98 protein-coding genes and 1 pseudogene (1 of these 99 running past the window's edge) are annotated in these 115343 nt (G+C 73.0%); 62 read left to right on the top strand and 37 right to left on the bottom strand.

Annotated features, from left to right (window positions below):
* The 6 genes from HDG69_RS15615 to HDG69_RS15590 all read left to right on the top strand — a co-directional run.
* Positions 1-925 carry the 3' portion of an FAD-binding protein gene (locus HDG69_RS15615; RefSeq protein ID WP_171784761.1) on the top strand. It extends 326 nt beyond the left edge of the window, so only the last 925 of its 1251 coding nucleotides appear in the window; its start codon lies off the left edge, out of view; the stop codon is at positions 923-925.
* Between the two features lie 99 nt (positions 926-1024).
* The gene (locus HDG69_RS15610) at positions 1025-2602 is read left to right on the top strand and encodes a sodium-dependent transporter (protein ID WP_171784760.1); all 1578 of its coding nucleotides are present in this window, start codon (positions 1025-1027) and stop codon (positions 2600-2602) included.
* Positions 2599-2766 (top strand): methionine/alanine import family NSS transporter small subunit, encoded by a 168-nt coding sequence (locus HDG69_RS15605; RefSeq protein ID WP_171784759.1) that lies wholly within the window; start codon positions 2599-2601, stop codon positions 2764-2766. The genes HDG69_RS15610 and HDG69_RS15605 overlap by 4 nt, the downstream gene beginning before the upstream one ends.
* 152 nt (positions 2767-2918) lie before the next feature.
* Entirely contained in the window at positions 2919-3863 is a 945-nt protein-coding gene (locus HDG69_RS15600) for an ABC transporter substrate-binding protein (RefSeq protein ID WP_171784758.1), read from the top strand.
* Position 3864: 1 nt separating this feature from the next.
* Positions 3865-4866 (top strand): amino acid ABC transporter permease, encoded by a 1002-nt coding sequence (locus HDG69_RS15595; protein WP_343036472.1) that lies wholly within the window; start codon positions 3865-3867, stop codon positions 4864-4866.
* Positions 4863-5690: an amino acid ABC transporter ATP-binding protein gene (locus tag HDG69_RS15590; protein ID WP_281360220.1), complete on the top strand. Its 828-nt coding sequence runs from the start codon at positions 4863-4865 to the stop codon at positions 5688-5690. Before HDG69_RS15595 ends, HDG69_RS15590 begins: the two co-directional genes overlap by 4 nt.
* Here the strand turns inward: HDG69_RS15590 and HDG69_RS15585 are convergent, their stop codons facing one another.
* Positions 5691-6425 carry a hypothetical protein gene (locus HDG69_RS15585; RefSeq protein ID WP_171784757.1) on the bottom strand — a complete coding sequence of 245 codons (735 nt, stop codon included), beginning with the start codon at positions 6423-6425 and terminating at the stop codon, positions 5691-5693.
* A 181-nt stretch (positions 6426-6606) separates the two neighbouring features.
* On the opposite strand from HDG69_RS15585, the gene HDG69_RS15580 reads away from it, so the two are divergent.
* Both HDG69_RS15580 and HDG69_RS15575 read left to right on the top strand, forming a co-directional pair.
* Positions 6607-7149, top strand: a complete 543-nt coding sequence (locus HDG69_RS15580; RefSeq protein ID WP_171784756.1) for a sigma-70 family RNA polymerase sigma factor — start codon at positions 6607-6609, stop codon at positions 7147-7149.
* Positions 7146-7928 (top strand): hypothetical protein, encoded by a 783-nt coding sequence (locus tag HDG69_RS15575; RefSeq protein ID WP_171784755.1) that lies wholly within the window; start codon positions 7146-7148, stop codon positions 7926-7928. Before HDG69_RS15580 ends, HDG69_RS15575 begins: the two co-directional genes overlap by 4 nt.
* 32 nt (positions 7929-7960) lie before the next feature.
* Here HDG69_RS15575 and HDG69_RS15570 read toward each other — a convergent pair whose 3' ends face one another.
* The gene (locus HDG69_RS15570; RefSeq protein WP_171784754.1) at positions 7961-8992 is read right to left on the bottom strand and encodes an ATP-binding protein; all 1032 of its coding nucleotides are present in this window, start codon (positions 8990-8992) and stop codon (positions 7961-7963) included.
* Entirely contained in the window at positions 8989-9759 is a 771-nt protein-coding gene (locus HDG69_RS15565; protein ID WP_171784753.1) for a response regulator transcription factor, read from the bottom strand. The genes HDG69_RS15570 and HDG69_RS15565 overlap by 4 nt, the downstream gene beginning before the upstream one ends.
* A 223-nt stretch (positions 9760-9982) precedes the next feature.
* On the opposite strand from HDG69_RS15565, the gene HDG69_RS15560 reads away from it, so the two are divergent.
* Positions 9983-10459: a hypothetical protein gene (locus HDG69_RS15560; protein WP_171784752.1), complete on the top strand. Its 477-nt coding sequence runs from the start codon at positions 9983-9985 to the stop codon at positions 10457-10459.
* Between the two features lie 3 nt (positions 10460-10462).
* Here HDG69_RS15560 and HDG69_RS15555 read toward each other — a convergent pair whose 3' ends face one another.
* Together HDG69_RS15555 and HDG69_RS19170 are read right to left on the bottom strand one after the other, a co-directional pair.
* Entirely contained in the window at positions 10463-12460 is a 1998-nt protein-coding gene (locus tag HDG69_RS15555) for an AarF/UbiB family protein (protein WP_171784751.1), read from the bottom strand.
* Between the two features lie 112 nt (positions 12461-12572).
* A complete protein-coding gene (locus HDG69_RS19170) occupies positions 12573-13547 on the bottom strand; it encodes an excalibur calcium-binding domain-containing protein (RefSeq protein ID WP_171784750.1) in 975 nt (324 codons plus the stop codon).
* Positions 13548-13632: 85 nt separating this feature from the next.
* Between HDG69_RS19170 and HDG69_RS15545 the strand changes: the two genes are divergently transcribed.
* Complete coding sequence (locus HDG69_RS15545) at positions 13633-17298, top strand: TM0106 family RecB-like putative nuclease (RefSeq protein ID WP_246256699.1); 3666 nt, start codon at positions 13633-13635, stop codon at positions 17296-17298.
* 127 nt (positions 17299-17425) lie between these two features.
* On the opposite strand, the gene HDG69_RS15540 is transcribed toward HDG69_RS15545, so the two are convergent.
* Both HDG69_RS15540 and cspE read right to left on the bottom strand, forming a co-directional pair.
* Entirely contained in the window at positions 17426-18232 is an 807-nt protein-coding gene (locus HDG69_RS15540) for a hypothetical protein (RefSeq protein ID WP_171784749.1), read from the bottom strand.
* A gap of 176 nt (positions 18233-18408) precedes the next feature.
* Positions 18409-18612, bottom strand: coding sequence for a transcription antiterminator/RNA stability regulator CspE (gene cspE, locus HDG69_RS15535; protein ID WP_106265512.1), 204 nt, complete (start codon positions 18610-18612; stop codon positions 18409-18411).
* Between the two features lie 232 nt (positions 18613-18844).
* On the opposite strand from cspE, the gene HDG69_RS15530 reads away from it, so the two are divergent.
* The 4 genes from HDG69_RS15530 (at position 18845) to HDG69_RS15515 (ending at position 22187) form a co-directional block, all read left to right on the top strand.
* The gene (locus HDG69_RS15530; RefSeq protein WP_171784748.1) at positions 18845-19060 is read left to right on the top strand and encodes an aldo-keto reductase family protein; all 216 of its coding nucleotides are present in this window, start codon (positions 18845-18847) and stop codon (positions 19058-19060) included.
* A 473-nt stretch (positions 19061-19533) separates the two neighbouring features.
* Positions 19534-19686, top strand: coding sequence for a hypothetical protein (locus tag HDG69_RS15525; RefSeq protein ID WP_171784747.1), 153 nt, complete (start codon positions 19534-19536; stop codon positions 19684-19686).
* A 174-nt stretch (positions 19687-19860) separates the two neighbouring features.
* Positions 19861-21159, top strand: coding sequence for an ABC transporter substrate-binding protein (locus HDG69_RS15520; protein ID WP_171784746.1), 1299 nt, complete (start codon positions 19861-19863; stop codon positions 21157-21159).
* A gap of 104 nt (positions 21160-21263) precedes the next feature.
* Complete coding sequence (locus HDG69_RS15515; protein WP_171784745.1) at positions 21264-22187, top strand: hypothetical protein; 924 nt, start codon at positions 21264-21266, stop codon at positions 22185-22187.
* 93 nt (positions 22188-22280) lie between these two features.
* On the opposite strand, the gene HDG69_RS15510 is transcribed toward HDG69_RS15515, so the two are convergent.
* The 4 genes from HDG69_RS15510 to HDG69_RS15495 are packed head-to-tail and all read right to left on the bottom strand — an operon-like array spanning position 22281 to position 26532.
* Positions 22281-23150: an ABC transporter ATP-binding protein gene (locus HDG69_RS15510; RefSeq protein ID WP_246256722.1), complete on the bottom strand. Its 870-nt coding sequence runs from the start codon at positions 23148-23150 to the stop codon at positions 22281-22283.
* A gap of 29 nt (positions 23151-23179) precedes the next feature.
* Positions 23180-24094 (bottom strand): ABC transporter ATP-binding protein, encoded by a 915-nt coding sequence (locus HDG69_RS15505; RefSeq protein WP_171784744.1) that lies wholly within the window; start codon positions 24092-24094, stop codon positions 23180-23182.
* On the bottom strand, positions 24084-25085 hold the full coding sequence (locus HDG69_RS15500) for a branched-chain amino acid ABC transporter permease (protein WP_171784743.1): 1002 nt from the start codon (positions 25083-25085) through the stop codon (positions 24084-24086). Before HDG69_RS15500 ends, HDG69_RS15505 begins: the two co-directional genes overlap by 11 nt.
* A gap of 13 nt (positions 25086-25098) precedes the next feature.
* Complete coding sequence (locus tag HDG69_RS15495) at positions 25099-26532, bottom strand: branched-chain amino acid ABC transporter permease (protein WP_171784742.1); 1434 nt, start codon at positions 26530-26532, stop codon at positions 25099-25101.
* 320 nt (positions 26533-26852) lie between these two features.
* Here HDG69_RS15495 and HDG69_RS15490 point away from each other — a divergent pair, with 320 nt between their 5' ends.
* The 4 genes from HDG69_RS15490 (at position 26853) to HDG69_RS15475 (ending at position 31709) form a co-directional block, all read left to right on the top strand.
* Complete coding sequence (locus HDG69_RS15490) at positions 26853-29132, top strand: S9 family peptidase (RefSeq protein ID WP_425484046.1); 2280 nt, start codon at positions 26853-26855, stop codon at positions 29130-29132.
* A gap of 130 nt (positions 29133-29262) precedes the next feature.
* A complete protein-coding gene (locus HDG69_RS15485; RefSeq protein ID WP_425484045.1) occupies positions 29263-30534 on the top strand; it encodes an inorganic phosphate transporter in 1272 nt (423 codons plus the stop codon).
* Entirely contained in the window at positions 30531-30827 is a 297-nt protein-coding gene (locus HDG69_RS15480) for a hypothetical protein (protein ID WP_171784740.1), read from the top strand. The genes HDG69_RS15485 and HDG69_RS15480 overlap by 4 nt, the downstream gene beginning before the upstream one ends.
* A gap of 141 nt (positions 30828-30968) precedes the next feature.
* Positions 30969-31709 (top strand): hypothetical protein, encoded by a 741-nt coding sequence (locus tag HDG69_RS15475; RefSeq protein ID WP_171784739.1) that lies wholly within the window; start codon positions 30969-30971, stop codon positions 31707-31709.
* 84 nt (positions 31710-31793) lie between these two features.
* On the opposite strand, the gene HDG69_RS15470 is transcribed toward HDG69_RS15475, so the two are convergent.
* Positions 31794-33026, bottom strand: a complete 1233-nt coding sequence (locus HDG69_RS15470) for a glycoside hydrolase family 3 protein (RefSeq protein WP_171784738.1) — start codon at positions 33024-33026, stop codon at positions 31794-31796.
* Positions 33023-33469 (bottom strand): SRPBCC family protein, encoded by a 447-nt coding sequence (locus tag HDG69_RS15465; RefSeq protein WP_171784737.1) that lies wholly within the window; start codon positions 33467-33469, stop codon positions 33023-33025. Before HDG69_RS15465 ends, HDG69_RS15470 begins: the two co-directional genes overlap by 4 nt.
* Before the next feature lie 230 nt (positions 33470-33699).
* On the opposite strand from HDG69_RS15465, the gene HDG69_RS15460 reads away from it, so the two are divergent.
* The gene (locus HDG69_RS15460) at positions 33700-34650 is read left to right on the top strand and encodes a hypothetical protein (RefSeq protein ID WP_171784736.1); all 951 of its coding nucleotides are present in this window, start codon (positions 33700-33702) and stop codon (positions 34648-34650) included.
* 62 nt (positions 34651-34712) lie between these two features.
* Here HDG69_RS15460 and HDG69_RS15455 read toward each other — a convergent pair whose 3' ends face one another.
* The gene (locus HDG69_RS15455) at positions 34713-35951 is read right to left on the bottom strand and encodes a threonine aldolase family protein (protein ID WP_343036470.1); all 1239 of its coding nucleotides are present in this window, start codon (positions 35949-35951) and stop codon (positions 34713-34715) included.
* A gap of 212 nt (positions 35952-36163) precedes the next feature.
* Between HDG69_RS15455 and HDG69_RS15450 the strand changes: the two genes are divergently transcribed.
* Genes HDG69_RS15450 through HDG69_RS15440 form a run of 3 tightly spaced genes read left to right on the top strand, consistent with a single transcriptional unit; the run spans position 36164 to position 41018 of the window.
* Positions 36164-37186 (top strand): 3-oxoacyl-ACP synthase III, encoded by a 1023-nt coding sequence (locus HDG69_RS15450; RefSeq protein ID WP_343036469.1) that lies wholly within the window; start codon positions 36164-36166, stop codon positions 37184-37186.
* Entirely contained in the window at positions 37180-39942 is a 2763-nt protein-coding gene (locus HDG69_RS15445) for an alpha/beta fold hydrolase (RefSeq protein WP_343036468.1), read from the top strand. Before HDG69_RS15450 ends, HDG69_RS15445 begins: the two co-directional genes overlap by 7 nt.
* Complete coding sequence (locus HDG69_RS15440) at positions 39939-41018, top strand: NAD-dependent epimerase/dehydratase family protein (protein WP_171784733.1); 1080 nt, start codon at positions 39939-39941, stop codon at positions 41016-41018. Before HDG69_RS15445 ends, HDG69_RS15440 begins: the two co-directional genes overlap by 4 nt.
* A 182-nt stretch (positions 41019-41200) precedes the next feature.
* Here the strand turns inward: HDG69_RS15440 and HDG69_RS15435 are convergent, their stop codons facing one another.
* Positions 41201-41611, bottom strand: coding sequence for a RidA family protein (locus HDG69_RS15435; RefSeq protein ID WP_171784732.1), 411 nt, complete (start codon positions 41609-41611; stop codon positions 41201-41203).
* Positions 41612-41691: 80 nt separating this feature from the next.
* On the opposite strand from HDG69_RS15435, the gene HDG69_RS15430 reads away from it, so the two are divergent.
* Positions 41692-42081: a winged helix-turn-helix transcriptional regulator gene (locus HDG69_RS15430; RefSeq protein WP_171784731.1), complete on the top strand. Its 390-nt coding sequence runs from the start codon at positions 41692-41694 to the stop codon at positions 42079-42081.
* Between the two features lie 61 nt (positions 42082-42142).
* On the top strand, positions 42143-42649 hold the full coding sequence (locus HDG69_RS15425) for a GNAT family N-acetyltransferase (RefSeq protein ID WP_171784730.1): 507 nt from the start codon (positions 42143-42145) through the stop codon (positions 42647-42649).
* Positions 42650-42657: 8 nt separating this feature from the next.
* Here the strand turns inward: HDG69_RS15425 and HDG69_RS15420 are convergent, their stop codons facing one another.
* The 5 genes from HDG69_RS15420 to HDG69_RS15400 all read right to left on the bottom strand — a co-directional run bounded on the left by HDG69_RS15420 (position 42658) and on the right by HDG69_RS15400 (position 47805).
* Positions 42658-43902: an endonuclease/exonuclease/phosphatase family protein gene (locus HDG69_RS15420; RefSeq protein WP_425484048.1), complete on the bottom strand. Its 1245-nt coding sequence runs from the start codon at positions 43900-43902 to the stop codon at positions 42658-42660.
* Between the two features lie 108 nt (positions 43903-44010).
* Positions 44011-45111 (bottom strand): ScyD/ScyE family protein, encoded by a 1101-nt coding sequence (locus HDG69_RS15415; protein WP_171784728.1) that lies wholly within the window; start codon positions 45109-45111, stop codon positions 44011-44013.
* 211 nt (positions 45112-45322) lie between these two features.
* Positions 45323-45625: a putative quinol monooxygenase gene (locus HDG69_RS15410; protein WP_171784727.1), complete on the bottom strand. Its 303-nt coding sequence runs from the start codon at positions 45623-45625 to the stop codon at positions 45323-45325.
* Between the two features lie 58 nt (positions 45626-45683).
* Complete coding sequence (locus HDG69_RS15405) at positions 45684-45941, bottom strand: response regulator transcription factor (RefSeq protein WP_343036467.1); 258 nt, start codon at positions 45939-45941, stop codon at positions 45684-45686.
* Positions 45919-47805 (bottom strand): DUF262 domain-containing protein, encoded by a 1887-nt coding sequence (locus HDG69_RS15400; RefSeq protein ID WP_171784726.1) that lies wholly within the window; start codon positions 47803-47805, stop codon positions 45919-45921. Before HDG69_RS15400 ends, HDG69_RS15405 begins: the two co-directional genes overlap by 23 nt.
* A 94-nt stretch (positions 47806-47899) precedes the next feature.
* Here HDG69_RS15400 and HDG69_RS15395 point away from each other — a divergent pair, with 94 nt between their 5' ends.
* The 3 genes from HDG69_RS15395 (at position 47900) to HDG69_RS15385 (ending at position 51437) form a co-directional block, all read left to right on the top strand.
* The gene (locus tag HDG69_RS15395) at positions 47900-49111 is read left to right on the top strand and encodes a hypothetical protein (protein ID WP_171784725.1); all 1212 of its coding nucleotides are present in this window, start codon (positions 47900-47902) and stop codon (positions 49109-49111) included.
* A gap of 174 nt (positions 49112-49285) precedes the next feature.
* Positions 49286-50953: a DNA cytosine methyltransferase gene (locus HDG69_RS15390; RefSeq protein ID WP_246256720.1), complete on the top strand. Its 1668-nt coding sequence runs from the start codon at positions 49286-49288 to the stop codon at positions 50951-50953.
* Positions 50954-50966: 13 nt separating this feature from the next.
* Positions 50967-51437, top strand: coding sequence for a very short patch repair endonuclease (locus HDG69_RS15385; protein ID WP_281360219.1), 471 nt, complete (start codon positions 50967-50969; stop codon positions 51435-51437).
* 329 nt (positions 51438-51766) lie between these two features.
* Here the strand turns inward: HDG69_RS15385 and HDG69_RS15380 are convergent, their stop codons facing one another.
* Both HDG69_RS15380 and HDG69_RS15375 read right to left on the bottom strand, forming a co-directional pair.
* Positions 51767-53146, bottom strand: coding sequence for an NAD(P)-binding protein (locus HDG69_RS15380; protein ID WP_171784723.1), 1380 nt, complete (start codon positions 53144-53146; stop codon positions 51767-51769).
* 80 nt (positions 53147-53226) lie between these two features.
* Positions 53227-55182 (bottom strand): hypothetical protein, encoded by a 1956-nt coding sequence (locus HDG69_RS15375; RefSeq protein ID WP_171784722.1) that lies wholly within the window; start codon positions 55180-55182, stop codon positions 53227-53229.
* Positions 55183-55355: 173 nt separating this feature from the next.
* On the opposite strand from HDG69_RS15375, the gene HDG69_RS15370 reads away from it, so the two are divergent.
* The gene (locus HDG69_RS15370) at positions 55356-56360 is read left to right on the top strand and encodes an ABC transporter permease (RefSeq protein ID WP_171784721.1); all 1005 of its coding nucleotides are present in this window, start codon (positions 55356-55358) and stop codon (positions 56358-56360) included.
* 24 nt (positions 56361-56384) lie between these two features.
* On the opposite strand, the gene HDG69_RS15365 is transcribed toward HDG69_RS15370, so the two are convergent.
* Complete coding sequence (locus tag HDG69_RS15365; protein ID WP_171784720.1) at positions 56385-56807, bottom strand: YchJ family protein; 423 nt, start codon at positions 56805-56807, stop codon at positions 56385-56387.
* Positions 56808-56915: 108 nt separating this feature from the next.
* Here HDG69_RS15365 and HDG69_RS15360 point away from each other — a divergent pair, with 108 nt between their 5' ends.
* Positions 56916-58505, top strand: coding sequence for an alpha/beta hydrolase family protein (locus tag HDG69_RS15360; protein ID WP_171784719.1), 1590 nt, complete (start codon positions 56916-56918; stop codon positions 58503-58505).
* A 16-nt stretch (positions 58506-58521) separates the two neighbouring features.
* Here the strand turns inward: HDG69_RS15360 and HDG69_RS15355 are convergent, their stop codons facing one another.
* Positions 58522-59748, bottom strand: coding sequence for an MFS transporter (locus HDG69_RS15355; protein ID WP_171784718.1), 1227 nt, complete (start codon positions 59746-59748; stop codon positions 58522-58524).
* Between the two features lie 78 nt (positions 59749-59826).
* Between HDG69_RS15355 and HDG69_RS15350 the strand changes: the two genes are divergently transcribed.
* Positions 59827-60237, top strand: a complete 411-nt coding sequence (locus HDG69_RS15350; protein ID WP_171784717.1) for a nitroreductase/quinone reductase family protein — start codon at positions 59827-59829, stop codon at positions 60235-60237.
* 64 nt (positions 60238-60301) lie between these two features.
* Entirely contained in the window at positions 60302-61342 is a 1041-nt protein-coding gene (locus HDG69_RS15345) for a LacI family DNA-binding transcriptional regulator (protein WP_171784716.1), read from the top strand.
* 40 nt (positions 61343-61382) lie between these two features.
* Here HDG69_RS15345 and HDG69_RS15340 read toward each other — a convergent pair whose 3' ends face one another.
* Positions 61383-61952 carry a GNAT family N-acetyltransferase gene (locus tag HDG69_RS15340; protein ID WP_343036466.1) on the bottom strand — a complete coding sequence of 190 codons (570 nt, stop codon included), beginning with the start codon at positions 61950-61952 and terminating at the stop codon, positions 61383-61385.
* Positions 61953-62060: 108 nt separating this feature from the next.
* On the opposite strand from HDG69_RS15340, the gene HDG69_RS15335 reads away from it, so the two are divergent.
* Genes HDG69_RS15335 through HDG69_RS15325 form a run of 3 tightly spaced genes read left to right on the top strand, consistent with a single transcriptional unit; the run spans position 62061 to position 65296 of the window.
* Entirely contained in the window at positions 62061-62507 is a 447-nt protein-coding gene (locus HDG69_RS15335) for a methylglyoxal synthase (protein WP_171784714.1), read from the top strand.
* A gap of 23 nt (positions 62508-62530) precedes the next feature.
* Positions 62531-63238, top strand: coding sequence for a polyamine aminopropyltransferase (locus HDG69_RS15330; RefSeq protein ID WP_171784713.1), 708 nt, complete (start codon positions 62531-62533; stop codon positions 63236-63238).
* 12 nt (positions 63239-63250) lie between these two features.
* Positions 63251-65296: a thioredoxin domain-containing protein gene (locus HDG69_RS15325; protein ID WP_216645770.1), complete on the top strand. Its 2046-nt coding sequence runs from the start codon at positions 63251-63253 to the stop codon at positions 65294-65296.
* A gap of 17 nt (positions 65297-65313) precedes the next feature.
* On the opposite strand, the pseudogene HDG69_RS15320 reads toward HDG69_RS15325, so the two are convergent.
* Positions 65314-66045, bottom strand: a pseudogene (locus tag HDG69_RS15320) (helix-turn-helix domain-containing protein); the annotation flags it as partial.
* Positions 66046-66147: 102 nt separating this feature from the next.
* On the opposite strand from HDG69_RS15320, the gene HDG69_RS15315 reads away from it, so the two are divergent.
* From HDG69_RS15315 to HDG69_RS15305, 3 genes are all read left to right on the top strand, one after another.
* Positions 66148-66885, top strand: coding sequence for an SDR family oxidoreductase (locus HDG69_RS15315; protein ID WP_171784711.1), 738 nt, complete (start codon positions 66148-66150; stop codon positions 66883-66885).
* A 68-nt stretch (positions 66886-66953) separates the two neighbouring features.
* Positions 66954-67340 (top strand): DUF3817 domain-containing protein, encoded by a 387-nt coding sequence (locus HDG69_RS15310; RefSeq protein ID WP_171784710.1) that lies wholly within the window; start codon positions 66954-66956, stop codon positions 67338-67340.
* 96 nt (positions 67341-67436) lie between these two features.
* On the top strand, positions 67437-69734 hold the full coding sequence (locus tag HDG69_RS15305; protein WP_171784709.1) for a 5'-nucleotidase C-terminal domain-containing protein: 2298 nt from the start codon (positions 67437-67439) through the stop codon (positions 69732-69734).
* Between the two features lie 111 nt (positions 69735-69845).
* On the opposite strand, the gene HDG69_RS15300 is transcribed toward HDG69_RS15305, so the two are convergent.
* Positions 69846-70328, bottom strand: a complete 483-nt coding sequence (locus HDG69_RS15300; protein WP_246256698.1) for an Lrp/AsnC family transcriptional regulator — start codon at positions 70326-70328, stop codon at positions 69846-69848.
* A gap of 83 nt (positions 70329-70411) precedes the next feature.
* On the opposite strand from HDG69_RS15300, the gene ddaH reads away from it, so the two are divergent.
* The 3 genes from ddaH to HDG69_RS15285 all read left to right on the top strand — a co-directional run bounded on the left by ddaH (position 70412) and on the right by HDG69_RS15285 (position 74007).
* Positions 70412-71359 carry a dimethylargininase gene (gene ddaH / locus HDG69_RS15295; protein WP_171784708.1) on the top strand — a complete coding sequence of 316 codons (948 nt, stop codon included), beginning with the start codon at positions 70412-70414 and terminating at the stop codon, positions 71357-71359.
* Positions 71356-72423, top strand: coding sequence for an ornithine cyclodeaminase (locus tag HDG69_RS15290; protein WP_171784707.1), 1068 nt, complete (start codon positions 71356-71358; stop codon positions 72421-72423). Before ddaH ends, HDG69_RS15290 begins: the two co-directional genes overlap by 4 nt.
* Before the next feature lie 132 nt (positions 72424-72555).
* A complete protein-coding gene (locus HDG69_RS15285) occupies positions 72556-74007 on the top strand; it encodes a zf-HC2 domain-containing protein (protein ID WP_171784706.1) in 1452 nt (483 codons plus the stop codon).
* Positions 74008-74035: 28 nt separating this feature from the next.
* Here HDG69_RS15285 and rlmC read toward each other — a convergent pair whose 3' ends face one another.
* The 5 genes from rlmC to HDG69_RS15260 form a co-directional block, all read right to left on the bottom strand.
* Complete coding sequence (rlmC, locus tag HDG69_RS15280) at positions 74036-75304, bottom strand: 23S rRNA (uracil(747)-C(5))-methyltransferase RlmC (protein WP_171784705.1); 1269 nt, start codon at positions 75302-75304, stop codon at positions 74036-74038.
* Positions 75305-75308: 4 nt separating this feature from the next.
* A complete protein-coding gene (locus HDG69_RS15275) occupies positions 75309-75920 on the bottom strand; it encodes a mycothiol transferase (protein WP_171784704.1) in 612 nt (203 codons plus the stop codon).
* A gap of 33 nt (positions 75921-75953) precedes the next feature.
* Positions 75954-78899: a helix-turn-helix transcriptional regulator gene (locus HDG69_RS19435; protein WP_343036465.1), complete on the bottom strand. Its 2946-nt coding sequence runs from the start codon at positions 78897-78899 to the stop codon at positions 75954-75956.
* Between the two features lie 86 nt (positions 78900-78985).
* On the bottom strand, positions 78986-79297 hold the full coding sequence (locus HDG69_RS15265; RefSeq protein ID WP_171784702.1) for a hypothetical protein: 312 nt from the start codon (positions 79295-79297) through the stop codon (positions 78986-78988).
* A 327-nt stretch (positions 79298-79624) separates the two neighbouring features.
* On the bottom strand, positions 79625-82918 hold the full coding sequence (locus HDG69_RS15260) for a S8 family serine peptidase (protein WP_171784701.1): 3294 nt from the start codon (positions 82916-82918) through the stop codon (positions 79625-79627).
* A gap of 215 nt (positions 82919-83133) precedes the next feature.
* Between HDG69_RS15260 and HDG69_RS15255 the strand changes: the two genes are divergently transcribed.
* The 10 genes from HDG69_RS15255 (at position 83134) to HDG69_RS15215 (ending at position 93508) form a co-directional block, all read left to right on the top strand.
* A complete protein-coding gene (locus HDG69_RS15255; protein WP_171784700.1) occupies positions 83134-83307 on the top strand; it encodes a hypothetical protein in 174 nt (57 codons plus the stop codon).
* 106 nt (positions 83308-83413) lie between these two features.
* Positions 83414-84073, top strand: coding sequence for a biliverdin-producing heme oxygenase (locus tag HDG69_RS15250; RefSeq protein ID WP_171784699.1), 660 nt, complete (start codon positions 83414-83416; stop codon positions 84071-84073).
* 123 nt (positions 84074-84196) lie between these two features.
* Positions 84197-85321 (top strand): heme/hemin ABC transporter substrate-binding protein, encoded by a 1125-nt coding sequence (locus tag HDG69_RS18705; RefSeq protein ID WP_216645768.1) that lies wholly within the window; start codon positions 84197-84199, stop codon positions 85319-85321.
* The gene (locus tag HDG69_RS15245; protein WP_343036464.1) at positions 85318-86430 is read left to right on the top strand and encodes a FecCD family ABC transporter permease; all 1113 of its coding nucleotides are present in this window, start codon (positions 85318-85320) and stop codon (positions 86428-86430) included. The genes HDG69_RS18705 and HDG69_RS15245 overlap by 4 nt, the downstream gene beginning before the upstream one ends.
* Positions 86427-87227 carry a heme ABC transporter ATP-binding protein gene (locus HDG69_RS15240; protein WP_425484044.1) on the top strand — a complete coding sequence of 267 codons (801 nt, stop codon included), beginning with the start codon at positions 86427-86429 and terminating at the stop codon, positions 87225-87227. Before HDG69_RS15245 ends, HDG69_RS15240 begins: the two co-directional genes overlap by 4 nt.
* Positions 87224-88564, top strand: a complete 1341-nt coding sequence (locus HDG69_RS15235) for a hypothetical protein (RefSeq protein ID WP_171784697.1) — start codon at positions 87224-87226, stop codon at positions 88562-88564. The genes HDG69_RS15240 and HDG69_RS15235 overlap by 4 nt, the downstream gene beginning before the upstream one ends.
* Positions 88561-89970 carry a hypothetical protein gene (locus HDG69_RS15230; protein ID WP_171784696.1) on the top strand — a complete coding sequence of 470 codons (1410 nt, stop codon included), beginning with the start codon at positions 88561-88563 and terminating at the stop codon, positions 89968-89970. The genes HDG69_RS15235 and HDG69_RS15230 overlap by 4 nt, the downstream gene beginning before the upstream one ends.
* A gap of 52 nt (positions 89971-90022) precedes the next feature.
* Positions 90023-91696, top strand: a complete 1674-nt coding sequence (locus HDG69_RS15225) for an HtaA domain-containing protein (RefSeq protein WP_171784695.1) — start codon at positions 90023-90025, stop codon at positions 91694-91696.
* A 6-nt stretch (positions 91697-91702) separates the two neighbouring features.
* Positions 91703-92701, top strand: a complete 999-nt coding sequence (locus HDG69_RS15220) for a WxL protein peptidoglycan domain-containing protein (protein WP_343036463.1) — start codon at positions 91703-91705, stop codon at positions 92699-92701.
* A gap of 6 nt (positions 92702-92707) precedes the next feature.
* Positions 92708-93508, top strand: a complete 801-nt coding sequence (locus HDG69_RS15215; protein ID WP_171784694.1) for a CPBP family intramembrane metalloprotease — start codon at positions 92708-92710, stop codon at positions 93506-93508.
* A gap of 21 nt (positions 93509-93529) precedes the next feature.
* On the opposite strand, the gene HDG69_RS15210 is transcribed toward HDG69_RS15215, so the two are convergent.
* The 3 genes from HDG69_RS15210 to HDG69_RS15200 form a co-directional block, all read right to left on the bottom strand.
* The gene (locus HDG69_RS15210) at positions 93530-95254 is read right to left on the bottom strand and encodes a GAF domain-containing SpoIIE family protein phosphatase (protein WP_171784693.1); all 1725 of its coding nucleotides are present in this window, start codon (positions 95252-95254) and stop codon (positions 93530-93532) included.
* Between the two features lie 214 nt (positions 95255-95468).
* Entirely contained in the window at positions 95469-95918 is a 450-nt protein-coding gene (locus HDG69_RS15205; RefSeq protein ID WP_171784692.1) for an SRPBCC family protein, read from the bottom strand.
* Between the two features lie 77 nt (positions 95919-95995).
* A complete protein-coding gene (locus HDG69_RS15200) occupies positions 95996-97006 on the bottom strand; it encodes a DMT family transporter (protein WP_343036462.1) in 1011 nt (336 codons plus the stop codon).
* A gap of 132 nt (positions 97007-97138) precedes the next feature.
* Between HDG69_RS15200 and HDG69_RS15195 the strand changes: the two genes are divergently transcribed.
* From HDG69_RS15195 to aztD, 3 genes are all read left to right on the top strand, one after another.
* A complete protein-coding gene (locus tag HDG69_RS15195) occupies positions 97139-98461 on the top strand; it encodes a YibE/F family protein (RefSeq protein ID WP_343036461.1) in 1323 nt (440 codons plus the stop codon).
* Complete coding sequence (locus HDG69_RS19645; protein ID WP_171784690.1) at positions 98458-99228, top strand: ion channel; 771 nt, start codon at positions 98458-98460, stop codon at positions 99226-99228. Before HDG69_RS15195 ends, HDG69_RS19645 begins: the two co-directional genes overlap by 4 nt.
* 152 nt (positions 99229-99380) lie before the next feature.
* Positions 99381-100769: a zinc metallochaperone AztD gene (gene aztD / locus HDG69_RS15185; protein ID WP_171784689.1), complete on the top strand. Its 1389-nt coding sequence runs from the start codon at positions 99381-99383 to the stop codon at positions 100767-100769.
* A gap of 21 nt (positions 100770-100790) precedes the next feature.
* Here aztD and HDG69_RS15180 read toward each other — a convergent pair whose 3' ends face one another.
* Positions 100791-101630: an MBL fold metallo-hydrolase gene (locus tag HDG69_RS15180; RefSeq protein ID WP_171784688.1), complete on the bottom strand. Its 840-nt coding sequence runs from the start codon at positions 101628-101630 to the stop codon at positions 100791-100793.
* Positions 101631-101747: 117 nt separating this feature from the next.
* Here HDG69_RS15180 and HDG69_RS15175 point away from each other — a divergent pair, with 117 nt between their 5' ends.
* Both HDG69_RS15175 and HDG69_RS15170 read left to right on the top strand, forming a co-directional pair.
* Positions 101748-103133, top strand: coding sequence for a sensor histidine kinase (locus HDG69_RS15175; protein WP_171784687.1), 1386 nt, complete (start codon positions 101748-101750; stop codon positions 103131-103133).
* Positions 103130-103825, top strand: coding sequence for a response regulator (locus HDG69_RS15170; protein WP_171784686.1), 696 nt, complete (start codon positions 103130-103132; stop codon positions 103823-103825). The genes HDG69_RS15175 and HDG69_RS15170 overlap by 4 nt, the downstream gene beginning before the upstream one ends.
* A gap of 73 nt (positions 103826-103898) precedes the next feature.
* On the opposite strand, the gene HDG69_RS15165 is transcribed toward HDG69_RS15170, so the two are convergent.
* Positions 103899-104888 (bottom strand): type IV toxin-antitoxin system AbiEi family antitoxin domain-containing protein, encoded by a 990-nt coding sequence (locus HDG69_RS15165; protein WP_171784685.1) that lies wholly within the window; start codon positions 104886-104888, stop codon positions 103899-103901.
* Between the two features lie 278 nt (positions 104889-105166).
* Between HDG69_RS15165 and HDG69_RS15160 the strand changes: the two genes are divergently transcribed.
* From HDG69_RS15160 to HDG69_RS15130, 7 genes are read left to right on the top strand one after another with little or no spacing between them, the layout of a single operon-like run.
* Complete coding sequence (locus HDG69_RS15160) at positions 105167-106054, top strand: ABC transporter ATP-binding protein (protein ID WP_171784684.1); 888 nt, start codon at positions 105167-105169, stop codon at positions 106052-106054.
* Complete coding sequence (locus HDG69_RS15155; RefSeq protein WP_171784683.1) at positions 106051-107289, top strand: ABC transporter permease; 1239 nt, start codon at positions 106051-106053, stop codon at positions 107287-107289. The genes HDG69_RS15160 and HDG69_RS15155 overlap by 4 nt, the downstream gene beginning before the upstream one ends.
* Before the next feature lie 38 nt (positions 107290-107327).
* Positions 107328-108941: an outer membrane protein assembly factor BamB family protein gene (locus HDG69_RS15150; protein WP_171784682.1), complete on the top strand. Its 1614-nt coding sequence runs from the start codon at positions 107328-107330 to the stop codon at positions 108939-108941.
* Complete coding sequence (locus tag HDG69_RS19640; protein ID WP_171784681.1) at positions 108938-110614, top strand: PQQ-binding-like beta-propeller repeat protein; 1677 nt, start codon at positions 108938-108940, stop codon at positions 110612-110614. The genes HDG69_RS15150 and HDG69_RS19640 overlap by 4 nt, the downstream gene beginning before the upstream one ends.
* Positions 110615-110623: 9 nt before the next feature.
* Positions 110624-112291 carry a PQQ-binding-like beta-propeller repeat protein gene (locus tag HDG69_RS15140; RefSeq protein ID WP_171784680.1) on the top strand — a complete coding sequence of 556 codons (1668 nt, stop codon included), beginning with the start codon at positions 110624-110626 and terminating at the stop codon, positions 112289-112291.
* Positions 112292-112340: 49 nt separating this feature from the next.
* Positions 112341-113243 (top strand): DNA/RNA non-specific endonuclease, encoded by a 903-nt coding sequence (locus tag HDG69_RS15135; protein WP_171784679.1) that lies wholly within the window; start codon positions 112341-112343, stop codon positions 113241-113243.
* A 44-nt stretch (positions 113244-113287) separates the two neighbouring features.
* Positions 113288-115153 (top strand): cation:proton antiporter, encoded by a 1866-nt coding sequence (locus HDG69_RS15130; protein WP_171784678.1) that lies wholly within the window; start codon positions 113288-113290, stop codon positions 115151-115153.
* The last annotated feature ends 190 nt before the right edge of the window (positions 115154-115343 follow it).

Raw genomic sequence — 115343 nt, 5'->3', positions numbered from 1 at the left:
GGGGGCCGTCGCCACCGCCACCCACGGGTCCGGCGACACCAACCCCTCGCTCGCCGCCGCGGTCGTCGGCCTCGAGATCATGACCACCCGGGGCGAGCTGCGCCGGATCACCCGTGCCGACGACCCAGAGGTCTTTCCCGGTGCCGTCGTCTCCCTGGGCGCCCTCGGGATCGTCACCCGCGTCGAGCTCGAGACCATGCCGACCTTCGACGTCCGCCAGGACATCGCCGTCGACGTGCCGTGGGACACCGTGCTCGACTCCTTCGACGCCCTGACCGGCGCCGCGTACTCCGTCAGCATGTTCACGAGCTGGGACGAGCCGGCCGTGCGACAGGTCCTGTTCAAGTCGCTCGCGCCCGCCGGCGCTCAGCGCCCGCAGCCCGTCGAGGGTCTGCGATGGTCCACCGTGCCGATGCACCCGCTGCCCGACGTCGACCCCGTCGCCTGCACCGATCAGCTCGGGGTGGCCGGGCCCTGGCACGAACGGCTCAGCCACTTCCGGCTCGAGTTCACGCCGTCGTCGGGTGCCGAGCTGCAGACCGAGTACCTGCTGCCGCGCCGCCACGCCGTCGCGGCGATCGAGGAGATGCGTCGCCTCGCACCCCAGGTCGCGCCGCTGCTGCAGACCTGCGAGATCCGGACCGTCGCGGCGGACGACCTCTGGCTCAGCCCGTTCCCCGAGGACTCGGTGGCGCTGCACTTCACGTGGCACCAGCGGGACACCGAGGTCGCCGCGGTGCTGCCCGTCATCGAGGACGCGCTGCTGCCGCTCGGCGCCCGCCCGCACTGGGGCAAGCTCTTCGCGCTCGACCCCGCCGACGTCGGCGCGCTCTACCCGCGGTTCGGGGAGTTCCGGGCGCTCGCGGACCGGTTCGACCCGGACGGCCGGCTGCGGGGCGGCTATCTCGCCCGGCTGCTCGGCTGAACCACCGTGCCGAGCCGTTGCCTGTGCGTGCCGCATCGCGCATGATCGCAGGTGACGCGGTTTGACTCGACGGCGATCAACGCGGAGGGTGTGGGACTCGTGAGCACAACGAACAGCACGGCGGCGCCACGCGAGGCGTTCACCGGACAGGTCGGCTTCATCCTGTCCGCGATCGGCTCGGCCGTGGGCCTGGGCAACATCTGGCGGTTCCCCGGTGTGGCGTACGAGAACGGCGGGGGCGCCTTCATGGTCCCCTATCTCGTCGCGCTGCTGACGGCGGGCATCCCGATCCTCTACCTGGACTACGCGCTGGGTCACCGGTTCCGTGGCGGCGCCCCGCAGGCGTTCCGCCGGGTGAAGCGGTGGCTGGAGAGCGTCGGCTGGTTCCAGGTGATGATCTGCGTGCTCATCGCCGTCTACTACGCCGCCGTGGTCGCCTGGGCCGCGAGCTTCTTCGTGTACTCGTTCGGGCTGGACTGGGGCGACGACGCCGCGGCGTTCTTCGTCGGTGAGCACCTGCAGCTCGCCGACGTCGGCGGCGCTGACCCGTGGCTGACGTTCGACTTCGTGGCCGCCGTCCTCATCCCGCTCGTGCTGGTGTGGGTCGCCGTGATCGCCGTCCTGGCGGCCGGCGTGGTCAAGGGCGTGCAGCGCGCCAACGTCATCTTCATCCCGCTGCTCATCGTCGCCTTCGGTGTCCTGGTGGTGCGCTCGCTGTTCCTCGAGGGGGCGGTCGACGGGCTGAACGTGCTGTTCACTCCCGACTGGGGCGCGCTGGGCGACCCGTCGGTGTGGATCGCGGCCTACGGGCAGATCTTCTTCTCGCTCTCCGTGGCGTTCGGCATCATGATCACGTACGCCTCGTACCGCCGTCGGCGCTCGAACATGACGGGCCCGGGCCTGGTCGTGGCGTTCTCCAACTCCGGGTTCGAGCTGCTCGCCGGCATCGGTGTGTTCTCCGCCCTGGGATTCCTCGCCTCGCAGCAGGGTGTGACGGTCGCCGACCTCAACTTCCAGGGGGTGCTCCTCGCCTTCGTCACGTTCCCGACGATCGTCACCGAGATGCCGGGCGGCGCGTTCTTCGGGGCGCTGTTCTTCGGGTCGCTGGTGATGGCGGGCTTCACGTCGCTGGTCTCGATCCTGCAGGTGGTCTCCGCCGCCCTGCAGGAGAAGTTCGCGCTGTCCCGCCGGGCGGCCACGATCGGGCTGGGTCTCGTGCTCGGCACGATCTCCGTGCTCGGGTTCAGCACCACGACGGGCCTGATCCTGCTCGACACGGTGGACGCGTTCGTCAACAACATCGGCATCGTCGCCTCGGCGATCTTCATGTGCGTGTTCGTCATCTGGGTCTACCGCCGTGGACCCGAGTTGCGGTACCACCTCAACGCCGTCTCGACGGTCCAGGTGGGCCGGTGGTGGTACGCCTGCGTCGGCGCGATCGTCCCGGTGATGCTCATCGTGATGCTCGTGCAGTACATCATCACGAGGATCGGCGAGCCGTACGAGGGCTACGACACCACGTACCTGCTGTTCGCCGGGTGGGGCTCGGTGGCCCTGCTGGTGCTCGGCGCCGTCCTGTTCACCCTGCCGCGGTGGCGGGGTCGCGAGGACTTCGCGCCCTGGCCGTCGTACCCGCCGGTCGATGCCGGCACCGAGCAGAAGGGGTCCGTCCGATGAGCACCGAAGCGATCCTGATGATGATCGTCGCCATGCTGATCATCTGGGGAGGCCTGATCGTCAGCATCGTCGTGCTGCGGGCACGCCCCGAACGCACCGACCTGCCGTCCGGAGGCCAGGACGACCACCGCCAGGACGCCGGGATCATCGAGCACGACACGTAGGCGCGGACCGTCGGGGGCCGGTGCGGCGTGACCGACGTCATGCCGCACTGGTTTGGTCCTGCGAGGAATAGGTATGCATACTCCTGCATAGACGTCGATCGCCCGGACCGGGCACCGGCGTCGTCCCCCTCCCGCGACCCCCGGAGACCGTCATGCGTGCTCGCCTCGCCCTGCCCCTGTCCGCGCTCGCCGCCGTCACGCTGCTCGCCGGCTGCACCACCGCCTCGCAGGACCTCGGGTCCACCTCCGGCAGCACCGCGGGCGGCACCGCCGACGCGTCGAGCAGCCCTGAGGCCCAGGGCTTCGACGTCTCCGGGATCGAGGCGGACCCCGAGCTCGCCGCGCTCGTGCCCGACGACGTCGCCGCGGACGGCGTGCTCACCGTCGGCGCCGAGCTCTCCTACGCCCCGGCCGAGTTCGTCGCCGCCGACGGCGTGACCCCGGTCGGGTTCGACGTCGACATCGCCGCCGCGATCGCCGCCACCCTGGGCCTCGAGTCGCAGGTGGAGCCCTCCACGTTCGACGCGATCATCCCGGCCGTGGGCACCAAGTACGAGGTGGGCATCTCCGGCTTCACCATCGACGCGGAGCGCCTGCAGGTGGTCCACATGGTCAGCTACTTCGACGCCGGGTCGCTGTTCGCCGTGGCCTCCGGCAACCCGGACGGGATCGACACGGACGACCTGTGCGGCGTCGTCGTCGGCGTGCAGACCGGCACCGTGCAGCAGGCCGCGCTGGAGACCGCCTCCGCCGACTGCGAGGCCGCCGGTGGCGAGCCTGTCGAGGTCCTCCCGTACGACTCGCAGGCCGACGTCACCACCAACCTCGCCGGCGGCAAGGTGCAGGCGATGTACGCCGACTCGCCCGTCACCGCGTACGCCGTGACGCAGGCCGACGGAGCCATCGAGACGCTCGGTGACATCACCGACTCCGCGCCCTACGGCGTCGTCGTCGCGCAGGACGACACCGAGCTCGCCGAGGCCGTCCAGGGCGCGCTGCAGCAGCTCATGGACGACGGCACGCTGACCGAGATCCTCGACGCGTGGGGCAACGCCGACGGCGCGCTGGCCACCGCCGAGCTCGACCCCGGCGTCTGACGTGCCCGCCGAGACCGCGCGGCCCGGCACCGCCCTGCCCGAGCCGCTGCGTGCCCGGCCGGTCCCGCGGCCCGGCCGCTGGATCTCCGGGGCCGTGGTCCTCGTGCTGGCGGCCATGGTCGTCAACGCCCTGGTGACCAACCCGAACTTCCGGTGGGACACCGTCTGGCTGTACCTGCGCGACGTCAACGTGGTGCGCGGCGTCGGCTGGACGCTCGTGCTGACCTTCGGGTCCATGGCGATCGCCGTGGTGCTGGCCGTCCTGCTCGCGGTGATGCGGCGCAGCGACAACCCGGTGATGCGCTGGGTGTCCTGGGTGTACATCTGGTTCTTCCGCGGCACCCCGATCTACACCCAGCTCGTGTTCTGGGGGCTGATCTCCGTGCTGTACCCGCGGCTCAGCCTCGGCGTGCCGTTCGGCCCGGAGCTGCTCGTCGTCGACACCCGCACCGTGATCACGGCGTTCTGGGCGGCCCTGATCGGGCTGGCGCTCAACGAGGCGGCCTACCTCGCGGAGATCGTGCGCGCGGGCCTGGGCTCGGTCGACGCCGGGCAGGCCGAGGCCGCGCGGGCCCTGGGGATGAAGGAGGGCAAGATCCTGCGCCGCATCGTGCTGCCGCAGGCCATGCGCGTCATCGTGCCGCCCACCGGCAACGAGACGATCTCCATGCTCAAGACCACCTCGCTGGTGGTCGCGGTGCCCTTCACGCTGGAGATCACCTACGCCACGAGCGCCATCGGCTCCCGCACGTTCCAGCCCATCCCGCTGCTCATCGTGGCGGCGCTGTGGTACCTGCTCATCACGTCCGTCCTCATGGTCGGCCAGCACCACCTCGAGCGCCACTACGGGCGCGGGGTGGCCGGGGGTTCGGGGGGCGGCCGGCGCCGCCGGGCGCGCCCGAGCGGGACCGGCGGCCCGGGCGGCGGGCGGCTCGGTCGTCAGGCGGCGATCCAGCGGGCGGGCACGACCCGCGAGGACCCCTTCGTGGAGGTGACCCCATGAGCGCGACGACCGTCCCGCCGTCGGACGGGATGCCCGACGGGCTGCCGGACGCCCCGATGGTGGAGGCGCGCGGCCTCCACAAGGTGTTCGGCCACGGTGCCGACGCCCTGCACGTGCTGCGCGGTGTCGACCTCGAGGTGCCGCGCGGCGCGGTCTGCGTGGTGCTCGGGCCGTCCGGCTCGGGCAAGTCCACCCTGCTGCGGTGCTTCAACGAGCTCGAGGAGATCACCGCGGGCTCGGTGCACGTCGACGGCGAGCGGCTCGGCTACCGCGAGGACGCCAAGGGTGTGCTGCACCGGTTGCACCCCACCAGGATCGCCGCGCAGCGTTCGCGCATCGGCATGGTCTTCCAGCGGTTCCACCTGTTCGGTCACCAGACCGCGCTGGAGAACGTCATGGAGGCGCCGGTCCAGGTCCGCGGCCTGTCGAGACGGGCGGCGCGCGAGCGGGCGCTCGAGCTGCTCGACCGGGTCGGGCTCGCCGACCGGGTGGACCACTACCCGGTGCAGCTCTCCGGGGGTCAGCAGCAGCGGGTCGCGATCGCGCGGGCCCTGGCGATGGACCCCGACCTCATGCTGTTCGACGAGCCGACCTCCGCGCTCGACCCCGAGCTGGTGGGCGAGGTGCTCGCGGTGATGAAGGACCTCGCGGCGTCCGGCATGACGATGGTGGTGGTCACGCACGAGATCGGGTTCGCCCGCGAGGTCGCCGACCACGTCGTGTTCATGGACGACGGCGCGATCGTCGAGCAGGGACCGCCCGCCCAGGTGCTGGACTCACCGAGCGAGCCCCGGCTGCAGGAGTTCCTCGCCCACGTCCTGTGATCACAGACGCGCGCAGACCGAGCCCCAGTCGGTGTGCCCGATCGCGACCTTCTTCCAGATGTGCGCCGAGTAGCCGGTGGTCGTCGTCTTCGACTTGGAGATGCTGCGGGTCGTCCCGCTGCTCCACGTCGCCGAGGGCCCCGTCAGCCAGGTGGTGCCGCGGTAGCAGCTCGAGGAGGACGCCGGGATCTGGTAGACGCGCAGGAACCCGCTGACGCTGCCCGACCCGCTGTACTTCCACGAGGCGTACACCCGCCCGCTGCTCAGGTACACGCAGGCCGTGCCCGGGCCGCTGGTCGAGCGGCAGGTCGTGCCGCTCGACAGGGCCAGCGTGGAGACGTCGGTCGACGCCTTCTGCTGGGGGGCCATGAGGCGCTCGGCCTCGGCCGAGGAGCAGTCCTCCACGAGGTCCACCCGGTAGGTGGCCAGGTCGTCGGGAGCGCCCATGGCCCGGTTGTAGTCGACGTCGACCTCGTCGGAGATCTGCACGTCCTCCAGGGTGCATCCCCGGGTGGCGGCGTCGGCCTCCCAGTCGGTGGCCTCCGCCTCGGCCCGTTCGTCGGCCGCCCAGGACTCCCAGACGGAGGAGGGGCTGCCCGGCGCCGGGACACCCGGCAGGTTCTCGGGTTCGGCGACCGCCACGGCGCTGGAGGTCGGTGCGACCGCGAGGCCGAGCACCAGGGCGGCGGCACCGAGGCTCACGGCGGCACGGTGGCGGTTGGTGCGTCGGCTCATGTCGTTCTCCTCGCCCTGTCGAGCGTCGTCGTCTCGAGGTCGATGTCGGGTGCTGGTGGCGTGCACGAGTTGGGTGCGAGCGTACCGGCCCGCCTGCCCGGTGCAACTGATCTTCCCCTACCGTGTAGCAAACGGGTCCCTGCCGGCAATGAACAGGGTGATGGGTGGAAGGCTGTGGAGCGTGGACGACGCCGAGGCGCACGAGCGACTGACCGGGCTGTGGGTGGAGCACCACGAGCAGGTCACGCGGTTCGTCGCGCGCCGGGTGGCGCCGGAGCTCGTCGACGACGTCGTCTCCGAGGCGTTCCTGACGGCATGGCGTCGGCTCGACGGCGTGCCGGGTGGTGACGGCGAGGCTCGCCCGTGGCTGTTCGGCGTGGCGCGCAACGTGCTCGCCACGCACCTGCGGACGCAGGGCCGCTGGCGGGCGCTCAACGTCCGCCTGGAGCAGCAGCCCGAACCTGCCCGCGAGGGCGCCGACGAGGTCGCGGCGGACCGCGCCGACCTGCGCCAGGCGTGGGAGCTGCTCTCCGACGGCGACCGGGAGGTCATCGCGCTGGTCGCGTGGGACGGGCTGACGGCCGTCGAGGCCGCCCGGGTGCTCGGCTGCCGACCGACCACGTTCTCCGTCCGGCTCACCCGCGCCCGCAAGCGTCTGCTCGCCTTCTCCGAGGTGCCGAGCGAGACCGCCGAGGTCCTGCAGAAGCTCCAGGAGGCGAGATGAAGTCCCCGATGCTGGCCGAGCTCTCCGAGCTCGACCCTGCCCGCGACCTCCGTGCGCCCGGCCGCGCCGACGACGACGCCCTGGCCGAGATCCTGGCGCAGCCCCGGGTCGCACCGGCCGGTGAGCGGCGTCCGGCCCGCCGCCCGGGGCGGGTCGCCGCCGTCGCGAGCGCGGCGGCCGCCGTCACCGTGGCCGTGGTGGTCGTCTCGGTCACGCTGGACTCGCCGACGGCGTACGCCTCGTGGACCCCGGTGCCTGCCGCCGTCGGCGACGCGGAGGCGGCGCAGCGCAGCGAGCCGTGCGGTGGCACGGTCACGGAGATCGTCGAGGGACCCGACGGCCCCGACGTCCAGGAGGTCGCGGTCGCACCGGTCCTGACGGACGTGCGCGGCGACTACACCTACGTGGTCGTGGCGGGCGAGGACGCCTACGGCGAGTGCTTCGTCACCGACGCCGACGGCGGGGAGCCGGAGGTGGTGACCTCGAGCGCCGTGGTGCCCGAGCTGCGCGCACCCGGGGCGCGCGAGCTCACCACCGAGCAGAGCGGCACGGCCACCTGGTCGCAGGGCGACCAGGTCGAGGGCGCGCTGACGTCCGCGCTCGGCCAGGCCGGGGACGACGTGGCGGCCGTGGAGCTGACCCTCACCTCCGGCGAGCGGGTCGAGGCCTCGGTGGCCGGCGGCTGGTGGGCCGTGTGGGCCCCGGGCGGTTCGGCGCTCGCGGCGAGCGCCGAGGTCACGTTCACCGACGGCACGACCGAGCAGGTCCCCGTCGGGTAGCGCCCGCCGGGCACGGTCGGCGGCGTCGGACGCTACCTCGGCAGGGTGAGCGTGAAGCGGCAGCCGGGACCGCCGTCGGCCGGCGTCACGTTGCGTGCCTCGACCCGGCCGCCGTGCGCCTCGGCGACGGACCGCACGATGGACAGGCCGAGCCCCGCACCGCCCGAGCGGGGCGTCCTCGCGGCGGTGCCCCGCCACCCCGCCTCGAACAGCCGGGGCAGGTCTGCCTCCGGGATACCGCCGCAGCCGTCGGTCACGTGCACGACGACGGCACTCGCCCCGGGTGCGTCGCCGACCGGCCGGTCCTCCACCTGCACCGAGACGGTGCCGCCCGCGGGGGTGTGCTGTACGGCGTTGCCCACGAGGTTCGCCAACGCCCGGGCCACCTCGCGGGCGTCCACGACGGCGACGGTCTGGGGGTCGACCTCCCCGGTGAGCCGGACACCGGTGGCATCGGCGAGGGGGCCCGCCGCAGCCAGCGTGTCGGAGACGAGGTCGCCGACGTCCGTCGGCTCGGGCCGCAGCGGGGACGCCCCCGACTGCAGGCGGGACAGGGCGAGGAGGTCGTCCACCATGTCGCTCATGCGGCCGTTCTCCGCGAGGATCCCTGTGGCGGCGTCGGCGGGCGGGGTCACCCCGTCCTCCATCGCCTCGGTCAGGGCGCGCACCGCGGCGAGCGGCGTGCGCAGGTCGTGGGACACCCAGGCGACGAGCTCGCGACGTCGTTCCTCGACCTCCCGGTCGCGCTCGCGGGCGGCCAGGGCTGCGGTCCGTTCGGCGGCGAGGCGGTGCGTGCGCACCCCGAGGGCCGCCCCGACCCCGAGCGCCACCGGCACGGTGGCGAGCAGCAGCCACAGGACGGTCGCGGAGTCGGTCTCCGAGAGGAACATGGCCCGCGCGCTGGCGTAGACGCCCGCCGCGACCGAGGCGACCACGACCAGGGGAGCGAGGACGGCCGCGACCGCCGGGCGCCGTCGACCCGTCGCGACCACCCCGGCGGCACCGAGGGCACCCACGGCCGCCGCCACCCCGGCCGCCAGGCCGACGCCCGCGAGCGGCGTCACGTCGGGCCCCCGGGGGCCCCGGAGTACCCTGTCCCGGTGCGGGCGTCCCAGCGGTACCCGACACCGAACACCGTCACGAGCCGGGCCGGGCGGGAGGGGTCCTCCTCCACCTTCTCGCGCAGCCGGCGCACGTGGACGGTGACGGTGGAGCGGTCGCCGTACTCCCAGCCCCACACCTCGCGCAGCAGCGTCTCGCGGTCGTGCACCTGGCCCGGTCGGGCGAGGAACCAGGTCAGGAGGTCGAACTCCCGGGCGGTGAGGTCGACCTCCCGGCCGCCGCGCAGCAGCCGGTGGGCCGCGACGTCGAGCGTGAGGTCACCGTCGCGCAGGGTGCCCGACGGCGGTACGGGCGGTGGGTCGCCGGGGCCGGCCGGGTGCGGGACGGGCTCGGGGGCCGGCACGGCACCGGAGCGCCGCAGCACCGACTGCACCCGCAACGTCAGCTCGCGCGGGCTGAACGGCTTGGTGACGTAGTCGTCCGCGCCGATCTCGAGCCCGGCGACCCGGTCGTCCTCCTCCCCGCGGGCGGTGAGCATGAGCACGGGCAGGCCCGGCCGGTCGGTGCGCAACCGGCGGCAGACCTCGAGGCCGTCCAGGCCGGGCAGCATGAGGTCGAGGACGACGGCGTCGGGCGGCCGGGCGGCGGCGACGGCGAGCGCCTGTGCGCCGTCGGCGACGTGCTCGGCGGTCATGCCGGCGCGCTCCAGGTACGCCACCACCACGTCGGCGACGGTGGTGTCGTCGTCGACCACGAGGACCCGGACCATCTGCCCAGCCTAGGGCGGCGGACGGGTCGCGGGGTCGGTCCCGGGCGTCGGGGCGCGCACCGTCACCACCTCGTCAGAAGTCCGGGCAGCTCCGTCGTGACAGATGTCATCACCGGGCCGTGACGGGGCCACGTGAACCAGTGCACCGGGGCACTGCCGCCGGCGCCCTGGCGGCCAGAGGATGGAGTCACATCCACGAACCACTACCCGGGAGCGCCGAGAGTTGATCGAGAACCTGCAGTCCTTCACCGAGTCCCTGCCGCCGCTGCTGCAGTGGGTGGGAGTGATGCTCGCCGGGGCGATCCCCTTCGTCGAGTCGTACGCGGGATCCGCGATCGGCATCCTCGCCGGGCTCAACCCGGTGGTCGCGGTGGCGGCCGCCGTGGTCGGGAACGTGATCTCCATGATGATCTTCGTGCTGACGACCTCCCGCGTCCGGACCGCTGCCGTCGCCGGGCGGGGCAAGCCGGAATCGCCGAAGCGGGCGAAGCTCCGTCAGCGGTTCGACCGGTTCGGGGTCCCCGGCGTGAGCCTGCTCGGCCAGACGCTGCTGCCCAGCCAGATCACCGCCGCCGCGATGGTGTCGTTCGGCGCCTCGCGCAACGCCGTCATCGGCTGGCAGATCGTCTCGATCATCCTGTGGGGCGTGCTGTTCGGCGTGCTGGCGACCGTCGGGGTGGACGCGCTCTCCGGAGTCTGACGGTCAGGGCGGCCCGTCGTCGGCCCCGCGGAAGATCACCACGAGCAGCCGCATCACGAGGATGACGGATCCGGCGAGCAGGGCGGTCGCCAGCACGTGGAAGATGCCGACGACGTCGGTCACCATCGGTCCGGGGGCCGCGAGGAAGAGCGCGACGGCCATCAGGCCGGCCGTGCACGCGAGGACCACGAGCAGGGCCTGGTGCCACAGGCGGGTGACGAACCGCCGGTCGGCGGGGTCGGCGAGGAGCCGCACGTTCACCTGGAGCCTGCCGTGCTCGACGGCGTCGGTGATGCGGTCGATCCGGCGCGGCAGCCGGCGCAGCACCGGCACCAGGCCCAGCAGCTCCGCCTCGAGGGTGGAGCGCAGCTCGCGAGGTGACGTCGCGTGGGCGGCGGACCGCCCGGCGTACCGCCGCGCGCCGTCGATGAGGTCGTAGCCGCCGCAGACGACCTGCAACGTCCCCTCCAGGGTGGCGAGCGTGCGGAACGCCGCCGCCACCTGGGGCGGGATGCCGAGGCGGTACCGTGCCACGAGCTGGAACAGCGCGGCCATCGCGGGTGCGGCCTGGGCGGCCTGCGCCGCCTGTACCGTCGATGGTCCGGTGAACCGCGCGAGGACCTCCCCGACCTCCTGCTCGAGGCGGTGCTCGTCCAGGACGTCCGGGCGGTCCACCACCTCGAGCAGCGCGTCGGTCACGGCCACGGAGTCGGCGGTGGACAGCGCCGCGAGCAGGAGCGCGAGCTGCGTGCGCGCACGGGAGCCGAGCCGTCCCACCGAGCCCAGGTCCAGCATCGCCAGGGTGCCGTCGTCCGCGACGAGCAGGTTGCCGGGGTGCAGGTCCACGTGGAACACGCCCCGCACCACCACCTGGTCCACCACCACGTGCAGCAGGTTCTCCGCGATCGCCCGACGGCGGTCCTCACCCAGGCGGGCGAGCACGGGTTCCGCAGCACCCAGCGGTATGCCCGGCATCCGTTCCATGACCAGCACGCGGGCCGTCGAGAGGTCCGGCTCGGCCGCGGGCACCACGATCCCTGCCGACGCCTCGAGCCCTGCCGCGACCGTCGCGAGGTTGTCCCGCTCGACGCGGAAGTCCAGCTCCTCGTGCAGCGCGGCCGCGAACCCGGCCACCAGGTCCGTCAGCCCGAGGTGCCGGGCCCAGGCGGTCCGCGCCGTCAGGGTCCGCGCCAGCCGGTCCAGGATGTCGAGGTCGCCGGCGACCTGGGACGCGATGCCCGGGCGCTGGACCTTGACGACGACGTCGCGTCCCGCCGTCGTGCGCGCCACGTGCACCTGGGCGACCGACGCCGACGCGAGCGGCTCGGGATCGATCGAGGCGAACACCTGCGACGGCGGTGCGCCGAGCTCGGCGGCGAGCACGGCCTCGACCGCGGGCCACGGCAGCGGGTGTGCCTCGTCCTGGAGCCGGGACAGCTCCGCCACGAACTCCGGCGGGATGTCGCGCCGGGTGCCGAGCTGCTGGCCCAGCTTGACGAACGTGACCCCGGCGTCCTCCATCGCGCGCCGCACCGAGCGAGCCAGGGCGCGGCGGTCCTCCGGCGTGGCGACACCACGGTGGCGACCGCCGCGCAGGAACCGGGCCAGCCCGTGCTGGGCCAGGACCCGCAGGATCCTCAGGTAGCGGCGCGAGCGGCGCAGGCGTCCCCGCAGCCCGCGCGCCGTGCTCACCGGACCGGGCAGGGAGCCGTTCGGGACGAGCATCTCGATCGTCGCCAGGGCGAACATCGCCACGACCAGGGCCACCACGGACAGCAGCGCCGTGTAGAGCAGGAGGTCCAGGGTGTCGGCGGACCCCGGCGGGACCGGCAGCATGCTGGTGACGAGGGCCGGTCCGAGGGTCGTGCCGACGGCTGCGGCCAGCAGCGTGCGCGGCAGGCCCAGGCGGACACCGATCACCCGGCGGACGAAAAGGGCGAAGAGCAGCAGCGCGATGAGTGCGGACCAGGCGTAGAGCTGGGCTCCGAGGACGTCGACCACGGACCCACCGTAGGGCGACGAGCCGGGCACCACATCGGGGATCACCCGGATCTGTCGAGGAGGTGCGGACGGTGGAACCTTCGGGGTGTCGGCCGCGCGTCCCTTACGCGGCCTACTCCCCGTCCTCGCAGGCGATCCCGTTGCCGTTGGGGTCGAGCCCGTGGCGGTAGCCCGGCTGCCCCTGGTGGATCGGCGCGGCGCCGGCCGCCCGGGCGCTGTCGCAGTCCCAGTACCACCAGCCGCCGTCCCGGTTCCCCCGCCGATCCTGGTCTCGTTCCTCCTGCTGTCGCTGCTCCTCCTCCTGGCGGCGCTGCTCGTCCTGCTGACGCTGCTGCTCGGCGCCGGCGATCTCGTTCTCCCGGTTGGTCAGCTCAGCGTCCCGCTCGTCGACCGACTTCTCCCGCTCGAGGAGCTCCGCCTCGCGGGTGTCCATGGCCTCGAGGCGCTCCTCGAGGTCGTTGCGCTCGGCCTTGAGCTGTTCCTCGAGGGCCTGCGCCGCGGCGACGTCGCGCTCGGCGTTCGCCACGGCCTGCCGGGCGTCGGACGTCTGCATCATCGAGAACATGACCCCCATGATGATGCCGAGGGCGAGGCAGGCGACGGCCACGCCGGCGACCACCGCGGTGGGGGTCCGCCGCCGTCGGGTGCTGCGCTGGGCAGGAGGTTCCGCGCCGCGTGCGGGTGCGGGGCGACCGAGCGGGGGCACCGGCGTCGTCGGCTGCTCGACCGGGTGATCGCTCGGGTGCGCGACGGGCCGGCCGCCGGACGGGGAGCCCGCAGGTGCTGCCGCTGGTGGTGGTGCCGGTGGCGGGGGCGCCTCGGAACGGGCCGGGGGGACCGTCGGTGCCGGCACGGGCCGCGGTGGCGTCGCGACCGGGGCGAGCACCGCCGTCGCGCCGACGTCCTGAGGTGCCGGCCGTGACGCCGACGCCGGGGCGTACGACGGGGCGGGCGCCGCCGGCTCCTCGACCCAGTACTCCCAGCCGGGGGGTGCCGGGGGCCAGGAGGGGTCGGGTGACCAGCCGGCCTCGGGCCGGAAGCCCGGGGGTACCTGCCAGCCGGGAGGGGGGTTGAACCGCACGGACATGGTGCTCCTTCGTGATCGCGCGGACCCACTATGGCGGACAGGGCGTCCCGAGGTCCATGTCGGGGGGCGCTGGTAGACCTGTGACATGTTCCTGCTGAGCGAGGGCGACACGGGCGGGGCGCCGTCGACGACCGACGTCATGCCGCGGCTCGTGCACTCGGCCAGCGACCTCGTGGTCGCCGCGGAGTGCGAGCACGCGCTGCTGCGACGCCTGGACGAGGTGCTCGGCCGCGCGCCCGGCCGACGGCGCGAGCGTGACGAGATGCTGGAACGGACGGCAGCGCTGGGGGAGTCCCACGAGCGGTCGGTGCTGGCGGGCTTCGTCGAGCAGCTCGGCTGGGCGAGCGGTGGCGGGCCCGGCGGCGTGGTGGCGATCGAGCCGCCGCGACGCCTGGACGTCGGCAGCCTCGCGGCCGCGCACGAGCGGACGCTCGCGGCGTTGGCCGGGGGCGCGGACGTCGTCTACCAGGCGTCGTTCTTCGACGGGCGCTTCCACGGGCGGGCCGACTTCCTGGTGCGCAGCGCCTCGGCGGGGCCCGACGGCGCGGGGTCCGACGGCGGGACGCTGGCCGGCCGGTCTCCTGCGGGGGCGCGCTACGCGGTGTGGGACACGAAGCTCGCACGGCGGGAGAAGGTCCGCGCGGTGCTCCAGCTCGCGGCGTACGCGGACCAGCTCCTCGCGGCCGGCGTCGACCCCACCGAGCACGCGCACCTGGTGCTCGGCACCGGCGTGCGCACCGATCATCTGCTGGCGGAGGTGCTGCCGGTGTTCCGGGCGCGTCGCGACCGCTTGCTGGAGGTCGTCGAACGGCACGTGACGGAGGGCTCCGCGGTGGAGTGGGACGCACCGGGACACACCGCCTGCCGGCGGCTGGGACAGTGCCCGGACTGCGACGAGGCTGCACAGGCGCACTCCGACGTGCTGCTCGTCGCCGGGGTGTACGGGCCGCAGCGCGCGCGGCTGGGCGAGGCCGGGATCACCACGATGGAGGCGCTGGCCGCGGCGACCTCGCCACCGGGAGGGATGAGCGCCGACCGGTTCGCCGGGCTCCGCCTCCAGGCCGGGCTGCAGCTCGGGACGGAGCCCGGGCACGGCTCGGTGAAGATCGAGACGGACGACGGGCCCGCCGAGCTGCGCTGGGCGCTGACGGACCCGCGCGCGGTCGAGCGGCTGCCCCCGCCCAGCGAGGGGGACGTGTTCTTCGACTTCGAGGGCGACCCGCTGTGGGCCCCGTCGGACGGCCTCGGCGCCCCCGCGGCGTCCGGTATCGACTACCTGTTCGGCTGGGTGACGCGCGACCTCGACGCCGAGGGGCGGCCGGCGTTCCATGCCCTGTGGGCGGACTCGCTCGCCGACGAGGCGCGCGCGCTCGTCGCGTTCGTGGACGAGATGGCCGACCGGCGCCGCAGGTGGCCGGACATGCACGTGTACCACTACGCCGCGTACGAGCGGACGCACCTGCTGTCCATCGCGGCGCGGCACGGGGTGTACGACGAGGAGGTCGACGAGCTCCTGCGGGCCGGGGTGCTCGTGGACCTGTACGCCACCGTGCGCGCGGGACTGCGGATCTCGCACCGGTCACGGTCGATCAAGAAGCTCGAGCCGCTCTACATGGGCGCCGAGGCCGCACGCTCGGGGGTGACCGACGCCGCGACGTCCGTCGTGGAGTACGCCGAGTACTGCGACCTGGTGTCCGCCGGGGCGCACGACGAGGCGGCGGCCCGCCGTGCGGAGATCCTCGACTACAACCGGTACGACTGCCTGTCCACCCTCCGCCTGCTCGACTGGCTGCGCTGGGCGCACGACGAGGTGGTCGGCCCCGTCGAGGTGCCCGTGGCGGCCCCGCTCGCCGTGCCGGAGGAGATCGCCGTCGACGAGGAGCGGGCCGCCCGGGACCGCCTCGAGGCGGACGTGCGCACCGCCGTCGAGCACGCTCACCCGCACGCCCCGGACGAGGTGGCCGCCGTGCGGGCGCTGAGCCTCCTCGGCGCGGCGGTGGGGTACCACCGCCGCGAGGGCAAACCGTTCTGGCACGCCCACTTCGCGCGGCTGGAGCTGCCGCCGGACGAGTGGCCGGGGCGCCGTTCGGCGACGGTGGTGGAGTCCGGCCGCGTGCTGCGCGACTGGGAGGTGGAGCCCGGCCGGCGCACGCCGTCGCGCGTCCTGGAGCTCACCTGCCCGGCCGTCGAGGGGTCCGAGCTGCGCGTCGGCGTCGGCGCGTTCCTGCTGTACGAGGCGCCCGGTCCGGAGGTGGTCGGTGAGCTCGGCCCCCGCGCGGTGCGCGGCTGCCACGGCCGGGTCGAGATCACCGGCGTGCGCCGAGAGCCCGACGGCGACGGCGAACGGGACGTCTTCACGGTCCGGGAGGCGGTGGGCGGCAACCACGACCGGCACTCCGAGATGCCGTCCGGGATGTCCGTCAACGGCTTCGTGCGGGCCGGGCCGCAGGAGCGGGCGATCGCCGAGGCGGCGTCGTCGGCGTGCCAGGCATGGAGCAGCGGGGCCGACGGCGGCGTGCCGATGGCCGACCGACTGCCCGCCGGCCCGATGACCGACCTCCTCCAGCGCCGGGCGCCGCGGGTCACCGGGGGCCTCCCCGAGCCCCGGAGGGGTGACGACGGGGAGCCCGACGTCGTCGCGGCGGTGGAGCAGGCGGTCCGGCGCCTCGACCGCTCGTACCTCGCGGTGCAGGGCCCGCCCGGGACGGGCAAGACGTACCTGGCGTCGCACGTCGTCGTCGCGCTGGTCCGCAGCGGGTGGCGGGTCGGGGTGGTCGCACAGTCGCACGCCGTCGTGGGCAACCTGCTCGGGGGAGTGCTCCGCGCGGGGCTCCCGGCCGAGCAGGTCGCGAAGAAGGCGTCCGTGGGCGACCCGGACGACCCGCCCTGGCAGCCGATGAAGCCCGACGCGCTGCAGGCCTTCGCGGCCCGCGCCGAGGAGGCGGGGCAGGGCTGCGTGGTGGGCGGCACGGCCTGGGACTTCGCGCACGAGCGCTGGCCCGAGGGCGGGCTGGACCTGCTCGTCGTCGACGAGGCCGGCCAGTTCGCGATCGCGAACACCGTCGCCGTGGCGCGGGCGGCGACGCGGCTGCTCCTTCTCGGTGACCCGCAGCAGCTGCCCCAGGTGTCCCAGGGCACCCACCCCGACCCGGCCGTCGCGGGCTCGGCGCTCGGGTGGCTAGCCGACGGGCACGAGACCCTGCCCGAGGGGCTCGGGTACTTCCTGCCGGCCTCGCGGCGCATGCACCCCGACCTCTGCGCCGGGGTGTCCGAGCTGGCCTACGACGGCCGGCTGCACGCCCACGCCACCGCGCTCGGGCGGTCGCTGGACGGCATCGCCCCGGGGGTGCACGAGGTGCTCGTGCCGCACGAGGGTCGGGCGGTCTCGTCGGTCGAGGAGGCCGAGGAGGTGGTGCACCAGGTGCGCGCGGTGCTCGGGCGCGGTTGGGTCGGCGCACTCGGCGAGGCACCCCGCGAGCTGCGCGCTGCCGACGTCATCGTGGTCGCCGCCTACAACGCACAGGTCTGGGCCGTCCGGCGGGCACTGGGGGCAGCCGGGCTGGACGACGTCCCGGTCGGCACGGTCGACAAGTTCCAGGGCCAGGAGGCACCCGTGGCGATCCTGTCGATGGCGGCGTCCTCCCGGAGGACGTGCCGCGGGGGATGGGGTTCCTGCTCAGCAGGAACCGCGTCAACGTCGCGGTCTCGCGGGGCCAGTGGTGCGCGGTCGTGGTCCGCTCACCGCGACTGACCGACTACCTGCCGACCTCGGTGCGTGACCTGCAGCAGCTCGGGGCGTTCCTGCGGCTCCTCGCGGGGTCTCCGGCGCCGCCGGGGACGACGAGGGCGGGATAGCCCGCGGCCGACCCCGGCACAGCTCAGAAGTCGAAGCCGCCGTCGAACCCGCCGCCGTCCCCACCGAAGAGACCACCACCGCCGTCGCCACCGAAGAACCCGCCGAAGAGTCCTTCGTCGCCTGCCGCCTCGGCGCCCCCGGCATCGGCCATGCCGGCCTCGGCGACCCCGCCGTCGCCGATGTCACCGCCGACGTCACCGCCGTCGTCCATGGCCTCTTCGCCGCCCGCGGCGGCATCCTCGGCGACCGGGGTGCTCGGGTCGCCGAACATCGGACCGAACAGGGCGTTCGCCACGGCCGAGCCGATCACCACGCCGGCCACGGTCCCGAGCATGCTGGAGCCGACCATGCTGCCGAACCCCGGCGCGCCGGCGCGGCCGGCGCCCGAGCCGGCGAACGACCGCTCGAGGGTGCCCGGGCTGCGCATCTCGGCCCGGGTCGCCATCCGTGCCAGTGCCTGCGGGTCGTCGGACGTGGCGCGTTCGGACGCGGGGAGCGAGGCACCGACCTCCGTCAGCACCCGACGACGCTGCTCCGGGGAGAGCTGGGCGAACGCCTCGGCATGGGCCTGCTCGACGGCGTCCGGCGGGGCCGTCCGCAGCAGGTACCGGTAGCGGTCCAGGGCGACGTCGTCCGGGTGGCGTCCCGGGGCCTGGCCGGCGGCCGGGGTCGACGGCACGGTGTGCGTCGTCGTCGGCTGCTGGTAGGCGGATCGTGCGTAGTCCTGCGTGGGGGACTGGTAGCCGCGTGGTGCGGCGCCACCGGTCATGCCGGGGATGTCGGAACGCTCGTCGCGTGACCTGCCGAGAAGTCGGTCGAGGAAGCCCATACCCCCCAGAACGAGCCGGGCCGGTGGACGGTTCCCATCGACCGTGGGTTCCGGCAGACCGCCGGTCCCCGCACACTGCTGACAACGACGAACGGCCCGCACCCTCCGCCGTGAGGCGGGTGGTGCGGGCCGTCCTGTCGAGAGGCGTCGCCCTCAGGCGACCGTCACTCGGTCGATCAGACCGGGCGGACGTTCTCCGCCTGCGGACCCTTCGGGCCCTGCGTGACGTCGAACTCGACCTTCTGCTCCTCTTCCAGCGAGCGGTAGCCCTGCGACTGGATGGCGGAGAAGTGGACGAACACGTCAGCGGTGCCGTCCTCGGGGGCGATGAAGCCGTAGCCCTTTTCGCTGTTGAACCACTTCACGGTCCCGGTGGCCATGGGTACTCCTTCAAGAGTCGGCGTCCCCGCTTGTCGGGGGCGCACATCACGGTGTTCGTCGCCAACTCTTGATCCTGATAGTCCAAGGTCCGCCGGCGGACCGCGTCAATCCTGACGACGCGTCCGCGCCGACGCAGGACGGAGAACCGTCCCGGTACGAGCAACACACTGCAACAGCCACAACCGTACGCGAGCGCGCGCCATCGCACCAGCACAAGACACGATGTTGTGCATGACTGTTCCCAGTATCACCCTGAACGACGGCGTCCAGGTCCCCCAGGTCGGCCTCGGGGTCTTCCGGTTTCCGGACGGTGGCACCCGGGCCGACGTGGAGCAGACGCTCGACTTCGAGCACCGGCGTGCGGGCACCGCGGCGGGCAGTGGCGGCGAGGGCGACGACGGTGCCGGGCCCCGTGCCTCCGGGTCCCGCGGGACGGGCTGCCCGTGACCACGAGGCCCCGCGACGGGCCAGGGCCGCGAGTCGCCGCCGCGGGCGTCCGACAGGTCCCGACGGGTCCTGAGCCCCGGCGTCGTCGACCTCGTCTCGTCCACCGGGCGGGCACCGCGCAGGGACGTCTACCTCACGACGCCCGGCGAGCTCGGGGGGCTCCGCCGCAGGGCGCGGTGCGCGCCGGGCGGGCGGGGAGCTCCGTGCCCGCGCACCTCGACAGGCTGGTCAGCGCGTCGCAGCCGGTCCTCGCAGCGAACCAGGTCGAGGTGCGCCGGACCTTCCAGCGGGCGCCGTGCGGGGACGCCTGCCGCCGGCAGAGGGTCGCCGTCCCGACCCGCTCGCCGCGCGTCCTGGGGGTCGGACCCCGGCGCCGCCGCGGTGGGGGCAGCCGGGTCCGAGCTCGACCTCACCTCGGTCCAGGTGGCACGCCGCCGGGAGGCTCAGCCGGCATCGTCGTCGTCCGGAGGGCGATGTCCGCTCCACGGCAGCTCGCCGGCATCGACGCCTTCACCCTCGCGCTCGACGACGCGCAGCCGGGATCGGTCTCGGTCCTCGGGGCGAGCGAGCGAGAGCGCCCGGCGCGCACCCCGCGACCGATCGTCGTCACCCGGATCAGCCCCTGACGGACGGTCGGCGGCCGCTCGTCGGGCCGCGGATGTGAGACACATAACAGGTTCGTCACGATCGGTCGGATGTGGCACATCTGACACATGCACGTCACACAATCGGGTTAGGTTCAGCGCCACTACATGCGGCATTGAGTGGCCGTAGGAAGTCCGACCCCGAAGGGGAAGCACATGAATCGACGCATGACGGCTGCCAAGGGCATCGCCTTTGCCGCAGTCCTCAGCCTGGGCCTCGCGGCCTGCGCCTCCGACAGCGATCCTGAAGAGTCGACCGGCGAGGAGACCAGCGACGAGGCGATGGGGGACGCCGAGCCCCTGACGATCGGCACCATCCTGCCGGTCACCGGCACGCTCGCGTTCCTCGGCCCGCCCGAGATCGCCGGCGTGGGCCTGGCGATCGACGACATCAACGCGGCGGGCGGCGTGCTCGGCAACGACGTCGGCGTCGAGTGGGGCGACTCCGGCGACACCACCGACCCGTCGGTGGCCAGCTCGACCGCCACCGACCTCATCGGTCGTGGCGTCTCGGCCGTCATCGGCGCGGCTTCCTCCGGTGTCTCGCTCTCGGTCGTGGACACCTTCGCCGAGGCCGAGGTCATGCAGATCTCGCCCGCGAACACCGCGGCGGACCTCTCCGGGTACGGCGACTTCTTCGCCCGCACCGCCCCGCCGGACACGGTCCAGGGCGCGGCGCTCGGCTCCCTGGTCCTCGACGGCGGCCACATGGACGTCGCGATGCTCGTCCAGAACGAGGCCTACGGCACAGGTCTGCGCGACCACACCCAGTCGGCCATCGAGGCCGGCGGCGGGTCGGTCGTCTACGGCGCCTCGGGCGGCGGCGAGGAGTTCCCGCCCGGTGAGACGAACTTCGGTGCCCAGGTGACGGCCGCTCTCGCCACCGAGCCCGACGCGATCGTCGTCATCGCCTTCGAGGAGACCGTGGCGATCGTCAACGAGCTCGTCTCCCAGGGCTGGGACTTCGACGGGACCACGTACTTCTGCGACGGCAACCTGTCCAACTACGGCGACCAGTTCGACGAGGGCACGCTGGCCGGCGTCCAGGGCACCCTCCCGGGTGCTCAGGCCGAGGAGGACTTCCGCGAGCGGCTCAACGAGTGGTACGCGGAGAACGAGGGTGGCGAGCTCGCCGACTACTCGTACTCTGCCGAGTCCTACGACGCCACGATGCTCGCGGCGCTCGCCGCGGTCAAGGGCGGCGCCACGGACGGCCGCACCATCGCCGACAACATCCGCGCCGTGTCCGGTTCGGAGGGCGGCACGGAGGTCAGCACCTTCGAGGACGCCGTCGCGGCGATCGACGCCGGCGAGGAGATCACGTACGTCGGACTGTCGGGCGCCGGTCCGCTCAACGAGGCCAACGACCCGTCGTCCGCCTTCATCGGGATCTACGCCTACGACGAGTCGAACGAGTACTCGTTCGAGCGTGAGATCGAGGGTTCCATCGAGTAGTCCCGCCTGAGCCGCACGGCTCCAGCGGTCCGACGGCGGCCCGGTCACCACTCCAGGTGACCGGGCCGCAGTCGTCCTGTGGTCCCCTTGCTAGGGTCCGCCGCATGCCTGCTCCTGCGCGCACCGCCGCCGCCACCTCTGCGTTCCTGCTCGTCACGGCCCTGGCAGCCTGCTCCGGCGGGGCATCGGGAGACGGTCCGCTCGCCGACGCCCTGGGACGGGTCGGTGCCGGTGACGACGTCCCCGAGCTCATCGCGTTCAGCGACCCGGGTGCGCTCGGCGAGCTGGCGACGGAGCACTGGCAGACCTCCCTCGCCGGCGCGCCGGACATCGGGCAGCACACGCGGGAGCTGTCCGAGCAGCTCGAGGTCGATCTTCTCGAGGCGGACAGCCTCCTCACCGTCGGCTACCCGACCGGTGCGCTGACGCTCGTCTCCGGCGGCCACGACGGTGCCGCGGTGCGGGACGCCTCGACTGCTGCCGGCTGGACGGGGGACGAGGTGCTGACGCACGAGCTCGATCTGACCGACAGGCAGTCCGGCGTGGCCGGGATCGCGATCGTCGCGCCGCAGCTGCGGGTCACCGAGGACTCCGTCGCGCTCGGAGGGACCTCTGCCGACCTCCTGGTCGTCGACGCCTCCGGGGACTCGCTGGCCGACGACCCGACGATCGCCGCGCTGAGCGGCTGCCTGGGCGACGCGACGGCAGCGGTGCTCGAACCGACGGCCGCCACACCGATCGCCGTCGGCGTGCTCGGCGGCCCGGCCGAGGACCCGGGCTCGGGCGGGCAGAGCGTGGTCTGCGTCCACGGTGACGACCCGCAGGCGCTCGGTGACCACTATCTCGAGGCCTTCGCCTCCGGCCGCCTCCCGACGACGGGCAGCCCGTACACGGAGTACTTCGAGAACCCCGCCCTGTCGGTCGAGGGCGACACGGCCCAGGTGCTGCTGGACCACACCGACGAGGTCCCGCCCGGCGTGATCCTCTCCGTGCACGCCCGCCAGGACCTGCCCGTACCGCCAGGATGACGACGCCATGACGACGGCGGCGGGCGTCCCGGTCTCCCGGGTCACCCGCCGCCGTCGTGTCCTCGTCGAGGAGCTGTCGTCACGCGGTGCGCGTCAGCTCTCCTCCTTCTTGTCGGCCTCCTCCGCGAGCGCCTGCGCCTCGGCCTCCGCCTCGACGGCGGCCTCGATGCGCTCGGCCTCGGCGGCCTCCACCTCGGCCGACTGGGCCGCCTCGTCGACGTCCTCGGCGAGGGTGCCGAGGTACAGCGAGATGACCTTGGGGTCGGCCTGCAGCTCGCGTCCGGTGCCGGTGTACGCGTCCTTGCCCTGGTCCAGGACGTAGCCGCGGTCGCAGACCTGCAGGCAGCGGCGGGCGTTCTGCTCGACCATGATCACCGAGACCCCGGCCTTGTTGATCATCCGGGTCCGCAGGAACGTCTCGTCCTGCCGCACGGGCGACAACCCGGCGGACGGCTCGTCGAGGAGCAGCACCGACGGGTTCATCATCAGCGCACGTGCCATCGCGACCATCTGCCGCTCACCGCCGGACATGGCGCCCGCCCGCTGGGAGCGCCGGTCGTGCAGCACCGGGAACAGGTCCCCGATGAACGACCAGCGCTCGGTGAAGATCTTCGGCTTGAGGTAGGTACCCATCCGCATGTTCTCCTCGACCGTCAGCGAGGGGAACACGTTGTTGTTCTGGGGGACGAACCCGACGCCGTTGGCGACGAGCTGGTTCGCCTTCATCCCGGTGATGTCCTTGCCCTGGAGCGTGACGGTGCCGGAGTGGATCTTCACCAGGCCGAAGAGCGCCTTCAGCAGCGTCGACTTGCCGGCCCCGTTGGGACCGATGATCCCCACGAGCTCGCCCTGGGCGACCTCCAGCGAGCAGCCCTCGAGGATGTTCACCCCGGGGATGTAGCCGGCGACCAGGTTGTCGGCGTGCAGGAGCAGGTCCTTCTGGGGCACGCCGGCGGCCGACATCTTCTCGCCGGCGTCGGTGGTGGTGGTGCTCATCGCTTCTCCTCCTCGGCCTCGAGCCGGGCCAGCACCTCGGGGTCGAGCAGCGAGTCGTCCCCGAGGTCCGTGTCGTGGTGGGCGCCGAGGTAGGCGTCCACGACCGCCTGGTCCTTCATGACGCTGTCGGGCGGCCCCTCGGCCACGATCCGGCCTTCGGCCATGACGACCACCCAGTCCGAGATGTGTCGCACGGCGTGCATGTCGTGCTCCACGAAGAGCACGGTCATGCCCTCGTCGCGCAGCGCCTGGATGTGATGGAGCAGCGACTGCACCAGGGCGGGGTTCACGCCGGCCATCGGCTCGTCGAGCATGATGATCGTCGGGTCGGTCATCAGTGCACGCGCCATCTCGAGGAGCTTGCGCTGACCACCGGACAGGGAGCCGGCGTAGTCGGCGGCCTTGGCGTCCAGCTTGAACCGGGCGAGGATCTCCATCGCCTTCTCGGTGGTCTCGGCCTCGTGCTTCTTCCACAGGAAGGGCAGCCAGGACAGCGCGAGCTTCTCGCCCGGGTTCGACGGCGAAGCCAGGAGCATGTTCTGCAGCACCGTGAGGCGCGACAGCGCCTTGGTGAGCTGGAACGTGCGGACCATGCCGGACTTGGCCACGGCGGCGCCGCCCTTGCCGCTCAGGGACTTGCCCTGGAAGCTCCACTCGCCCGTGTTGGGGCGGTCGAACCCGGTGAGCAGGTTGAACAGCGTCGTCTTGCCGGCACCGTTGGGGCCGATGAGCGCCGTGATGACGCCCTCCTGCACCTCGAGGTGGTCGACGTCGACGGCCGTCATGCCGCCGAACCGGCGGGTCACGTGGTCGGCCACGAGGATCGGGTTCGGCTTGGCCGCACCCGGGGTGCGGGCGACCGTCGCCAGGTCGCTCAGAGCGGCCGCGGTCACCGTCTTGTCATCGGACATTGAACGCCAGCTCCTTCTTGTTCCCGAGGATGCCCTGTGGTCTGAAGATGACCAGGAGCATCAGGGTCACACCGACGAGCATGCCGCCGATCTGCTCGACGTTGGTGGTCGTGATGACGTCACCCACGCCGGTGTTCTCGGCCAGCGCCCGCATGCCGGTGCGCATGAACATGTAGGCCGCGAAGAAGATCATCGACCCCAGCACCGGTCCGAAGACCGTCGCTGCGCCACCGAGCAGCAGGATCGTCCAGACGAAGAACGTCATGGTGCGGCCCATCGAGTCGGGCACGATCGCTGCGGGCAGGGCGAAGATCACGCCGCCGAGGGCTCCGATCGCGCCGCCGATGACCAGCGCCTGCAGCTTGTAGGAGTAGACGTTCTTGCCCAGTGCCCGTACGGCGTCCTCGTCCTCGCGGATGCCCTTGAGGACCCGGCCCCACGGGCTGCGGGTGATGAGCCACACGAAGACGAGCACGAGGGCGACGAGGCCCCAGGCGACGATGCGCGTCCACCACGAGTCCGAGCCGGTGTTGATGTACTCCAGCGGACCGAGCGCGAACCGTCCGTCCGGCAGGAACGACAGCTCCTGGAACGGTTCCTTGTAGTAGCGGCCCTGCAGGCCGGAGGCACCGCCGGTCCACTCCTGCCAGAGCGTGGAACGACCGAACCAGCGGACGATCTCCGCTGCGGAGATGGTGACGATGGCGAGATAGTCGCCGCGTAGCTGCAACGTCGGCATACCGAGGATGAGGGCGAACACCACGCCGGCCGCGATGGCGACCAGCAGCGCGAGCCAGAAGGGACCGCCCGCCACGAGGGTGATGCCGAAGCCGTAGGCGCCGAGCAGCATGAAGCCTGCCTGGCCCATGTTGAGCAGTCCGGTGTACCCGAAGTGCAGGTTGAGGCCGATCGCGGCCATCGCGTAGGCGGCCGTCGTCGGGGCGAGGAGCTCGCCCAGCGACTGCGTGAGGATGCGCAGGAACTCTTCCATGATGGGTCTCCCTTCAGCCGATCCGCTCGCGGCGGCCGAGAATCCCCTGCGGCCTGAACAGCAGCACGAGAATGAGGATCACCAGCGCCGAGGCGTACCGCAGGTCGCTGGGGATGAAGAGGTTGGACAGCTCGACGACCTGTCCGATGAGCAGGGACCCGACGAACGCGCCGAGTGCCGTGCCGAGCCCGCCGAGGGTGACCGCGGCGAACATGAGCAGCAGGAGCTGCACGCCGAGCTGCCAGTTGAAGGAGCCGAACGACACCCCCCACATGAGGCCCGCCAGAGCGGCGAAACCGGTGGCCATGATCCACACGATCCGGATGATCTTGTCGGGGTCGATCCCGGTGGCCGAGGCCAGGGCCGGGTTGTCCGACACGGCGCGCGTGGCCCGTCCGATGCGGGTGCGGGTGAGGAACCAGGCGATGCCGAGGACGCAGACGAGCGCCACGACCATCGACATCCACGAGGCGGTGCTCAGGGTGATGCCGGCCAGGGTGAGCGGCTGCGGGTTGCGCGACAGGATGCGCTCGGAACCGCCGCCGATCATCAGTTGGATCACGTACTGCAGCGTGATGGAGAGTCCGATCGAGACGATCATCAGCTGCATCACCGGCACGTTGCGCTTGCGCAGAGGCCGCCAGATGGCGGAGTCCTGCGCGAGACCGGTGAAGGCGCAGACCGCGAGGGTGAGGAGACCACCGACCCAGATCGACATCCCCATCTGGTTGATGGTGATGAAGCCGACCGCGGCGCCGAGGGCGAACTGCTCGCCGTGCGCGAAGTTCGACAGGCCGGTCGTGCCGAACACCAGGTTCAGCCCGATCGACGCGAGCGCCAGCAGCAGCCCGAACCGGAGACCTGAGCCGATCTGCTGCCAGACCTGCGCGAAGGTGAGCGCGCGCTGGGAGGCGTCGCCCTCGGGGGCGGCCCCGACCCCTTCACCGTCCTCGGTGGCAGGTGCGTCCCCGGTCCCTCCCGCGACGCCGTCGTCGGAGCCGTCGGCGGTCGGGGCGGCCGGCGCCACGGCACCGGGTCCGACGCGGAAGGCTGCGCGTGCCGTGGCGCCGTTCTGCGCGGTGACGGTCAGCTCGGTCTCCGCGCCCTCGGGAAGCTGCTGGTCGTCGGGCAGCGTGGCCGGGTCGATGGTCACCGTGTAGGTGCCCACCTGCGGGGCTGCCACCGTCGCGGCGTCGTCGGCCGACGTGGTCAGGTCGGCGCTGAAGCCCTGACCGGCCACGGTGACCACGACGTCGCCGAGGCGGTCGTTGTCCGCGTTCAGCACCAGGACGGCGATGCACGGTGTGGAGTTGTCTGGCTCGCAGGGGCTGTCGTCGGTGCTCGCCGTCGCTGGTGGTGCGACGAGCATCGCCGGTAGGAGCACGAGCGCGAGCGCCGCCAGCAGGCGGCTCCATCGGCTCGTGATGGTGGGTCGGTCCGCTGTCATCGGACGGGTCCTCCGTCGGGTCATGGTCAGGCCCCGGGTCGTCCCCGGGGCGGCGACGCACCGGCGTGGCCATGTAGGCATGCTGAAGCCCCCATTGACCGACACGCGGTGCGAACGTGCGGGAAGTGTAGCGGCGTGGTGTGACGTGGAAGACACCTCCGGATCACACCGCTGTTCCCGGACCGGGTGATATCAGGCCAGATGCGCGGATCTCGATGGCTGCGCTGAGCAAACCGTTGCAGAGACGTGATCAGTCGAGGGCCGGAGGTCGACGACGCGGGCGCAGCAGCGCTGTCCCGCCCGCCCCGTACGCTGGTCGCGTGCCCGACGACGTCACCTCCGCCCAGCCCGTGACCCCGACCGACCGTGCCACCCACCCCGCACCGACCGCACCGGCTGCCGAGCGCCGCCCGGTCGGACGGACCCACCACGGTCACACGTTCGTCGACGACTACGAATGGCTCCGCGCCAAGGACGATCCCGAGGTGGTCGCGCACCTCGAGGCCGAGAACGCCTGGACCCACGCCCAGGTCGCCCACCTGGGCCCGCTGCGCGAGCAGGTCTTCGCCGAGATCAAGGGCCGCACGCTCGAGACCGACCTGTCGGTCCCGGTCCGGCAGGGCGCGTACTGGTACTACACGCGCACGATCGAGGGGAAGCAGTACCCGATCCACGCACGGGTGCCCGCGGCGGGCTTCGGCGCCGACGTCGCCGAGTGGACGCCGCCGGAGATCGGGCCCGGCCGGGTGCCCGACGGCGAGCAGGTGCTGCTCGACCAGAACGTCGAGGCCGAGGGTCACGACTTCTTCTCGCTCGGGTCGTTCGCCGTCACGCCGACGGACGGCCGCCGTCTCGCGTACGCGATCGACACCACGGGCGACGAGCGCTACACGCTGCGCGTCCGCGACCTCGACACGGGCCAGGACCTGCCCGACGAGGTCGAGAACACCTTCCCGGGGGCGGTCATCACGCCCGACGGCGAGCACGTCTTCTACCCGACGGTCGACGACGCGTGGCGCCCGCACCGCATCTGGCGGCACCGTGTCGGCGCGCCCACCTCCGAGGACGTCCTCGTCTTCGAGGAGCCCGACGAGCGGTTCTGGGTCGGGGTGGGCCTCTCGCGGTCGCAACGCTTCCTGCAGATCGAGCTCGGCTCGAAGACGACGAGCGAGTCGTGGGTCCTCGAGGCCGACGACCCGACGGGCGAGTTCCGCCCCGTGTGGACGCGGCGCGAGGGCGTCGAGTACACGGTCGAGCACGCCTGGTTCCGAGGTGTCGGAGAGAAGCTCCTGGTCCTCCACAACGACGGCGCGCAGAACTTCGAGCTGGTCGTGACCGACGTCCCGGTCGGCCCGGGCGAGGAGGGGCCGTCCGCACCCCTCGACCCGGCCGCCGCGACCGTCGTCGTGCCGCACGACCCGCAGGCGCGTCTCGAGTCGGTCGACGCCTTCGCCAGCCACGTCGCGCTCGGGTACCGGCGTGACGCCGTCCCGCGCGTCGGCCTCGTCGCGCTCGCGGAGACGGCCGAGGCCGGCGGCACCGCCGGGTCCGTCATGAGCACCGCCGGGTGGGCGGTCCACGAGGTCTCGTTCGACGAGCCGCTGTACACCGCGGCCCTCGGTCCCAACGCGATGTTCGACCAGCCCGTCCTGCGGCTGCAGTACACGTCGTTCGTCACTCCGTCCGCGGTGTACGACGTCGACCTCGCCACCGGCGAGCTGCTGCTGCGCAAGCGCCAGCCGGTCCTCGGTGGCTACGACCCGGCCGACTACGCCCAGAGCCGCGAGTGGGCCACGGCCGAGGACGGCACCCGCGTGCCGATCTCCCTGGTCTGGAAGCGGGACGCGGTGACGCTCGACGCGGCCGGCACCGGCGCCGACCCGGCGCCGCTGCTGCTCTACGGCTACGGCGCCTACGAGATCAGCATGGACCCGTACTTCAGCGTGCCGCGCCTGTCGCTGCTCGACCGTGGGGTGGTCTTCGCCGTCGCGCACGTCCGTGGTGGCGGGGAGATGGGCCGCTCCTGGTACGAGGACGGCCGCCTCGACCGCAAGCGCAACACCTTCACGGACTTCGTGGCGTGCGCCAAGCACCTCGTCGGGACCGGGTGGACCTCGCCGGAGCGCATGGTGGCCGACGGCGGCAGCGCGGGCGGCCTGCTCATGGGCGCGGTCGCGAACCTGGCGCCGGAGATGTTCGCGGGGGTGCTCGCCGGGGTGCCGTTCGTCGACGCGCTCACCTCGATCCTCGACCCGTCGTTGCCGCTGACGGTCGTGGAGTGGGAGGAGTGGGGCAACCCGCTGGCGGATCCGGAGGTGTACGAGTACATGCGCTCGTACAGCCCGTACGAGAACGTGCCCGACGACGCCTCGCACTACCCGCGGATCTTGGCGGTCACGTCCCTGCACGACACGCGGGTGCTGTACGTGGAGCCCGCGAAGTGGGTGGCCCGCCTGCGTGCGGCGGGGGCGCCGGCGCTGCTGAAGATCGAGATGTCGGCCGGGCACGGCGGCGTCTCGGGCCGCTACGCGCGGTGGGAGGAGATCGCCTTCGAGCACGCCTGGACCCTCGACGTGCTCGGGCTCGCCGACAGCCGGTGAGCGACGTTCGAAGAGCACGGCGGAGAGTTTCGAACCCACGATGAACATCAGGTGAACTCTCGACGAACAGTTCACCTGGATGTCACCTCACGTCCGCCAGCGCCCCGTGGTGAGCCCCACCATGGAGCCCGTGACCGAGACACTCCTCCTCGTGCTCGTCGTCGTGACCGCACTGGCCTTCGACTTCACGAACGGTTTCCATGACACCGGCAACGCGATGGCGACGTCCATCGCGACCCGAGCCCTGCGGCCCAAGGTCGCCGTCCTGCTGTCCGCCGTCCTCAACATGGCCGGTGCGTTCCTCTCGCTGGCCGTCGCAGCCACCATCGCCAAGGGCCTCGTCGACGCCGGTGCGATCAGCCTCGAGGTGGTCTTCGCGGGCCTCGTCGGCGGCATCGTCTGGAACCTGCTCACCTGGTTGCTCGGGCTGCCGTCCAGCTCGTCGCACGCCCTCGTGGGCGGTGTCATCGGCTCCGTCCTCGCCGCGGCCGGTACCGCCGGAGTCATCTGGTCCGGGGTGCTGTCCAAGGTGCTGGTGCCCGCCCTTCTCGCCCCGGTCATCGCGATCGGTGTCGCCGGGCTCGGCACCTGGCTGGTCGCCCGCCTGACCCGCGGCGTCTCGCAGGCCGTGACGGACCGGGGCTTCCGGTGGGGGCAGATCGGCTCGGCCTCCCTCGTCTCCCTCGCGCACGGCACCAACGACGCCCAGAAGTCGATGGGCATCATCCTGCTGGCCCTCATCACCGCCGGTGCCGTCCCTGCCGACTCCAGCGTGCCGTTCTGGGTGATCTTCTCGTGCGCGTTCTTCATGGCGCTGGGCACCTACCTGGGCGGCTGGCGCATCATCCGCACCCTCGGCAAGGGACTCGTGGAGATCGACAGCCGGCAGGGCATGGCCGCCGAGACGTCGTCCGCCGCGGTCATCCTGCTCTCGAGCCACTTCGGGTTCTCGCTGTCCACCACCCACGTCGCCACCGGGTCGATCCTGGGCTCCGGCGTCGGGATGCCCGGCGCGAAGGTGCGCTGGGGCGTGGCCGGTCGGATGCTCGCCGCCTGGGGGCTGACGCTCCCGGCCGCCGGCATCGTCGGGGCGGTCTGCTTCTGGGTCCAGCACGTCATCGGCGGGTTCCTCGGTACGTTCCTCGTCTTCCTGCTGCTGGTCGGCACCTCGCTGGCCATCTGGGTCGCGTCGCGCCGTGCGCCGGTCGACCACAGCAACGTCAACGAGGAGTGGGACGAGGAGAAGGGCGCCCGGCTGCGGCCGTCCGTGCCCACCACCGGCGAGGTCGGTGACCCGCAGGTCGGCCCGGTCGTCGAGGAGCGTCTGGCCCCGTCCGTCGCCCCGGCGATCTCTGCGACCACCACGAACGGCAGCACCGGTACGGACGGAGAACGGTCATGAACGGACTCATCGAGTGGAGCTCGCTCGGCCAGGTCGTGGTGGCCGGCGTCATCGTCGGTGCCGGCATCCCGGCGCTGTTCGCCCTCGGGCTGCGTCTCGTGGCCGGCACCTCGGAGCAGGCGAGCGCCGAGCCGGCGCGCGGGGACACGGGCCCGGCGCCAGGCCCGAAGGGTCCCGTCGTCATCGCACGCCCCTCGCCGCTGCGGCTCGCCGGTGCGCTGCTGTGCTTCGGCACCGTGGTCGGTGCCATCGCGGCCGGTCTCGTCTTCCTGGCCGCGGGCGGGCACAGCTGACCGACGACGCGCGGGCGCGGACGTTCGCGTCCAGGCTCTGTTCAGGTGGCTATGATCCCGCGTGTCAGGTCTCGTGCCTCGCCGATGGCGGCGCTGCCAGGAGCACGGCCGACGACGTCCGGATGTCCTGGAAGGAACTTCATGCGCGCACTGCTCAAGGTTGCTGCCACCACGGTGGCAGCGACGTCTCTCCTCATCGGTGGCCTCGTCGCCCCCGCGTCGGCTGCGCCGAGCACGCCGATCGACGTCGTCTCGGTGACGGTCAAGCCCAGCTACGGCGGCGCTGCCATCAACTCGAAGACGAAGTACTACCAGATCACCACCAAGGTGAAGAAGGTCGGCAAGGTCGACGGCTGGGTCGACGTCTACGGTGACGTCTACCGGGGCAGCAAGAAGGTCGCCTCCAAGATCGACCTCGGCTACGCCTACTCGGGTGGTCAGAACTTCACCGAGTACCTCCTGGCGAAGTCGTCGTGGGGCCGGGGCACGTTCCAGATCAAGAACGTCCGCACCGTGTACGCCGGCAAGACCTACAAGGACACCAAGGTCTCCGGCGGCAAGTTCACGATGAAGTCCGCGATCGACGGCAAGCTCAAGTACGGCAACGTCGTCCAGGTCAAGGCCGACGGCAAGAAGAAGACCGTCAAGGTCGGCGTGAAGAAGTACACCGTCAGCAAGGGCTGGAAGCCCTACGCCGGCAAGAAGGTGAAGATCCAGCACAAGGTCGGCGGCAAGTGGAAGACCAAGAAGACCGTCAAGCTCAACAAGAAGGGCGTGGCGACCTACAAGTTCTCCACCAGCAAGCGGGTCAAGTACCGGGTGTTCGTCCCGGCGACCAGCCAGGTGGTCGGCGGCAAGAGCACGGCCACGCCGCGCGTCTGACCGCATGACACCGACGCCTCCTCGCCCCGAGCCTCGCTGCTCGGTGGGCGAGGAGGCGTTCGTCGTTCGCGGCGTGCTCGCTGCCTACCCGCCCAGCCCGGCCTTCGCGGCCAGCACCCGCGCGACGGCGTCGTCCACCTGCGTCGCGAACTGCGGGTCCTGCTCGGCGCGCTCCACCAGGGCGTCCGCCATCGCCGGGACGACCGTCGGGTCCGCGGACGCCAGCACGAGGTCCGCACCGGCGGCCACCGCCTCGACCGCACGCTCCGCCGGGGCGAGGGTCGTCACGGCTGCGGCGGCGGAGACGTCGTCGGTGATCACGACGCCGTCGAAGCCCAGGTCGTCCCGCAGCAGGTCGACCACCGCGGGGGAGAACGTCGCGGGGTTGTCGGGGTCGATCCGGGTGTACACGGCGTTCGACAGCATCACGAACCGGGCACCCGCGTCGATCGCATCGGCGAACACCTCGACCGACGGGGAGTCCGCCGTCACCGTGTCGTCCGTGACGTGCTGGGTGGTGTCGGTGTTCTGCGTGACGTGGCCCAGCCCGGGGAAGTGCTTGACGACCGGTTCGACGCCCGCCGCCTGCATGCCCGCCGAGAACGCCGTGGAAGACCGCACCACCGACTCCTGCGTGTTGCCGTAGTTGCGCGAAAAGTACCCGATCGGTGCGTTCGCCGACTGGATGTCCGCGGGGACGAGGTCCGTCACCGGCGCCAGGTTCAGGTTGATGCCGGCGTCGGCGAGCTCGGCGCCCCAGCCGGCCGCGGCGTCCTCGAGCTCGGCCGGCTCCCACTCCGCCTGCTCGGTCGCGGGCGGCAGGTCCGAGAACCCCGGCCCCCGGAGCACCTGCACGGAGCCGCCCTCCTGGTCGGTGGCCACGAGCATCGGCGGAGCACCGTCCGGGACGAGACCGGTCACCGACTCCACGAGCGCCGACGTCGCGTCCACCCCCGCCTCGCTGCGGCCGTGCAGGAACACGTTGCCCACGTGGTGGTCCTCGATCGCGGTGCGGGTCGCGTCGCTCACCGTCGGGGCGTCGACCGGTGTCCCGGCCACCAGGAGCTGGCCCACCTTCTCCTCGACGCTCCACCCCGTGGGGTCCTGCGGGTCCGGGCTGCCGCCGTCGGGCGTGGGGGTCCCCCGGCCGCTCGGGGCGGCCGACGGCGTGGGGGCGGGCGACGGCGTGGGGGCGGGCGTGCTGGTCGCCGGGGACTGCTCGGGGGCGGCCGTCGTCGGCGGGCCCGGGCTGCTGCACGCCGCCAGGACCGTACAGGTCAGTGCCGCGGCGACCGCCCTCGACCAGCGGCCGATCATGTGCCGGACGTCGGCGTCGAGTCCCGGTGCGCGAGCGTGGTCAGGGCCTCTCGCCAGTGCTGCTCGGAGCGGCGGGCGTGCTCCGCCGTGTCGATGTTGCCCTGCTCCACCGTCACCTGCGTGCCGCCGTCGTCCGCGACGAGGGTGATGCGGATCTCGTGGTAGTTCTCCGGCGCGTCGGGGAGCTCGCCCAGGGGCGAGAAGTGGGTGAAGTGCAGCAGGCGGGGGCGCTCGACGGCGATGACCTCGCCCTTGTCCGCGAACTGCCGGCCGAAGAAGTGCCCCTCGAACGTGATCGGGCTGCCGGGCCGGAAGTCGGTCTCGATGTTGGCGCCCAGCATCCACCGGGCGCCGGGGTGCACGAGCTCGGCCCAGACCCGTTCCGGAGGCTCGGCGACATGGGTCGTCGCGGTGGCGGTGAACCCGGTGTCGTGCTCGGTCATGGGAGGCTCCTGGGTCGGTGCGCAACCTGTCAGGACGACCGTAACGCCGCGTCGTCGTCGGGCCGAATCGGTGTCCGGGCCTTCTGATCGTCACTCCGTGTTCTGTCCGGCAGTCCGGACTGCCGGACAGAACACGGACTGCCGGACAGATCGCTGTCCACAGACGAGCGCCGTCCACAGATCTTGTCGGCCGACGACGCTCGTGGTGCGTGCTGCGGCACCCTGTCGCCATGCTCCCTGAGGACACCCTGCTCGTCGCGCGCGAGCACGACCGCCACGTCCTGCGGCGTGCCACGGCGAACGGTGACCTCGAGCGGGTACGCCGGGGCGCCTATCGTCCGGTCGGCCCGGAGCAGAACAGGCACGCGGCGGCTCGTCGGCTCGCCACCGACCGGCTCCGCGCCGTCCACCGTCAGCTCCGGGCTCGCCACGTGTTCAGCCACGAGAGCGCGGCGCTGCTGTGGGGTGCGCCGCTGTGGCGTCTGCCGCAGCGGGTGCACGTGCTGGTGCCGTCCAGCCCGAGCAGCCGCGCCGCGGCCGACATCGTGCGACGGCGGGGCGTGCCGGACGAGCACGTCGTGCTGCGGGCTCTCCCCGTGACGACGCTGCGCCGGACCGTCGTGGACTGCGCGCTGACCCTCCATCCTCTGGACGCCCTGGTCGTCGCGGACTGGGCTCTTGGCAGGGGTATGGACCGGGCCGCAGCGCTGGATCTGTGGGCCCGCCCGCGGCGCCGCAACGGCACGGCGCGCGCCCGATGGGTCCTCGAGCACGCCGACGCCGGTGCCGAGTCGCCCTGGGAGACGTGGGTCCGCTACCTGGCACTGCGCGCCGGGCTGCCCCGACCACGCACGCAGCTCCCGGTCGAGGTGGACGGACGCCGCTACCGCGTGGACCTGGGCTGGGCCGAGGAGAAGGTGCTGGTCGAGTTCGACGGCCGGGTCAAGGACGTGGACGGGTCGTTCGGCGCCGGCTACGACGCGGACCACGCGCGGTTCGAGGACAAGGTGCGCGAGGACGCCATCACGGCGCGGCTCGGCGTGCGGCCGCTGCGGTTCACCGCGAAGGACGGCCCGGACCCGGCGGCCGCGACAGCCGCCCTGCTGAGGGCGTTCCGCCCGGCGGTGCGCGGCTCGCTGAGGGTCAACCCGTTGCTCCCGCTGCCCGGCGCCTCGTTCTGATCGTCACTTCGTGTTCTGTCCGGCAGTCCGGACTGCCGGACAGAACACGAAGTGACGATCAGTCACGCGACGGTGGCCGCCACGGCTGCGACGAACGCGTCCACCGCCTCGGACGGGGTGTCCCACGAGCACATCCAGCGCACCTCGACGCGGTCCGCCGACTCGCCCGGCGCCCAGTCGTAGAACCGTGCCTGCTCGCGTACCCGGTCCGCCGCCGCCCGCGGGAGGGTCGCGAACACCGCGTTCGCCTCGACGGGCCGCGTGATGCGCACGCCGCCGCCGGCGGCCCTCCCGGCGGGTGCGGCAGCCCCGCCGGGTGCGAGGTCGAGCGCCCCGGCTGCGTCGAGCCCGTCCCGCAGCCGCGCGGCCATGGCGTTGGCATGCGCCGCGTTGCGCCACCACAGGGGTTCGACGGCGGTCCCGTCCTGCCCGACGGCGGTCCCGCCCTCCGCGGCGCCGTCGCCGGCGGAGTCCCCAGGAGCCACGGGCGTCCCTGGCTCCCCGAGCAGCGCAAGGATCTGCGCCGAGACGAAGCGTGTCTTCGAGGCGAGCTGCATCGTCGCCTTGCGCAGGAACGGCACTGCCGCCGCGGCCCGCTCCCGCACCGCGCCGCCGTCGTACCCGGAAACGTCCGGTGCGTCGGCGGGGGCGAGCACCACGACCGCCTCGCCGATCATGCCGCCGATCTTCGCGGCGCCGAGGGAGACGACGTCCACCCCCAGGTCGGTGGTCAGCGCGCGCAGGGAGCACCCCAGTGCGGCCGCGGCGTTGGCGAGCCGTGAGCCGTCGACGTGCACGGCCATGCCCAGGCCGTGCGCGGTCTCGACCAGGGACCGCAGCCCGGCCACCGAGTAGACGGTCCCGAGCTCGGTGGACTGCGTCAGCGACAGCACGCCGGGGTGCGCGCGGTGCACGTCGTGCCGCTGCCCGGCCCACCGTTCCACGTGGAACGGCTCGATCCGCCCGTCCACCGACGGGCAGGGCAGCATCTTGAGCCCACCGACCCGTTCGGGTGCGCCGTTCTCGTCGGTGTTGGCGTGGGCGACGTCGGAGGTCACGACGCCGCCCCACCGCTCGGAGAGGGCCATGAGAGAGACGACGTTCGCGCCGGTGCCGTTGATCAGCGGGAAGGCGAGCGCGCCCTCGCCGAACACCTCGGCGACACGGGCGTCGAGCCGGGCGGTCCACGGGTCGTCGCCGTAGGCGACCGCGAACCCGTCGTTCGCGGCGTTGATCGCGGCGAGCACCTCGGGGTGGGTGCCGGCGTAGTTGTCGGAGGCGAACGGAGGGAGGCTGGTCACCCGCACAGGTTAGGCACCCTCGAGGGGGCGTCGGCACCGTCGGGGAGGAGCGACGTGTCGCGGCCCACACCGTGGTCGGAACGGCAAGGAGCGCCTGAGCGTCTTAACCTCGAGGACGGGTGTCGCCACGCCCGCCATGCCGGACCCGTGCGAGGGGCCGGTGATCCGTCGTCGTACCGGTGCCCCTGGGTGACCGGATGTCTGGAGCTCGAGTGACTGGAAACGCCACCACCAGGTTCGGCAACGTCGCGCTGCTGTCCGTGACGAGCCGGCTGCCGTCCCGGGTCACGACCTCCGCATCCGTCCAGGAGCGGCTCGCACCGGCGCTGAAGCGTCTGCGACTGCCGTCGACGCTGCTCGAGCGGGTCGCCGGGGTGGAGGCACGGCGCAACTGGGGCCCGGGCGAGGACGCGAACGCCGCCACCGTCGCGGCGGGCACCGAGGCGTTGGAGCTCGCGGGCGTCGAGCCGGACGACGTCGGTCTCCTCATCAACACGTCCGTGACGCGCAAGCACCTCGAGCCGTCGGTCGCCGTGGGCCTGCACCACGGGCTGGGGCTGCCGAGCTCGGCCGTGAACTTCGACGTCGCGAACGCCTGCCTCGGTTTCATCAACGGGATGTCGTTGGCGGCGGGCATGATCGAGTCCGGCCAGGTGCGGTACGCGATGGTGGTCGCGGGCGAGGACGCCGACGACATCCAGGACGTCACGGTCGAGCGGCTGCTGCGGGACGACGTCGGGCGCGAGGACTTCATGGCCGAGTTCGCCTCGCTGACCCTCGGGTCCGGGTCGGCAGCGGCGGTGCTCGGGCGTGCGGACGAGCACGCCGAGGGGCACCGGGTGCTCGGTGGCGTGACCCGTGCCGCCACGCAGCACCACCTGCTGTGCGTCGGCAGCACGGAGGGGATGTTCACCGACGCGCAGGGCCTGCTCGAGGGCGGGCTGGAGCTGGTGGTCGACGCCTGGAAGGACGCCACGGCCGACTGGAGCTGGGGCGCGATGGACCGCTACGTCACGCACCAGGTGTCGCGGGTGCACACGAACGCGATCGTGGAGGCCGTCGGGCTCGACCGGTCGGCGGTGCCGACCACGTTCGGTCGGCTCGGCAACGTGGGACCGGCGTCCGTGCCCATCACCCTCGTCGAGGAGCAGGAGTCGTTGCGCTCCGGGGACCGGGTGCTGCTCATGGGAGTGGGTTCGGGGATCAACACGGCGATGATGGAGCTCGCGTGGTGAGGATCGGCGCCAGCACGGTACCGCCCGGCCTGCCCGGCCTCGACCCACGGTTCAGCCACGTGCTGTGCGTGCCCGACGGCGGCAGCCCGGCGGGCGCTCGCGCCTCGGGTGGCGCCGGGGTCGCCGCGAGCGGCGACGAGTGGCACTACCTCGACAACGGCCCGGATCTCGCCGCCCGGGGGATCGAGCCGGTCGGCACGGTGCTGGCCGTGCACGGCAACCCGACGTGGTCCTACCTGTGGCGGGACCTCGTGGACCTGGCCACCGAGCGAGCCGTCGTCGCGGCCGCTGCCACCGGCGAGCGCCCGGGCGGTGTGCCCGGCGCGTGGCGGGTGGTCGCCGTCGACCAGCTCGAGATGGGACTGTCCGCGCGCAGCGGCCGGCACCGTACGCTGCCCGAGCGGGTCGCGGACCTCGGGGCGTTCACGGCCGAGCTGGGGCTGTCCGGGCCGGTGGTGACGCTCGGGCACGACTGGGGAGGGGTGGTCTCCCTCAGCTGGGCCGTCGACCACCCGGAGCTGCTGACCGGCGTCGCGCTGCTCAACACCGCGGTGCACCAGCCGGACGGGGTGGCGATCCCCGCCCCGCTGCGACTCGCTCTGGCGCCCGGTGTCCACCGGGCGGGCACGAGCAGCACGCCCGCGTTCCTCGAGACCACGCTGGCTCTGGCGCACCCCCGGCTGCCCGCCGACGTCGCGGACGCCTACCGGCTGCCGTACCGGACCGCGGACGACCGCGCCGGCATCGAGGGCTTCGTGGCGGACATCCCGGCCGACGCCGAGCACCCGAGCCGGCCGGAGCTGGACCGCATCGCCACCGGCGTCGCGGCGCTGGACGTCCCGGCGCTGCTGCTGTGGGGTCCGCGCGACCCGGTGTTCTCCGACCGGTACCTGGATGATCTGATCGGCCGGCTCCCGCAGGCGCGGGTGCACCGGTTCGAGGGGGCCGGCCACCTGGTCGCCGAGGACGTCGACTACGCGGCGCCCGTGCTGGACTGGCTGCGCGGCGTCGCCCTGGGTGCCGAACAGGAACCTGTGCCCGGTATGGAGGGGCAAAGCGGGCGCAACCTCCTGTTCGGCACCGAGGGGTTCGGGGGCCGGGGGCCGATCTGGACCGGCCTCGACGAGCGGGCCGCCGACCCCGCGACCCGCGCCGAGTCCGCCGTGCTCGACATGTCCGGCTCCGGGCCGGGCACCGTGACCTGGCGTGCCCTGGACCGGCAGGTGCGCCGCATCGCCGCGGGCCTGCACTCCATCGGGGTGCGTCGCGGCGACCGCGTGTCGCTGCTGGTGCAGCCGGGCCCCACCCTGACCGCGCTCGTCTACGCCTGCCTGCGCATCGGGGCGGTCGTGGTCGTCGCCGACGCCGGCCTCGGCGTCCGGGGGTTGACCCGCGCCCAGCGAGGCGCCTGGCCGCAGTACCTGGTCGGCCAGACGAAGGCGCTCGCGGCCGCGCGGGCGTGCGGCTGGCCGGGGGTGCGGATCTCGGCCGACCCGCTCGACGCCGTGACGCGCCGGGCGCTCGGCGTCCACCACGAGCTGGTGGACGTGGCCCGCGCCGGCGAGGGCCACGAGCTGCCGCCCGAGCCCGGCCCGCAGGACGAGGCCGCGGTGCTGTTCACGTCCGGGTCGACCGGCCCTGCCAAGGGGGTCGTGTACACCCACGCCCAGCTCTCGGCCCTGCGCGACGTGCTCGCCGGGCACTACGCCGTGCGCCCCGAGTCCGGCCTGGTCACCGGGTTCGCGCCGTTCGCGCTGCTCGGACCGGCCCTGGGGACCCGGTCGGTCACCCCGGACATGGACGTCTCGGCGCCGCGCACCCTCACCGCGCGGGCGGTGGCGGACGCCGTGCGCGCCTCGGACGCCCGGATCGTGTTCCTCTCCCCGGCGGCGATCCTCAACGTGGTCGCCACGGCCGACGCGCTGGGAGACGCGGACCGTGAGGCCCTCGAGCGTGTGGAGACCTTCCTGTCCACCGGCGCGCCGATCAGCGCCGAGCTGCTCGGCTCGGCGCAGGCCCTCATGCCGAACGCCCGCGCGCACACCCCGTACGGGATGACGGAGTGCCTGCTCGTCACCGACATCGACCTCGACGGCATCCGGGAGGCCGCCTCCGCCCCCGACGACGGCGTGTGCGTGGGCCGGCCGATCATGGGCGCCGCGGTCGGCGGGGTGACCGTCAGCGCGCTGGACGACGACGGCGCGGCGACCGGGCCGCCGTCGTCGGGGCCGGAGGTGCACGGGGTGCTGGGCGAGGTGCTCGTGAGCGCACCCCACCTCAAGCAGCGCTACGACCGGCTGTGGCTCACCGACCGGGCCGCCGAGCGCGACACCCCGCCGGGGCGCTGGCACCGGACCGGGGACGTCGGGCACCTGGACGCCGAGGGGCGGCTGTGGATCGAGGGCCGGCTCGCGCACGTGCTGACCACCGCCGAGGGGCCGCTGGCGCCGGTGGGTCCGGAGCAGACGATCGAGCGGGTCGCGGCCGTGCGGCGGGCAGCCGTGGTCGGTGTCGGGCCGGCGGGCGTGCAGCAGGCGGTCGCGGTGCTGGAGCTCGCCGACGGCGTCCGGCGGCCGGGGCTCGCGCCGGAGGGCCTGGGCGCGGCTGTGCGCGCGACGTCGTCGGTGCCGCTCGCGGCGGTGCTCGTCGTGCCGCAGATGCCCACGGACGTGCGGCACAACTCCAAGATCGACCGGGCGCGCCTGGCGCGCTGGGCGGACGGGGTGCTGGCCGGCGGCCGGGTGGGCGCCCCGTGACCGTGCTCGTCACGGGCGCGTCCGGGCTGCTCGGCGGTGCGGTCGCCCGCGTGCTCGTGGAGCGTGGGGACGGTGTGCGCACCCTGCAGCGCCGTCCGTCCGGTGTCGCCGGTGCCGAGGGCGTCGCGGGGTCGGTGACCGACCCCGCCGTGGTCGCGCGCGCGCTCGACGGGGTCGACGCCGTCGTGCACCTCGCGGCGAAGGTGTCGCTCGCCGGTGACCCGGCGGAGTTCGAGCAGGTGAACGTCGGCGGGACCCAGGTGCTGCTGGACGCCGCCGAACGGGCGGGAGTGCGACGGTTCGTGCAGGTGTCGTCGCCGTCGGTGGCGCACGCCGGGTCGTCGCTGGTCGGCGTGGGTGCCGAGCCGGCCGACCCGGTGCGGGCACGCGGCGAGTACGCGCGGACCAAGGCGGCCTCCGAGCTGCTGGCGCTGTCCCGGGACGGCGCTGCTGCGCGACGAGACGACGGTTCGGCGCGAGCGTCTCTGTCCGTCAGGAACCCGGGGCTGAATCCTGACGAACAGAGACGCTCGCAACCTGGGGACCTCCGTGTCGTGGCGGTGCGGCCGCATGCCGTGTGGGGGCCGGGGGACACCCAGCTCGTCGAGCGGATCATCGACCGGGCGCGGTCGGGGCGCCTGCCGCTGCTGGGGCACGGGGCGGCGCTCATCGACACCACGTACGTGGACAACGCGGCCGAGGGGATCGTCGCCGCCCTCGACCGGCTGCAGGACAGCCCCGAGGTCGTGCGGGGGCGGGCGTACGTGCTCACCAACGGTGAGCCGCGCACCGTGGCGGACCTGCTGACCGGCATCTGCCGCGCCGGGGGTGTGGCGCCGCCGCGGTGGCGCGTCCCGGCGAAGCTGGCCCGGGGTGCGGGCGGGCTGGTCGAGGCGGTCTGGGGGGTGCGGCCCGGGGCCGACGAGCCCCCGATGACGAGGTTCCTCGCCGAGCAGCTCTCCACGGCCCACTGGTTCGACCAGCGGTCGACATGGGCGGAGCTGCGCTGGCGTCCGCGGGTGAGCATCGACGAGGGGATGCGTCGGCTGGCGGCCCACTACGGCGGCGCCGTCTGACCCCTCCGCCTCCGGGCGCCGACTCCGGCCGCCGACTCCGGCGCCGAACATGCCATGGCGGCCCGTCCGCATGGGTGGACGGGCCGTCACCGCATGCTCGGCGGTCGGGACGGCATGGTCGGCAGGTCAGGTGGGCGAAGAGGGCCGTCCGGCCGGGTGCGCGGCGAGGGACGGGGGCGTGCTCAGTCGAGGATCGCGGTGGCCTCCACCTCGACGAGGACGTCCGGTGCGAAGAGGGCTTCCACGCCGAGGAGCGAGGCCGGTGGCATGGGTAGGCGCAGACCGATCTCCTCGGCGACGGACTCGACGCCGGCCATGAAGGCCTCCATCTTCTCCGGCGCCCACGCGGTGACGTAGAAGGTCAGCCGCAGCACGTCGTCGAACGTCGCCACCGCACCGGTGAGCCCGCGCGCCGTGGCGCGCAGCGCGTGCGCGACCTGGCCGGCGAGGTCGCCTGGGGCGAGCGGGGCGCCGTCGGCCCCGAGGGCGACCTGCCCGGCGACGTGGACGTGCCGGGTGCCTGTCCCGACGGCGACGTGGTGGTACGGCGTGGGCTGCAGCATGCCGTCGGGGGTCATGAGGTGAACGGTCATCGCGATCTCCTGGAGGTGAGGAAGCAAGGTATACCCTGGATACCTGGTACACGGCAGAAACTTCAAGGAGACCAGGTTTCGTGGACGACACCACCGCCACCCCACCCGGCGCGCTGCGCATCGACCCCTCGCACCGTGACGTGCTCGACCAGGTGCTCGACAAGTGGTCCGTCAGCATCCTCGACCAGCTGTGCGAACGGCCGTGCCGGTTCAACGTGCTGCGCCGGGAGATCCCGGGGATCACGCAGAAGTCGCTCACCGCCACGCTGCGACGGCTGGAACGGAACGGGATCGTGGAGCGACGCGTCGTCGCGGACCGACCGGTCGCCGTCGAGTACCGGATCAGCGACCTCGGCAAGACCCTGCGCGAACCGGTCGACGTCGTCCTCGCCTGGGTCACCACCCACCAGGCGCGCATCGACCGCGCGCGCCGGGAGTTCGACGACGCGACCGAGGCCGCCGGGGCGTGAACGCAGGCCACCGCACGGAAAGAACGTGCGCCGTCGGCCCGCCGGACGGCATGATCCGGGGATGCCGCTGACGCTCCGCCCACCACGCACCGACGACGAGACCGTGCTGCGCCGCCTGCACACCGAGCTCGCGGCCGACGGCTTCACGTTCCTGCTGGCCGACGGCACCTGGGACGAGATCCTCGAGCAGGCCCGCCGGGAGGCGGAGGGCACCGACCTGCCACCGGGTCGGGTGCGGGCAGAGTTCCTCGTCGCCGAGGCCGACGGCGAGCCGGTGGGACGGGTGTCGATCCGGTACGAGCTCAACGACTTCCTGCGGACCATCGGCGGGCACGTCGGCTACGGGGTGGCGCCCGCGCACCGCCGCCGCGGCCACGCGACCGAGATCCTCCGACAGTCGGTCGTCCGGCTCGCCGCCGCCGGTGTGGACCGCGTCCTGGTGACCTGCGACGACGACAACATCGGGTCCGCCGCCGTCATCGAGGCGTGCGGCGGCATGCTGGAAGACGTCCGGCCCGTCGAGGGCGAGGCGCCGAAGCGGCGGTACTGGATCGACCCGACCGGCTAAGAAGCCCGTCAGAGCGACAGGTCGACCCAGACCAGCCGGTGGTCGCTGCTCGGGAACGGGAACGTGCCGGTCAGGCGCGACAGCGGGTCGTCCTGCGTGGGCCAGAACACCCCTGCGTCGTGCACCCGCAGGCCGTGCCTCGACGGCAGCACGTAGTCGACGCGCAGGTTGCCGGGCGCGCTGTCCGCGAAGTCGGCGGTGTCGTACGCGGGGTCGCCGGTGTGGTCGTCGTTGGCGCCGCCCTGGAGGGCCGCCGCCTCGACGCCACCGGCCGACGCCGGCAACGGGTCGACGATCCGCGGGTGCCGCAGCAGCTGGTCGATCGCACCGGGGACGGAGTCGCCGTCGTGAGGGTCGGCGTTCTGGTCGCCGAGGATCACGAAGCGCGCGCCCGGGTGCAGGCCGCCACGTCCGCCGTCGTCGTCGTAGATGTACCGGGAGGCCTTGCCGGGGGTGACGTAGTCCGCCCAGAAGCGGATCTCGTCGTGGTTGCGGCGCCCGTTGCGGTCCTCGGGGCCGTCGAAGGTGGGCGGCGTGGGGTGCGAGGCGAGCACGTGCACGGTGTGGCGCCCGACCCGGATCGGCACGTCCCAGTGCGACTTGCTCGACAGGCGGACCACCTCGAGCTCCTCCGGGCTGAACCAGTCGGCGGGCTCGGGGGTGGCCGGGTCGCCGGGGAGCATGGCGCCCGGCATGTCCTTCCACAGGAAGTGCTGGAAGGTGCGGACGCCGTCGGTGACGATCGGGTGCTTGGACAGCACGACCATCCCGTACTGGCCCGGGAAGTCGCCGAAGCCGAAGGCGTCGTCGCCACCGCCGACCACGCCGTCGTTGTTGAGGTCGAAGCCGCTGGGGATCCCGGTGTTCGACGGCGCGGAGAAGGCGTACGGGTAGGTGACCGGCTCGGCGCCGCCCTGGCCGACCTCCAGGTAGTTCTCGCGGAAGAGGTCGACTGCGGTGCCCGCGGCGTCGAAGTCGAACTCGTTGAGCAGCACCACGTCCGGGTCCGTGCGCTGGATGACCTCGGCGACGGTGGCCGCCTGGGCGTCGTCGCCGGTGGACAGGTCTGCCTGCAGCTCGCCCTCCGTCGCGCGGTTCAGCGACAGGTTGTACGTCGCGACGCGCAGGGTCTCGTGCTTGCCGTTCCCCTTGCCGGGCTTGTGGGCGCTTCCGTTCGCGACGGCGGCCGGGGCGAACGCGACCGCCAGGGCCACGGTCAGCGCCGTCGCGGCGGACAGGGTGCGTCGTCGCATCGTCATGACGTCACGCTAACGCCGGACCGTGACGGCGGCGTCAACCGCACGTGAACAGTGCCTCCGGGTCCACGGCGCTCGTGGTCGGTGCCGTGGACCGGGAGGGCGTCAGCGTCGCCCGGGCAGCGTGTACCGGACGAGCTGGCCGGCGGGCGGGCTCGTCTCGTCCGCCGGGAGGACGTTGACGGTGGCGAGCAGGCTGCGACCGTCGAGCGCGACGTCGCCCGGCAGGGGGACGGACACGATCGGGGTGGTGCCCTTCCGATGGACCTTGGCGATCTCGCCGCCGAACAGCTGGGCGACGTAGACGGTGCCCGTGCGGTCGACGGCGATCCCGGTGGGGGAGAGCAGGCCGTCGGCCACCGTGCGCACGCGGCCGGTCCACGGGGAGACGACGACGACGGAGCCGCGCGCCCCGAGAGACTCGTCCTCGGGCCCGCCCGGCAGCAGCGAGACGTACAGCAGTCCGTGCGGGCCGACCTCGACGTCGGTGGGCACCGGCTCGAACCAGTACTTGTGCCCGACGACGCAGCTCGGCAGGCCCTGTGCCTCGGCCGCCGCGGCGGTGATCTTCACCGGCTGCGCCGGCAGCACCGCGACCGTGCGGATCTTGCCCTTGTGGTCGACCGACAGGATCGTGTTGGCGGCGGCGTCGGCCACGAAGGTGGTGCCCCAGTGCGACGTCGTGGCGTACGGGTGGGACTCCACGATGCCGGTGTACCTCCCGGGGAACTCGGGCGGCAGCTCGGCGAGGCACGACGCCGGCACGGTGCGGAACCCGTACGTGACCTTGCCGTCCGGGTTCTTGGCCGTCTCGTAGGCGCCGACGTCGGCGATGACCTTCGGCTCGCCACGGGCGTTCCCGCGCTTGTCGACGCGCAGCTGGTGGACCGTGTGGTCGGCGCCGGACTCGACGAAGGTGACGACGCCGCCGCTGTAGCTGACGCCGCCCACCTCCGCGCCGTCGGAGGCGTGAAGGATCGAGGTCTCGCCGCGGCGGTCCACCGCGGTGAGCAGGCCGGCAAAGTTCTGGCTGACGAACGTGGTGCCCCGGGGGCCCACGGCGAGGCTCAGCGGGGTGACCAGCCCGGAGGTGATGGTCGACGACGACGGAGGGCGAGAGTCCTTGGACCCGTGGGCTGCCGCGGGGGCGGCAGCGAGGACCAGCGCGGCCACGACGGCCGTGCAGGAGGACAGGATGCGACGCATGGGAAGGCTCCTGGGATGCGCAGGGGGTCGGCGCGGCCGAGACGGTCGCGGGTGCGCTCGACGCGGATCTGCCGCGGGTGCGCGACGCGGTCCGAGGGCCGCAGCGTGTGGTGCGCCCGCTGTGGCGCGCCACTCCGCCCACGAGTCTGCGCCGGGTCTCCGTCCGACGCGCGCGGGGGAGCGGGTGACTTTCGTGCCCACCCAGGGCGGCTCAGTCGCGCAGCGGGGAGCCGACCACGGTGAAGTCGAACCCGCCCATCTCCCCGGAGAGCAGCGGCCTCGCTGCGGCGATGGACGCCTGGACGCTCGCGAGCCGGAGTGACGCCTGGTGGGCCTCGGCCGACGTCCACAGCTCGGCGACGTAGACGGTGTCGGGGTGGTCGTCGTGGACGCCGACCTCGTAGAGCAGGCAGCCGGCGTCGGCCAGCTCCTGGCTGCGAGCGGTGAGGTGGGCGGCCAGCTCGTCGCGCTTCCCGGGGGCGGCACCCAGGGTGCCGACGTTGGCGTAGGTCATGGGGCGACGGTAGCGGTGGGGTGCGACAGGTGCGGGCACTGCCGGGATGCTCGCGGAGTCAGCCCGCGCGGTCGACCACCAGTGCCAGGCGGACCCGGTTCACGCCGAGCTTCTGGCAGGCCTTGGCCAGATGGGTCTTCACCGTCGCCTCTCCGAGGAACATCCGGCCGGCGATCTCCACGTTGGTCAGGCCCTCGGCCACGAGGCGGGCGATCTCCCGCTCCCGGTCGGTGAGCCGGCCCAGGAGCTCCTGCGCCTTCGCTCGGCCTCCCTGTGCGAAACGCAGGCGGTTGTTATGGAGCGGGGACGGTGACACCGAGGTTGGCGAAGAGTTTGCTCTTCATCGCCTCCCAGCGAGTTTGGAGGAAGGCGACGTATTCCGCGTGCGAGAGGCCGTCGCTTGGAATGTCGACATGATCGACCTTGCACAACATGTAGGTGTCGAGCCGCTTCTGCTCGGCGTCAGACAACTTGTTCAGTTTCAGGTACTCCGAGATCGTCTGGCTGGTCTTCTCCCGATTGAGCGCCTTGCTGAATAGGGCGAGGTTGGCGACACAGCTGATGGGCCAGCCTGCCGAGTCCACCGGGATCTCATCCTTGAGGCGTGATACCGGGAAGAGGTGCTCGAGTTCGAAGGTGACGTCCTTGTCGTCGAGGTGCGACACGAGGCCCGTGTAGACGTACCGGAGGAAGACCCGATCCAGGGCGCGGACGTAGGGCCGGGTCAGCTGCTCCCGCGCCAACTGCTTGTCGAACCACGCGTTGAGCGCGTTCTCCCAGGTGGCATGCGCAATCGGCTGCGCGTAGTGCTGCGCCGGTCCTTCGATGTCCGACGTCCCCTCGGCCACCTTCCACACGCGGTTGTAGGCCGTGCTGTAGATCGGACCGCGCCAGGTCTCCTCGATGAGCTCCATCAGGTAGTGCTGGCGCATCGAGAGCCTGAGGTTGTCCCAGTCCTTCTTCCAGTCAGGCAGCTCCGACCAGTCGCCGCGGGTGTCCCATCGACCCACGGCTGCCCTCGCGATCATCGACACGATCTGGAGTTCGCCGTGCGCGAGGTCGACCTTCGCGGTCTGGCTGTTTAGCTTCAGTCCGATGAAGGGTTCCAGCCACTGCTGGACCGCCTCGGCCGCCTTGAGGAGTGCCTCCTCCATCTTGCTGGGGTTGATGAGGCTATCCGAGTCCTTCGGCATCAACTGGTGGAGCCGCTTCATCTCGCTGAGCTGTTCTCCCAGGACGACACAGCTGAGCGAGAACGCCGCAGGCTCGGTGGACGTGGGGTCCGGTTGGGCGGGCTCGCTGAACAGCGACGGGTGGGAGCCCACGAGCACCTTGCCGAAGCCGAAGAGGTACTCGAACAGGTTGAAGTCCTGGATGGACCTGTCCTTCTCCAGACCATTGATTGAGTAGCCCTGGCTGAGCAGCGAGTTGTACTTCGAGTTGATGGCCTCCCGGATTCCGTCGGATGCAACATTGGTCGGGCTGTAGATCCAGGTCGCGGCGAAGACTTCGTACTTGTTCAGTTTCGTTCCGCGCTGGTTGATCCGCTCGAAGATGTCGGGCAGATCGGCCTCGTCGCCCGTGTAGGTCACCACCGCCACCGGGACACCGGTGATGTCGACTTCGTTCCGCAGCAAATCGAGTCCGTCGTCCAGAATGGACTCCAACTGAGCCAGGAGATCCTGGTCCTCTTCGCGCTCGAGAGCCTCGAGCAGACGCTTGGCCAACTTGTTCGAGGCGAAGCCGGCCGCGCTCGTCAACTTCTCCGTCGCCTTCATCCAGTCCGTGATGGCGCGCTGGACGTGGGATACGTCTGTCCCCAGCGTGGCCGAGACCTGCTTGATGACCTCGGAAGGGAACACATCGATCGGGGCGTAGGAGAGAGGGGTGTTCGCGTAGGCGACCAGCGTGCTTGTGCGCTGCAATCCGTCTACGACTTGGTAGACCTCCTCGTCGCCCTTTGGGTTCGGACGCTTGTAAAGGAGCAGCGACCCGATCGGGTAGCCCTTGTGGATCGACTCGATCAAGGTCTTGCGCTGCTCGTCGCTCCAGACGAGCGAGCGCTGGAACCTGGGGATCTCGATGCGCATGCCGCTCGCCCCACCGGACTGCGGCTGCGTGGCGCTGACGAGTTGCCCGACGGTCAGCGTGATGTGCGACGCGGCATTCGTGGTCACCATGACGGTAGAGTACGCGGAGCCGCTACGATCTGGAGCGGACCAACCTGACGCGGTCCGACGGCAGGATGAGCCACCGACTGGTAGGAAAGCCCGCGTGGGAACTCTGAACGTCGACCAGATCACGCCGAGCGGCGCGCTGGTCCAGGACGTCGACACGAAGCTGTCGCCGATCCAGAAGCGTGAACTGCTGCTGGCGGCGCTTACCGATGCGACCTTCGGGAGGTACGCGGGCGTGCCGGCGGCCCGCCTCGGCGACGTGGTGATCCTCTACAAGCAGATCACCCACATGGGTTTCCCCCACCCGGAGTTTAAGAAGCGCATCCAGATCCCGCAGACCTGGCCCGTGGCCTACCGGCAGGCGGTTGCCGAGGGCCTGACGCCGCACTTCGTCGGAATTTACCACTACGACGGCGTCACGATCTTCGTCGACTACGACCCGCACACCTACGCCAAGCGCAAGGCCAACAACTCCTCGGCCTGGGTCTACACGAACGACCTCTTCCAGGCGCAGACGCTGGGCCAGTTCTCCCGCGAGGACAAGACCGGCAACCACATCACGAGCGTCCGGGCGGACCTTCTCGCCGGCTACCTTGCCGCCCGGACCGAGGAACGGCACCCGCACCTCGACGTCTTCGCCAACTTCAACCGCGAGTTCCTCACCGGCGACCGGCTGGAGTGGATTGAGGCCCTGGAGCAGATGCACGAGGCCCAGTGGAAGGACCGCAACCAGGGCGAGTGGCCGGGATTCTACCTCGAGTACCGGCTGGACGCGTTCACCCGGGCCGGCAGCCACACTGACCTCGTGCAGTTCCAGAAGGAGAAGCGCAAGGGCCTGCTCGACTACGACCTGCTCCTCCTCGAGCGGGGCAAGCTCGACTTCTACGGAGACCTGAAGGCCAGCGACATCGTCAAGCACGAGTCGCCGGGCAACGACGCCGAGGACCTCAAGCGCTGCATCGAGCAGTACGGCCGGTTCTGGTACGTCGTCTACGAGCACCGGACCTGGCACTCCCGCGACAACGGCGACCTGGCCACCATCGCGTGGAACGAGTGGCGGCGCGACAAGGGCTACGTTGCGAAGAAGGGCTACAACGAACTTTCGTACGCGCGCCGCTTCAAGGAGGCCGTGAGGTTCGAGCGTATGAGGGTGCTCGAGATCAACGCGGCCAACTTCGGCGTCGTGCTCGGAGGCTTCAAGCAGGGCAGGCAGCCGGACGGTGCTTCGCGCGCGCTCAAGGTGATGATCAACAAGCGCAACATCGACAACTTCCTGATTTACAGCGAGTCGGTCGAGGTTCCTGCTTAGGGCGCATCGCCTCGAGCCGGGCCCGACTTGGGCCATCGTGGCGTCCCCTTCAGCGGGCGGCCTGATCGATCTTGTCGAGGGCTTCGCGGAGGTAGTCGGGTAGGGGCTCTGCGGATGGGCAGAGTCTGGGCTCCGGTCTTGGCCCAGGTGGTGCGGTAGCGGCGTGCGGTCGTGATGAACCTGACTTGGGCCGCGACCGCGGAGTTGCGTGGCCTAAGCCGGGTCAGCCGACAGGTGTCGATCGAGGAGGTGGCTGCCCGGTTCAAGCGCAACTGCCGACGGGCGGGCAGCGACCCGCCCGGCATGGGTTCGACAGCGTGGCTTTTCGGCGACGCCCCGCTCGCACCGGTGGCCGCGGTACGATGGACCGCTCTTTCCACAGGCTCGGCGGTGCCCCTTGCGCACATGCGTTCGAGCTGGCAAGCTGTCCTCATGGGAGCCCACGTGTCCGCAGGACGATCGTTCCGGTACATCGACCTCTTCGCCGGCATCGGCGGTTTCGCTGCGGCCCTCGAGGCGTTCGGCGGCGAGTGTGTGTACTCGGTTGAGATCGACCCTGCTGCTGCCGCGGTCTATGAACGGAACTGGGGTCACTCGCCCCTCGGTGACATCACCAAGGACGCCAACGATGAGGTCGTCAGCATCCCCCCGCACGACCTGCTCGCAGCCGGATTCCCCTGTCAGCCCTTCTCCAAGTCTGGTGCCCAGCGTGGGATGGAGGAGACCCGCGGCACTCTGTTCTGGAACATCCTGAGGATCATCCACGAGCACCGCCCCACGGTTGTCCTCCTGGAGAACGTGCGGAACCTCGCTGGGCCCCGACACGGCCACGAGTGGGACGTCATCATCCGGGAGCTGCGTGACGCTGGCTACCGTGTGTCCGCGAAGCCGACAGTGTTCTCGCCGCACCTGCTGCCGATCGAGCGAGGGGGCAGGCCTCAGGTGCGAGAGCGCGTCTTCATCACGGCGACGTACGACCCGGACAGTGCCTGCGAAGCCGACGGCGTCCCTGCGGTCATCGAGAACATCTCGCAGCGAGGCGACGAGGAGTGGCTGCTGACGACCGACCTTCCACTGGGGGACGTCGAGGCCGCCCCGGATCTGGAGCTCTCGGCCGCGGAGACTCAATGGATCGATGCTTGGAACGACTTCGTGGAGCTCATGTGGGCAGAGGTCCGGCGCACCGACGGTGACGGGGCTAGGCTCCCCGGGTTCCCCATCTGGGTGGACGCGTGGGTCGATGCCGCGTCGTTGGAGATCCCTGAGGGGACGCCACGGTGGAAGGAGAACTTCCTCCGGAAGAACGCCGAGTTCTACACGAAGCACCGGGTTGCACTCGATGCCTGGCTGAACAACTGGCCTGTCAAGGAGTTCCCGCCGTCGCGGCGCAAGCTCGAGTGGCAGGCGCAACAGACACCCCGGTTGTGGGACTGCGCGATGCAACTCAGGCCGTCCGGAATCCGGGCGAAGCGGATGACGCACCTGCCGGCGCTCGTCGCAATCACCCAGACCTCAGTGCTGGGTCCGCTTAGGCGCCGGTTGGCGTGGCGTGAGGCGGCGAGGCTTCAAGGTCTCCCGGACAACTTCGACTTCGGCGGCCAGCCCGCAGCCCAGACGTACAAGCAGCTTGGGAACGGCGTCAGCGTCGGGGCGGTATGGAACGTGCTGCGCGCACACGCTGAGCGCGACAAAGCGATCCTGGAGCGCTCAGAGACGGGACGCGCGCTCTACCGAGCGATCGTCACCGACGCGCCCAAGACACCCGACGACAGGCTCGAGATGGTGGTAGCCGCTGGTCAGCGTCGGTACAGAGAGCAGGCCGCGCACAAGCGGCTGCTCTGATCGCCCCAACGCCATGAAGCCGCAGCATGTCCCGCCGCATCCGGGTGCCTCGTCGAGGCAGGTCAGTCTGCGGATGAGCAGGGCGAAGCGCAAGGACACTGCACCTGAGGTCGCGCTGCGTCGGGTGCTGCATGCTCGAGGCCTGCGCTACCGGGTGGCGTGGCCTGTGCCTGGGCAGAGGCGTCGGACGATCGACATCGCCTTCACCCGTGCCAGGGTCGCAGTCTTCGTCGATGGATGCTTCTGGCATGGCTGCCCGGGCCACGGCACCGAGCCGTCCGCGAACAGCGAGTGGTGGGTAGGCAAGCTCGCGGCCAACCGCGCCCGGGACGCGGACACCGATGCGGTGCTGGAAGCGGCTGGCTGGGCGGTCATCCGTGTGTGGGAGCATGAGCGTCCTCAAGAGGCGGCGGACCGGGTCGCCATGACCGTCGCAGAGCGGAGCCGCAAGCCCTCAGGCCCGAGTTCCATCGCGTTCCACTGAGGAGTCGAGCCGTTGCCCGCATGGGACTGCGGATCAGGTTGAAGGTCGGGTCGAACCCGACCTGTGGCGCAACCGCGCGAACGTCGAGAGCTCGGCCACCGCCGTTCCGCTCGAACGGGTGTAGGAGGGCGATGCGTCGCCGCGCGTCTCTCGACACGAGCGTGGGAACCCCGCTCAGTTCCTCGACGGTTTAGCTGAAGTCTCGCGCCACCGCCAGGTCATCCATGTTCTCGCCAATCTGCACGCTTCTTCTCGCCGATCTGCATACTTGGTCTCGCCGTTCTGCACGCCGATTCTCGCCAATCCGCAGCAGTTGCCGGCCTCGCTCCTCAAGCCCGGCCGAGCCGCACCATCCCCCGCACCCCGGCCTCCGAGGTCGCCTTCAACCTCCCGATGGCCTCGCGCACCTCGTCCCGCTCGCGATCGCCAGCGGTCAGTCGTGTCGGGTTGAGCGGCGTCGAGTGGGACCATTCGGCCACGTCCGGAGCCGCCATGAAGGCTCCCACAGCACGCGCCCCGGCCGCCTGTATCCCCACCCACTCGGCCGGCGTCGAGAAGTACGGCGTCGCCGGGCACAGCGCATTCAAGTCCGCCTCGCTCCACGACGGCCGTGTCGCCTCGACATACCCCACCAGCGCCGCCCCGAAGCACGGGAACCCGGCGCGCACGGGTTGCAGCACCATCCGTCCGGCCGACCAGATCGGCAGCGCGGCCCGACGCCGCAGCCCCGGCGCAGCACAGTGGACGACGACGGCGCCCGCACCGACCCGCACGTCCCCGCCGTCGAGCAGCACACGTCCCGGCGACACCCGACGCACGTGCCCGCGCCGCACCACGTTCTCCACCGTCCGCAGCAGCTCGAGCTCCCACCGCGCCAGCGTCGGCACGCGCGCCATGGTGGGCACCACACCCGGGTCGAGGCGCAGCATCACGCCGTCATCTTCGAGCCGCAGGAAGAACTCGTCCACCGACGCCGCCGCGGCCCCCGCCTCCATCAGGGACGCCGCCATGGAGAGGAACACCGCCGGGTCCGGCTGCACGACGGCGCGGTCGAGCATCCACGGATCGCGCGGCCGCACCCAGCAGACCTCCTCCGGCGACACCCCGCGCCCGAGCAGCCAGACGATCGCATCGGTCGCGGTCTTCCCCGACCCGACCACCACGAACGACCGGGCCGACTCCGCCACGAACGGCAGCTCGCCCACGGGGACGCAGGTGACGTCGTCGGACACCTCGAAGGGTGGCGGTTCCAGCGCGGGGATGCGCGGCGACAGGTACCGCGCGTCGACGACGCGCCGTCGGACACGGACCTCCCGCTCGGCGCCGGAACCGAGCGCGACCACCCGTCCGCCGTCGGACACGTCGTGGCCCCCGAGGAACGTGAACCGCCCGCTGGGCTCGAACCGCTCGTGCAGCACGCGCTCGTAGTAGGCGCAGACCTCGGCGCCGGTGGCGCGCTCGTGCAGGCCGGCCTCCGGGCCGGAGGTCTGGAGCGCCCCGCCGAACGGCGTGGACGCCACCCCGTAGAACGGCGACGCCTGGTGCAGCCGGACGAACGGGTACGCGTCGCGCCAGTGGCCGCCGACGGCGTCACGGCGGTCGACGAGCGTGACGTGCGCGTCGCTGTGGTCCAGCACGGCGTCGGTGAACGCCATCCCGGCGGCGCCCGCGCCGATGACGAGGTAGTCGGTCTCCAGGGCTCGGCCCATGGGACCAGTGTCCCGCAGCTGCACAAGACTGTGGGGCGGGGCCTCGTCGAGACCCCGCCCCACAGCCGTCGAGACGGACGTCAGTCGAAGCTGACGCGGAACGTCGCCTTTGCGTGCGTGTCGTCGGCGCTGGTGGTCATCGCCACCGCACGGAACGGCTCGAGGTAGCCGAGGGCCTCCGGCTCCGACTCGAGGACGGGCCGCAGCACGTCGGTGAGCTGGTCGAGGTCGACGTACAGCACGCTGCTCGCGTCCTCGGCCGTGACGACGCTGCGGTACACGTCCGTCGAGCCCAGGCCGCCGTCGCCGGCGAGCTCGGAGGCGTAGGCGTCGTTCGTGGCGAAGACGAAGCCGTCGTCGGCGGGCGAGGTCGCCAGCGGGTCCATCCCGGACTCGACGACCAGGCGGTCGATCCGGTCAGCGAGGTCCTGCAGCGCGTCGGTGTCCCCGACGGTGCGCACGCCCACGGAGACGTCGTCGATGCCCTGGACCGTGTCGAGCGAGTCGAGACCGCGGGAGTCGACGGCGACAGCGATCTGCTCGCCGAACAGCGTGCTCAGGTCGGCGGGCAGGCGGATGTCGTACTCGGTCTCGAGCAGCGCGATCATGCCGTCGAAGTCGGGCTGTCCGTACGGGTCGGCGCCCCACGAGTCGTCCGCCCACAGGTCATCCGTCGCGGTGTCGTCGGCCCACAGCTCATCCGTCGCGGCATCGTCGGTGGCGGTCGCCGACTCGTCGGTCGACACGCCCGTGCAGGCCTCCATGAAGATGTCGAGCAGCGCCTGCTCGTCGGCCGTGGCAGTCTCGCCGCTCACGCCGTAGATGTCCTCGGCGGCGTCCAGGCAGTAGTCGTACATCGGGTCGACGTCGGTGTCCACGACGGTGGTGGGCGCGGTGATGCCGGGCCCGGTGCTCGACATCAGCGTGCCGCCGCCGAGCCCGCCGCCGAGGGCGGCCATGGAGTCGTACAGCTCGCGGAACTGCTCCCACGCGTCGTCGACGGCGCCGGGAGCGACGGACGCGGAGAAGGCGCCCAGCGTCGTCTCGGGCAGGGCGGCCGTCACCGAGTCGCCGGTCGCCCGGTACGGCGCGAGGGTCGCCTCGTCGCCGGCGGAGAGGAACTCCAGCTCGATGCCGTCGGGGTTGGCGCGCAGCGCGCCGACCATGGTGGTGTAGCCGTCCAGCTGGTCGAGGTACTCGTCGGGCAGCGTGCCGTCGGTGAGCTCGGGGGTGCTGGCGAGCGACCAGTCGATGATGGCCTCGGCGTCGGCCCAGAAGGACACCAGCCCGGCGTCGCCGAGCGCGTCCATGTCCGCCGTGAAGGCCTCGGAGTCGGCGAGGGAGCTCTCCTCGGCGTCGGCGACGACGTCGGCGGCGGCCAGCTCGTCGGTGACGACCACGTACCCCGCGGTGAACGCGACCTGGCTCGCGTCCAGCGTCTCGCCGCACCCCAGGCCGGACTCGATCGCGGTGCGGGCGGCCGACTCGTCGGTGACGGCCAGCACGCCGACGGGCTGCGGCTCGCCGTCGGCGTCCGGGACGGCGGCGAGCGCACCGCGGTCACCGATCCAGGGCGCGACCTGCTCGTCGTAGTCGATCTCGCACTCGCCGCTGGCGGTGATCGCCTCGGCGAGGACCTTCTTGAGGTCGGAGTCCTCGGAGATCTCGACGCCCAGGTCCTCGCTGAGGTCCGGCAGCCGGTCGGCCAGGCGCAGCAGGTTGATCTTCTGCTGCGCGGACGGGTCGAGGTCGACGCGCAGGTAGGCGGCCGTGGCCGCGGGCAGAGCCGCCTCCGGCTGGTCGCCGCCGCCGTCGAGCAGGGCGTAGGCGGCCGCGCCGGCGCCACCGAGGACGAGGAGCCCGGCGGCGATGGAGCCGCCGATCACGAGCCCCTTGCGCGACCGGCGCGGGGGCTCCGGGGTGAGGCCGGGGACGGTGGCATGCGGGTCGGCGCCGGTCGGCGGGACCGGGCCCGGGGCCGCCGGCGTCGGCGGGCCGAACTGCGGTTGCTGCGGTGGCGTCGGTTGGTCGGTCACAGAGGTGTCCCCTTGAAGTCGTCGGTGGCTTGACGTCGACCGTATCGACTCGGCGACCGGCGCGGAAGCGATGTCCATGGAGAGAACTACCCACCCGGGAGCGGCGTCGGTGCCCGGCCGGTCATAGACAATAAAGCCGATCAATTAAATAGGAGTTCTGATACCGTCGCCGCATGACCCGCACCCTCGAGCGGCCGGCCGAGACCCTCGAGCGGCCGGCCGAGACCCTCGAGCCGTCGGCCGAGACCCTCGACCCGCCGCCACCGCTCGTGCCCACCCTGACCTCGGCGCAGCGCCAGGAGCTCGCCCGCCGGCACGGCCTGCGGCCGGTCGGGGTGCGCCCGTCGCTGTGGGCCTACACCCGAGACGTGCTGTCCCGCGCCGCGTTCATCCGCGTCCTCGGCACGGCCACCGCCTACTCCCGGAACCAGCACACCTATCTGGGCCAGCTCTGGGCGCTGCTCAACCCAGTCCTCAACGCCACCGTCTACGTGCTGATCTTCGGCATCATCCTGCGGACGGGCCGCGGGGTGGAGAACACCGTCGCCTTCATCGTGATCGGGGTGTTCCTCTTCCGGTTCGTGGAGCAGTCCGTCCACGGCGGTGCCCAGTCGATCGCTCGCCGGGTCGACCTGCTGCGGTCGCTGCGGTTCCCCCGCGCCGTCCTGCCGATCGCGAACGTCACGTCGCACCTGGCGACGCTCGCACCGGCGCTGGGCGTCATGTGCCTGGTGGTGCTGGGCTCCGGTCTGCTGCCCGGCGTCGACCCGGTGCGGGTCACGCCGCAGTGGCTCCTGCTCCTGCCCGCCGTGGCGCTGCTGGGCACGTTCACCCTGGGGGTCGCGTTCGTCATGGCTCGCCTGGCCGCCGTCATGCCCGACCTGAACAACGTCATCCCGTTCGTCCTGCGGTTCGTGATGTACGGCTCCGGCGTCATCTTCCCGGTGGTGCACTACGCCGAGCGGCTGCCGGACGCCGTGGGGTCCTGGGTGGCGCCCGTCCTGGAGCTCCAGCCGGTCGCCGTCTACCTCTACCTGGGCCGCTCCGCACTGATGGACGAGGAGGCCTTCGTCCAGGAGCCCGTCCTGTGGGCCTTCGGCGTCGTGTGGGCGGTCGTGTCCCTCGTGGGCGGGTTCGTCGTCTTCTGGCGTGGCGAGCAGACGTACGGTCGGGACTGAGGCGGCCTCACGGTCCCGATCGGCTCAGCCGACGTCGCCGTCCACGTAGAACCACCGGCCACCCTCGCGCACGAACCGGCTCACCTCGTGCAGCCGGCCGCGCCCGTCCTGCGCCGACCCCGCCGTCCCCTCGCCGGACCCCGGCGCGATCCGGAACACCGCGACGAACTCGACCTCGCCGTCGTCGTCGAACGGCCCGCCGCGGCGGGTGGCCAGGACGTCGAGCCGGCGCCACCGCTGCGCGGGGTCCAGCTCCAGCGACGAGGGTCGGGTGGAGGGGTGCCAGGTCGCCAGCAGGTAGGGGGTGTCGCCCACCGCGAAGGCGGCGTACCGCGAGCGCATGAGCGCCTCGGCGGTCCCGGCCGTCCGGGCGCCGGCGTGCAGCGGTCCGCAGCACTCCCCGTACGGCAGGCCGGTCGGGCAGGGGCAGCGTGCGGCGTCGTCCATGAGGGTCATGATGCCGGAGCGCCGACCGGGTGAACTCGGCCCCTGCTCGGTGCGCGGCTTCGCCTCGTGCAGTACACCTGGGACAGGCCCCGACGTTGAGGAGACGCCATGGTCCGGATCAGCGCGCAGGTCGACGGGCAGTGGCGTGACGTCTCGCTGCTGTGGCTCGTGGACGAGTCTCGGATGCCCGGCGAAGGAGTGCTCGCAGGTGCGGTGGACCGGGAGTGGTTCCTCGGCGAACCTGGCGGGATCCTCCGTGAGCTCGGCACGTTCTCGGAGTTTGGTGAGCCGCCAGAGGCTCTGACCGAACGTGTCGCACGGGAAGCGGTCGCCTCGCACGTTGTCCTCGGGGACTCGCCTGAGACATGGAGCCCGCTCGGCTCCACCCGCCTGGAGAGTGGTCGGTTCACGTCGGCCTCGATACCGGATGACACGGAGCGATCCGACGAGCTCTGGTTCGACGTCGACGATCACGAAGGATGGTTGTGGACCCGGTTGCGCGACCTCGAGTCGGGCCGGAGCGCGGTCACCGTCCGCTCGCCGGACGCCTTCGTCGCGGTGCTGCCGCCCGGCGTCTCGGAGGTGGTCCTGGACCTGACCGAGGACGTCGACCTCGACGGCGCGTTCCTCCGGGACGCCCTCGACACCGCGACGATCCGCGGGTGGGAGGGCCCGCACGACGTCGAGGTCGGCATCGACTGGCGCACCTACGCCGGCTCGGGGACGGCGGTGACCGACGGGGACGAGACGGCCGACCCCTCCGATCCACGGGTTCGGATCAGGATGTCGCGCCTCGGGCGCGCCGGGTACCTGGTGGGCAGGCTGTTCGGGCGCTCGTCCGCGACGACGTTCACCGGGTCGCGCGACCCGAGCCGTGGCGCGCGGCTGGCGCTGCACGGTCGCGCCCAACCGCAGGTCGTGGTGGAGGCACCAGAGCTGGACGACGCCGACCCCGCCCGTCGAGCGATCGTCGTCGTGCACGGCACCATGGGCTGTGCGATCCCGTTGGCCGGGACGGTGCTGGCCGCAGTCCGGGGCGCGGGGGTCGCCGCGCCCGTGCTGCGGTTCGAGCACGACACCTGGCTGCCGATCTGGGAGAGCGTGGAGGCGCTCGTCGCCGGCGTCGGGAGGCTCGGGGCGACGTCGGTCCTGCTGGTCGGGCACTCCCGTGGCGGCCTGGTCGCGCGCGACGCCGGCATCCTGCTCGCGGACGACGGCGTCGCGGTGGAGACGCTCACGCTCGGCGCGCCGTTCGACGGCACCCCGCTGATCGGTGTGGCGGAGCGAGGCCGCCGCGGGCTGGCGGCGGGCCTCGCCGCACTGCGTGCGAGCGCCGGGCCGGTGGTCGACGGTCTGACCCGGGCGGTGCTGCGCGAGCTGCGGCACCAGCTGCCCGAGGGCATCCGGGACATGCATCCGCGGTCGAGCTGTCTGGGGCGCCTGCGGGCGACACCGGGACCGTCGTTCGTCGCGGCGGCCGGCGCGGTGGCGCCGGACGGCGAGGGCGACGACTCGTGGGGCGTCTCCCCGAGCTTCTTCCACGGGCTGTTCGACGGGGAGAACGACCGCGTGGTCGCGGCCTCCTCGGCGAGCGCCGCCCGTGGTGCGATCAGCCTTCCCGTGCGTTGCGACCACTCCTCGTACCTGCATGAGCGTGCTGTCCGTGACCAGATCGCTGCGCTCGCGGCGCGTGTCTGATCGGCGCCAGGGAGCGCTACGTCGCGGACCGGCCGCCCACGACCTCCTCGACCCCGCGTCGCACCACCGAGTCCAGCGGCTCGCAGACCCGCTCCTCGAGCAGTGCCACCAGCAGCGCCAGCAGCACCACGCCCGCGGAGACCAGCGGCACGGTCCGCACGTCGACCGCGGCGACGAGCAGGGCACCGAGGCCGGAACCGGCGGCGATGCCGAGGTTGAACAGCGACGACGCGATCGCCTGGCCCATGGTGGTCCCGCGCGGTGACACGAGCAGCACCCGGTGCGAGAGCACGGGTGGCACGGTGGAGAAGGCGAAGCCGAACGCGGCGAGGCAGAGGACGGCCCCGACCTTCGACTCGCCGACGACCCACAGCCCGGCCAGCGCCACCACCAGGACGCACGCCCCGACGAGGAACGCCCCGACGGGCCGCCGGTCGAGGAACCGGCCGACGACGACGGCGCCCACCACCCCGGCCCCGCCCTGCAGCAGGAGCAGCGCGGGGATGTCGGACTGGGTGTAGCCCGTGACGTCCTGCAGGTACTGGGTGACGAAGGTGATGACCCCGAACGCGCCGGTCACCACCAGCACGGTGATCACCATGAGGAACACGAAGCGGCGCGTCGAGGGGAACGGTGCCTCGCTCGCGCCGCCGGCCGAGGGAGCCACGGACGGGAACAGGGCGATGACGATGACGGTGATCACCGTGGACAGCACGGCGACGGCGACGAAGGTGACCCGCCAGGACGTGAGCTCGCCGAGCCAGGTCCCGGCCGGCACGCCCAGCACCGGGGCGAGCGAGTTGCCGATCGCCAGCCGCGCCATGGCCTTGCCACGCGCTCCCGGGGGGAAGAGCCCGGCGGTGGCGGGCACCACGGCCACCCAGAACAGCGCCTGGGCGAGCGCGGTCACCACCCGGGCGACCATGAGCTGCTCGTACGACGGCGTCACCGCGGCCCACAGGGTCGCGACGGCGGCGATGCCCGCGCAGGTCGAGAGCACCCATCGTCGCGGGATGTTGCGGGTGACGTGCGCCAGCGGGACGGACGCCACCAGGACCACCAGCGCGTAGGCGGTGACCAGCAGGCCGATCTGGGAGGTCGGCCGGTCGAGATCCGGTGCCATGAGGGTCAGCAGTCCGGCGGGCAGGGACTCCACGGTCACGAAGAGGAACGTCGAGGCGGCCAGCGCGACGAGGATGATCGTGGCGCGGCGAGGGTCGACGGTGGGACCGGAGGCAGGCATCGAATCGATTCTATGCGTGTGCCGTCGGCTTTCGCGCCCGGTCTGGCACGGCCGGTGTGACCGGTCGATACTGGGCCCATGGCCGACTGGAACCAGCAGATCATCGACGAGTTCCGCGAGAACGGCGGGACCGTGGCGACGATGGGGTTCGGGCGCGGGCTCGTGCTCGTGCACCACTACGGCGCGAAGAGCGGCACCGAGCGGGTCAACCCGCTCGCGACGATCCGGGAGTCCGGCTCCGCCTGGTTGATCACCGCCTCGGCGGCCGGCGCCGACACCAACCCGGACTGGTATCACAACCTGCTCGCGCACCCGGAGGTGTCCATCGAGACGCCGGACGACGGGACCGTGGAGGTGCGCGCCGAGGAGCTCGTCGGCGCCGAGCGGGACGCCGCGTTCGAGCGGTTCAAGCGCTTGTCCGACGGGTTCCGGCAGTACGAGGAGAGGACCTCGCGCGTGATCCCGGTGTTCCGCCTCGCGCGCCGCTGAGCCCGTCGCATCCCTGGGAGACAGGGCTGTGAGCGTTCACAGCCCGCACGCTAGACTCCGGGGCATGGAAGGCCCGACCAGCAGCGACGCCCGCCGGGCCCGCAAGAACGGCAAGCGCCCGACCATCCGGGACGTCGCCGCTGCCGCCGGCGTCTCGCGCGGCACCGTCTCGCGCGTCATCAACGGCGGACACTGGGTCTCCCCGGAGGCGCGTGCCGCCGTCGACGCCGCGATCAAGCGCACCGGCTACCGCGCCAACGAGCATGCCCGGTCGCTCGTCACGGGCCGGTCCAACTCGATCGCCTTCCTGCTCACCGAGCCGCAGCACCTGCTGTTCGAGGACCCCAACTTCTCCCTGCTGCTGCGCGGGGCCACCCAGGCCGCCGCGACGCGGGAGATGCCGATGGTGCTGCTCGTCGCCGGCACGCCGGAGGAGCGCCGACGGGTGGCGCACTACGTCGAGGCCGGGCACGTCGACGGCGTGCTCCTCATCAGCTCCCACGAGGGGAACCCGATGCTGGCCGAGCTGCTCGGCCTGGGCATCCCCACGGTGGCGTGCGGTGTTCCGCTCGGCTACGAGGACCAGGTCGCCTACGTCACCGCCGACGACCTCTCCGGCGGCCGGACGATGACCAAGCACCTCCTGGACACCGGGCGCCGTCGGATCGCCACGATCACCGGCCCGCTGGACACCCCGGGCGGCGTGCTGCGCCTCCAGGGCTACCGCGAGGCGCTGGGGGAGGCCTTCGACCCCGCCCTCGTCGAGCACGGCGACTACTCGCGCGACAGCGGCCGGCGATGCATGGCCCGCCTGCTGCAGGAGCACCCCGACATCGACGCGGTGTTCGTCCACAGCGACCTCATGGCGGCGGGCGCCCTCACCGCGGCGGCGGCCGCCGGGCGGCGCGTCCCGGACGACGTCGCCGTGGCCGGGTTCGACGACAACGGCGTCGCGGCGCAGCTCCACCCGGCACTGACCACGATGCGTCAGCCCTACGAGCGGATCAGCGCGGAGATGGTGCGGCTGCTGCTGCGCGTCGTCGAGGGCGAGGAGCCCTCGGCGGTGACCCTGCCGACGTCGTTGGTCCGGCGCGACTCCGCCTGACGGCGCGACCCTGCCTGACAGTGCGCGGCGTCCGGCGAGGTCAGGGGCGCTGCCACTCCCGCTGGAGCATCCCGTACACCAGGGTGTCGGTCCATTCGCCCTTGGACCACCAGTCCGCGCGCAGATGACCCTCGCGCTGCATCCCGACCCGCTCGCACAGCCGTGCCGACGGCTCGTTGCGGGCGTCGAGCTGGGCCACCACCCGGTGCATCCGGTACCTGTCGAACGCGATGCCGAGCAGGGAGCGCAGCGCCTCCGTCGCGAACCCGCGACCGCCGTAGCCCGGGTGGAACGCCCAGCCGACCTCCCCGCGGGACACCGTGTCGCCCGTCGTCCACAGGGCGACGTCGCCGACGACCGTGCCCTCGTGCTCGACCACGAGCGCCAGCGCAGACGCCGGTCCCTCGATCCCCGTGCGCTGCCGACGCAGCGCGAGCTGGGCCTCGGCGTCCTCGCGCGTCCACGCCTCCTCGAGGAGGAAGCGCGCGACCTCGGGGTCCGCGTAGTAGTCCAGCAGCGGCTCGAGGTCCTCGTCGCGGTACGTGCGCAGCACGAGGCGGCTCGTCCTGACGGGCAGGAGAGCAGGCTGTGGTGCGGTCGCCTCGGTCACGGTGACGAACCTTAACCCGACGCGGCGTCGCGCACCCTGCGGAGCGATCGGGACGAGACGTGGAAGCATGGTGGGCAGACGGGCGAGCGCCCGGGTGAGGAGTGCTCCATGGACACCGTTCGGCACAGCATCGCCCTCGTGGCGCACGACAACAAGAAGGTCGAGCTCCTGCGCTGGGCGGAGTTCAACCGGGGCACCCTGTCCGGGCACGAGCTCTGGGCGACGGGTACCACCGGGACCATGCTCGAGTACGAGCTGGGCCTGCCCGTCCACCGGCTGCTGTCCGGCCCGGTGGGCGGCGACCAGCAGATCGGCGCGAAGATCGCCGAGGGCGACATCGACATGCTGATCTTCTTCTGGGACCCGCTCGAGGCGCAGCCCCACGACCCGGACGTCAAGGCGCTGCTGCGGCTCGCGGCCGTGTGGAACGTGCCGATGGCGTGCAACGTCACCACGGCGGACATGATGATCTCCTCGCCGATGATGCGCCAGGACTACACCGCCGGGCGGCCCGTCATCGGCGCCCGCCCCTGGGAAGGCGGTCCGCCGGCCTGAGCCGCCGCGTGAGACGCTGAGCCATGCCGCTGCGCTTCGAGGAGCTCGACTTCCAGCCCACGCCGATGGGGGAGATCAGCCTCCGACGGCGGTACGACCCGGCGGCCGAGGTGGACGTGTACGAGGTCCGTCTCGGTGACGAGTACCTCATGTCCAGCCTCTTCACGGTGGCCGAGCGCGAGCTCGCGACCCTCGCCCTGGGCCGCAGCGAGGCACCCGAGGGTGCGTCGCTCGACGTCCTGGTCGGCGGCCTCGGGCTCGGCTACACCGCGCTCGCCGCGCTGGAGGACCCGCGCGTCGGCGAGGTGACGGTCGTGGAGTACTCGGGGCCGGTCCTGGACTGGCACCGGCGTGCGCTGCTGCCGGACGCCGCCGGGCTGGCCACCGACCCGCGCTGCCGGTTCGTGCAGGGCGACTTCTTCGCGCGGGTGCGCCAGGAGCCGGAGCGGCGGCACGACCTGATCCTGCTCGACATCGACCACAGCCCCCGGCACGTGCTGCACCCGAGCCACGCCGCGTTCTACGACGCGGCCGGGCTGCGCGCGATGGCCCGCCACCTCACCGACGCCGGCGTGTTCGCCCTGTGGTCGGACGACCCGCCCGACGCCGCGTTCGAGGCCGAGCTGGACCGGGCGTTCGCCGATCACTCGTCGCACCCTGTCGACTTCGCCAACCCGATCACCGGTGGGCGGTCCAGCAACACCGTGTACGTCGCCCGCGGGGTGCTGTGACACGCTGACGGCATGGCCGACCGTCTGCGCAACGCCACCTCCCCGTACCTGCGCCAGCACGCCGACAACCCGGTCGACTGGTGGCAGTGGGGCGAGGACGCCTTCGCCGAGGCGCGCCGCCGCGACGTGCCCGTGCTGCTGTCCGTCGGGTACGCCGCCTGCCACTGGTGCCACGTCATGGCGCACGAGTCCTTCGAGGACGACGACGTCGCCGCCGTCGTCAACGCGAGCTTCGTGCCGATCAAGGTCGACCGCGAGGAACGCCCCGACGTCGACGCCGTGTACATGGCGGCCACCCAGGCCATGACCGGCCAGGGCGGCTGGCCCATGACGGCGTTCCTCACCCCCGAGGGCGAGGCGTTCCACTGCGGCACCTACTTCCCCCGCGAGCACTTCCTCGGGGTGCTGGGCGCGGTCCGCGACGCGTGGGCCGACGGGCGCGACGCCGTCGTGCAGCACGGTGCCGCCGTCACCGAGGCGATCGCCCGCACCACGGGCCCGCTGCCCGGTGCGCCGCTCGACGACACCGCGCTCGCCGAGGCCGTCGCCGTGCTCGCCCGGGACGCCGACCGGGCCGACGGCGGGTTCGGCGGAGCGCCGAAGTTCCCGCCGTCGATGACGCTCGAGCACCTGCTGCGCCACCACGCCCGGACCGGGGACGCCGGAGCCCTGGCCCTCGTCGAACGGACCTGCGAGGCGATGGCGCGCGGCGGGATCTACGACCAGCTCGCCGGTGGCTTCGCGCGCTATTCCGTCGACGCGCGCTGGGTGGTGCCGCACTTCGAGAAGATGCTCTACGACAACGCCCAGCTCCTGCGCGTCTACGCGCACCTGTGGCGGACCACCGGGTCGCCGCTCGCCGAGCGCGTGGTGCGCGAGACCACGGAGTTCCTCCTGCGCGACCTGCGCACCGCCGAGGGTGGGTTCGCCTCCGCGCTCGACGCGGACACGGTGGTGGACGGCCGCAGCGTCGAGGGCCTCACCTACGCCTGGACGCCCGACCAGCTGCGCCAGGTGCTCGGGGACGACGACGGCGCGCGGGCCGCGGAGGTCCTCGCGGTCACGGAGGCGGGAACCTTCGAGGGCGGGACGTCGACCCTCCAGCTCCCGCGGGACCCGGACCCCGCGTGGTGGGGGCCCGTGCGCGCCCGGTTGCTCGCCGCCCGTGCGGCACGCCCGCAGCCCGCCCGCGACGACAAGGTCGTGACCGCCTGGAACGGCCTGGCCGTCGCGGCGCTGGCCGACGCCGGCGCCCTGTTCGAGGAACCCACCTGGGTGGACGCCGCCCGTGCGTGCGCGGAACTGCTGCTCGACCGGCACGTCGTCGACGGCCGGTTGCGCCGGGCCTCGCGCGACGGCGTCGTCGGGGCACCGGCCGGGGTGGCCGCCGACCACGGCGACCTCGCCGAGGGGTTGCTCGCCCTGCACCAGGCGACCGGGGAGCCGCGCTGGCTCGCCGCCGCGGGGGAGATCCTCGACGTGGCGCTGGAGCGCTTCGCCGACACCTCCGGCCAGGGCGGCTTCTACGACGTCGCCGACGACGCGGAGCGGCTCGTGGTGCGCCCGCGCGACCCCAGCGACGGCCCCGAACCGTCCGGGCAGTCGGCGCTCGCCGCCGCGCTCGTCACCTACTCCGCGCTGACCGGCTCGCCGCGCCACCGCCGGGCGGCCGAGCAGGCCGTGGCAGCCTCCGGGGTGCTCGCCCGCCAGGCACCGCGGTTCACCGGCTGGGCGCTCGCCGCCGCGGAGGCCCTGGCCGCCGGCCCCCTGCAGGTCGCGGTGGTCGGCACCGGTCCCGACGCGGCCGAGCTGGCACGGAGCGCCCGCCGCTCGCCCGCCGCGGGCGCCGTCGTCGTGCACGGGTCACCCGACGCACCGGGGGTGCCGCTGCTCGCGGACCGCCCGGTCGTGGACGGCGCCCCGGCCGCCTACGTGTGCCGGGGCTTCGTCTGCGACCGGCCCGTGACGACGACGGCGGAGCTGGCGGCCGCGCTGCGGGTGGCGGCCAGCGAGCCGAGCAGCCGGAGTGCCTCGGCGTCCGGCCCGTCGGAGGCGTGATAGACGACGAGCTGCTGGCCCGGGGCCGAGCGCACGTCGAACGCCTGCATCCGCAGGGCCAGCTCGCCCACCTCGGGGTGGTGCAGCCTCTTGGTCTCGTGGCTCTTGCCGCGGGCGTCATGGCGGGCCCACCGGTCGGCCAGCTCAGGGCTCCGGTCGAGGACCGTGCGCAGCACCTCGGCGATGCGAGGGTCGTGCGGGAAGGTGCCGTGCAGGAGGCGGAACCCGGCGACCGTGCCGGCGGCGGCCCGCTCCCAGTCGACGTAGAACGAGCGCGCGGCCGGGTCGAGGAACACCGTGTCGAGCAGGTTCGCGCCAGGACGGAACCCGCCGAACAGCGCGCGCGCCAGGGCGTTGGCCGCCAGCACGTCGTGGGCGCGTCCCAGGACGAGGGCCGGGGTGTCCGGCCACCGCTCCATCAGGTCCAGCAGCCCCGGGTCGACCCGCTCCGGTGACGTCGTCCGCGCCGGGACCGGAGCGAGACCGGCGAGGCGGTACAGGTGAAGGCGGGCGTCGTCGTCGAGCTGCAGCGCCTGGGCCAGCGCGTCCAGCACCGCGGCGGAGGGGTGGCGCTCGCGGCCCTGCTCCAGCCGGACGTAGTAGTCGACGCTGACGCCGGCCGTCGTCGCGACCTCCTCGCGGCGCAGCCCGGGGACGCGGCGGACCCCGACGGTCGGGATCCCGACGTCGTCGGGGCGCACCTGGTCGCGCCGGGCACGCAGGTAGTCGCCGAGCGGGGTCGCGGTCATGGTTCCGAGCGTAGGTCGGGCCGGTCGGTGCAGGGAGGGTGTGCTGCTCCCAGGAACGGCGCGGCCTTCCGGGGTGGCGCCGCGGCGGGCAGGGTCGAGGACATGACACAGCACACGACATCCCTGACGATCCTGGTCACCGGTGCGAGCAGCGGCATCGGCGAGGCCACCGCCCGCACCCTCGCCACCGCCGGCCACCACGTGGTCCTGGCCGCCCGGCGCACCGACCGCCTCGACGCCGTCGTCGCCGAGCTGCAGGCCGACGGGCACAGCGCCGAGGCGCGTGAGCTCGACGTGACCGACCGCGAGGCGTTCGCCGCGGTGGTCGACGCCGTCGTGGCGGACCGGGGCCGCCTCGACGTGCTGGTCGGCAACGCCGGCGTGATGCTCCTGTCGCGGCTCGACGCGTTGCTGGTCGACGAGTGGGACCGCATGCTCGACGTCAACGTCCGTGGCCTCCTGCACGGTGTCGCGGCCGTCCTGCCGCACTTCCGGGCCCAGGGCGGCGGGCACGTGGTGACCGTCGCCTCGATCGGCGCTCACCAGGTCGTGCCCACCTCGGCCGTCTACTCGGCCACCAAGTACGCGGCCTGGGCACTCACGGAAGGTCTCCGTCAGGAGTCCGACCCGAGCATCCGAGTCACCACGATCTCCCCGGGCGTCGTGGAGAGCGAGCTGGCAGACCACATCACGGACCCGCTCGCCGCGTCGGCGATGGAGACCTACCGGGCGGCCAGCATCCCGGCGGGGGCCGTGGCACGAGCGGTCGCCTTCGCGGTCGCCCAGCCGGACGACGTCGACGTCAACGAGATCGTGGTGCGACCGGCCGCGCAGCGCTGAGCCGGGAACCGGGGCGGGTGGTCAGGCGTTGGACCCGGTGACCCCACCCGCCCTGGAAGGACCCCTGCATGTCCGCGCCCGCTGCCGCCCGGCCCGCCGCGACCCGACCCGACTCCCGACCCCCGCTGTCGGGCCTCGGCCGCCTCTTCGCCGTCGTCGCCTGGATCGAGGCGTTCACCTGGGCGGGCCTGCTGGTGGGGATGTTCCTCAAGCACGTCACCGGCACCACCGACGCCGGCGTCTGGCTGTTCGGGCGCCTGCACGGCGGGGCCTTCGTCGCCTACGGGGTGGTGGCCCTGATCGTGGCCGTGCAGTACCGCTGGGGCATCTGGCGCACGCTCGTCGCGCTCGCCGCCGCCGTCCCGCCGTTCACCACGGTGCTCGTCGAGTGGTGGCTGCGCCGCACGGGGCACCTCACCGCACCGGCGCGGATCCCCGGAGACCCGGAGCGCTGACCGCAGTTTCCCTGATCGTTACCCGCTCGGTGCCCGTCGGTCGGTCTGCCTGGCTACTGTGATTTCATCCAACTCGAACAGTGGGAGAACTCACACATGCAGACCATGCGCAAGCAGGTGGCCGGAGCCACGACGCTCGGCCTCGCGCTCGCGGGTGTCGCCGTCGGTGCGCTGCCTGCCCAGGCCGCCGACCCGGTCGACATCCAGATCCTCCAGACCAACGACTTCCACGGCCGCATCCTCGAGGACACCTTCGGCGGCGCCGCCGGGGCCGCCGTGCTCGCCGGTGCCGTGAACCAGCTGCGCTCGGAGAACCCGAACACGGTGTTCGCCTCGGCCGGTGACGTCCTCGGGGCGTCGACCTTCGAGTCGTTCATCCAGCAGGACAAGCCGACGATCGACGCCCTCAACGCTGCGGGCCTCGACGTCTCGGCGGTCGGCAACCACGAGCTCGACCTCGGGTTCGACGACCTGACGGGCCGGATCATGGCCCCCTACGACGCCGAGGACAACCCCTACGGCGGCGCGGAGTGGCAGTACATCGCGGCCAACATCGTCGACGCCGACACCGGCGAGCACGCGACCCCGCCGTCCTGGGTCACGGAGATCGACGGCGTGGAGGTCGGGTTCGTCGGCGCGCTCACCGAGGACATGCCGTTCCTCGTGAGCCCGGCCGGCATCGAGGGCCTGGAGTTCACCGACATCGCCGACGCCGTCAACGCCGAGGCCGACGAGCTGCGCGCCCAGGGCGTGGACCTCGTCGTGGCGCTCATCCACGAGGGTGCCGCCGTCGACGACTGCGCCAACATCACCGAGGGCACCTTCGGCGACACGATCACCCGCATCGACGGCGACGTCGACGCGATCATGTCGGGCCACACCCACCTCGAGTACGACTGCCGTGTCCCGGTGGCCGACTGGGCCGACCGGGCCGTGACCGAGCGTCCGGTGGTCTCCGGCGGCGAGTACGGCATCAACCTGAACCAGATCGTGTTCTCGGTGGACCCGGACTCCGGCGAGGTCCTGGGTCTGGAGACCGACGTGCTGCCCCTGCTGGGCAACTACCCGGCCGACCCCGAGGTCGCGCAGATCGTCGCGGACGCCGTCGAGGTCGCCGACGAGCTCGGTGCCGCACCCCTCGGTGAGGTGGCCGGGGTCTTCAACCGCGCCCAGCTCACCGCCACGGACGCGCAGGGCAACCCGGTCCGCACCGAGAACCGCGGTGGGGAGTCCACCCTCGGCAACCTGGTCGCCGAGGTGCAGCGCTGGGCCACCGCACCGCAGGAGTCGGGCGCCGCGCAGATCGCGTTCATGAACCCGGGCGGGCTGCGGGCCGACCTCACCGGCGACAACACGGCAGACTTCCCCCGGACCGTGACGTACAAGCAGGCCGCCGCGGTGCAGCCGTTCGCCAACACCCTGGTCAACATGCAGCTCACCGGCGAGCAGGTCAAGACCGCGCTCGAGCAGCAGTGGCAGCGGGACTCGGCCGGCAACGTCCCGTCGCGGCCGTTCCTGCGGCTCGGCGTCTCCGAGGGCTTCACCTACACCTACGACCCGGCGCGCGCCGAGGGTGACCGGATCACCGGCATGTGGCTCGACGGCGACGCCGTCGAGCTCGACGCCTCGTACTCGGTGACGGTGAACTCGTTCCTCGCCTCGGGCGGCGACAACTTCCGCGTCTTCGCCGAGGGCAGCGGGACGCGCGACACCGGCAAGATCGACCTGTCGGCCTTCGTCGACTACATGGCCGAGTTCGCGGCCGACGAGCCGCTCGCCGTGGACGCGAGCCAGCGGGCCGTCGGGGTGTCGTTCGCCGAGGGCTCGGAGCTCACGGCAGGCACCGACGTCGCGTTCGAGGTCTCGTCCTGGTCGATGTCCACCGCTGCCGACATCACGGACGACGAGCTCGTGGTGACGCTGGACGGCACGGAGCTCGGGCGCTTCGCCGTCGACTCCACCGTCGGCAACGCGCCGTACGACGAGGTGGGCACGGCGTCCGTCGAGCTCACCCTGCCGGCGGAGACCGGCACGCTCCGCCTGGTCGGCGAGGCGACCGGCACCGAGATCGTGGTCGGTACCGTCGAGGCCGGCTCGTCGTCCCCTGCCGAGTGGGAGCGGGGCGCCGTGTACACGACGGGCGACCGGGTGACGCACAAGGGGGCGCTGTACGAGGCGTCGTGGTGGACGCAGGAGAAGCCCGGCACCTCGCCCTGGGGCTCGTGGCAGGAGATCGCCGAGACCGCTGACGGCACCGCCGTGTGGACGCGGTCGCGGATCTTCACCGCCGGCGACGTCGTCGAGCACGACGGTTCGCTCTACGAGGCGCAGTGGTGGACCCGCAACCAGCGGCCCGGCACCTCGCCGTGGGGCCCCTGGACGCTCCAGCCCTGACCTGAGTCACCGATCGACCACGAGTGTTGTGGGCGCGATTCCTGGCCCGATATGCCCCTTGCGGGGGCATATCTGGCCCAGGAATCGCGCCCACAACACGTGGGGCTCGGGTCAGTCGGCGCGCACCGGGCGGTCGATGACCCGGGACATGACGATCGCGGTGCGGGTCTTGTCCACCCGGGCCCCGACCCGGAACGACTCGACGATCCGCTCCACGTCCGCCATCGAGTCCGCCATGATCTGCACCAGGGCGTCCGCCTCCCCGGTGATGGTGTCCACGCGGACCACCTCGGGGATCGAGCCGAAGTCGCGCTCCAGCGCCGCGGGCGAGATGTTCCCGCGGCAGAAGATCTCCACGTAGGCCTCGATGCGCCAGCCGAGCTGCTCCGGCGAGACCCGCACCGTGAAGCCGGAGATCTCGCCACGGGCCTGCATGCGGTCGACCCGGCGCTTCACGGCCGGCGCCGAGAGCCCCACGGTCTCGCCGATCTCCGCGAAGGAGGCCCTCCCGTCCCGCAGCAGGAGGCCCACGATCCGGCGGTTGATGTCGTCCACGGCGGTCTCCTCCAGCAGGGCGGCGCTTCGTTGTGACAAGGGTAACGAATCATGCTGATCCTGGGGCTCGCACGCAAGATTCGTAACAAGATGCGGAACGAGTCGCCCCCTAGCGTCGCGCCATGACGTTGCTCACACCCGCCACCCCTCCGGCGACCGCCCTGCAGCCCACCCGGGCGCGCACGGCCACCCCGCGCCGCTTCCTCATGTGCCCGCCCGTCCACTTCGACGTGGTGTACGCGATCAACCCGTGGATGGACGTCACCGTGCCCGTCGACGCCGGCCACGCCGTCGTGCAGTGGCAGGCGCTCAAGGCCGCCTACGAGAGCCGCGGCCACATCGTCGACGTCATCTCCCCGGTACCCGGCCTGCCCGACATGGTCTACGCGGCCAACGGCGGCATCGTCGTCGGCGGCAAGGCGCTCGCCGCTCGCTTCACCCACCCCGAGCGTCAGCCCGAGGGCACCGCCTACGAGTCCTGGCTGAACGCCTCCGGGCCGGCCCGCGGCGTCACCAGCCTCGGCCAGGCGGCCGAGCGCAACGAGGGCGAGGGCGACCTGCTCTGGGACGGGGAGGTCATGCTCGCCGGCACCGGCTTCCGCACCACCCGCGCCGCGCACGCCGAGGTCGCCGCCCGGCTCGACGTCGAGGTCGTCACGCTCGAGCTCGTCGACCCGCGCTTCTACCACCTCGACACCGCGCTCGCGGTGCTCAGCCCGGCCGGCACCAGGTCCGACGGCGGCACCCGCGCCGAGATCGCCTTCTTCCCGGAGGCCTTCACCCCGGAGTCGCAGGCTGTGCTGCGCGAGCGCTACCCGGACGCGATCGAGGCGACGGAGGAGGACGCCGTCGTCCTCGGCCTCAACGCGGTCAGCGACGGCCGGCACGTGTTCCTGTCCGACCGGGCCACCGGCATGCACGCCTCCCTGCGCGGGCGCGGCTTCGAGCCCGTCGGCATCGACCTCTCTGAGCTCCTCAAGGGAGGCGGCTCGGTCAAGTGCTGCACCCTCGAGCTGCGCCCCGCACCAAGCCCCACCGTCCCGCAGAGCGCGAAGGAGGCCCGCGCATGACCACCGTCGACCTGCTGGACGTCCCCGCCGCCGCCCGCTGGATCGCCGAGCGCGGCCCGGAGCGGATCATCGGCGAGCTCACCGACGCGCTCGCCGCCGACTTCCGTCGCTGGCCCGACCTCGACAAGCGTCCCCGCATCGCCTCGCACTCCGCGGAGGGCGTCATCGAGCTCATGCCGACCTCCGACGGCGCGACGTACGGCTTCAAGTACGTCAACGGTCACCCCGTGAACCCGCAGCGTGGCTTCCAGACCGTCACCGCGTTCGGGGTGCTGGCCGACGTGCACAACGGCTACCCCACCTTCGTCGCGGAGATGACGCTCCTCACCGCGCTGCGCACCGCCGCGACGTCGGCCCTCGCCGCGCGCACGCTCGCCCGGAAGGACTCCCGGACGCTCGCACTGATCGGCACCGGCAGCCAGGCCGAGTTCCAGGCGCTCGGGATGCGCTCCGCCCTGGGCATCAACCGGCTCCGTGCCTGGGACGTGGACCCCGCCGCCCGCGAGAAGCTGGTGCGCAACGCCCGCAGCCTCGGCTTCGAGGTGCACGACGCGACCAGCGCCGCCGACGCCGTCCGCGGCGCCGACGTCATCACCACCTGCACCGCGGACAAGCGCAACGCCACGGTGCTCACCCACGCGATGCTCGCCGACGCCGCCCCCGGCGTCCACATCAACGCCATCGGTGGTGACTGCCCGGGCAAGACCGAGCTCGAGGCGAGCATCCTCACCGCGCCCGGGACCGCCGTCGTCGTCGAGTACGAGCCGCAGACCCGCATCGAGGGCGAGATCCAGCAGCTCCCGGCGGACTCCGAGCTCACCGAGCTGTGGCAGATCCTCACCGGGGACGCCCCCGGGCGGACCAACGGCGACCAGGTGACCGTGTTCGACTCCGTCGGGTTCGCCGTCGAGGACTGGACCGCCCTGCGCTACGTCCACGCCGCGGTCCTCGCCGACCCTGCTGCCGGCGAGCTCCTGCAGCAGGTCGACCTGATCGCCGAGCCGACCGACCCCAAGGACCTCTGGTCGCTGGTCGCCGCGGAGGCGCTGCAGCCGCAGGTCTGAGGAGCCTGCGTTCCAAGCAGGGCCGACGGGCGCCGGGTGATTTCCGCCCGGCGTCCGTGCGCTGCCACAATGGCGCCGGTGCGGCGCTCCGCGCCGAGAGAGCCCAGGTGAACGCACGGAACGAGGGACCGCATGACCGCCAGCGACGAGGGTGCCGCCCCGTCGAGCAGTCGCGCGGCGGACGAGGCGATCCGGCGCATGCGGGCCGCGACGCAGGCCTCCGAGAGCGGCATGGACGAGGCGCCCGGCGCGGCCGGGAGCGTCGACGCCGACGTCGTGCGGACCGCACTGGCCACCCTCCCGCACGGCGACCAGCAGCTCCTGTGGGACCAGCACGTGCTCGAGCGGCCGATCGAGACCGTCGCCCGCGAGTCGGGGATCCACGTGCGGGCCGCCGTCCGACGGCTCCGGGCAGCCGAGGACCGTCTGGCCCGGGCGCTGACCGCGGCCCACGCCCGCGGTGCCGGGCAGCAGCTCTGCATGCAGACCCGCGGCGCCCTGCACGACTACGTGCGTCACCACCTCGGCCCCGGACGGCGGCAGGAGCTGGAGGACCACCTGTTCGGGTGCGCCGGCTGCATGCGGGCGTTCATCGACGTGCGGCACGCCAGCTGGGCGCTGCGGGACACCGCCCCGTTGCTCGTGGGTGGGCTCGCGGTCACGGGTGCCGCAGGTCCGGTCGTCGTGGGGGCGGCCGGTGCCGCGGCGTCGAGCGGCGGGCTGCTGGCGTGGTGGGGGACTGTCGTGGCGGCGACGACCGCCGCCGGCGAGTGGGTCCTGCGCGGGCTGCGCCAGGTCTTCGGCCGGCCGGTCGGCCTCGCCGCCGGCGTCGGGGCGGCAGCGCTGGCGGTCGCCGCGGTGGCCGTCGTCGGGTCCGGTGCCGACCCGTCGCCGCCGGCCGCCCCGCCGTCGGTCGCCGAGCAGCCCGCCGTTCCGCCGTCGTCCGCGGCGGATGCTGCGCCGTCGGTCGCGCCGTCGGAACCTGGCCCGACGGACGACCCGACGGACGACCCGACGCAGCCCGGGCCGACGGAGACGCCGGAGTCCGATCCCGCCCCGCCACCGGCGGAGGATCCCGCAGGCCCCCGGCCGCAGACGGTCCGGGAACCCGACCAGGAGCGCGATCCCGCGGCAGACACGCCGTCCGCCGACGAGCCTGCCGACGATCCTGCCGGCGACCCGGAGCCGGGTGCGACGGCGCCCGAGCAGCCGCCGACGCAGGAACCGGTCGAGCCGACGCGACCGGCCGAGCCGTCGGCGCCGGTGACCAGCCCGCCACCGACCGACCCACCGCCGACCACCCCGACCGACCCGCCGACCGACCCCCCGGTGGAGCCGCAGCCGGTGGTCGACACGATCACCCTGATGGTGGGAGGGATCGGCTGGTTCCGTGTGGTGCCGACCGACGGCGCGGAGATCGTCGCGGTCGAGCCGGTGGAGGGCTACACCAAGGCAGAGCTCGGGTGGGGCGACCACTGGCGGGTCTGGACGGCCAACGCCAGGCGCGGCGCGGTCGACGTGACGGTGAGCGGCGAGCCGGGGTCCGAGCCGGGCGCGCGCCTCGTCCTCTGGGACCACGGCTGACGCGACACCGGGCCCGACCGGCCCCGTCCTACGCCCGCGAGCGCTCGAGGAGGACCAGCACCTCGTAGTGGTCCGTCTGCGGGAACATGTCGAGCAGCACGGCCCGCCGGGGGCGCAGCGACGGCATCTCGGCCAGGTCGCGCGCGAGCGTCACCGCGTGACAGCTCGAGTACAGCACGTGCCGCGCGTTCGAGGCCTCCAGCCGCCGCGCCAGGTCCGTCCCGATCCCGCGTCGCGGCGGGTTGACCACCACGAGTTCCGGGTCGGCGTCCGTCCCGAGCGCGAACCCCGTCGCGTCCCCCGCGTCGAAGGTGAGGTTCGCCGTCGCGGCGCGCCACCACGCGGCGTCGTGCCCGCCGACGACGGCGTCCGCCGGCAGCGCGGCCAGCTCACCCGCCGTCGTGGTCGCCGAGGCCACGGCCTCCGCCGAGATCTCGATGCCCGTCACCGACCTGCCTGGTGCTGCACAGTGCAGCGCGAAGCCACCGACCCCGCAGTACAGGTCCCACAGCGACGCCGGGGCGACCTCGTCGACCCAGGCCCGGGCCTGCCGGTACAGGGCTGCGGCCACCTCGGTGTTGGTCTGGAAGAAGCTCTGCGGGCGCAGGTGCAGGGTGATGCCGTCGACCCGCATCGGCAGCGTCTCGCGCTCGGTGAGCACGATCTCCTGCTCGCCCTCGAGCACCGCGGCATGGACCGGCTGGACGTTGACGCTCAGTACCGCCAGGCCCGGCAGCGCCGCCTGGAGCCAGGGCAGGTGCTTGCGGATCCGGGCGACGGCCTCGGTGGAGCGCAGCACGAGGCGGACCATGAGCTCGCCGTCCGGGGAGAGGGTCACCAGGAGGTGCTTGAGCTCGCCGCGGCGGGCGGCGTCGCGGGGGGTGACCTTGCGGCGGCGGGCGGAGGTGCCCGGGCCGTCGCGGTCGGGCGTCGCGGCGGGCGAGAGGTCGTACGGCTGGAGGCGTGCCCGGGTGATCAGCTCCGCCAGCGGGCCGAACGCCGCCTGCAGGGCGGGCGGGTAGAGGCCGCAGTCCGTGAGGTCGACGCTCTGGCCGGCGTACGGGCCCGGCGGGCCGACGATCCCGAGCACCGGTGCGTCGACGGTCCCGGTGACCACCATCTTCGCCTTGTTGCGGAACCCGGACTCGGCACCGGTGACGGCCGGGAGCCACGTGACGTCGTGCGCCGCGAGCAGGTCACGGACGTGCGCCTCCTTGCCGGCCACCTGCGTGGGGCGGTCGATCTCGATCAGGGTGCACGACCGGCACCGGCGGGCGTCGTAGTGGGGGCACTGCACCGACCTATTGTCCCTGCCCCCGCGACGACGACGCCGGGAACTGCTCGGCGAGCGCTCGGAGCTTCGTCACGTAGGCGGCCTGGTCGATGTCGGGGATGTTCGTGGCCCGCGGGATCAGCCCGACGGCCCCGTCGATCTCCTCGCGCAGGATGTCCGCGTGACCCGCGTGCCGGCTGAGGTCGTCGATGACGTGCACGACGATCCGCTGCAAGGTGACGTCACCCCTGTCTCCCCACCACGGCACGCGGCCCGGGGCGTCCAGGGGCAGCTCGGTGATGGTGGTGTCGGCGAACGTCGCGACGCGGCGGTAGAGATCGATGATGTGCTCCGCCGACTCGTCGGCCGTCGCGTAGAAGTCCACGTTCGGGTCCTCGTCGACCTGGGCCTCCGTGGGCAGCTCCTCCGGCGTCGGCCAGGGCCGTCCGAAGACCTCCCCGAAGTACCCGGCCTCGACGCTCGCGGCGTGCTTGATCAGTCCGAGCAGGTTGGTCCCGGTGGGGGTGCGCGGCATGCGCAGCTCCCGCTCCGAGAGCCCCTGCGTCTTCCACACCAGGGACTCGCGGACGTCGTGCAGGTAGTGCAGCAGCATCTGCTTCGTGTCGGGCAACGCGTTCACAGAGGGCTCCTTCGCCGTGTCGGGGATCGCAGGTCAGACGGTGAGCAGACCGCGGCGGGTGGCCACGGCGACAGCCTCCGCCCGACCCGAGACCCCCAGCTTGGCGAGGACGTTCGAGACGTGGACGCTGACGGTCTTGGTGGAGATGTAGAGCCGTTCGCCGATCTGCCGGTTCGACAGCCCCTGCGCCACCAGCTCGAGCACCTGCTCCTCCCGGTCGGTGAGCGTGGACGTCTCCCGGCGAGCTCCCGGGACCGCGACCCGGGCGCGCCGTGCCCAGGCGAGCACGGCGTCGGCCAACGGACCGGCACCCATGTCGCGTGCCTCGCGCAGCGCCTCGGCAGCCTCCAGCTCGGCGGCCGCGCGATCACCGGCGGCCCGCAGGGCCTGCGCCCAGCGGAACCGCGACCGCGCCACCTCGTAGCGGTAGCCGTAGGAGAACTCGCGCACGGTGGACTCCCAGACGGCGGGGTCGGCGGGCGTGCCGTCGGTGGCGGCCACGAGCCGCGCGTGCTCCGCCTCGGCCCGGCGCAACCAGGCGCGCCCCTCCGGCCCCAGGACGCCACCGCGGGGGCGGCCCCGCTCGGCCGTCTCGCGGGCCACCGCGAGCAGCTCGTCGCCCGAGCGGCGCTGTTCCTCGCGACGCGGGTCGGTGCCTCCGACGGCAGCCTCCTCGGCGGCGTCGGCCAGCGCGGCCAGCGCCAGGGCCGAGATCCAGATGCGGCCCAGGAAGTACGTGCTCCACACGGCACCGAGATGCTCGACGACGGCCTCGGCGAGCGCGGCCGCCTCGTCGTACCGCCCGGCGAAGGTGAGGGCGTCGATGCGGCAGCCGCCCGAGATGAGGGCGACGAACCCGTCGACGTCCCAGTCCTTGCGCAACGCCTCCGTCCGGTCGAGGACCTGGTCGTCGCCGCGCGCGACGGCGGCGTACAGGCCGGCGCTCTCCATCACCATGGCCTCCAGCGCCGGGATGCCGTCGCGTGGCGGGGGCGCCGAGAGGTCACCACGCACGTAGCGCAGGAGCTCGGCGATCATCCGCATCGAGATCCCGACGGAGCTGCGGGTCGTCGCGGTCTCCTCCGCCCGGGCCAGCCCGCTGGCCACCAGGTCCGCCGCACGGTCCAGGTGGCCCGCGTAGTACCACGTCGTGGCGAGGTTGTACCGGCAGCGCATCTCGGCGGTCAGGCTGCCCGCGTCCACCGCGCGGTGCATCGCGGACTCGATCAGCCGGGCCGCCGTCTCCGGGTCGCCCACCTCGATGACGGCCAGGGAGGCCAGGGCGTCGGCCTCCGCGTGCGGCGCACGAGCGCGGTGGGCGACGTCGACGGCGCGTTCCAGGAAGTCGCGGGCGGCGTCGTCCTGGTCACGGACCATCTCGATGCGCCCGCGGACGGCGAGCGTCGAGGCCAGCTCTTCCGTGGGGTCGGCCGGGAGCACCTGCAACGCGAGATCGATCTGTCGCGACGCCTCGCTCACGTCCTCCTCGATGTCGAGCAGGTAGCGGACCAGGACGTGCCGCAGGCTCGCCTGACGCTGCGGGTCGTCCTGGAGCGACTCGATCGCGCCGCGCGTGAGCTGGACGGCGCGGGTCGGCTGCCCGGCGCGCGAGGCCGCACCGGCAGCGACGAGGGCCACCTCGACACGGTCCGTGCCGGTGCGCGAGGCGGCGTCGGGCACCGACTCCCACAGCGAGAGCACCTGCTCGAGGTGGCGCAGCTCCTCGGTGGGTGCCAGCAGGTCGCGGGCGCGCTCGGCCGCGTCGTACGACGCCGCGAGCGCCGTCGGCAGGTCGTGGCCCTGCTGGGCGTGGTGGGCGCGCTCGGCGGCCGAGCCCAGGTCGGGTGAGTCGAGCAGGGCCGCCAGGTAGGACAGGTGCATCGCGGTCCGCTCGCCGGGCAGGAGGTCCAGGTACAGGGCCTCGGCGAGCAGGGCGTGACGGAACGCCAGGTTGACGCCCTCGACGGCGAGCACCTGGTGGGCGACGGTGTCACGCAGGGCGGCCGCCGTCGTGGCGGCGTCGAGGCCGGGAGTGCGCTCGGCAGCGGCGCGCAGGAGGTCCTCGCGCACCTGCCGGCCGGCGACGGACGCCAGCCGCACGAGCTGTTGCACCGGGGGGTCCAGGTCCTGCATGCGCGTGTGCAGCACGTCGGTGAGCGACCAGGGCAGGGTCCCGGAGGCCAGACCGGCGGCGACCAGCTCCTCGGCGAAGAACGCGTTGCCCTCCGAGCGCCGCAGCACCTCCGCGAAGTCGGACTCGGTCAGGGGGCCGTCGTTGAGCGCCGTGGTGAAGTCCCGGAGCTCCGCGGCGGTGAAGGGCTCCAGCTCGACGTGGTCGACGCGCTCGGACCGGTGCAGCTCGGCCAGGAGGGGGCGCAGCGGGTGCCGACGGTCGACGTCGTCGCTGCGGTACGTCAGGACGAGCAGCAGGTGCTCGGCACGCAGGCGGGTCACGAGGAAGCGCAGCACGTCCCGGGTCGACGGGTCGGCCCAGTGCAGGTCCTCGATCACCAGCACGAGAGGGGCGCCGGGCCGGCCGGCTGCGGCCAGGGCGCTGGCGACGCCGTCCAGCAGCGGCAGCCGTTCGGCGTGCTGGTCGTCCTGGGCGGTGCGCGGGCCGGCCGGGTCGAGCAGCCGGGCGAGCGCGGGGCGCTCGGCGACGATGTCGGCGACGCAGGTGGCGACGTCGTCGGCGTCCTCGGCCCCGGCCGGCCGCTGCAGGTGCCCGAGCGCCTCGGTGAAAGGGAGGTAGGGGATGCCGATCTCGCCGAGGTCGACGCAGTGCGCGACGACGACGCGTCCTCCCGCCTCTGCGGCCACCGCGGCGAGGTGGGTCACCAGACGGGTCTTGCCCACGCCCGCGTCACCGCCGACCACGAGCACGCCGGGCTCGCCGGCGGCCGCGCGGTCGAGGGACCGGCGGAACCCGGCGACCTGGTGCTCGCGCGAGATGAGGGGGATCTGGGACGACCGACGCACCTGAGCATCGTCCCACCGGACACCGACATCGGCCGAGCGATCTCCGCGGGGGTGTCCAGCGGTTGGCGCGAGGGACGTGAGAGGTGTCATGCCACGCGGCGAGCCTGGTCGTGCGCCGCGCGCAGCGTGGCCAGGCCTGCCTCGATCTCCGTCGTCCGGCGGGCCATGCGGATCTCCCATGCCCTGGCGTCCGTCCGGTCTGCCACGGTGTCGATCGTGTCGGCCAGGCGTTCGACGGCGTCGCGCGCCCGGGCCGACAGCCGGCGCTCGCGTCCCTGACGGCGTGCTTCGCGCCACGCCCGCCACCGCGCCCACGTCGTCGGTGTGCCGTAGGCCAGGGCCGCACGTTCGCGACGGTAGGCCAGCTCTGCCTCGAGTGCGGGTCCCTGCAGGTTCATCGTCGTGTCCCCTCGCCGTGCCACCGGTCGTTCCGGCATGGCTCCACACTCGTGCTGAGGCGGTGCCCGGCGGATCGTCCGGTCGCCCAGTCCTGGGGGGCGGGGGTACCTCAGACGGGGGGCTCAGGCGGGTGGGGGAAGGTCTGAGGTGGCTCAGACAAGTCGCCTCGGCCCGCTCCGGTCGGCAGCTTCGACCCCGATCGGTCGCTGCAGCGACCGATCGGAGCTGGAGCTGCCGAGCGCGGCGGGAGGAGGGCGGGTCGCACGACGACGGCCCCGCCGCCCGGGTGGTTCCCGGGTCGACGGGGCCGCGTCGCCGTCGGCCGGTCAGCCCTTGCGCACCGTGACCTTCACGGGGGTCTCGACGATCGTGGTGCCGGGCACCTCGTCGGCGACGAGCTCGGTGCGGACCGTGCCCGCCCCGGGCCGCTTGGCCTGCAGCGTCACGTCGTACGTGAGGCTGCCGCCCGGTGTCGGCTCGGTCGAGGTCACGACCTGGGTGCTGCCGTCGGGCGCCTCGGCCACCATGTCGCCCTCACCGGCGGCGTTCTCCGCCCCGACGAGGAACGGCAGCCCCGGGTCGGCCATCGGCTCCGCGTACTCGAACCAGATGTCCTGCTCGCCGCCGGTGCCGATCCAGACCTGGAACGAGCGGGCGTCCTGGGTGCCCCAGACGTACATGTCCCACTGCACGACCAGCCACGAGCTCACCCCGTCGGTGAGGCTGGCGAGCCGCACGCCCTCCGCGGCGGTGCCGTCGCCGGCCACGCTGTTGAGGTCCGTCCAGAACGGCGCGAGCACCGAGTTGGGGCGGGCCGGTGACGGGCCGTCCGGCAGGTCGCAGCAGTTGCTGTCCTCCTGCGTCCCGCCCCCGGCCACGAGGTAGCCGTTCGAGCTGACGCCGATCGACGTGTACGTGCGGCCGTTGTAGGCGTAGGCGGGCACGTCGTAGCTCTCCAGGGTCTCGTCGCCGAACGACTCCGGTGCGATGCCGAAGCCCTCGAGATCGAGGAAGCCCGAGTCGTCGAGCACCTCGACGCTCGGCACGCCCAGCTCGGCGGCCGCCAGGGTCGCCGTCTCGGTCCGCTTGCCCTTCAGCGCGCCCTCACCCGTGGTGGTGACCGACACCGCCTGCTCGTTGAACGACTCGTTGGTCGCCGAGACCGTGCAGGTCACCGAGCCCTTGAGGCGGACCGAGTCCGCGTCGCAGGACTGCGCGAGGTCCACGTTGCCCTGGGTGGGGACCCAGGCGACCGGGAGATGGCCGTCGCCCCGCTGGGTGCGGAACGTGATCTCGGCGAACTGCTGCTCGCCGGAGGCCGAGGTGTCGGTGATCGTGATGTCGAACGACACCGACCGGCCCGGCTTGACGGTCGCGACCCGGGGGCTGAAGGAGATCGACGTGCCCCGCGGAGCGTCGGCCGTCGGGCGGACCACCAGGTTGCGGCCGGAGGTGTTCTCCAGCGTGCGCGTGGTCGTCAGCCGTCCGGGCAGGGTGGGTGCGTTGATCGACGGGATGTTGAGGTCCACGGCCCGGACCGGGTCCGAGGTCAGGGCCGCGAAGTTCTCCGTGGTGTCGCTGATCGTGAACGGCGGCGTCAGGGAGGCCTCGACGTCGACCCGGCCGGCGCCCATGTCGAACGGGTCGGCCGGGGTGGTCAGGTCCTCCTTGACGACGTCGGTGGTCGACTGCGTCATGAGGGCGGACTTGATCTGGCCCGGAGTCCAGTCGGGGTTGGCGGCCTGGAGCAGCAGCCCGACGCCGGCGACGTGCGGCGCGGACATCGAGGTGCCGTTGATCGACTGGTAGTACTGGCCGGACGGGCCGCTCTCGGGGACTTCCGGCGTCGGCGTCATGGCGGCGAGGATCTGCACGCCGGGTGCCGTGATGTCGGGCTTGACGACGGGACCGGCCGGACCGCGCGAGGAGAACGCCGCGATGACGTCGCCCTGGCCCTCGGACTGCGCGCCGTCGGTGAACGACGCGGTCACGCCCGTGCGGTCGGCGAGCCACGCCGTCATCTCGGAGCCGTCGGGCAGGTGCACCGTGGGCAGGTAGTGGTTGTCGGTGGCGACGTCGGCGAGCGTCGGGTTGTACAGGACCATGCCGGCGGCGTCGCCCTGGAGCACGTTGTAGCCCTTGAGCACACGGGCGTTCTGACCGCGCTCGCAGAGCACGATCGTGCCCTCGAACAGGCCGTCCGGCGCCGGCTCCAGGCACATCGGGTCGGAGTAGGGTTCCTCGGCGGCGTGCACCACCGGCAGCGGCTCCTCGACCCCCTCCACGATGGAGGCGCCCTCGGCGGTGAACGTGGCGCCGTCGTCGGCCGTCAGCGTGAGCGTCGAGGAGAACTCCCGCGTCTGCGTGGAGGCGGCCACGGTGGTGACCCACGGGCTGACGTGGTTCGACGTGGCGGCGGTGGGGCCGGAGTTGCCGGCCGAGGCCGCCACGAAGATGCCGGCGTCGTAGGCGTTGAGGAAGGCGATCTCGATCGGGTCGGTGACGGTGCTGCCACCGGAGATCGAGTAGTTGATCGCGTCGACGTCGTCGACGATCGCCTGCTGCACGGCGGCGACCAGGTCGGACGTGTAGCCGCCGCCCGGGCCGAGGGCCTTGTACTCGATGATCTTCGCGCCGGGTGCGACGCCCTGGATCCTGGCCAGCTCGGGTCCGATGGTCTGGACGTCCTCGACGACGTTGCCCGCCGTCGTGCCCGAGGTGTGCGAGCCGTGACCCTCGGCGTCGCGCGCCGTGCCCTGGTACAGGTACTCCCCGGGGTTGAGCAGGTCGTACAGCCCCGTGAACGAGTAGCCGCCGATCAGCTTGTCGTTGCACTCGAAGGGGTCGTCCTCGGGGGTGAGCGGGTTGTCCCCGTACTGACACGCCACGGGTGGGCCGTCGTACGGCGTGAGGTCGCCGTCGTCGGCGAACGAGGGGTGCTCGGGCCAGAGCCCGGTGTCGATGTTGCCCAGCACGAGACCGTCGCCGGCCAGCTCCTCGGTGCCGAGCGCGTCGTACGCGGCGGGGGCGCCGATGAAGTCGGTGCTGGAGTCCGTCAGCGGCTGCTCCAGGGTGTTCTCCTGGACGGCCACGACGCCGGGCACCTCGAGCAGCTCGGGGATCCGGTCGCCCGGGACGAGGGCGGCGATCCCGCCGTAGACGACGTCGAAGGTGTCCACGACCTCGGTGGCGGGGACGGCGTCGGTGACGTCCGCGGTGATCGAGCGCTCCTGCTCCTCGACGTACGCGCGGTACCGCCTCTCCGCCGGAGCGGACTCCGACAGCGGCTCGCCGGTGACCGCCGGGCTGGTCGCCTCGTACTCCGGGACGGACCCGTCGTAGGAGGCCACGGCGTCGTAGTCGTACTTGACCAGGACGGGGACCTTCGTGCTCGAGCTCAGCGTGAGCAGCTTCTCGGAGGTCTCCACCAGCGCGCTGGTGGGGGCCTTGGGCCCGTCGTGCCGCTCCGTCGCGGCGGGCTGGTTGCCGGTGAGGGAGAGGTCGTCCGGGTCGGGCGGCGCGGCGCCCGCTCCCGTGGCGGTGAGCGTGGTGATGACCAGCGCGGCGCCTGAGGTGGCGGCGGCGAGCCGGATCGTGGACTGGTGGTTCCGTAAGCGCATGTGAGCGCACCCTTCGTCTCGGTCCGTCGAACGAGACTTCCCACGCGGTGCCACCTCGGTGTGGCGATGCCGACGTCGGAGGTCACTCCGCAACATACGGCTTGTGTGATGCGAGCAACATTCGAGCGTGTATCAGGCGTGTGACGGTCCGACCAGGATCAACCGGGCAAAGGCCCCAGGATGCACAGGCAACCGTTATCGCGGACGATGGGGCCATGTTCTGGTGGGGGGCAGGCCTGATCGTGCTCGGCGTCGTGGTGGCGGGCCGGGCTGTGTGGACCGCGCGACGGGCGGCGTCGCCCGGCCCGCACGGCATGGTGATCGCCGTCGGCCTCGGGCTGACCTTCTGGGGTGCGGTGCTCGTGGTCCTGGGTGCCGTGCGCTCCTGAGCGCCCTCCACCCTTCGAGATGGAGGGTAGGCAACCCTAACTCCAGGTGCTACGGTGGCGACGTCCTGACGATCTGTCAGGTCGTCACGACCCTCTGGAGGCCGTCATGTCCACCCTCGCTCCCGAGGCACCGCTGTCCGCGCTCCTGCGCGAGGGGACCCGTGCCGAGCACCAGGACGCCGAGTCCGAGGGCTTCGTGTCGCGCCTCATGACCGGGGGCCTCGACGTGGCGGCCTACGCGGACCTCGCCGCACAGCAGCTCGCGGTGTACACCGCGCTGGAGGAGGCGAGCGCCGTGGTGCGACGCGACGCGCGGGGTGCCGACCTGGTGTTCGACGAGCTGACGAGGGTCCCGGCCATCGAGCGGGACCTGGCTCACCTCTACGGCTCGTCGTGGCGGACCGAGATCCGCATCCTGCCGGCCGCGGACGTCTACGTGGCCCGGTTGCGCGAGGTGGGCACCCGACTCCCGGAGTACGCGGCCCACGCCTACACGCGCTACCTGGGTGACCTCTCCGGCGGACAGATCATCCAGCGCATGATGCAGCGGCACTACGGCATGGGCGCGCCGGGCCTGGAGTTCTACGACTTCCCGCAGATCCCGAAGTCGAAGCCGTTCAAGGACGTCTACCGCGAGCGCCTCGACGGGCTCGGCCTGGACGCCGTCGAGGTCGCCGCCGCGGTGGCGGAGGCGCAGGAGGCGTTCCGGCTCAACCGGGCGGTCTTCGTCGAGCTCGGCGCCGCCCACCCGGGCGCCCCGGCCTGATCCTCTCTCGCGCGGCCCTGTGACGGGCCGCACATCTTCTTCCCTGCCCGGACCCTAGCGCCGAAGGCTAGCCTCATCTAACTTAGGTGTGCCTACCCTGACGTGCGCACGAAGGAGCCCTGCATGTCCCCGGCCCGACGCCGCACCGGAACCTCCGCCCTGACCGCCGGCCTCACCGTCGTCGTCCTCGGGCTCCTCACCGCTTGCGGCGCCACCACGCACGACGACGGCGCCACCACCGTCGCCGCGGGCCCCGCCCTCGGCGACCTGGCGGACGGGGACGACGTGCTCAGCGACCCGACGGCCTGGACCGGTGAGGTCGTGGTCGAGGCGGCAGGCACCCCCGTCGAGCCGGTCCGCGAGGACCCCGAGCCCGCGCTGCCCGCCACCGTCACCGACGCGCAGGGCACCGAGGTCACCGTCACCGACACCAGCCGCATCCTCGCCATCGACCTGTACGGCACGCTCTCGCGCACGGTCTTCGAGCTCGGCCTGGGGGACAGCGTCGTCGGCCGGGACACGTCCTCGACGTTCCCCGAGATCCTCGACCGACCCGAGGTCACCTCGAACGGCCACGAGCTCACCGCCGAGGCGATCCTCGACCTCGCGCCCAGCGTCATCCTCACCGACACCACGCTCGGCCCGTGGGACGTCGTGCTGCAGATGCGCGACGCCGGCATCCCCGTCGTCGTCCTGGACCCGCACCGCAGCACCGAGAACGCCGCCGACCTGACCCGCGCCGTCGCCGACGCGCTGGGCATGGCCGACGCCGGCGACGAGCTGGCCGAGCGGACGCAGTCGCAGATCGACGCCACCGTCGCCCAGGTCGCCGCGCTCGCCCCGGACGACGACGCCGACAAGCTGCGCGTCGCCTTCCTCTACGTCCGCGGCCAGTCCGGCGTCTACTACCTCTTCGGGGACGGGTCCGGCGCGGACTCGCTCATCGAGGCGCTCGGCGCCGTCGACGTCGCCGGGGAGATCGGGTGGACCGGCATGCGGCCGGTCAACGACGAGGGGATCATCTCCGCCCAGCCGGACCTGCTGCTCATGATGTCCGGCGGCCTGGACTCCGTCGGGGGGGTGGACGGTCTGCTCGAGCGTCTGCCCGCCCTCGCCCAGACGCCGGCGGGGGAGAACCGCCGGGTCGTCGCCATGCCCGACAGCCAGGTGCTCGCCTTCGGCCCCGCCACCACCGGCGTGCTCGACTCGCTCGCCCGCGCCTTCTACGCGCCCGGGAGCCTGGGGTGAGCGCCGCCGTCGAGCAGCAGCGGGCCGACGCCGCTCCGGCCCCGTCGCCGGCGCCGGGCCCGCTCCCGCCCGCTCGCACCGGCCGGGTCACCGCGCTCTTCACCGTCCTGGCCGTGACGCTCGGGGTGCTGGCCGTCGTCTCCGCGGGGTCCGGCCAGCTGCACGTGCCGGCCTCCGAGGTGCTCGGCGCGCTCGCCCGCGGCGTGGGCCTCGACCTCGGTCCCGAGCCGGCCCACCCCCACGGGTACACCGCCCTGTGGACGGTCCGGTTCCCCCGCGTGGTGATGGCGGTCCTCGTCGGCGCGGCGCTCGCCGCCGCAGGCGCCGTCATGCAGGGCGTCTTCGGCAACCCGCTGGCCGAACCCGGCGTCGTCGGCGTCTCGTCGGGGGCCGCGGTCGCCGCCGCCGCGACCATCGCCCTCGGCCTCACGGCGTTCGGCCCGTGGACGACGGCGGCCGCAGCGTTCGTCGGTGGGCTCGTCGCCACGTTCGTCGTCTACGCGATGGCCCGGGCCGGGGGCCGCACCGAGGTGGTCACCCTCGTGCTCACGGGGGTCGCCGTCAACGCGGTCTGCGGCGCCGGGCTGGCCCTGTTCACGTTCCTCGGCGACACGCAGGCCCGCGAGGAGATCGTCTTCTGGCAGCTCGGCTCCCTCAACGGCACCCGCTGGGTGTACGTCGCGATCGTCGCCCCGCTGGTGGTGCTCGGCCTCGTCGGCGCGATCGTGCTGGCCCGCCGGCTCGACCTGCTCGCGCTCGGCGAGCGTCCCGCCCGGCACCTCGGGGTCGACGTCGAGCGGCTGCGCGTCGTCGCCGTCGTCCTCGTCGCGATGCTCACCGCCGCGGCCGTCGCGTTCTGCGGGATCATCTCGTTCGTCGGGCTCGTCGTGCCGCATCTCGTGCGGATGGCCGTCGGACCCGGCCACCGGGTGCTGGTGCCGGCCAGCGCCCTCGGCGGCGCCGTGCTGCTGCTCGCCGCCGACCTCGTCGCCCGCACCGTCGTGCCCTACGCCGAGCTGCCGATCGGCATGCTCACCGCGCTCGTCGGCGGGCCGTTCTTCCTCTGGCTCGTGTACCGCACCCGCCGCCAGGCCGGAGGCTGGGCGTGAACCCTCTGCTGACCGTCCGCGGCGCCGGTGTCCGCATCGGCGACGCCACGCTGCTCGACGGTGTCGACGTCGCGGTGCGCACCGGCGAGGTCCTCGTCGTCGTCGGCCCGAACGGTGCGGGCAAGTCCACGCTGCTGTCGGTGCTGGCGGGCGACCGCGCCCCCGACGCCGGCACGGTCACCTGGCAGGGCGAGCCGCTGGCCGCCGTGCGCCCGGGCGAGCTCGCGCGCCGCCGTGCGGTGCTGCTGCAGGAGAACCGCGTCGCCTTCCCGTTCCGCGTCGTGGACGTCGTGCGGATGGGACGCGCCCCGTGGGAGGGCAGCTCGTCGGCGGACCGGGACGACGCCGTGGTGGCCGCGGCGCTCGCGGCGGCCGACGTCACCCATCTCGCCGCGCGTCGCTTCCCGACCCTGTCCGGCGGGGAGAAGGCCCGTGTCTCGCTCGCCCGCGTGCTCGCCCAGGAGGCGCGGTTGCTGCTCCTCGACGAGCCGACCGCGGCCCTGGACGTCAAGCACCAGACCCGGGTGCTCGCCCAGGCCCGCCGCCACGCCGACGCCGGTGGTGCCGCCGTCGTCGTCCTGCACGACCTGCCGCTCGCCGCCGCCTGGGCCGATCGCGTCGTCGTCCTGCACCGGGGGGCGGTCGTCGCCGACGGCGCCCCGGCCGACGTCCTGACCTCCGCTCTCCTCACCGACGTCTACGACCACACCGTCGACGTCCTCACCCACCCCGTGACGGGCGCTCTCCTGGTGCTGCCACGTCACGGATCCCACGAACGGCAGGAGGTGGCGTCATGAGACGCCTGGCCGCGACCGTCGCCCTGGTGCTCGTCCTCGGTGTGGGCGCACCGGCGCTCGTCCCCGGCGGGTCGACGCCCGCGCAGGCCGCCGCACGCGTGAGCGTCTCCGGTCTCGACGGCGGCGCGCGTGCGTCGGCCACGGGTCCGACGACGTTGCGCCTGTCCGGCGCAGGCTTCCAGTCCGTGCCGAAGGGCTTCGGCGGTATCTACGTGCTCTTCGGCTGGGTGTCGGACGGTTCGTGGGCGCCGAGCCAGGGGGGGACGTCGGGCGAGACGCTGCGGTACGTGCCGGACTCGGAGTCCGCCGACAACGCCGGCTACCAGCGGTTCGTCGCCCATCCCGGATCCAGCACCGCGGACGAGGCCAACGGGGGGACGATCGCGAAGGACGGCAGCTGGTCGACCTCGATCGTCGTCCCGGGTCCGCGGTTCGACGCGATGGACCGGTCCGGGCGTGCCGTGCAGGTCGACTGCACCGCGGTGCAGTGCGGGGTGATCACCATCGGGGCGCACGGGGTGGCGAACGCGGCCAACGAGACCTTCACCCCCGTGAGCTTCGGCTCGGGCGGCTCCGGTGCGGGTGGAGGCTCCGGCGGCTCGGGAAGCACCGACGCGGGGGACGGCGCGGGCTCGGGGAACGGTTCGGGCGGCACCGGCACCGGCACCGGCACCGGCACCGGCACCGGCACCGGCACCGGCGCTGCCGACGGCACGACCGACGGTGCGGGTGGCGGCAGTACCCGCGACCCGGGCCTCCCGGACGCGCCGGCGGATGCCGGCGGCACGGGGTCGGCCCCGTCGGCGTCGCCGTCGGCCGAGGAGTCCGGGCCCGCGACCATCGGGTTCGACCAGGCGACCGCCGTGGCCGGGCGGGTGCTGAGCTTCGCCGGCCAGGGCTTCGAGCCGGGGGAGCAGGTCGTGGCGGTGCTCGACGACGGCGAGCTCGCCGTCGGTCCGCTCACGGCCGGTGCGCACGGGGAGATCGCCGGGCTGCTGGAGCTGCCGGGCGACCTGCGGCTCGGCACCCACGTCCTCAAGGTGACCGGCGCGTCGTCCGGCAAGCAGCCAGAGGTCGAGATCGTCGTGACCCGTGACCCGGCGGACGCCGCCGCCGAGGAGGCGGCGATCATGGCCTCCGCCGCGGGCACCGGGACCGTGGCCGCCGCGGGGGCGTGGGGCACCGGCTACTCGGGTGCCGAGCTCGCGGCCGGGGCGGCGCTGCTGCTGCTCCTGGTGGTCGTGGTGACCTCGGCCGTCGCCGGCGTGCGCCGGCGCCGGGCGGCGGTCGTCCTGAACGAGGCGTCGGCCGACCCGGACGAGGAGGAGCGGGCATGACCCGCACCGGACGCCTCGGTGCCGTGCTGCTCGCGGTCGGCCTCGCGCTGGGAGCGACCTCGACCGCGACGGCGTCCGACGGCGACGACCTCGGCCCCCCGCAGCGCGCGGGTGGTGACGTCACGGTCACCGTGACGGTGCCCGAGCGGCCCACCGCCGCGACCCTGACGAACGCCGAGCTGCGCTGGAGCGTCAACCCCGAGTCCGTCGGTGCGAACTTCTACGGCGGGTGCAACTTCCTCATGGCCGGGCGACCGGGCGACGACGGCGACGCGGGCGGCAGCTTCGTGTGGGGTGCCGGTGACTCCGGGCTCTACCGGGCTGCCGCCGGGAAGGTCAGCGTGGTGCGGCCCGGGCCGGCCGACGAGCCGCGGGTGCGCTACGCCACGCGCTGCCAGGCCCCGGACGGGACCCCGCTGAGCATGTCGGCCGAGAACACCAGCGGCGCCGAGGTCGTCGTCGTCGGTGGCAAGGGTGTGCGCGACGACGACGGCTCGCTCGACGTCTCGTGGAGCGGCACCTTCAGCGTCGTCTACTACGGCGGGCTGAGCTACTGGTGGGCCACCGACCCCCGGCTGGTCCTCGACGCGCGGGGCGACGGTCGCCTCACCGCGGTGGTCGGCGGGTTCGGCACCGACATGGCGGACCAGACGAAGTGGGTGCCGCTGCGCGAGCGCCGCGTCTCGTTGGCGACGTTCACCGGTGGTCGGATCGACGCCTCCGGCCTCGGTGGAACCCTCGCACCGGACTGGTGCGGTGTCGACGTCCTGTCCGTCGCCGGCGACCAGCTCCAGCGCGACGAGACGAACCGCTGCTGGGGGGCGTTCCCGCGGAACTTCGTCGCGTTCCAGCAGGAGACCGGCCTGAGCTCGTACTGGTACACCTCGGGCGGGATCCGCGACCGCTTCAAGCCCCCGTCGCCCGTCGCGGTGAGCTTCGACGCCTCCCGCAGCGTCGGGTCGCCCACGGACGACGACCCCGGCGGCCCCGGACCCGGCGGCCCCGGACCCGGCGGCGGGACCGTCGGGCCGGGCGCGACCGGGCCCGACGCGACAGGGACCGGTACAGACGGCTCCCCGGGGCCGGCCGGCACCGTCCCGAGCGCGGACGTGCTCGCCCCCGCGACGAGCCCGGCCGCCGGGCTCGCCCGGGACGGTGTCGCAGCGACCCGTGCCCTCGGTGCGCCAGGCCTGTTCCCACCACCGGTCGAGGACCCGTTCGTGCTCTTCCCGGCCGGCGCGGCCGCCACGCTCGGCGGCGGCACGCAGGGCCTCGTCCCCGAGCTGCCCGACGACGGCCCGTCGACCGGCGAGCTGCTCGCGTACGGCATCACCGCGCTGGCCACCGGCACCGCGGCGACCGTCCTCGGCTTCCGCCGTGGCTGGCTCGTCCTGCCGTTCACGTGACCGCGCACCCTCAGACCCCCACCCCGCCTGATCCCCAACGGAAGGCATGACCATGACCACCCCTCCCCGTCCGCCGGCACGCAGTCGTCTCGCCGCCGGGCTCGGTGTCCTCGCTCTCGGGCTGGGCGCCACCCTGGTGACCGTCGCACCGGCGCAGGCCGCCGAGGCCCGCGAGGTCGTCACCGGCACCGGTGACGTCTCCTGGGGCTACAAGGAGAGCTTCCGCCGCTACGTCGGCAACCAGACGGCGGCGCTCCCGCCGATCGGGGCGCTGCCGATGGGCGAGCGGATCACCCGCATCGCCCCCGGGCAGTTCGACACGTCCGCCACGCCGGCCTCGACGTCGAACACCTCCACCCCGAACGAGACGTTGCCGTGGACGCTGCCGGTCACCGGCGGCTCCTACACCTCGGCCGACGACCTGGTCGTCGAGTCGGCGGGCGGCGCCGCGTTCCACTTCCCGAGCCACTACTTCGACGTGACGATCGAGAACGTGTCCGTCGTCGTCTCGGGTGGCGACGCGACCGTCGTCGCCGACGTCACGGCCGACGTCACCGGTGACTTCGGCGACTGGGAGGCGGGGACCTACGGCGGCGAGGACGTCGAGTTCGCCACGGCCTCCGCCGTCGACGCGACCCTCGACGGGGACACGCTCCGGGTCTCGTTGACCGGCCTGACCACGACCGCCGACGGGGCCGCTGCGCTGCCGCTGTACGCTGCGGGCGACCCGTTGGACAACCTCACGCTGACCGCCGAGCTCGACGAGGCCCCCGCCTCCTGGACGCCCGCCGTGCAGGTGTCGCAGACCGAGGGCTTCGACCCCGCGACCAGCACGACGATCACCGTGACGGGCTCCGGCTTCGACCCCACGGCGAACATCTCGGCGCGCCAGCCGGTAGCGGTGGGTCAGCCGACCGGCGTCTACGTCGTGGTCGGCAAGTTCGCCGAGACCTGGAAGCCCTCCGACGGCGCTGCCTCGGCCGCGCGCACCGTGATCAGCCAGAAGTGGGCGCTGCCCGAGCCGTCCTACACCCAGGTGCGGAACGGCTTCCCGAACGTCGCCGACCAGCTCGTGCTGATGAACGACGACGGCACCTTCTCCGTCGACCTCGAGGTCTCCACGCACGACACGGTGTCGGGCGCCTACGGTGTGTACACCTACGCCGCGGGCGGTGCCGCACCCAACGCCGCCCAGGAGTCCGCCGTCCCGCTGAGGTTCGCCAAGCCCACCGCCGACGGCGAGGGTGAGGTCGGCGTCGACGTCGAGGTGCCCGGGTCCACCGACCCCGTCGACCCCGACCCCGAGCCCGGCTCCTTCTCCTGGACCATCAACGGTGCCGGCGCCGTGAACCTCGGCACCGCACAGGCGGGCGACACCGCCTTCACCGCCACCGGTGCCCTGCACCAGGTGACCGTCTCCGACACCCGCCCCGACGGCACCTGGTCGATCAACGGCGCCGTGGGGAGGTTCGTCGGCGGTTCGGGCTCCTTCTCCGGCGCGGCCCTCGGCTGGACGCCCCAGGTCACTTCCGGCGCGGCCGTCGCCGGGTCGCCGGTCGTCGCGGGGTCCGGCCTGGGCCTGACCCAGACGTCCACGCTGGCCAGCGGGACCGGGGCGACCGGGTCCGACGACGCCGTCGTGGACGCCGGGCTGTCCCTGCGCATCCCGCTGGACACCCCGGCCGGTGACTACACCGGTGTGCTCACGCTCACCGCGGTGGGCTGACCCTCCGTGCGACGCCTGCTCACGACGCTCGCCCTGACGGCCCTCGTGGCCGTCGGGGCGAGCGCCGCCGTGCCGACCGGGCCCGCGGCGGCCGACACCGCCGACGACCTGACGTGGTCGTTGTCGCCCGGCAAGGGCCCCGACCCCGCGCAGGTCGCCGTCGGCGCCCTCGGTGCGGATCGCGCCAACTACGCCTACACGGTCGATCCCGGCACCGAGATCGCCGACCGGCTCCTGGTGACCAACCTGTCGGCCACGTCGCTGGACCTCAGCGTCTACGCCACCGACGCGTCGACCACCCGCGAGGGGCACCTCGACCTCCTGCCCGCCGACGCCGAGCCCACGGGGCTCGGCACCTGGTTGGAGCTGGACGTGCCGGCAGGGGAGATCTCCCTGGATCCCGGGGAGACGGTGCGGGTGCCCTTCCGCCTCGTCGTGCCCGAGGGCGCGACACCCGGTGACCATGCGGGCGGGCTGGTGACCTCGCTGCGACAGGCGACGGGCGACGGCGCGCTCACCGTGGACCGCCGGCTCGCGCTGCGGGTCCATGCCCGCGTCTCCGGCGAGCTCAGCCCGGGCCTGGTCGTGCAGGACGTCACCGTCAGCACGCCGACCGGTCTGCACCCGCTGGCGACGGCGACGTCCACCGTGACGTACACCCTGGAGAACACGGGCGACACCCGGATCGTGCCGACAGAGGCCGTCACGGTCACCGGACCGGGCAGCAGCGCCCCCCGGTCCACGACGGCCGAGCTCGAGGAGGTCCTGCCCGGTGCGGTCGTCGAGCGCACGGTGGAGGTGCCCGGGGTGCGGCCGCTGTTCCGGGCGGGGGCCGACGTCCGGGTCGACGGCGTCGTCGTCGGCATCGGTGGCGGTGGTACGGCCCTGGCGACAGGTGCCGCCGGCGGGTGGGCGGTCCCCTGGTCGCTGCTGGCGGTCGCCCTCCTGGTGGCCGGTGCCGCGGTGGGCCTGTCGTGGTGGAGGGCTCGCCGGTCGGTAGGGTGACGCCTCATGGTCGCCCGCTACGCCGCCGCCGTGCTCGTCTGCGGTTCCGCTGTCCTGCTCTTCGCCGTCCACGCCCGCCCGCTGGGCTACGTGCCGCTCGTGGTCGGTGTCGTCCTCGGCCTGTGGGCGGACCGCGCCCTGGGCAAGCACCTCGCGCTGATCGCGGCGGGCATGGGGATCGTCTCGGCGATCCCGCTCGCCGCGGACCTCTCGGATGCCGGGATCATGCGGTTCACGGTCGCGCTGTCGCTGGCGGTCCTGGTGCCGTGGGCGCTGTCGCGCTTCGTCCTGCGAGACGACGACGGCGCGGGAGCGGTGCGCTTCCCGGTCGCCACGGGACGGCGGTGGACACGAGGGCAGTGGATCTACCTCGGCGCGGTCATCGTGATCGGGTACCTGATCCTGCCGCCGTACTTCCTCGGTTCGGGCGCCTACCTCAACTGGCCACCGCTCGAGGGCAGCAACGACATCGCACGGCTGTTCGTCGGCGTCAACGCCGTCGGGCTCTGGGACGAGCTGTTCTTCATCTGCACGATCTTCGCGCTGCTGTGCCGGCACTTCCCGATGCAGGCGGCCAACGTGCTGCAGGCGGTGGTGTTCGTGTCCTTCCTCTGGGAGCTCGGCTACCGCGAGTGGGGGCCGGCGCTCACCATCCCGTTCGCGTTGGTGCAGGGGTGGATCTTCGCCCGGTACAAGTCGCTGTCCTACGTGCTGGCGGTGCACCTGCTCTTCGACGCCGTCGTCTTCGCGGTGCTCGTCCACGGGCACCACCCGCACCTGTTCGACATCTTCGTCACCGCCCCGTAGGTCCGCCGTGCCGGCCGGCGGCTATCGGCGCACCCGCGCTGCGAGCACCGCGACGTCGTCGCGCTGCGACCCGGGCACCATCCGCTCCACGAGGGCGCGCGGGAGCCGTGCGGCGGGCAGGTGGGACAGGTCGGCCAGCGTGGTTCGGAGCTGTGCCGCCCGGCGGGCGTAGGTGGCGCCGCGCGACTCGACCAGGCCGTCGGTGTGCAGCACGAGCGTGTCACCACGGTCGAGGTGCGCCGTGTGGTCCGTCCGGTGGGTGGCGCGGTCGATGCCCAGCAGCAGGTCGGGTCGGCCCTCGAGCTCGTCCACGGCCCCGTCCCTGCGGAGCACCAGCGGTGGTGGGTGGCCGGCCGACGCCCACGTCAGCACGTGGGGGTCGGACCGCCGGCAGAGCCGGGCCACCAGGACCGTGGCGCTGGCCTCCAGCGCCAGCCCGTGGTTGGCGTGGTCGAGCTGGTGCAGCAGGGCGGCCGGCGAGGAGTCCCGGCTCCAGGCCAGCGTGCGCAGCATGGAGCGGAGCTGACCCATCCGGGCCGCCGCCTGCATGTCGTGCCCGGTCACGTCGCCGATCATGAGCACGGTGTAGTCGTCACGCACGACGGCGTCGTACCAGTCGCCGCCGACCCGGTCGGTCCCTGTCGCGGTGGCGTACGTGGCGGCGAGCTCCAGGTCCGCCGTCGTCGGCAGCTCGGTGAGCATCGCGGCCTGGAGCGTGGCCGCCACGCGGTGCCGGTCCTCGAGCACGTAGACCCGGTCCAGCCCGGTGGCCACGCACGACGCCAGGGCGGCGCACGTCTCGCGGGTGTCGGCGTCGACCTCCCGCGCCTCCGGCCAGGCCAGCACCACCAGCCCGCGCAGCGCGTCGTCCGCGACGAGGGGCAGGAAGGCCAGGGCGCCGGTGCTCGGTGCGGCCCAGCGGCTCATCGCCGGCCAGTCCTGCAGCAGAGCACGCCCGTCCGGGAAGTACAGGGGCGTGCGGGTCCGCAGCGCCTGCGGGCCCGGCAGCGGGTCGTCGAGCCGGAGACGCTCGGGGAACGGCACGCCGTCGAGCTCGTTGACGAGGTGAACCGTCGAGCCGGTCGCGTCGAGCAGGCCGAGCCCGGACCAGGCCGCACCGGCCTGCGCGGAGAAGGCCCGCAACGCCACCACGAGGTCGACGATCGTGGTCGCGCGCGAGAACCGGTCGGTCATCTCGAGCAGGAGCTGGGTCCGGTGCCCGGCCTGGAGCGCCAGCTCCTGGAGCTCCTGCGCCCGGCGTCTCTCCTGCCGCAGCCTGATCTCCGCCGAGCACGCCTCGGCGAGGTCGGCGAGCGTGTCGAGGTCCGAGTCGGTCCACTCGCGCGGCAGGTCGTTCATCGCGCAGACCGTCCCGACCGCGCTGCCGTCGCGGTCGAACACGGGGAACCCGGCGTAGGCGCGGATGCCGAGGTCGTCCACCAGGTCGCGGGCCGGCCTGCCCGGCACCGTCGTCAGGTCCGCGAAGCTGAGCGGGCCGCCGGTGCGCACGACCTCGGCGCACATCGCGTGCGGCAGCGTGGAGCGCCGTTCCGTCTGCAGCGGCTCGGGCAGACCCAGGGCACCGGGGTAGAGCTGGGTGTCGCGGAGCACGAAGGTCACCAGGGCGGTGGAGACGCCGAGGTGACGGTTGACCAGGCGGGCGAAGCGGTCGAACGACGGGTCGGGCCCGGGACGGTCGAGACCCGCTGCGGCCAGGGACTGCTCGCCGGCGTGCGCCCTGACCATGGTCGGATTCTGCCACGGCGGGCAGGCCACCCGGTGCGGTCGGGCCGGCCGCTCACAGGCCGTCGAGAAGATCCTGGAGGCGCCCGATCCCGGCCTGCCGGCCCCGCCCCGATGTCCGTGGCGAGCTCGTCGACCCGGCCGTCGGTGCCGCTCTGCAGCATCTCGACGGACAGGTCGACCGCACCCTGGTGACCGGCCGTCGGGCTGTCGTGGGTCAGCTCACGTCGCCGCGCCAGGCCCCGGTCTCGGTGCCGCGCGACTCGATGAACGCCTTGAACCTCTTCAGGTCGTCCTGGACCCGGCGGTCGTCGACGTTGAACGCCGCACCGATCTTCTCGGCGGCGCCCTGCGGGTCCCAGTCCATCTGGACGGTGACCCGCGTCGTCGTGTCGCCGAGCCGGTGGAACGTCACGACCCCGGCGTGGTCCGGGCCGGTGGTGCTGGTCCAGGCGACGCGCTCGTCCGGGTGCTGCTCGGTGATCCGGGCGTCGAACTCGAGCTCCTTGCCGCCGACCTTCGTCTTCCAGCGCGTGCTGGTGTCGGTGATCTGACGGACCTCCTCCACGCCCTCCATGAAGTGCGGGAAGTCCTCGAACTGCGTCCACTGGTTGTACGCGATGCTCACCGGGACGTCGACGTCGATGGACTGGGTGACGCTTTCCATGGGTCCTCCTCCGTGTCGGTGTCCCCACCGTGACCCAGGACCGCGAGATCTCGCACGTCGGTGTCAGGGGTGGCAGGTCAGCGCCCTCGACGCCGCAGGACCCGGGACTCGACGACGGGGACGGCCACCGCCAGGAGGGTCAGGCCCGCGCCCGCGTACATCGCCGGACCGGGGGCGGCGACACCGGGGACGGCGGCGTCGAGCAGCAGCGCGCCGACGATCTGTCCGGCGATCATGCCGAGCGCCAGCAGCAGCACCCCGATGCGGTGCACGACGGCGGCCTGGATCGCGATGAACACGATGCCCAGCAGCCCTCCGGAGTACAGCACGAGGTCCAGCGGCCAGTCGGTGGGCAGCGGGCCGGTGGGCGGGCCGGTGGGCGGGCCGGTCACCGCGACCGAGACGCCGAACGCCGCGGCCAGTGCCACCGTCCCCACCAGGAAGTTGCCGAACGTCGCGGCGGCCACACCGGCGAACCGGTCGCCCGGGGTCCCGGCCACGCCTCGCACGCGTCCGTTCACCGCCTGCTGCCACGACTGGAACGCCCCCGCCAGGAAGGGGATCACGGCCAGGCCCACGGACGGCACCGTCCCGACGGACCCGGACACGGCGACGGCGACGGCGACCACGGTGAGGACCGGTCCCAGCGCGCGCCCGAGCGTCACCAGCCGGACCCCGCCCGGCGCCAGCCCGAGGCGGTCGACCAGCAGCGAGCTGGTCGACTGCCCGGCCACCACCGCCACCATGAACAGGGCCACGCCGAGCGTCGCGGCGGTGAGCCCCTGGGCAGCGACGTAGAACCCGCCGGCGGTGCCGCCGAGCACCTCCCACCAGCGCAGGCGGCGGTCGCGCAACCCGGCCACCACGCGCCCGACGGCGGCGCGCGCGCTGGGCCAGCAGGCCAGCGCGACCGTCAGGAGCACCAGGCCGGACCCGAAGGAGACGACGGCCGCGCCGAAGCCGCTGCCGACCTGCTCGGCCAGCGACCCGTTCACGCGGGCCTGTGCCGCGGCGCACAGGCCGCCCACGACGGCGGCACCGACGCCGACGGCGGTGCCGCTGGGACGCGCGGAGGAAGATGCGGTCACCGGGGGAGTGTATGGGCCGCCCCTCCCGCGCCCCACCCGCGAAGTAGTACCTGCGGCGCTCCGGAAGTACCCCGCGGGTACTACCGGAGCGCCGCAGGTACTACTTCGCGAGGAGGGTGCGACCATCGGACCGTGACCGACGTCTCGACCCGCCGCTCCGCACGCCACGCCGCCCAGCGCAGCCTCCCCGACGTGCACGCGCACGGCCACTCCCACGGCGGCCCCGTGCCGCCCGCGCCTCGTCGCACCCGCCTGGTGCTGGCGCTGCTGGTGCTGCCGGCCCTGGTGGCCACTGCCTTCGGGCTGTGGTCGTTGTGGCCCTCCACCGCAGACGTCCCCGAGCGCATCCCCGTCGTCGTCGAGGGCAGCGAGCTCGTGGTGGTCACCGTCGTCGGCCCGCTCGAGGAGACCAGCGACGACTCGTGGCCCACGATGGAGGACGCGACGGCGGGAGACGTGGAGATCCGCCTGCCCGACGGCGCGACGTCCGGCATGCAGGCCGACCCCCGGTTCGAGCTGGAGCCCGGCGACCGTGTCACCGCCCTGTACATCGGCGACTTCGCCGACACGGTGACGCCGTACGTCTTCATGGACCATCAGCGCGACGTGCCCTTCGGGATCCTCGCAGCCGCCTACGCGCTGGTGGTGCTGCTCGTCGCGCGGTGGCGCGGGCTGGCAGCCATCGCCGGGCTCGCGGTGGCGTTCGCCGTCTTCGTCGGCTTCACGTTCCCCGCCCTGCTCGCGGGTGAGAGCGCGATGGCCGTGGCTCTCGTGACGTCGTCGGCGGTGATGCTGGCGGTGCTCTACCTCGCGCACGGGCTGACGGCCCGGACCACCGTCGCGCTGCTCGGCACCCTGGCGGGCCTGGGGCTCACCGCGGCGATCGGTGCGTGGGCGACCGGGGCCGCGCACATCACGGGGGCGTCGGACGAGCTGGCGCAGAACCTCACGATCATCGCCCCGTCGGTGGACCTGCGCGGCATCGCCCTGTGCGGGCTGGTGCTGGCCGGGATGGGTGTGCTCAACGACGTGACCATCACCCAGGCCTCGGCGGTGTGGGAGCTGAGATCCCTCGCGCCGACCGCACCGCGGCGGGTGCTGTTCGCCCGGGCGATGCGGATCGGGCGGGACCACATCGCCTCGACCGTCTACACGATCGCGTTCGCCTACGTCGGGGCGGCGCTGCCGCTGCTGCTCACGGTGTGGATGCTGGACCAGACGCCGCTGATGACCATCACCTCGGGGGAGATCGCCGAGGAGGTCGTGCGCACGTTGGTCGGCTCGATCGGCCTGGTGCTGGCCATCCCGATCACCACCGCCATCGCGGCGGTCACGGTGCCGGGCGGTGAGGCGCTCGCGGCCACCGCGGCGACTCCCGACGAGCGCTCCGGGTCGGGGTCGGCCACGATGGGGACCGACCAGCCCGAGGAGGACGTCGTGCAGGACCGGCCGTGAGTCCCGACCCCGAGGCGTCCCCACCCGAGGGCGGGCCGCGAGGCTTCTTCTCGCGCAAGCGCCAGCCGGTGCCCGACGACGACCCGTTCGTGGACCCGCGCTCGCGCTGGGTCGACCGGTTCGGGGTGCTGCTCGTCCTGGTGGCGCTGACGGTGGCCCTGCTGTCCCTCGTGGACATCCGTGCGTCCGACGGCCGGTTCGGGGCTCAGGCCGCCGGACTGGCGACCACCCTGGCGGTGGGCGCGACGCTCGGGCTGGCCCTGCGGGCGTCGGGGCTGCGGACCCGCTGGCGTCGTCGGGCCTACGTCTTCCTGGGGGTGCTGGTCGTCCTCTCGCTGGTGGTGGTGCTGGTCCTGGAGACGTCGGACTCCGTGACGTCGGCACCGCCGCTGCTGCTGCTCATCGCGGCCTTCGCCCCCGTGGTGGTGGCGCGCCGGCTGGTGCAGCACCGGGTCGTCACGCTGGCGACGCTGCTCGGCGCGGTCTCGGCCTACCTGCTCATCTCGCTGGCGTACTACTACGCGTTCCTCACGGTCGACGCGTACTCCGCCGAGCCCTTCTTCGGCACCGACGAGCCGACCACGTCGTTCATGTACTTCAGCATGACCACGATCACGACGCTCGGCTACGGGGACCTTGCCGCGGTGACCCCGCTGGGCCGCCTGCTCGCGACCAGCGAGGCCATCGTCGGGCAGGTCTACCTGGTGGTCTTCGTCGCGCTCATCGTCAGCCTGGCAGCGGGCCGCTGGCAGCGCGAGAACGACTGACCGGCCCCGCGGCCATCATGAGTTTGATAACCGTTATGGGCCGTGCTTCACTAGGGACTCCTTGCGAACGGTTCTCATTCCCGCGCAGGAGTCCCCCGGTGCCCGCGCCCGCGCGCCACGCCCGGACAGCCAGAGATGGAAAGACGTCACCCATGAAACTCCGTTCCCGCGCGGCCACCGCGCTCGCGCTCGCCCTGCCGCTCGCGCTCGTCGCGGCCTGCGGCACCGACTCCGACGAGCCGGCCGCCGAGCCCACCGAGTCGGCCCCCGCTGCCGACGAGACCACCGACGAGCCTGCGACCGAGGTCCAGGGGCGCAGCCCGCGCCTCGCCGTGACCTACGACGGAGGCATCAAGGTCCTCGACGCGCAGACCCTCGAGGAGGTCGCCGACATCGAGCTCGCCGGCTTCAACCGCCTCAACCCGGCGGGCGACGGCCAGCACGTCCTCGTGTCCACCACCGGCGGGTTCCAGGTCCTCGACACGGGCACCTACGGTCAGGGCCACGGCGACCACTACCACTACTTCACGAAGTCGCCGCAGCTCACGGACGTCGTGTACGCCGCCGAGACGCCGGGTCATGCCGTCGTGCACGACGGCGTCACGGCGCTCTTCGACGACGGCACCGGTCTGATCCAGCTCGTCGACTCCGACGAGATCGCCACCCAGGAAGGTGTCGAGGAGGTCCAGCTCGCCGAGGCCCACCACGGTGTGGCCGTCCCGCTGAGCGACGGCTCCCTGCTGGTCACCGAGGGCAACGAGGACGAGCGCACCGGCATCCGCGTGCTCGACGCCGACGGCGAGGAGATCGCTGCGAGCGACGAGTGCCCCGGCGTGCACGGCGAGGCCGTCGCCCAGGGTGAGGCCGTCGTCGTCGGCTGCACCGACGGCGCCCTGATCTACGCCGACGGCGAGATCACCAAGGTCGAGACCCCGGACGAGTACTCCCGTATCGGCAACCAGGCCGGCAGCGAGACGTCGCCGATCATGCTCGGCGACTACAAGACCGACCCGGACGCCGACCTCGAGCGCCCCACCACGGTCAGCCTGATCGACACCCGCGACGCGAGCCTCGAGCTCGTCGAGCTCCCGGGCTCGTACACCTTCCGCTCGCTCGCCCGCGGCGACGACGGCGAGGCTCTCGTGCTCACCACCGACGGTTCCCTGCAGGTCATCGACCCGGAGACCGCCGAGATCACCGCGTCGATCCCCGTGGTCGACGAGTGGGAGGAGCCGGAGGAGTGGCAGGAGCCGCGCCCGGCCGTCTTCACCCTCGACGGTTCGGTCTACGTGACCGACCCGGCGAACAACGCCGTCCACGCGGTGGACATCATCGACGGCGAGGTGTGGGCCACCGGTGAGCTGGACGTCGCGCCGAACGAGATCTCCGGCGCCCTGGGCGAGCCCCCGGCCGAGCACGACCACGGTCACGAGGACGAGGCGCACGAGGACGAGGCGCACGAGGACGAGGACCACGAGGACCACGACCACGGTGACGAGGACCACGACCACGGTGACGAGGACCACGACCACGACCACTGATCGTCGACCCCGGTCGACCGATCACGTGAGGTGATCGAAGTCCCCTCGCACCCACGCCGCGTGCCGTCGTGCTGATCTCAGCACGGCGGCACGCGCGTCTTCGGGGATCACACCGTCGAAGTTGTTGTACAGCCGGTCGAACGGCCTCCGGGCCACGTGACCGGCGACCCGCAGTGCCACCGCCCCCGACAGCGGGATGCGGTTCGGGTAGCTGCGCAGGAAGCTCACCGACGTGCGGTCCGGGTTGGCGAAGATCGTGTCCCCCGAGAGCAGCACGCCCCGCCCGTCGGCCCCGGCGGCCCAGTGCACGACGGCGGAGCCCGGGAAGTGCCCGCCCGGCTGGCTCAGCGTGACCCCGGGCAGCACCTCGATCTCACCGGACCACGTCCGGATCGCGGGGTCCGGCCGGGCCACCCAGCCGACGTCGGCCTCGGCGACGAGGACCGGGATCGGATCCTCGTCCCCGGCCAGCCGGCGGCTCCACTCCACCTGGACCCCGAACATGTGCGGGTGGCTCGCGACCACCGCGACGACCCCTGCCGGGCCGGCCAGGTCGCGCACCGCGGCGACGCCGTCGTCGTCCACGAAACCGAGCGGGTCCCACAGCAGCGCGCCGCGTGCCGTGCGCACGAGCTTGGACTGCTGCCCGATGCCCACGTCGGGAACGGACTCCAGCGCGAACAGGTTCGGCTCCAGCTCGTGGACCTCGATCCGCCGCCCCGCGGAGGCGAGCTCGTCCAGCGAGGTCCAGGCCTGGCCCGACGCCGGCACCCACTGCCGCTCGTCGGCGCAGATCGCGCAGAGCTCCGGTGGCGCCGCGTGCTCGACGGCGCAGGTGCGGCAGATCCAGAAGGCCGTCATCCCCGCAGGCTGGCACGAACCCGGACGCCCCACCCGGCGAGGCTCGACGCGCCGTCGGACCCGGATCTCCGTCGTCGGGGGGATCCGGGCCGTGGGCGGGTTCCCTACGCTGGACCGATGCCGCGACCCCGCCCCACCGAGGTGCTCGCCGAGTGGTTCGGCCTCGACGACGACTTCGACCGCCTGCCTGCCGACCCGCGTGCTGCCTACCGCCGAGACGTGTGGCTCGGGCTGGGGCTCACGGTCCTGGCGGTGGCAGGCATGGAGCTGGCCCGCTCGGCCGGGTACCTCTGGGGCGATCCCGAGCCGCCCTGGCTCCTCTACACGCTGTCCGCCGCCGGAGCGCTGCCGCTCGTGGTCCGCCGCCGGTACCCGTTGGCGGTGCTCGCCACCGTCTACGCCCACTTCCTCCTCGTCGGCCTGACCGTCCCGGACGTCGTGATGACCCAGGTGCTGCAGGTGGTGTACTTCATGACGCTGTACACGGCCGTGGCGTGGGCGCGCGACCGCCGAGCCATGATCATCGTGGTCACGGCCAGCCTCGTCGCCATGTTCGGCTGGCTGTTCTGGCAGATGGCCGTCAGCTCCGGCATGCAGCAGTTCGCCGAGAACGAGGGTCTGCTCGACGACCCGCCGGGACTCTTCCCGCCCCTCGGCGCGATGGTCGCCCAGTCATGGCTGGTGAACTTCGCCTACTTCTTCGGGGCGATCGCCCTGGGGCAGGTCACCTGGCACGGGGCGCGACGACGGGCGCAGCTCACCGAGCAGGCCACCACGATCGAGCGGCAGGCCGCCGAGCTCGGCCGCCGTGCCGTCGTCTCGGAGAGGCTGCGGATCGCCCGCGAGCTGCACGACGTCGTCGCGCACCACGTGTCCGTGATCGGGATCCAGGCGTCGGCGGCCCGCCGGCTCCTGGCGAAGGGCGACGCCGCCACCCAGGATCCCCGGGTGCCGCTCGCCACCATCGAGGCCGCCTCGCGCGACGCCGTGGAGCAGATGCGCGGACTGGTCGGCACGCTGCGGGAGATCGGCGACGACGGTGACGACCCGGGGGCCGGGGGCGGCCGATCGCCGGAGCCGGGGGTCGACGACATCGCCCGGCTGGCCGAGGCCGACGACGGCCTCGACGTCTCGGTCACGCTGGTCTCCGAGCCGCCCGGCGGCGTTCCCGCGGTCCCGGGGGCGCTGGGTCTCAGCCTGTACCGGACCGCGCAGGAGGCCCTGGCGAACGTCCGCAAGCACTCGACGGCCCGTGCGGTCGGGATCACCGTCCGGGTGGACCGACGACCGGTCCCGGACGACGAGCGGTTCCGAGGAGGCTTCGCCGAGGTCGAGGTGGTCGACGACGGCCGGGCCCGCCCGGGGTCCTCCGGGTCCGGGCTGGGGCTGGTGGGCATCCGTGAGCGGGTCGCCACGCACCACGGGGTGGCGGAGATCGGTCCGCGCGTGATGGGCGGGTACCGTGTGCGCGTCCGGCTGCCGCTGCCCCTGGAGGAGTCATGACGACCGTCCTGCTGGTCGACGACCAGGCTCTGGTCAGGTCGGGGTTCCGGCTCATCCTCTCGGTGGAGGACGACCTCGAGGTGGTCGGCGAGGCCGCGGACGGTGCCGAGGCGGTCGAGGCTGCCCGCGAGCTGCGCCCCGACGTCGTCCTCATGGACGTCCAGATGCCCGTGATGGACGGCATCGAGGCGACGCGACGGATCGCCGCGGAGAACCTGGCCCCGGTGCTGGTGCTCACCACCTTCGACACCGACGACTACGTGTTCGACGCCCTGGCGGCGGGTGCCTCCGGGTTCCTGCTGAAGAACTCCGACGCCGAGCACCTCGTCGAGGCCGTCCGCACGGTCGCCGAGGGGCAGGCGTTGCTGTCGCCCCAGGTGACGCGGCGCGTCGTCGACCGCATGGTGTCGGCGGGGTCGGCCGACTCGCCCGCCCTCCGGTCGGCGACCGGACGGCCGGCGCCGGAGCAGCCGGCCGCGGTGCCGCCGTCGGCCCCGGGTGCGGACCTGCTGACCCCCAGGGAGCTGGAGGTCCTGACCCTGGTGGGTCGGGGCCTGTCGAACGCCGAGATCGCCGCCGAGCTGTTCCTCGGTGAGGCGACCGTCAAGACCCACGTCTCCAACGTGCTGTCCAAGCTGCACCTGCGCGACCGGGTGCAGGCCGTCGTCTACGTCCACCGGCACGCAGGCTGACGCCCCCGTCGCCGGGAGATCTCAGGCATCGGTCCCTGAGGAGTGAGGATCCGCAGCACCGGTGCCGAGCCTCTCAGCCCGTCGGCCGGAACCGGAAGGTGGCGGGCGGCCGCTGCGGGTGCCAGCGTTCCTTCTCGAGGACAGCGGCTACCCGGGCGGCAGCGGTGCCGTCCCACGCCTCCCTGCCGGTGAACCGCAGCACGAGGGAGCGGCGGCCGGCGAGCCGGTTCTGCCGGTCGCGGTCGCGCAGCACGGCGTCGGGACGGTCGTGGACGTCTCGGCCGTCGATCTCGACGAGGAGCGCTCCGCCGTCCGGCAGCAGCCAGGCGAGGTCGACCCGGGCGACCTGCCGGCCCGAGGCGTCGTCCACCGGGAGCTGCAGCACGTCCGGCCGGACTCCCCGGTCGGTGCAGGTCAACCGCGCCCACGTCTCGGCCGGGGACTCCGCCTGGCGCCGGGACGCCTGCCACCACCCTCGGCGACGCACGCCGCCGGGTCGTCGCCGGTCGAGCTGCGCGGCCAGGGCGAACCCGTCGGCGTCGATCAGCCGCTGCTGCCGGGCCGAGTCCATGAGAGCCACGGCATGGCGCCGGCCGACGGTGGGCACCGCCTGGACGAGAGCGTCCGCCACCATGGCGGAGCGCAGCCCGTGCACCTCGACGTGCCCGTTCGTCGTGACACGGCGGACCCGCACGGCACCTGACCCCTTCCGGTCCGTGCGGTCCGGCATCGTCACCTCGGGGGTGACGCTCGTCGGCGCGCCCTGCACGCCGTGCAGCACCAGCGCGGCGACCCCCGTGACGATCGACCCGGGGTGGGCCAGGGCTCCCAGCACGGCGGCGCGCCGTCGTCGTCGGTCGTACGGGTCGAGGTCGAGGATGCCCGGCTCCCGGGTGTCGTAGACCCCGCGAGCGACGCGGAGCCACCGGTGCGAGCGGACGAGTCGGTGGAGCTGTGCGTCTGTCATCCCCTCCGCCCGGGCCTGGCGGACGGAGACGAGCCCTTCCTGGACCTGGGCCCTCAGGAGCAGCCGGGTCGGCACGACGAGGCGAGGAGTGGGCATGCGGACCATCTCAGCGTGGCGGACCCACAGCCCGCAGCCGCCATCCACAGCCTGTGCACCGACGCCGCGCCGACTCACCCTTCCACCCCGGAAGGCGTGAGCTTCCACGGCGTGACGGCTGGCCGTCGCCGGGCAACCTCGCCCGTCCGTCGCTCATCGGTGAGTCCCCGCAGCAGCGGCTGCGCTGACGGACGCCGCCGGTCCGTCGCGAGGCGGAGTCATCCCGGTCCACCCCGCGGCGGATCCCTTCCGGCGGGAGGTTCCGTAGCGTCGGTGCCATGACCACGCTCGAGGTCCACGACCTGACCAGAACGTTCGGCGACCGCCGAGCCGTCGACGCCGTCTCCTTCCGGGCCCCGGGAGGGCTGCTCACCGGGTTCGTCGGCTCCAACGGTGCCGGCAAGACCACCACGATGCGCATGATGATGGGCGTCCTGGCGATCACCTCCGGCGAGGTGCGCTTCGGCGGACGGCCCGTCACTCGTGCGGACCGGCGCTCCTTCGGGTACATGCCCGAAGAACGCGGCCTGTACCCGAAGCAGCCCGCCCTCGACCAGCTCGTCTACCTGGCCCGGCTCCGAGGGATCCCGACGGCGGACGCCCGGCGCGAGACCCTGGAGCACCTGGACCGCCTCGGGCTCGCCGACCGCGCCAAGGACCACGTCGAGAAGCTCAGCCTCGGCAACCAGCAGCGGGTGCAGATCACCGCGGCCCTGATGGGCCGACCGCGGGCCCTCATCCTCGACGAGCCGTTCTCGGGCCTGGACCCGGCCGCCGTCGACGGCATGGTCGACCTGCTGCGCGAGCACACGGCCCGCGGTGTCCCGGTGCTGTTCAGCTCCCATCAGCTCGACCTCGTCGAGCGGCTGTGCGAGCGGCTGGTCATCCTGCGCTCCGGGCGGGTCGTCGCCGACGGCACCCCCACCGAGCTCCAGGAGGCGGGCACCCTGCGCCACCGGCTCGTCCTCGACTCGGACGCCGGCTGGGTCCGGGGGGTCCCCGGTGTGCACGCCGTGGACGTCGACGGCCCGACGGCGCTGCTCGAGCTGGCCGACGACGCCACCGCCCAGCGGTTGCTCGCCACGGCCCTCGAGCGCGGCCAGGTCCGCGAGCTCAGCCCTGTCCGGCCTTCCCTGGCCCAGATCTACCGTGAGGTGACGGCATGACCACGCCGCTGACGACATCGAGCACCCTGGCGACCACCGCCGACGGCACGGGGGACGACGGCACCCGGGGCGCCTGGCTGCTCGTGGCGCAGCGCGAGATCGTCACCCGCGCGATGAACAAGGCGTTCGCCATCGGCCTCGTGGTCTCGCTCGTGGTGATCGCGGCGCTCGCAGCGTTCTTCACGTGGCAGTCCAGCCGTGTCGACACCTACGCCGTCGCGGTGGCGGGCACGGATGCCACGGCGGTCGCGTCCGTGACGGCGGCGGCCGAGCTCGCCGCGACCGAGGACGCCGGCACCGAGATCGACCTGCTCGAGGTGACCGACGACGACGCCGCCCGCGCCGCGCTGTCCGGCGGTGAGGCGGACGTGTGGCTGCACCCCGGCGACGACGGGTGGGTGCTGGTCGGCGAGCGCGAACCGGACGGGGTCGTCTCCCGACTGCTGGGCACCGCCGTCGAGCAGCAGGTGCTGGCGGCGAACGCCGAGGCGGCGGGCACCACCGTGGCGGAGCTGTCGGCGGGTGCGGAGCTGACGACCGAGGCGCTGGACCCGGAGGCGATGGGTGATCAGGCGTTGTTCTTCGCGAGCTTCGCGCTGGCCTTCCTGTTCTTCGCCGGCGCGATCACGTCAGGCAGCATGATCGCCAGCTCGGTGGTCGAGGAGAAGCAGTCCCGGCTGGTCGAGATCATCGCCACGGCGGTTCCGCTGCGGCAGCTGTTGGCGGGCAAGATCATCGGCAGCTCGGTGATCGCCGTGGGGCAGAACCTGTTGTTCGCCGGTGTCGGCCTCGCGGCCGTGGCGGCCAGCCCGATCTCGATCGCGCTGCCCGCCCTGTCGACGTCGCTGATCTGGTTCGTCGTGTTCTTCGCGGTCGGCTTCCTGGCGCTGGCGGCCCTGTACGCGGTGGCCGGTGCGCTGGCCAGCCGGGCGGAGGACCTGCAGTACACCTCCACGCCGATGACGATGCTGGTGATGGGCGTCTACTTCCTGACCTTCACCGCCTCGGGGTCGTTCCTCACCGTGCTGTCGTACGTCCCGGTGGCGAACGTCGTCGCGATGCCCGTGCGCGTGCTCTCCGGCGACGCGTCGTGGTGGGAGCCGGTGCTCTCGCTCGCAGGCCTCGCGGCCTTCGCGGTGCTGGCGCTCCTGGTCTCCGAGCGGGCGTTCCGCGGGGCGCTCATGCAGACCGGTGGGCGGATCTCCTGGAAGCAGGCGCTGCGCTCCGAGAGGTGAGCTTCCTGAGGTCGATCAGTGGGGATAGATTGCGCCGCATGGCCCGACGACGTGACCCGCTGCAGATCGATCTGACGGACGGTGACGTCGACGGCGGTGGTCTCGACGGTGGCGGGTCGGTCACGCAGGACGGGCCGACGACGGGGGCGCCGGCCGAGGCGACGCCCGGGTGGTTCGCCACCCGGGTCGCCGGACCGCTGGGTCGCCGCTGGCGGGGCCTGTCGCGTCGGGGCCAGGTCGGGCTGGTCGGTGGCGTCGCCGTCACCGCCGTCCTGGTCGCGGCCGGCGTGGCCCTCGTTGACGCCCGGACCGAGGCGGCCCACGCCGCCCACATGGCCTCGATGCCGGGCGGCGTGGCGGACCTGTCGGCTCCGGTCGAGGAGACGTGGCGGGTCGAGTCGGACGCCGGGATCTTCGCGGTGCTGCCGGGCGGCGTCGTCGCCACGGTCGACGGCCGGGACGTGATCGGCATCGACGTGGCGGACGGCTCGGAGCTGTGGCGGACCGCGCTGGGCGAGGCGGTCGACTGCGGTCCGCGCCCCAACCGTCCTGCCGAGTTCCTGGCCCCGGTGGACCGGCTGACCTGCCTGTACGGTGCGGACGAGCGGACCGCCGCGGTGCTGAGCGCCGACGGCACGGTCCTCGGTGAGCGTGCCGTGGGCCGTGGGAGCCGGCCCCAGCGTCAGGTGACCGACGGCCTGCCGGAGATCGGTCCCGCCGCGGACGGTGCCGTCTACGTCGTGGAGCACCGGCGCGAGAGCCTGACCGTGCAGGGCACGCAGCACGCGGCGGACGCCCTGGAGGCACGCCGGGCCGAGGGGACGTGGGACGACCCGGTCCTGCGCCTGGAGGACGCCCTCACCGGTGAGGTGCGTGGCGAGGCGACGGCCGAGCTGCGCACAGCGCACGACCTGGCGAGGTGCTCGGCCGAGCTGGGCTCCGAGGGGGAGACGGAGTGGTTGCTCGAGACGTATGTCTGGGCGTCGACCTCCGTGGTCCAGCTCCACCTGTGCGGGGTGACGGTCACGGTGGCCCCGGACGGCAGCCCCGGCGGGTTCTCCGGTAGGTCGGTCGACGGTGAGCAGTACGAGGGCACCGACAACGGGACCCGGGTCATGACCGTGGACGGTGCGGAGCGCGACCTGCCCGGCCTCCTCCTCGATCCCCTGGCGGTCGACGACGTCGACGGCCCCTGGCTGGTCGCCGGCGACGCACTCCAGGCCTACGACGAGGGCGGGGAGGAGCTGTGGGTCGCCGGCGTCCTGGTCCCGCAGGTCGCGGTGCGGGCCGGTGGCGTGGCGGTGGTCCAGAACCATGGGGACGGGACGTTCGACGCGGTCGACCTGACGACCGGGGACGTGCGATGGTCCGTCGAGAGCGAGGCCGACCATGTCGGGTACTCCGGGTGGTTGTCCGGCGCCGCCACGGACGGGGAGGTCGCCCTCCTCGCACTGGGGGAGGGCACCGGGCTCGAGCTCGTCGCGCTGCGCCTGGACGACGGCACCGAGCTCTGGCGGTCGAGCCACGAGTCGTTGGCCGGTGGGGTCCGCGTCGTGGACGGCCACCTGCTCGGCGTCCACAGCGAGTACGTCGTCGTGGACGACGTCGAGACCTGGGACGCGACGCTCGTCGGGCTGGGGAGCAGCTCGTGAGGAGTGGTCGCGGCGCGCGGCGTCGGGAGGCCGCCCTGGTGGCCTTCGACATCTCGACGGAGCGGGACGACGCGGGCGCCGGCACCACCGTCCCCGCGCCCGGACCTCGCGCCCGGTGGCCGACACGCGTCGCCGACCGGTGGCGCGCGGCGTCCCGCCACCAGCGGCGCCTGACCGCCGGCGTCGCGGCCGGGGTGGCGGTGGTGCTGGTCGGCGGCGTGGTGGCCGGGGCCGCGGTCGCCTCGCACCGGCACGACGAGCAGCTCCGCGCGGCTCCGGGCGGTGTGCTGTCGCTCGACGGCGAGCTCGCCGAGATGTGGCGCGTCGAGGCCGAGGGCGGCGTGCACGCGGTGCTCGCCGGTGGTGCCGTCGTGCTGGTCGACGGCCGGGACGCCGTCGCCCGGGAGGTGGCCTCGGGTGCCGAGCGGTGGCGCGTCACCCTGGGCGCGGGCGTGCGCTGCGGACCGGCACCGCGGTGGGAGAGCAGCGTCGAGTGGGTCTTGCCGAGCGACCTGGTCACGTGCGTGCACGGGGACGACGACGGGCGTTCCGTGACCGTCCTCGACGGCTCGGGCGACGTCGTCGGGCAGCGGGCGCTGCCTGCGGCCGGGTACGGCGGTGAGGACGTCGAGGTCGCTCCTGCGGCCGACGGCGGACTGCTCGTGGTGGAGCACGACACGGGGATGCCCGCCGTCCTCGACCACGCGACGGTGGCGGAGGCGGAGGACGCCGTGGCGGGGATCGTCACCGGGCGGGCGTCGGTCCGGGTGGAGGACGCGGTGAGCGGTGAGCTCCGGTTCGAGGTGCCGACCCGTGAGCACTCCGCGGAGAACCTGGAGGTGTGCATCGTCCCGTGGGACCTGTCCGCGGGCTGGTCGACCTCCTTCGACCCCGCGACCCCGGTCCGGCTCGAGGTCATGGGAGGCACAGAGGTCGTCGCCTCGCCGACGGTCGTCGGCTACCGGTGGTGCGGCGTCGGCGGCGCGAGCACGACGGACGGCGTCGCCCCGGGTGGGTCGCGCGACGACGTCGGGACCTCGACGGTGCCCTACCCGGGCGGCGGCTGGCTCGCGCCCGCGGACGACGGCCCGGGCAGGGTGCTGCTGGCCGAGGACGGGAGCGTGCGCCTCGTCGCTGCCCGGGGGACGGTGCTGACCGACCCGACGGCGGTGCTGGACGGAGGCGACCCCGCGGTGCTGGCGACGAAGGGCAACGCGGTCGTCCGTCTGGACGCGGGGGGCGAGGAGCTCTGGCGGGCCGACGTGCGGGAGTCTCAGCTGCTGGCCCACGTCGGCGACGTGGTCGTGGTCGTGACCGACGAGGAGCTGGTGGCCGTCGACGCGCTGGACGGCGGCGAACGCTGGCGGGTCAGGTTCTTCGACGGTCAGACCTCGAGGGTTGCCTGGGCGACGTCGGCCGTGACCGACGGCGAGCGGGTGACGGTCGCCCTGCGGACCTACCCGGTGGGAGACGACGGCGAAGCGGCGGGCGAGCTCCTCACGGCGGACCTGGCCTCGGGCGCCGTCACGTGGACGTCGCTCGGCCCGACGGCCACACCGTTCGTGGCGGCCGTCGGCGGTCACGTGGTGCTGCAGCACGAGCTGGGCTGGGAGGACTGGGACGGCGGGGACGAACCGTCCGTCACCTCGGTGAGCATCCTCGCTCCGCGCTAACGTCGAGGAGTGGGGCGACGGCGTCGTGCCCCCGAGGGGGCCTACACGTTCGACCTCGTGCCCGACGACGGGACCGAGGCCGGTGGATCCCCTGCGGCCCGGTCGGTCCCGGCCGCCGAGGCAGAGCCCACCGAGGTGGCCCCGCCGCCGGGGCCGGGGGTGCTGGCCCTGGTGTGGCGTCGCTGGCGCCGGCTGTCCCGCCGCACGCGGTTCGGGGCCGTCGTGGCGGTCGTCGCCCTGCTCACCGCCGTCGTGGTGGTGGACGGCGTGGTGGACCGGCAGCGTTCCGCGGAGCTGCGAGCCGCGGCCGGGGGAGTCCTCGACCTGGGCGTCCCGCCGGCCGAGCGGTGGCGGCTGGAGGACGGCGAGGTCGGGGTGCGGACCCCGGGCGGGCTGGTCGCGGTGGCCGGGGGCGTGGCGGCGGTGCACCGGCAGGGCGAGCTCCTCGGGATCGACCTGACGACCGGGCAGCGTCGCTGGACGGTCGACCTGTTCGACCGGTCGGTGACCTGCGGTCCGGGGCTCGCCTTCTGGGGGGAGACCGTGGAGCTGACCCCGACGACCCAGGTGGTCTGCGTCGGGCAGGCGGTCTCGGGTGACGTCATGGTCACGACCGTCGACCCGGACGGCACGGTGCTGGGCCACCGCGTCGTCGACGGGGAGCACGACGTCGTGCTGCCGGGGCCGGACGGCACGGTGCTGGCGGCGAGCTGGGTCGGTGACGCCGAGGACGTCGACGTCGAGCTGCGCGGCGACCCGATGACGAACCTGACGGTGGTGGGCGACATCGAGGACGGCTACGACCTCGAGGTGCGGGCCGAGGACGCTGCCACGGGGGCCGAGCGGTGGTCGCAGGTGGTGGCGTTCGGTCCGGTGCTGGACTCCAGCCAGTGCGTGCGCTGGACCACGGCGGGTCGGAACGCCGAGCTGGACCGGCGCGGAGACGTCGAGCACATGGTCAGCGGACGGCTGGTCGGGTTCTCGGGGTGCGGCGTGCTGGCGTACTTCACGCCGGACGGCGAGCGGCTCGACCTGACCGCCCTGGACGGGGCCGGCGGTGACGACGTCCGCCGGGTGCGGCCCCTGGCGGACGGGGGGTTCGCGGTCTCGGCGGGTGCGTGGGGCCGCTCCGCGTGGGAGTTCCAGGTGCTGGATGCCGAGGGGGTGCACCGCTACACGGTCGAGGGGAGGCTGCTGGACCCGCGCGCCACGGACGGCCGGGCCGACGACCGGCGACTGGTCGTGAGCGGCGGGGAGACGCACGCCGTCGGCCCGGACGGGGAGCGTGTGTGGTCGGCGACCGTGGCGGCCACGAGCTACCTCGCGCGGACGGGGCAGACCGCCGTCGTCCTCGACGAACGTGACCGGGTGGTGGGCCTCGACCTGGGCACGGGCGCCGTGCGGTGGGTGCGTGGGGACCTGCTGGAGCCGTACGCGGCACTGGCCGGTGCGCGGGGCGGGCAGGTGCAGTCGGCGTTCACGGACGGGAGCGTCGTGGCTCTCGTCGTGCCGACGTACACCGACACGCAGGTGGTCTCGCGGTGGCAGGCGATCGACGGGAGCACGGGTGAGACCCTCTGGGTGACCGACCTGCCCGAGGACGGGTGGGGTGTGGACATGGCCGTGGAGGGCCACCTGCTGCGGTGGTGGCCGGCAGGACTGTCCGGGTTCTCGTGAGGGTCCGTGACGGCCGGGCCTGTCGGTCGTGCATGACAGGCTCGGACCCGTGACCGGCTATGACGCCCAGTTCCTCGGTACCGACCCCGCGCTCCGCACGCCGCTGCCCACGGCCGACCGCGAGCTCCGGCGCCTCGACCACCCCCGCTTCAGCATCCTGCTCGACCCCCGCCGACGGCTGGCAGCCGCCACCGCCTGCACCGTCGACGGTGCGACGCTGCAGCCGCTGCCGCGGTCGGGCACCTGGCGCCTCGACGCCCAGGCACCGCCGGAGGAGCAGGCCGGCAACGGGCTCTACCGGGACAACCCTCTGGACCGCGGCCACCTCGTACGTCGCCTCGACCCGATGTGGGGCACCGTCGAGGAGGCCCGCGCCGCCGGCGAGGCGACCTTCGTCTACACCAACGCCGCCCCCCAGGTCGACCGGTTCAACCAGTCGAAGGAGCTGTGGAACGGTCTCGAGGACCACGTCCTCTCCTACGCCGAGGCCCGGCGGCACCGGATCGTCGTCCACACCGGATGCGTGTTCCTCGGCTCGGACCCCGTCTACCGCGGGATCGCGCTCCCACGGCAGTTCTGGAAGGTCGTCGCGTGGGCCGCGGTGCCCGACGACGGCGCAGGGCCCGACGACGGCGCTCCGGCCGTGCTGCGGTCGGCCGCGTTCGTGCTCGACCAGACGCCGCTGCTGACCGACGCCGAGCTGAGCACGGCGACCGGCCGGGCGCTCGCGGTCGGCGCAGTCCCCCCGTTGGGGCCCTTCCGGACGTTCCAGGTGCCGGTCGCGGACGTGGAGGCGCTCACCGGCCTCGACCTCGGTCCCCTGGTGGACGCTGACGTCGCCGGACCGGCGCCCGAGCGCCCCCTCGAGCCGCGGACGGTCTCGCGTCGGACGCCGTCGGGGTGGACCCCGCTCACGCACCCCGACGAGGTCCGGCTCGGGCCGTCGGGCTAGCGTCCGGCCCGCGCCGACGCGCCGACCCCTCTAGGTTGAACGGCATGGACGTCATGCTCGTGGCCGTCGCCTCGGTGGTGATCATCATCGCCGTCACGGCCCTCGCCCCGCGTGCCGGCGTGGCCGCGCCCCTCATCCTCGTGCTGGTCGGTGTGGGCGTCAGCGTCCTGCCGATGACGCCGGCCATCGAGATCGACCCGGAGCTCATCCTCGCGGGTGTCCTGCCGGCGCTGCTCTACGCCGCTGCAGCAGCGTTCCCCGCGATGGAGTTCCGCCGTGACTTCACGGCGATCAGCGGGATGTCGGTGCTGCTCGTCGTCGTGTCAGCAGTGATCCTCGGTGCGGTCTTCGCCGCCGTCGTCCCCGGGATCGGGCTCGCGGCGGGTATCGCGCTCGGCGCGATCGTCAGCCCGACCGACGCCGTCGCGACGTCCATCATCAAGAAGCTGGGCGCGCCGCAACGCGTCGTGGTGATGCTCGACGGCGAAGGACTGCTCAACGACGCCACCTCGCTGGTGCTCCTGCGGTCCGCGATCGCGGCGACGGCGGCGAGCGTCTCCGTGTGGAGCGTCCTGGGCGACTTCCTGCAGGCCGTGCTGATCGCTGCCGTCTGCGGCGTCGTCGTCGGCCGGCTGGGGCTGTGGGTGCGGGCCCGGCTGCGGAACGCGGCGCTCTCCACGGCGGCCTCGTTCGTCGTGCCGTTCGCCGCCTACGCGCCCGCCGAGGCGCTGGGCGCCTCCGGGATCGTCGCGGCGGTGTCGGCCGGCCTGGTCACCAGCGCGCTCGCCGCCCGGTACCTGCGGCCCCAGGACAGGATCTCCGAGGCGTCGAACTGGAGGACCGTCGAGGTGCTGCTCGAGGGCGGCCTGTTCCTGGTCATGGGGCTGCAGCTGTTCGCCCTCGTGGAGGACGTCCGGGCCGAGCACGGCTCGCTCGGCCTCGCCCTGGGTGTCGCCACGATCGGCGCGGTCGGGATCGTGCTGGTCCGCGCCGCGTTCGTGCTGCCGCTGCTCGCACTGCTGGAACGACGTCGCCGACGTGCCGAGCAGGTCCGTGACGTCGTCAACACCCTGCGGGCGCGCTGGGACGCGCACCAGGAGGCGACCGACGGCGGCCGCCTGACGGTCGACGCGGTGGTGGCCGCCTACGCGGAGAGCCTGCCCCCGGACATCGGCGAACGGCGACGGCAGCGCGACGTGGAACGGATGCGCCGACGCGTCGAGGGGCAGTGGCGTCGTGGCGACGACCCGCCGCGCCGCCGACCGGACGCTCGCCGGCCCACCCGGCGAGCGCTGTTCCAGCGACGCGCGGTCCGCAAGCTGGCCGACATCGACTACCTGACGAGCGCTCCTCTCGGTCCCCGTGAAGGGGTCGTGCTCGTCTGGGCGGGGATGCGCGGCGTGGTGACGCTGGCTGCCGCACAGACCCTCCCGGCCGACTTCCCTCAGCGGTCCCTCCTCGTGCTCGTGGCGTTCGGGGTCGCGGCCGGGACGCTGCTCGTGCAGGGAGGGACGCTGCCGTGGGTCGTGCGGCGCCTCGGGCTGGCCGGCAGCACCCCTCCCCGGTTCACCGAGGGGACCCAAGGGTTGCGAGCCGTCCACGACACGGCGTCGCGCGTCATGCTCGACGACCCGGACCTGCGCCGGCCCGACGGCACCGCCTATGCCCCTGCGATCGTGGCGCGCGTGCGGGACATCGTCCTGCGCGAGCACCAGGACCAGGTCGAGGAGGAGTCGACCCCCGAAGAGCTGGCGGCCCAGTTCTTCGAGCTCCGGCTCGCCGTCATCGCAGCGCAGCGCGAGGCACTCCTGGAGGCGCGGTCCGTGGGGACCTACGACTCCGACCTGCTCAACCATGCCCTGGACCTGCTCGACGCCGATCAGATCGCCGTGGAGATGCGCCGCGAGTGAACCTCCGGCTCAGGCGGTGCTGGTCCTGCCGGAGCCTGCCGTTCCGCTCCGGGCGAGTGCCTCGTCCCTCGGCCCTCACCCTGCGCTGCACGTCCGGCTCAGGCGGTGCTGGTCCTGCCGGAGCCTGCCGTTCCGCTCCGGGCGAGTGCCTCGTCCCTCGGCCCTCACCCTGCGCTGCACGTCCGGCTCA

The sequence above is a fragment of the Isoptericola halotolerans genome, assembly GCF_013149785.1.
GTDB lineage: Bacteria > Actinomycetota > Actinomycetes > Actinomycetales > Cellulomonadaceae > Isoptericola > Isoptericola halotolerans.
Note: the sequence above shows the minus strand (reverse complement) of the source record. Positions and strands in the feature narration are given on the sequence as shown.

Excerpts from the sequence above, each read along its gene's own strand:
- HDG69_RS15260 (WP_171784701.1), bottom strand. The coding sequence starts at position 82,918 with ATGCGCTTACGGAACCACCAGTCCACGATCCGGCTCGCCGCCGCCACC.
- HDG69_RS15505 (WP_171784744.1), bottom strand. The coding sequence starts at position 24,094 with ATGTCCGATGACAAGACGGTGACCGCGGCCGCTCTGAGCGACCTGGCG.
- HDG69_RS15380 (WP_171784723.1), bottom strand. The coding sequence starts at position 53,146 with ATGGGCCGAGCCCTGGAGACCGACTACCTCGTCATCGGCGCGGGCGCC.
- HDG69_RS15160 (WP_171784684.1), top strand. The coding sequence starts at position 105,167 with ATGACCACGCTCGAGGTCCACGACCTGACCAGAACGTTCGGCGACCGC.
- HDG69_RS15210 (WP_171784693.1), bottom strand. The coding sequence starts at position 95,254 with ATGGTCAGGGCGCACGCCGGCGAGCAGTCCCTGGCCGCAGCGGGTCTC.
- HDG69_RS15180 (WP_171784688.1), bottom strand. The coding sequence starts at position 101,630 with ATGACGGCCTTCTGGATCTGCCGCACCTGCGCCGTCGAGCACGCGGCG.
- HDG69_RS15330 (WP_171784713.1), top strand. The coding sequence starts at position 62,531 with ATGCCGCTGCGCTTCGAGGAGCTCGACTTCCAGCCCACGCCGATGGGG.
- HDG69_RS15370 (WP_171784721.1), top strand. The coding sequence starts at position 55,356 with ATGACCCGCACCCTCGAGCGGCCGGCCGAGACCCTCGAGCGGCCGGCC.
- HDG69_RS15315 (WP_171784711.1), top strand. The coding sequence starts at position 66,148 with ATGACACAGCACACGACATCCCTGACGATCCTGGTCACCGGTGCGAGC.
- HDG69_RS15215 (WP_171784694.1), top strand. The coding sequence starts at position 92,708 with ATGGTCGCCCGCTACGCCGCCGCCGTGCTCGTCTGCGGTTCCGCTGTC.
- HDG69_RS18705 (WP_216645768.1), top strand. The coding sequence starts at position 84,197 with ATGTCCCCGGCCCGACGCCGCACCGGAACCTCCGCCCTGACCGCCGGC.
- HDG69_RS15425 (WP_171784730.1), top strand. The coding sequence starts at position 42,143 with ATGCCGCTGACGCTCCGCCCACCACGCACCGACGACGAGACCGTGCTG.
- HDG69_RS15385 (WP_281360219.1), top strand. The coding sequence starts at position 50,967 with ATGAAGCCGCAGCATGTCCCGCCGCATCCGGGTGCCTCGTCGAGGCAG.
- HDG69_RS15345 (WP_171784716.1), top strand. The coding sequence starts at position 60,302 with ATGGAAGGCCCGACCAGCAGCGACGCCCGCCGGGCCCGCAAGAACGGC.
- HDG69_RS15510 (WP_246256722.1), bottom strand. The coding sequence starts at position 23,150 with ATGTCGGCCGCCGGCGTGCCCCAGAAGGACCTGCTCCTGCACGCCGAC.
- HDG69_RS15230 (WP_171784696.1), top strand. The coding sequence starts at position 88,561 with ATGACCCGCACCGGACGCCTCGGTGCCGTGCTGCTCGCGGTCGGCCTC.
- HDG69_RS15500 (WP_171784743.1), bottom strand. The coding sequence starts at position 25,085 with ATGGAAGAGTTCCTGCGCATCCTCACGCAGTCGCTGGGCGAGCTCCTC.
- HDG69_RS15415 (WP_171784728.1), bottom strand. The coding sequence starts at position 45,111 with ATGCGTCGCATCCTGTCCTCCTGCACGGCCGTCGTGGCCGCGCTGGTC.
- HDG69_RS15565 (WP_171784753.1), bottom strand. The coding sequence starts at position 9,759 with ATGGTCCGGGTCCTCGTGGTCGACGACGACACCACCGTCGCCGACGTG.
- aztD (WP_171784689.1), top strand. The coding sequence starts at position 99,381 with ATGAAACTCCGTTCCCGCGCGGCCACCGCGCTCGCGCTCGCCCTGCCG.
- HDG69_RS15460 (WP_171784736.1), top strand. The coding sequence starts at position 33,700 with ATGCTCCCTGAGGACACCCTGCTCGTCGCGCGCGAGCACGACCGCCAC.
- HDG69_RS15355 (WP_171784718.1), bottom strand. The coding sequence starts at position 59,748 with ATGCCTGCCTCCGGTCCCACCGTCGACCCTCGCCGCGCCACGATCATC.
- HDG69_RS15410 (WP_171784727.1), bottom strand. The coding sequence starts at position 45,625 with ATGACCTACGCCAACGTCGGCACCCTGGGTGCCGCCCCCGGGAAGCGC.
- HDG69_RS15175 (WP_171784687.1), top strand. The coding sequence starts at position 101,748 with ATGCCGCGACCCCGCCCCACCGAGGTGCTCGCCGAGTGGTTCGGCCTC.
- HDG69_RS15585 (WP_171784757.1), bottom strand. The coding sequence starts at position 6,425 with ATGAGCCGACGCACCAACCGCCACCGTGCCGCCGTGAGCCTCGGTGCC.
- cspE (WP_106265512.1), bottom strand. The coding sequence starts at position 18,612 with ATGGCCACCGGGACCGTGAAGTGGTTCAACAGCGAAAAGGGCTACGGC.
- HDG69_RS15205 (WP_171784692.1), bottom strand. The coding sequence starts at position 95,918 with ATGGAAAGCGTCACCCAGTCCATCGACGTCGACGTCCCGGTGAGCATC.
- HDG69_RS19170 (WP_171784750.1), bottom strand. The coding sequence starts at position 13,547 with ATGTCCGTGCGGTTCAACCCCCCTCCCGGCTGGCAGGTACCCCCGGGC.
- HDG69_RS15360 (WP_171784719.1), top strand. The coding sequence starts at position 56,916 with ATGGTCCGGATCAGCGCGCAGGTCGACGGGCAGTGGCGTGACGTCTCG.
- HDG69_RS15365 (WP_171784720.1), bottom strand. The coding sequence starts at position 56,807 with ATGGACGACGCCGCACGCTGCCCCTGCCCGACCGGCCTGCCGTACGGG.
- HDG69_RS15350 (WP_171784717.1), top strand. The coding sequence starts at position 59,827 with ATGGCCGACTGGAACCAGCAGATCATCGACGAGTTCCGCGAGAACGGC.
- HDG69_RS15165 (WP_171784685.1), bottom strand. The coding sequence starts at position 104,888 with ATGCCCACTCCTCGCCTCGTCGTGCCGACCCGGCTGCTCCTGAGGGCC.
- HDG69_RS15290 (WP_171784707.1), top strand. The coding sequence starts at position 71,356 with ATGACCACCGTCGACCTGCTGGACGTCCCCGCCGCCGCCCGCTGGATC.
- HDG69_RS15530 (WP_171784748.1), top strand. The coding sequence starts at position 18,845 with ATGACTGTTCCCAGTATCACCCTGAACGACGGCGTCCAGGTCCCCCAG.
- HDG69_RS15495 (WP_171784742.1), bottom strand. The coding sequence starts at position 26,532 with ATGACAGCGGACCGACCCACCATCACGAGCCGATGGAGCCGCCTGCTG.
- HDG69_RS15420 (WP_425484048.1), bottom strand. The coding sequence starts at position 43,902 with ATGCGACGACGCACCCTGTCCGCCGCGACGGCGCTGACCGTGGCCCTG.
- HDG69_RS15335 (WP_171784714.1), top strand. The coding sequence starts at position 62,061 with ATGGACACCGTTCGGCACAGCATCGCCCTCGTGGCGCACGACAACAAG.
- HDG69_RS15170 (WP_171784686.1), top strand. The coding sequence starts at position 103,130 with ATGACGACCGTCCTGCTGGTCGACGACCAGGCTCTGGTCAGGTCGGGG.
- HDG69_RS15235 (WP_171784697.1), top strand. The coding sequence starts at position 87,224 with ATGAGACGCCTGGCCGCGACCGTCGCCCTGGTGCTCGTCCTCGGTGTG.
- HDG69_RS15150 (WP_171784682.1), top strand. The coding sequence starts at position 107,328 with ATGGCCCGACGACGTGACCCGCTGCAGATCGATCTGACGGACGGTGAC.
- HDG69_RS15285 (WP_171784706.1), top strand. The coding sequence starts at position 72,556 with ATGACCGCCAGCGACGAGGGTGCCGCCCCGTCGAGCAGTCGCGCGGCG.
- HDG69_RS15600 (WP_171784758.1), top strand. The coding sequence starts at position 2,919 with ATGCGTGCTCGCCTCGCCCTGCCCCTGTCCGCGCTCGCCGCCGTCACG.
- HDG69_RS15480 (WP_171784740.1), top strand. The coding sequence starts at position 30,531 with ATGAACGGACTCATCGAGTGGAGCTCGCTCGGCCAGGTCGTGGTGGCC.
- HDG69_RS15475 (WP_171784739.1), top strand. The coding sequence starts at position 30,969 with ATGCGCGCACTGCTCAAGGTTGCTGCCACCACGGTGGCAGCGACGTCT.
- HDG69_RS15390 (WP_246256720.1), top strand. The coding sequence starts at position 49,286 with ATGAACCTGACTTGGGCCGCGACCGCGGAGTTGCGTGGCCTAAGCCGG.
- HDG69_RS15470 (WP_171784738.1), bottom strand. The coding sequence starts at position 33,026 with ATGATCGGCCGCTGGTCGAGGGCGGTCGCCGCGGCACTGACCTGTACG.
- HDG69_RS15305 (WP_171784709.1), top strand. The coding sequence starts at position 67,437 with ATGCAGACCATGCGCAAGCAGGTGGCCGGAGCCACGACGCTCGGCCTC.
- HDG69_RS15435 (WP_171784732.1), bottom strand. The coding sequence starts at position 41,611 with ATGACCGTTCACCTCATGACCCCCGACGGCATGCTGCAGCCCACGCCG.
- HDG69_RS15540 (WP_171784749.1), bottom strand. The coding sequence starts at position 18,232 with ATGGGCTTCCTCGACCGACTTCTCGGCAGGTCACGCGACGAGCGTTCC.
- HDG69_RS15225 (WP_171784695.1), top strand. The coding sequence starts at position 90,023 with ATGACCACCCCTCCCCGTCCGCCGGCACGCAGTCGTCTCGCCGCCGGG.
- HDG69_RS15605 (WP_171784759.1), top strand. The coding sequence starts at position 2,599 with ATGAGCACCGAAGCGATCCTGATGATGATCGTCGCCATGCTGATCATC.
- HDG69_RS15250 (WP_171784699.1), top strand. The coding sequence starts at position 83,414 with ATGTCCACCCTCGCTCCCGAGGCACCGCTGTCCGCGCTCCTGCGCGAG.
- HDG69_RS15590 (WP_281360220.1), top strand. The coding sequence starts at position 4,863 with ATGAGCGCGACGACCGTCCCGCCGTCGGACGGGATGCCCGACGGGCTG.
- HDG69_RS15400 (WP_171784726.1), bottom strand. The coding sequence starts at position 47,805 with ATGGTGACCACGAATGCCGCGTCGCACATCACGCTGACCGTCGGGCAA.
- HDG69_RS15545 (WP_246256699.1), top strand. The coding sequence starts at position 13,633 with ATGTTCCTGCTGAGCGAGGGCGACACGGGCGGGGCGCCGTCGACGACC.
- HDG69_RS15155 (WP_171784683.1), top strand. The coding sequence starts at position 106,051 with ATGACCACGCCGCTGACGACATCGAGCACCCTGGCGACCACCGCCGAC.
- ddaH (WP_171784708.1), top strand. The coding sequence starts at position 70,412 with ATGACGTTGCTCACACCCGCCACCCCTCCGGCGACCGCCCTGCAGCCC.
- HDG69_RS15520 (WP_171784746.1), top strand. The coding sequence starts at position 19,861 with ATGAATCGACGCATGACGGCTGCCAAGGGCATCGCCTTTGCCGCAGTC.
- HDG69_RS15130 (WP_171784678.1), top strand. The coding sequence starts at position 113,288 with ATGGACGTCATGCTCGTGGCCGTCGCCTCGGTGGTGATCATCATCGCC.
- HDG69_RS15465 (WP_171784737.1), bottom strand. The coding sequence starts at position 33,469 with ATGACCGAGCACGACACCGGGTTCACCGCCACCGCGACGACCCATGTC.
- HDG69_RS15255 (WP_171784700.1), top strand. The coding sequence starts at position 83,134 with ATGTTCTGGTGGGGGGCAGGCCTGATCGTGCTCGGCGTCGTGGTGGCG.
- HDG69_RS15575 (WP_171784755.1), top strand. The coding sequence starts at position 7,146 with ATGAAGTCCCCGATGCTGGCCGAGCTCTCCGAGCTCGACCCTGCCCGC.
- HDG69_RS15525 (WP_171784747.1), top strand. The coding sequence starts at position 19,534 with ATGTCCGCTCCACGGCAGCTCGCCGGCATCGACGCCTTCACCCTCGCG.
- HDG69_RS15515 (WP_171784745.1), top strand. The coding sequence starts at position 21,264 with ATGCCTGCTCCTGCGCGCACCGCCGCCGCCACCTCTGCGTTCCTGCTC.
- HDG69_RS15265 (WP_171784702.1), bottom strand. The coding sequence starts at position 79,297 with ATGAACCTGCAGGGACCCGCACTCGAGGCAGAGCTGGCCTACCGTCGC.
- HDG69_RS15325 (WP_216645770.1), top strand. The coding sequence starts at position 63,251 with ATGGCCGACCGTCTGCGCAACGCCACCTCCCCGTACCTGCGCCAGCAC.
- HDG69_RS15310 (WP_171784710.1), top strand. The coding sequence starts at position 66,954 with ATGTCCGCGCCCGCTGCCGCCCGGCCCGCCGCGACCCGACCCGACTCC.